The organism is Tunturibacter psychrotolerans (genome assembly GCF_040359615.1).
In the GTDB taxonomy this organism is placed as follows: domain Bacteria; phylum Acidobacteriota; class Terriglobia; order Terriglobales; family Acidobacteriaceae; genus Edaphobacter; species Edaphobacter psychrotolerans.
In genome coordinates this window covers 2,360,585-2,475,927 of the sequence record NZ_CP132942.1, presented here as the reverse complement: position 1 = coordinate 2,475,927, position 115,343 = coordinate 2,360,585, and the positions used below count along the sequence as shown (strand labels likewise).

Sequence of the window (115,343 nt, the reverse complement as noted above, 5' to 3'; positions counted from 1 at the left end):
TGCAGACGATTACGGCAAGCGACCACGATTGCGACTGGCCCGGGGAGGAGAAGGTGGAGCGCTCAACACTCATGCGCAGAGGAAAGAGTGTGAGAGCAAGGTACTTCGACAGCACGAGGCTCGCCCATTTGAAAGATGCAATTCCAGAGAAGGACTTTACCTTGACACTGAAACGGGCGGCTTCGACGGCGAAGGCGGCAAGAGCGACGGTGGCCAGGGTTATGAAGAAATTCTTCGACCGCTGCTCTTCGATAAGAAGTAGGAGCAGAAGCAAAAGGGTAAGGATCAAGATGCCGAGTTCGTGTGAGAGGCCGGCGCAGATGGCGGCGAAAAAGCATGCCAGCCTCCAGGTCCATCCGCCGTGGCGAATACTGTTGAACGCCGAGAGAAGACACGCCAGCACGAAGAGGGTGCATAGAGCGTACGAGCGGCCGCTGATCCATGCCACCACTTCGGTGTTGATGGGCAAGGAGAGCCACAGCAGGCACACGGCCGCAGCGGGAAGGAGAGGCATCTTGAGCCTTCTGAGGAGAGCGAAGGCGAGATTGCTATTTATGAGGTGGAGAGCGATGTTGGTTGCGTGATAGCCGCCTGCGTCGAGACCCCACAGGGCACGGTCGATGAAGAGGGAGAACCAGAAGAGCGGCCGGTAGGTGGACCCGGCATAGCCGAGGAAGGAGGTCGTGAGCTCAACCGGGTGCAGGAGAAAACGTTGGACGAAGGAGCCCCAGGTGGAGAGGTTTGGATTGTTAACGATCTGCTCGAGATCGTCGTAGACGAATGGGGAGGTGAAGCTTCGCCAGTAGAGGATCAGGGTGAGAGCCCCTGACAACAGCAGGAAGGTCCTTTGGGGGTGATCTTGAAGCCAGTTGGCCGAGGAAGATTTCTGGCGGCGAGTTTTCACAGACGACTTACTCCCCACAGTTCCACTCCCCCCTCTGCAAGGGTAAATCAGAGGGCACTACGGATGTAGGTAGAGGGAATGAGTTTTCAAGATGAGCGCGGCAGGTTTTAGTTTTGTGCCCGACGATGCAGGATTTTCCATTGACAAATTCATAACCATTCGGTTATGGTTTGTGCCATGTCGAGCGCCGCAGACAATCTCTTCAGGGTTCTCGCCGATCCGACTCGCCGGGCCATATTCGAGCGGCTGACCAGGGAGGGCGACCAGACCGTTCATGCTTTGACCGAGCGGGCGGGTGTTTCTCAGCCGATGGTTTCGAAGCACCTGTCGGCTTTGAAGCGTGCGAGGCTGGTTCGCAATCGCCGCAAAGGGCGCGAGACCCATTACCACGCCAGGCCGGAAGCTCTCGCCCCGCTGGTGGATTGGATGAGTCACTACGGCCGCTTCTGGCACGACCGGTTTGACCGGCTCGAAGACTTACTAAAAAGGATGGACCCATGACTACTACTACTCGCACACTTGTGATTGAAAGAGAGATGCCATACCCGCCGGAAAAGATCTGGCGCGCCCTTACCGAAGGCCCTCTGATTAAGGAGTGGCTGATGGATAATGACTTCCAACCTGTCGTGGGCCATGGGTTTAGTTTTCGCTCCACTCCCGCGCCCAATTGGAATGGCGTAATCGACTCTGAGGTCCTGGTCGTCGAGCCTAGCAAGAAGCTCTCCTATACGTGGGGCACGATGGGGATGGAGAGCGTCGTCGTTTGGACGTTGGTCCCTACAAGTGGCGGAACGCTGCTGCGAATGGAGCAGTCTGGCTTCGGCTCCGATCAAGATGCTGCTTATAAGGGCGCGACCTACGGCTGGAATAAGTTCATCGGCAATATGGAGCGAGTTGTCGGCGGGCTCGAGTAACGTCGTATCGAAAAGGAGGGTGGACATCATGAACCAACGTTTGATTTTTCGCTGGATTCACATCATCGTCAGCATTCCGATTTATGGATATATCTACAGTCCGTTTGAAAAGCTGCCGCAGTACGCCCACCCTACTCGGTTTGTCTTCTTTCCTCTTATGGTGCTTACCGGGTTGTTGATGTGGAAAGGCCATCTGCTTCGGCGACTTGTTTTGAACAGATCGGCTTAACACAATCTGATCTTCACAACCTGGATCAGCTTCGTGAAATCACCTTCCGAGTCGCAGATGTCTAACGGAAGCTCTGTATCGATCGCCAGCCCGTGACGATCGATACGGATAAAACCACCGTCGGTTGCCTGGTGCCTATGTGTGTGATCTAATGCCATCCATTGCGGGATGCCCAGCGCACCGGGCCACGGCGAGTAGCCACTGCGGCGGAAGCTACCGATAATTTTGCAGCGGGCCCAATCTCTTATTGATGCTGAGCTTCGTAGTTGGTTCAGTGGTTCTGCGGATGGGCATGATCCGCACATGCCACAGCTCCTGTGTTCGAAAAACAAATGAGGAGATTTGGATATGAAGTCCAGACGCATACTGATCTGTGTGGGTTTAGTAACATCGCTAGCCGTCGTCTCCGGAATTGCGATCCATGCTGCTCAAGACCAGAACCAATACAGCCTGAAGGTGCCGAATGGCCTGGCAGTCTCCGAGTTCAAGGGATACGAAAGCTGGCAGCTGATCTCCATCAGCCAGCGCGGAGATATGATTGCGGGGATTCTCGGAAATCCCGTGATCATCGCAGCTTACCAGTCCGGCATTCCCGGTAATGGCAAGCCATTCCCAGACGGTTCCAAGATGGCGAAGATCCATTGGAGCGCGAGAAAGGCTGATACGGAACCAGGTGAGCCGTTTGTTCTCGGTGCTCAGCATGACATTGACTTCATGGTGAAGGACACAAGAGGTTCCCGGACGGACATGGATGGGGCTACGGCGAGTTCGAGTTGGATGCCGCCACCAAGACCTTTAGGATCGGCAATATGCAGGACCATCCACCGCAGGGGAATGATGCAAAGTGCGGCGTTGCGTGCCACGAGGACGCGCAGGATCGGGACTACGTCTTCACACAATACGCGGCGAGGTAAGCGGCGTGGCGCTATTGAACCAAAAGAGCATCCACTTGCGGCGATTGCAGGTTGCTGAACGAAGCTAAATTAGCTGAGAGATTCGGAGTTGTCCTTGAAAAGTCCTATCCCGATGGAATCTGCCTCTGCATTGATCGACGAGAGGATCAAAGAACTTGGAGACTGGCGTGGAGAGACCCTTGCGCATCTCCGGAAGCTCATTCACGATGCCGACCCCGACATCGTGGAGGAGTGGAAATGGATGGGGACCCCTGTCTGGTCTCACGACGGCATCGTCTGCACAGGGGAGTCATACAAGCAGATCGTGAAGCTCACCTTCGCTCGTGGAGCTTCCATCGAAGATCCGAAGAAGCTCTTCAATTCCAGCCTCGAGGGGAACACGCGGCGTGCGATCGACGTCCGCGAAGGAGAGAAGATCAACGAAGCCGCCTTCAAGAAACTCATCTGCGCCGCGGTGGCGGAGAACTCTGCGGTACTCGCTGAACGGGCAGCCAAGAAGAAGTAGTAGGGCTGGCTCCCATACTCGACACGCGAAAGATTCATCCGCGGACCTATGGCGCACTCCACTAAGGACACTTACGTCATCTTCATCGGTGGCGATGAAGATGACGTCGCTCAATCGAATCTTTAGTGATTACTACGATAGCGGCGATGATTCCAACAAATGGAAAAAGAACCAGCAAGAATACGTAGAAGATCATTGGCCATCCCATCCCCAATATTATATCGTAATACGATATAATATTATTTAGCATATCACAAAAGAAAGGCGATTCGACAGAGGTCTGTTGGTGTTTCTAACTCTTCGACCAGCCTGGCTGTGATCGCGTGGTGAAAAGGTCTTCAGCCGGATAGTGGATCTAACTTTTCGGGGGAAACAAATCGATGTCAGAAGAGACCGTTACTTCATTAAAGTAAAACCGGACCCTCGAGAATAGTTACATGCTCTCGGGTCCGTTTTTGTTTGTTGCAATTGCCTATCGTGTGGCGGCTGCGAGGGGTTTGCTGGAGAGGATCTCGTCTTCGATCCAGGCGTAGGTCTTGGCGAGGCCGTCGCGAAGCCTGATGGACGGAGCCCAGTTGAGCTTCTGCTGGATAAGGGTGTTGTCGCTGTTGCGGCCATTGACGCCCTTTGGAGCGCTGAGGTTGTAGTTGCGCTTGAGCTTGATGCCGGCGATGTCTTCGGCGATGTCGACGAGTTGGTTGATGGTAACGAGTTCGTCGGAGCCGAGGTTGAGGGGCTCGTGAATCTCGCTCTCGGCGATCATCTGGGTGCCCTTGGTGCAGTCGTCGATGTACATGAAGGAGCGGGTCTGTTTGCCGTCGCCCCAGATCTCGATCTCGTGCTTGCCAGAGTGCTTGGCTTCAATGACCTTGCGGCAGACGGCGGCGGGAGCCTTTTCGCGGCCGCCGGTCCAGGTGCCTAACGGTCCGTAGACGTTGTGGTAGCGGGCGACGCGGGCCTGGAGGCCGTAGTCTTCTTCGAAGTGGCGGCACATGCGCTCGGAGAAGAGCTTCTCCCAGCCGTAGCCGTCTTCGGGAAGAGCGGGGTAGGCGTCTTCTTCCTTGAGGGCGACGACATCGGGGCTGGTCTGCTTTTCGCCGTTATAGACGCAGGCGGATGAGGAGTAGAAGAAGCGCGCGACACCTTTTTCGCGGGCGGCCATGAGCATGTGCGTATTGGTGAGAACCGATAGCATGCAGAGGGCTTTGTTGTTTTCGATGAAGCCCATGCCACCCATGTCGGCAGCGAGCTGAAAGATGACTTCGGCGTCGGTGGCGGCGGTGAGACAGCTGTCTTTGTCTTTGAGGTCGAGGGAGAGGCTTTCGACGTCTTTGGATACTTGATACCACTCGTCGAACGGCTTGATGTCGACGGCGCGGATTACATCGACGCCGTTGGCGAGGAGGCTTTGAACGAGGTGGCCGCCGATGAATCCACCGGCACCGCAGACGACTGCTTTCTGTCCTTTAAGCTTCATAGGGGAAGAGACTCCTTGGGGTCTTTTTGTTTGAAGCTGTTGAGATGATTCAGGTTATCCGGCGGGATGCTCCGGCCGCGTTTTATCTGCTTTGCTACAAGTTCCAAGTATAGCTGGGGCAGCGGGATAACTTTCAAGCAAAAAAATCGCTACCGAGGGATTGACTTTTGGAGATTTCAAAATAAGTCGAAAACCCAAGCGTTCAATCGCCTGGGGGACTAGGCATATTGCAATTTGTAATAGACCTTCCGTTAAACCGTAGGCGTCGAACGCCCATTCCTTCTTCGCAGGTTCGGACTGCGCCGGAACGCGAGCTCTATCAGCATCGTCACCGCGCCCATCCTGGCTTGAAGGCGGATTTCATTTGGTCTCAGAATTGCCTCAATGCGGTTGCAGGGCGCTGACCGGGCCAGGAAGGCGGACAATATGGGGAAGTTCAGAGTTTTTCTGTATTGGAGTGATCGCTATATTGCTTTATGGGCGTTGGGGTGTGGAGGGGGCGTCGCGGGAGTTGCGTGGAATACGTACTATCTTGGGGCACCACCATCACAAACAGTCTGCTTGCTATGTGCCGCTTCAGCGGCAATCTCGCTGGTTCGGGTACTCAGGGAGTGGCAATCTTCTCCGGGAGCAGCGGGTGCGATCACGCGTGCCTCTTTCGAGCGGCAGCGTACCCCGTGGAATGTGATCTTCTTGATGGCGAGTCTATCCGCTGTTCCAATGATCGACCATGTTGTTTCTGATCGAACCACGCGGAAGTTGCCGGTCCCGCCCACTAATAAAGTGCCTCGGTATTTTCTGGAAGAAGTTCCCACGGTGCAGGAGAGGCAGAGCGCGTACAAAGATGTTAGCCAAAGTCCGCAAAAGACAAAATCGGGTGGCTCCGAAAAGCTACGCCGCATCCTTGCTACGAAGACCTCGATCGGGGTCGACACGCAAGTGTCATCTGCATCTCTCTTGCCTCCCGCTACGATAGAAGCGTCTTCGAGTTCGACGATTCTCGCGGAGGAACCTGCGCGTGAGAGGGAACCTGGTTCAAGTGGCTCCAACTCCGACAGCGCTCCGATGGAACGGGAGCAGATTTTTCATCCAGTCAACCGGCCTGAGATTCATACCGGCTACTACACTGTTTTCCCAGCACCGACCGACGCTGGTTACTGAAAGTCGAAGTGAAGCTCCATTTCTTTGAAGTCTTTCAAAGGTTTCTCTCGGATTTGATGTAGCATCGTCTGGCATTTGACGTCACGTCTACGCACTCCTCGGAGGAACGCTGATGGGGGTCTCTCGTGCAGTCGCTGCTCTTCTGATTGTTTCTACTTCCACATTCACCATGGCCCAAACCGGAGGGCTCACCTGCTCGAGCGACGATGGCGGATACCGCTACTGCCGCGCGGATACGCAGAACCAGGTTCAGTTGACGCGGCAGATCTCGGGTTCGCGATGCCAGTTGGGATACAGCTGGGGGTACGATCCACGCGGCATCTGGGTGGATCGCGGGTGCCGGGCGCAGTTTACCTACGGACGCGGACGAAGCGACAGCGGCAGCAATACGGGCGCCGCCATTGCTGGTGGCATTCTGGGCGCGTTGATTCTTGGGGCGGCGGTGGCCGCGTCGAAATCCGATAACGATGATGGCGGCGATCACGAGCGGGTGAACTACTACAACGATGGATACCGGATGGGACGGCAGGATGCCGATGAGGGGAGGCGCGACTTCTACCAGTGGTGGAGCGAGCGCTATACGACGAAGTACGAGAGGGACTTTGCCGCGGGATATGCCGACGGCTACCACAACTATGGGCGCAGGCCGCCACGATAGATACGCCGCAAGCATTTTGAACAACCCTGAGGAGGAGCTCGCGAGATGAAGAACGCTGTTGTTTACCCATCGATGCAACGGGTTGCTGGTTTGGTTGTCCTGCTAGTGTGTGCGATGGTGGCCGGGGCGCAGGAGACGCCCGCGGCGCCGGCGCCGCCGATTCTGCCGAACACCTCGAAGGAGATCGTGGTGCCGGATCGCAGTACTGCGGATCTGCTGGCCGAGATCAAGAAGAGCGGCAAACTGCGAGTGGGTGTGGCGGAGATTGTTCCATGGGCAATGCACGATAAAGACGGACAACTGGTGGGGTTCGAGATCGATGTGGCGAGGAAACTGGCTCGCGACATGGGCGTCGAAGTGGAGTTTCATCCTGATGAGTTTCGCTACTTGATTCCTGATCTTGAGGCCAATCGTTTCGACATTATCATTGCGGGCTTTTCGATTGAGGCACGGCGGGCGCTGGTGGTGAACTTCAGCGAGCCGTACAACGTGACCGATGTGACGATTGCGACGAGCAAAAAAAAAGGCGGCGAGTTGAAGGCGATGGAAGACTTCAACAAGAAGGGTGTGACGATTGGGGTGGTGGAAGGAATGACGTCGGAGGACCCGGCGGCGCTCGAGTTTCCAAAGGCTTCGTTCCAGACCTACACGGAGGACAGTGCACTGTTCACCGATCTGGTTGCTGGAAAACTCGCGGCAGCCGTTGCAGACAGCCCGCGGTTGGAGATTCTTGCGAAGCTCTATCCCGATGCGGTGGCAGTCCCGACAGTAGCTCCGCTTGGAACGTTTCCGGCGGCGTTCGCGGTACGACGCGGAGACATGGACTTCGTGAATTATTTGAACTCGTGGATCGCGGCGCGCAAGGCGGACAAATGGATCAGCACGCGGCGGAAGTACTGGTTCAAGACGACGGACTGGGCGGCCAACCTTTGATCAAACCTTCGTCAACTCCCGTTGATCGATGGTGTTGGCTTTCGGTGATGTATCGGCTGATTTATGCAGCAGATTGATGACGGACTGGTAGAGACGGTTGCGCATCTCGAAGCGGTCGCCGGCGCGGATGACATAGCGGACGACGATGTCGACGCCGGAGGCGGCTGGGCGCATATCGACTGAAGGTGTGGCCTTGAACTGGCTGAGGCCATTCTGGCGCGTTGTGCTCTGCCACTCCTGCTCGGCGAGCTTGGCGTCGCGTTCGGTTTGCTTCAGGACTGTATTGTGAATCGCCTCGATGGTCTTGTAGGAGTCGATGCTCGGTGGAATGTTGACTGTGATCTCGTCCCACATCCACTGGCCGGTGGTGGAGAAGTTGAAGTACTGGCCAGAGATGGCGAAATTATTGATGAAGGTGACGCGGCGGCCGGTGGGGTGGCCCTTGTCGGTCCAGTTGCCGGTTTCGAGTAGAGCGGTGCGGAAGAGGCCGATCTCGACGACCTCGCCGCCGACTCCGTTGATCTCGACCCAATCGCCGACGCGGATGCCGTTTTTCCCCATGAGAATGAACCAGCCGAAGAAGGCGAGGATGAAGTCCTGGAAGACCACCGTGAGGCCGGCAGCTCCCAGCCCGAGGATAGTGGGAACCTGACTGGGCGCGCCAAAGACGACCAAGAGTACGAGCATGAGCGTGACGAACTGGATGCCGAGGATGACTATGGTGCGGAGGGTGTGGAGTCGGCGCTGCTCCATGCGCAGGCGATCAAGAAGCTTGCCGCCCAGTGTGGCGAGGAGGACACCGCAGAGGACAAGAAACGCAATGAGCGATAGCGATTGCAGCGCGAGGTGGGTGACGATCGAGTGTTGGAGTTGGACCTGGGCGAGCCATTTGCCGTAGACGGCAGAGAGTTGCTGCTGGGTCTGGAGCTGATCCTCGACGATGCTGTGCATCTGCGAGAGAGTGTGAGCCTGGTTCATGCGTGCGACACGGTCTTTTACTGTGTCCGTGGGTGCACTGGTGCCGGATGCGTTGATGTTTGCCGCGGCAGCCGAGGCTCTCTTTTCGAAGTCGGCGTGCTTTGCGGAGAGGGTGGAAACATCGGAATCCGTTTCAGCTTTGGCCTGGCGAATGAGAGTCATGCGGCTGCGCTGGTCGAACCACGCCGAAATGCGACCGGCGAGGGTGCCGTAGCGGCGGGCGGAGAGGACAGCAATCTGGCCGCTGGTGCTGGACTGCGAGGTGTCGTACTTCTTCATCGCCGCCTGGCGGGCAGTGAGCTCCTGTTGGATCTGGCCGCGTTTGTCGCCGCTGGCGCGGGAAAGAAGCTCGGTGGCATCGTCGAGTTCGTCGCTGTCGAGTTGGAGCTGCGCTTTGGCGGCGTCGAGATCGTCGGAGCTTGCGGTTGTTCCGTTGGGTTGCTTGACGGAGGTGGTGAGCGCGTCAACCTTTGACTTGTCTTCCTTGACCAGGTCCTGGAGCTGGGCGACTCTTTCCTGAACTGCGAGGGCATCGCCGGTGAGGGTGCGGGTCTGAAGGGTCGCCTCGCGCAGGGCGAGGGCGAAGGCCTGGTCGACTTCATGGTCAGCGAGACGGGCGGCCTCGTGGGCGAAGGATTGCTCTTCGGCGGAGACCGCAAGGGGGGCGAGTGACTCGATGGTCTGCCATGGGCGCTGGTCGACGAGGCCGTGAGTACCGGCAGGACCGCCGTTGGCTTTGAGAAATGGCATATGGGCCATCGCACCTCGCGTCCACCAGGCTGCCGCGAGGCAGAGGACGAGGAGAGCTGCGGGGATTGCGATGGCGAGACGACGGAGTTCCTTCATTCTTCAACCCTATATGCTTCGTGAGTTAGCTACAAAACCCCATTCGGGTTACTGTCTAGGTTTGATTCAGTACGCGGCACATCTGTTGTCGCTGCGTGGTTTACCTCGGATGAGCGTTTTCAGGAGCTTAGGCGCAGCGCTTCACGTAACCGGAAATTAATAATGGTGCGATTCGCTTAGGAGTAAATTTCTCGGTAGCTCAAAATTCAGGAGATAGTGTGCCCGAGACACCGGAAGTTGCCTTTAATTGCAGTGTAGAGAACTCGACCGAGAATGGCGTGAAGGTGACGACCGTTCGGTGCCACGGCCGTTTAATCAACCAGACGGCAGGTGAAGTAAGAGACATCGTGAAGCCGTTGATACCGCAGGGCGGGATCATCGTGATCGACCTGAACGATGTGACTTTTCTGGACAGCCTGGGACTGGGTACGCTGGTGGGGTTGAAGGTCTCGGCGATCAATGAAGGGTACTGCCAGCTGAGGCTGGAGAACCTGACGCCCCGCCTGCAGGAGCTTCTGAAGCTTACGAATCTCACGAAGCTGTTCGGATCTTAGATCTCGGTTTCGCAGCGAGGTGCGCTTCCCTCTTCCCTCTGCTGGGATGCATGTAGGATTTAGGGGCGTGGAAACTTCTGTTGCGAACGCCGGGGTTGCTCCGGGACGATCGATTGTGGGGATTGCGAAGAGACAGCCGCTGGCGGCCGTGGGCGTCGGGCTACTTATCGCGTTTGTGATTTGCGCAGTGTTTGCCCCGTGGCTGGCGCCGCAGGATCCGGCGCGGTTGGATCTGACGGGGCGGCTGATGGGGCCTTCATGGGCGCATTGGTTCGGTACGGATGAGTTGGGGCGGGACATTCTTTCGCGAACTTTGTTTGGCGCGAGGATTTCGCTGGTGGTGGCCGTGAGCGTGGTGGGGCTGTCGCTGGCAGTGGGGCTGGTCGCCGGTGGACTGGCTGGGTTTTATGGCGGATGGACGGACACGGTGGTGAATATCTATGTGACAAATGCATTTCTGGCGTTGCCGGGGATTCTGCTGGCGATTGCGTTTGTTGCGTTCATGGGGCCGGGCCTGGGGAATGTGATTCTGGCGCTGGCGATCTCGGGGTGGGTGGGGTACGCGCGGCTGGTGCGGGCGCAGGTGATGGCGGTGAAGGAGCGGGAGTTTGTTGAAGCTGCGCGGGCGTTGGGGGCGACGGATCTTCGCATCATGACGCGACATATTCTGCCGAATATTCTGCAGCCGCTGATTGTGCAGGCGGCGATTGGGATGGCGGGGGCGGTGCTGGCTGAGGCTACGTTGAGCTTTCTTGGGCTGGGTGTTCCGCCGCCGGCAGCTAGTTGGGGGTCGATGCTGAATGATGCGCGGTCGCATCTGTTCGACTCGCCGCATCTGGTCTTCTTTCCGGCGATGGCGGTGATGCTTTGCGTGCTTTCGTTTAACTTTATCGGGGATGCGCTGCGGGATTATCTCGATCCGCGGACCAGGCTTAGGACTGGGCTGTAAAACGTGGCGATGGGTTATCGGATATGCTTGGCCTTGGAACTGAGAGGCAATAAGAATGCGTAAGAGTATCGTTTCTCCTTCGACTGCGGCAGCAACTCCTATCAGCGATCTGTGGCGTGACCTGGAGCGGATTGCGCGGGTTGAGATCAGCTCCGAAGATGAGATGTTTCCGATTGAAAATGCGCTGGGCAAGAAGGCGACGGATGGGTGGAAGGCTGCAACGACAGGGCCGCAGCTGATCCGATTGCACTTCGATGAGCCGATGAACATCAAACGGCTGCAATTGCACTTTGTGGATAAAACTGCGGAGAGATCACAAGAGTTCGCGGTTTTTGCGGGCCCCGGCACTGAACTGAAGGAGATCGTACGGCAGCAGTGGTCGTTCTCGCCGAATGGTTCGACGGAAGAGATCGAAGACTACACGGTTGATCTGAAGGGCGTGACGACGGTTGAGCTGCGGATCGATCCGGATAGAAGCCACGATCCGAAGTTGAGTAAGGAATACGCTTCGTTGCAGAGTTTGAAGCTGGCGTAACGAGCTATGCTGATGGTGGTGATTCGATGTTGATCGGAGTTATCTCCGACACGCATGGTTTGTTGCGGCCAGAGGCTTTGGCTGCGCTGCGTGGGGTTGAACATATTCTGCATGCGGGCGATGTGGGGGATGTTGCGATTCTCGACGCGCTGCGCAAGATTGCTCCGGTGACTGCCATTCGCGGGAATGTGGATACATCGGGAGCTTGTGCGGAGCTGCCTGCTACGGATGTGGTGGAGTTGGGTGGACAGCTGTTTTATCTGGTGCACTCGGTGCATGACCTGGATATCAACCCCAAGGCGGCTGGGGTGGCGATGGTGGTGAGTGGCCACTCGCATAAGGCCAAGGTTGAAGTTAAGGATGGGGTGGTTTATTTCAATCCGGGGAGCGCGGGGCCGCGGAGATTTTCCCTGCCGGTTACGGTGGGGTTTGTGACTGTGGAGGATGGGGTGGAGGCTAGTGTGATGGAATTGGTGGTTGGGTAGGTGGTGCGGTTCGCATTGGGCCGACCGGCACGTTCATCGCTTCCAGTTGCTGAATGATTCTCATCCTACTAGCGCATGACGTAGCCACCATCGACCGAGATCGACTGACCGGTAATGTAGCTGGCGGCTGAGCTGCAGAGCCAAAGGACAGCGTCAGCGATCTCCTCGGGACGGCCCATTCGGCCCATCGGAACGTAAGCCTTCAACATCGCGTTCAACTCTTCTCCTTGACCTTCAGCGATCATCTTGTCGGACATGGGCGTCTGAATCATTCCCGGACACACGTCGTTAACGCGAATGCCACGGGTTGCATATTCGAGAGCAGCACTCTTGGTGAATCCAATGACTCCATGCTTCGCAGCATGGTAGGTACCGCGCCGATTGCCGCCTACAAGGCCTCCAAGCGACGAGCAATTAACGATGGCGCCACTGCCCTGCTCGCGCATCTGTTGCAGTTCGAACTTCATGCAACTCCAGACGCCGCGCAGGTTGATTGCCATGACCCGGTCGTAGTCATCGCGGGGAGAGTCAGCTGTCTCCGCGAGAATACCTTGAACGCCGGCATTGTTGTAGGCTGCGTCGAGCCGTCCGAATGTGGCGACAGTCTGCTTCACCATTGCTTCTACCTGCGCGTCGTCCGAGACGTCACAGCGAACAGCAAGGGTCTTATGACCTTTGTCGGCTAGGCCTTTCGCTGCGGCTTGTACTTCTTTCTCATTCCAGTCTGCCAAGACAACGGAAGCACCTGCCTCTGCAAAGGCCCTGGCCGTCGCCAGACCTAGGCCAGATGCGGCGCCTGTCACGAGGGCGACCTGGTTTTCAAAAGATATGTTCATAGTCGTCTCCCTACCGTTCGGATCTCTGATCCGGAAACGCTAATTCGGACTCGGATTTGTTGCATTTGATGTCTTGCGCGTAAACGTATACACGGAGGTTGGCATGAATGTCTTGCCGTCCGAACTTACCTCTGGTTGATAAGAGAAAGTATTTGGAGTCAGACTGAAAGTGCAGCGGTAAAAAGGATAAGCGTCTGATCTTTCCTTACGAGAGACGACGAACGAGCCATAGCCCGTTTCGGCAAACTCCGCTAGTCCGACAGCTTCACTAGCTTCCTTGTTATCGCCTTTATATTGCGAAGTCACTTTAGAAGTCTTGGGGTCTAACGTCATTATCCGAGAAATGTCCCGATAGTGATTTTCGTCTTTTTTTTCGTATGTGTAATCGAAACGCATGGAGTTTTTCTTGGGGCTTTCGGCCACACTAAGTTCAACCGAAGTGGTTACCATGACACCATGATCCGATTTCTTAACTGTCCCGACCCAGTCTCCCACGAAGTTCGCGTAGACATCCAATTTCGGAGACGGAATAACAGAAGGCGTCTGCGAGAGCGCTCTCATACCTATGGAGCAAAGAAGAAAGACAATCACTTGGCGAACGTTCATTCAAAATCACTCTAAAGGAATTGCCTCGGTCGGCGTCTGAAACCATAATCCGCGATGGGTCGCTTGGTTGATCTCAGCCTTTGCTGCGGTCGGTGAAGCGGAAGAAGAGGGACTGCTCGGCTACCGGCGCGGCTAGTTCGTTGAGGGCGGCCATCTGGGAGTTGGAGAGGGGCGTGAAGTTTCTTGCGATCTGCACGTTTTCTTCCAGCTGAGCGATGTTGTCGCAGCCAATGATGACTGTGCTCACCGGCTGCGTGAGCGTGAAGTTCATCGCGTCCTTCATGGTCATGACGCCGGGGCGGTGGGCGATGGCGGAGCCCTCCCACGAGTGGCGCTGGGCGTCGAGCGATGGCGGCGTCCACGAGGCGAGGAGGCGGCCACGTGAGGGGACCTTCATGCCGATGATGCCCATCTGCTTTTCGACAACAAGCGGAAGGAGCTTGTCGGTGAAGCTGTGGATGTGGGTGTCGGCGGCGTTCATGGCCATCAGGATGGTGTCGAAGTTGTAGCGATTGACGGCGTCGATGAGGGCTTCGGGCCGGTAGTGGCCGGTGACTCCGAGGTAGCGGACGACCTTCTGGTCGTGCATCTCGATGAGCGCTTCCATGGCACCACCCTTGGCGAAGATGGCGTCGACGTCTTCGGGTAGGCCGACGTCGTGAAGCTGCCAGAGATCGACGTGGTCGGTGTTGAGGAGCTGGAGGGACTTCTCGATCATGCGGAGGGAGCCTTCGCGGGTGCGCTCTTTGGTCTTGGTGGCGAGGAAGGCTTCGTTGCGGCGGGTCTTCATGACGCGGCCGACGTACTGTTCGCTCCAGCGCTCGGGACCGCCGTAGATGGAGGAGGTGTCGATGTAGTTGACGCCGAGGTCGAGTGCGCGCTCGATGATGGGGACGGCGACGTCGAAGTTCGCGGGCTTTTCCAGAGAAGCCTGGCCGCCAAGCGAGAAGATGCCTACTTTGTAGCCGGTCTTGCCGAGGTTGCGCGTGGGCATGGCGGCAACAGTCTTTGTGTTGTCGGGGAGCGGCGGCAGCGTGCGCGGCGTTTCAGCTGCAATTGCGCCTTTGGTCAAGAGAGCTGCGGCGGCGACGCCTCCGGTCTTGAGGAAGGTACGGCGGTCGGAGGTGGAGGGCGTGGAGAGCAGATTCTTTGGCTTCATTCGAGTCCTCGGAGACGGTCAGACGCTTCTAGAGAGAGTGTAATCCTATCGACGAATTTGTTCCGGGATTTGTGTCTAACGCGTTACATCTTTTGAACTTTGTCTCAGAAGATTTCGTAGAATGCCGCATGCGAATTGTCTTTCTTTTGCTGTTGTGTATTCCTGGACTGTGCAATGCGGCTGCACAGGATCTTGCAATTGTGGATGCAAAGGTCTATCCGTCGCCAGAGGCGAAGGCCGTCAAGCACGCAACGATTCTGATTCGCGGCGGAAAGATTACTGCAGTTGGGGAGCATGTCGTTATTCCGCATGGTGTCGCTACGCTGCCCTGTACCGGATGTATCGTGGTGGCCGGCTTTTGGAATACCCATGTTCACTTTACTGAGGCTAAGTGGGTGGACGCGGCGCATCAACCTGCAGAAAAGCTGGCGCAACAACTGCGAGAGATGCTCACCCTTTCCGGTTTTACAACGGTTGTCGATACTGCTTCGATTCCAGACAACACCGTTGCTCTTCGTCGTCGTATCGAATCCGGAGAGGTGATGGGGCCTCGTATTTATACGGCGGGCGCGGGGCTTTTTCCACCACACTCGCTTCCCTACTATGTGAAGGATATGCCGCCAGAGGTGCTGGCTCAGCTGCCGCAGCCTAATACTCCCGCCGAAGCCGCAGCGGCTGTTCAGAAGAACATCGCAGCGGGCGCGGATATTGTGAAGCTCTTTACGGGTTCTATCGTTGCCCCCGGAAATATCGTCCCCATGCCACTTGCTATCGCTACGGCTGCGGCGGCGACTGGTCACGAGCACGGCCAGCTTGTCTTCGCTCACCCTTCGAATCTTGCGGGAACTCGCGTCGCGATGGAAAGCGGAGTTGATGTCCTGGCTCATTCGCCGGAAGAGTTAGATGGAATTGACGACGCTCTTCTTCATCAGATGGTTGCTCGTCACATGGCTATAATTCCGACGCTCAAACTCTTTTCTCGCGACTCAAACATCGCTCAGATACGGTCGGTTGTCTTCAAGTTTCGCCAATTTGGCGGACAGCTTATGTTTGGCACCGATACTGGCTTTCTGACTGACTACAGCGTGACGGAGGAGTATCGGCAGCTTGCGTTGGCTGGTCTTACTTTTCGCGATGTTCTGGCTATGCTAACGACGAATCCGGCGGAAAGATTTCACGTTAGCAAAGAGAAAGGTCAGGTCGCGATTGGCATGGCTGGTGATTTAACGGTGCTGTCCACCGATCCAGCTACAGACTCGCTCGCGTTCACCCAGGTTCGCTACGCGATTCGCGGCGGGAAGGTCATCGCAAGCAAGCCTTGAGCTCGCTACTTTTTTGTGAGGTGACGTTAGTTGGCGTCGAAGTGGACCGAGTCGAGGATCTTCTGCATGCGCATACGGACGGCATCCAGTTCGTGGGGAGTGATGTCCTGCACGCCGCTTACGTCGCCGCCGCAAAAGGTGTTGATGACGGCGTCGAAACGGTAGCATGAGTTGTTGTGGGGGGTGGTATAGATCTCGTCGCGGGATTCGGTGCAGATGCCGCCGTGCTCGTCGTAGCCGTGAGTAAAGGCGAGCCCCCCGATCTGGGCGGTGGACGCGGTGCGCGGCTCCCGGACGGTCGCCTGGGCACTGCACTCGGCTGGAGTGAGATGGGGCGTGACGCTGAAGTAAAAGAGCGCACCGCTGAAGGTGGAGTTGGGGTGCGGGTTGAAATCGATGCTGGCGACTGCACGCAACTGGGTGGTGCGGGCGATCGAACGAGCGTCGAGGTTGAAGGTGCTTACCTCGGCGTCTTTGCGGGTGAGATCCCAGGCGGCGGGAACCGTGAAGGTGACTCCATAGCGCGAGTCGTGGAACGGATGGGCGGGCGGCATGGTGGGCTCGATGGCTGGAGGCTTGGGACGCAGCAGGGGCGGGACCGGTTCAGACCCGGAGGATTTGGTCTGTGCCGCAGATGCGATAGTAGCGAGGGCCGTCAACAGGGCGACAGTGGTGTAACTGGTGATGAGCCTGGATTTCATGCTTCCTTCTTGGGCACGACTATTCGGCGCGCATACGCGGATTGGCTATAGTGTAGGCGATATCGGTGAGGAGATTCACTACAACATAAGTTAGCCCCACCGCCAGAATGCATCCCTGAACCAGCGCGTAGTCGCGATTGGAGATAGCAGAGAGAGTGAGCCGGCCGATCCCGGGCCAGCTGAAGATTGTTTCGGTTACGATGGCGCCCGCAAGAAGGCTGCCAAACTGGAGACCAATGACGGTCAGGACGGGGATGAGAGCATTTCGCAGGGCGTGCCGGTAGACGACAGCGTTTTGCGTAAGCCCTTTGGCGCGGGCGGTACGGATGTAGTCCTGATTCAGCTCCTCGAGCATGGCCGTACGGACCATGCGGGTGAGGATGGCAGCGAGGCCGAGGCCCAATGTGATTGCCGGGAGGATGAGATGCAGGAGAAAGCTGGTGGCATCGCCGTTGCCCGCTCCGGAGACGGGAAGCCAGCCGAGTTGGATGGAGAAGACGAGGATCAGGATGGGACCCAGCGCGAAGTTTGGGAAGGAGAGGCCGACGAGCGACAGGACGCCGAGGGTGCGGTCTTGCCAGCGGCTGCGATGGAGGGCTGAGGCGATGCCGGCAGGGATCGAGAGGGCGATGCCAATGAGCAGGGCCGCCGCGGTGAGGGCGAGAGTGTAGGGGTAGCGCTGAAGAACGAGGTGGACGACAGAGTCGTGGAGGCGGAGAGACTGGCCGAGGTCGGCGTGAAGGATACCGTGCCAATAGTGGGCGTACTGCTGGCTAAGTGGGGCGTCAAGGCCGTAGGAGTGGCGGAGAGCGTCGATGTCGGAGGCAGTGGCTCCTTCGCCGAGCATCTGGACGATGGGGTCGCCGGGAACGAGGTGGATGAGGAGGAAGACGACCGAGACGACAACCCAGAGGACCGGAAGGGTGAGGAGGATGCGGCGAATGGGTCTCCAGAGAGCTGCGGTGCGGTTCTCGATCACTGGATGGCTTCCCTGCTGTCGGTTTCGTCTTCGATCTGATTCGGCGGCGGGGCAATGTCCTCTACGATGACGCGGCTGATGCGACGGCCAGCCATCTCGGCGACCTCGAAGCGGCGACCTTCGTACTCGACGCTTTCGCCAACGGTGGGGATGTGGCCCAGGTTCGCAAGGAGGAAGCCGGCGAGAGTTTCGACGCCGGCCTCGCGGGGGAAGGTCCAGTGAAGCTGGTTGCCGAGGTCGCGAAGCGTGGTACTGCCGTCGAGCGACATGGCTCCCGTGGTGCTGAGGAGGGGAGATTTGCTGACGTCGAACTCGTCTTCCAGTTCGTCAACGATCTGCTCGAGGACGTCTTCGGCGGTGACCAGACCAACGGTGCTGCCGAACTCATCGACGACGATGGCGATGTGGCGGCGGCGCTCCTGAAACTCTTGCAGTAGTTCGATGGCGAGTTTGGTCTCGGGGACTACGGTAAGCTCGCGCATGACCTGCCGGAGGGTGAGGGCTGATTCTCCTTTGCCACCGAGCGAGAGGGCGACGGTGCGAAAGTGCATGAGGCGGGAGACGTCCTTCGAGTAGACGATGCCGATGATGTGCTCGGGCCCGCTGGCGGGGTCGTATACGGGAACGCGGGAGTGCTGCTCGTCGACGATGCGGGCGGAGGCCTGCTGGAGCGGCAGGTCGGCGGAGAGAGAGAAGATGCTGCCGCGCGGAGTCATGATCTCGCGAACGGTGACGTGGTTGAGCTCGATGGCGCGGTGGATGATCTCTTCCTGAAAGACGGGGAGTAAGCCCATGCGGCGGGTGGCGGTGGCGATCAGCTTCAGCTCTTCGGGCGAATGGACGGCGCCTTCGCCGCGCAGGGGGGCGCGAAAGAGTCTGAGGACGACCGCCGCAGAGGCGTTCATCAGCTTCACGATAGGACGGGTGAGCCGAATGAAGACATCCATCGGACCGGCCACGGCGAGCGCGATGCGCTCGGTACGCTGGAGTGCGAGCGACTTCGGGACGAGTTCGCCGAGGAGGACTTCGAAGTAGGTGATCAGTGAAAAGGCGAAGATGACCGCGGCAGTATGGGCGTAAATAACGGCGTGGGCGGGTAACCGATGGAGCGGACCACCGAGAAAATTGAGGATGATCTCGGCGACAGCGGGTTCCCCGATCCAACCGAGTGCAAGCCCGGCGACAGTGACGCCCAGCTGCACCGCGGGGAGGAACTCATCGATCGAGTATTTGAGCTTGAGGGCAGTGCGGGCGCCGGGACGGCCGAGGGCGATCAGTTGCTGGATGCGGGTCTCGCGGACGCTGACCAGGGCGAACTCGGCAGCCACAAAGAAGCTACTGGCCAGAATGAAAAAGGCCACCATGATTATGCGGAAGAGCATCCACTCGAACATTAAGGCTTGAGTTTATCAGGGGGGATTCGGAGGTGGTCCGACATGGGTCAGTCTGCGTGCAAACGAAGACGGCCCGCGAGTTGAACTCAGCGGGCCGTACTTTTGCGTAACTTCAGACTTACGCTAAAACCTTATTCACGGACTTGTCGATCGTGTCCTTGGGGACGAAGCCAACGATCTGCTCAGCAACCTTGCCATCCTTGAAGATCAGCAGGGCGGGTATACCGCGGATGCCATAGCGCATCGGGGTTGCAGTGTTGGAGTCGACGTCCATCTTCATGACCTTGAGTTTGCCCTGATAGTGGGTGGCAACCTCATCGACGACCGGGGCGAGTGCGCGACAGGGTCCACACCATGCCGCCCAGAAATCGACCATAACCGGCTCGGCCGACTGAAGAACATCTTTTTCAAAGTTTGCGTCATTTACTTCGGTGACGAACTGTCCTGCCATTTATCTTCCTCCAGAATGCGCTGCACTTTTGACACCCATCCGGTGCAATGCAGTCTTCTCAATAATAGATGCAATTTTGAACTGATAGTTTCAGCTAGCGAAATACCACTTAAAGAGGAAACGCCCGGACCTCTGATGAAGAGGTCAACGGGCGGCGTAGCAGCCCTCCCCAGAACTGCCCACTCGGCTAAAGTACGAGGCTTTTTACCTTTCGTAAAGAACTCTTAGGTAACAAAATGATCATTACTGTGATGTTACCTGAGTACCTAAGCCCTTTAGGTTGAGCGAAATCAGTCTGTGGCCTCAAGTATTCCCGTAGAGATTTTAGTCTGAATCACCTCAAGTAATTGATCCCCGGCGGCTTGACGGACGATCGCCGAAACGGTGGGAGAGTCCGCCTCTTCGGAGAGGATCAGGACCGAGGGGCCGGCACCACTCAGGGCGACACCGAGAACGCCGGGATTTTCGGTAAGGGGAAGAAGCAGTGGAAGTAGCGGGCACGACTTCATGCGGTAGGGTTGGTGGATTCGGTCTTGCATGGCAGTGCGGAGGAGGTCGCCGCGCCCCTGAGCAAACGCCGCTACGAGGAGAGCAGTGGATTGAATATTGGCGACTGCATCTTCCCTGGAATAGTGGGCCGGAAGAAGTGCTCGGGCTTTTTTAGTGGCGAAGCTATCCGCAGGCAAAGCCAAGGTCAAGCCCCAGGTTAAGTGTTCCCCGCAAGTTGCTGTAATGACTCTATCTTCCCTGACAGAGGAAGCGGTCATTCCACCAAGATAACAAGCTGCGGCATTGTCTGGGTGGCCTTCGCGGCAGCAGGCTTCTCTGAGGATCTGTTGACCGGTCCAACCAAGATCGCCGAAGTGATTTGCCAGAAGTACGCCGGCCAGAAGCGCTGATGCGCTCGAACCGCAGCCCATTCCTAAAGGTATTTCGTTGTGGAGCTGGAGGTGAAGCCGAGGGGCCAGAACTCCGGCGGTCGCAAGAACGTCGACGTAGGTGGTGAGGATGAGATTGTCTTCCAGTGTGGAGCAGAGATCGGCGTTGCGACCAGATGCGTCGATATGGAAGGCATCGGCAAGGGTGGCTTCGATGGTGAGATAGAGGGCCATCGCGAGACCGAGAGCATCAAAGCCGGGCCCCAGGTTGGCTGAGGTTGCGGGCAGGCGCAGGCGGTAGGGTTTCTTTGTGACGGTCGCGCTCATGCTGGCTGGGGCTGATTCATGTGAGATTCGAGTGTGCGGAGGACCAGGCCGGGATCCGCTTCAAGGACGATGGGGGGCTTGCGCAGGGCAGCATGCCGAGATTGCTCCGAAACGCTAAGCTCCGCTTTTTCAGCGTCTGAGAACAATTCGTTACGGTGATACTCGATGGTATACGCGGAGTCTTTCAGGGTGTGGCCAGTGAGGATGAGGACGACGCGCTCCTCTGCGGTGATCTTTCCCTGGGCGACGAGCTTTTTGAGGCCAGCAAGGGTGACAGCGGACGCCGGCTCGCAACCTACGCCTTCCGCGCCGATCTCGGCCTTAGCGAGCGCAATTTCCTGCTCAGAAACCTGCTCGCACCAGCCGCCGGTTGTCTGAAGGGCGTTCACGGCTTTGCGCCAGGAGGCAGGGTTGCCGATGCGTATGGCAGTGGCTCGAGTATTTGCGACCACTGGAGTGAGTTGCTCGCCGCCGTTCTCCTGCAGGCTGCGGTAGAGCGGGTTCGCTCCTTCCGCCTGGATGATGCTGATCTTCGGAATACGCGGGATGAGGCCAAGCTCGTGCATCTCCGCAAAGCCCTTGGCGAGGGCCGAGGAGTTGGCGAGGTTGCCGCCAGGAACGATGACGTGCTCGGGAACCTGCCACTCCATCTGCTCGACGAGCTCGAAGGCGGGGGTCTTCTGACCTTCGAGACGGTAGGGGTTGACCGAGTTGAGCAGATAGATCGGGAACTGCTTTACCAGTTCGCCGAGGATTTTGACGCAGCCGTCGAAGTCCGTCTTGAGCTGAATGGTCAGAGCGCCGTAGTCCATCGACTGCGAGAGCTTGCCCCAGGCGATCTTGCCCTCCGGGATAAAGACGATGCTGCGCAGCCCGGCGCGCGCGGCGTAGGCTGCCATGGCGGCAGAGGTATTGCCCGTCGAAGCGCAGGCAACCCACTCGAAGCCACGCTGGGCGGCAACCGAGAGAGCGGCGGTCATGCCTGTGTCCTTGAAGGAACCCGTCGGGTTCATGCCCTGGTGTTTGGCGAGAAGCCAGTCGATGCCGGCAGCTTTGGCGCAGCGGGGAAGATCGTAGAAAGGGGTATTGCCTTCGCGGAGGGTGACGACTTTTTCGAGGTCGTCGACGATGGGAAGCAGATCGCGGAACCGCCACACTCCCGACTGGTCGATTGCCATCGATGATGACCGGCGCTCCTGCCAGAGCCAGCGGAGGGCGCTCGGATTGGGCAGGCGGCTTTCGGGGCCGGCAGTGGCATTGGTCCATGGGTAGACAACTTCATAGAGGCCGTTGCACAGCGGACAGCGAAAGTTGCTGCTAACCTCATCCTTGCCGATGACGGTCGCGCATTCTGTGCATCTGAGGTGATGTGTTGCTACTTTCATGGTTGCTACTAGCCTATCGTAAAGGCCGCAGTGCGTCTGCGGCCCTTGTGTGCCTTGTTGTCTGTCTGGGTGTGATCCTGAGTGGCCGAAGTGCATGGGGACAGAAGGAGCTGAGGGTCGCCGCCGCAGCAGATCTTCAGCCCGTGATGCCAGAGCTCGCACAGGAGTACGAAAAAGCGATGGGAGTGAAGTTGGTCGTCAGCTTCGGATCGTCGTCCACACTCGCGACGCAGATTCTAAACAGCGCTCCGATGGATATTTTTTTGGGAGCGGACTTCTTCTTTCCAGAAAAGGTCGTGGCAGCGGGTCTGGCCGATGAGACAGCGCCGGTAGCGTACGCCAAGGGCACGCTGGTGCTTTGGGCGAGGAAGGATTCCGGCCTTCTGCCGCTGAGTATCGAGCGGCTGACCGATCCGAAGGTCACGCGGGTGGCGATCGCGAACGAACTGCATGCTCCGTACGGACGAGCGGCTGCGGAGGCTCTACGGCGAATGAAGATCTACGATCAAGTGGCTCCTCACTTTGTCGTGGGAGAAAACATTACGCAGACGGCTCAGTTTGTGGAATCGGGAAATGCGCAGCTCGGTTTGATATCGATGACCGCTGCGAGCACGCCGCACTTCAAAGAGATTGGCACCTACGTGCTGGTACCGACATCGCAGTACACGGAGATACGGCAGTGTGCTGTGATCATGGCGAAGTCAGACCGCAAGGCCGACGCCCATGCTTTCCTCGACTGGATGCTGTCGCCTGCGGTTCAGGCAAAACTAAGTGCAATGGGTCTTGCTGCAGTAAAGTAGTCCCTCTTCGTATTGCGCTGTGACCGTCGGCGAATGTCATAGACTGTCGCAGTATGGATTTCGAGGCGCTCTGGCTGACGTTGCGACTGGCGGTGGGGACGACAGCGATTCTGCTGGTAGTAGCGGTGCCGCTGGCCTGGTGGATTGCCTCAGGACATGGGTGGGGACGTGCTCTGGTGCAGACCGTGGTCGCGCTGCCGCTGGTGCTGCCGCCAACAGTACTTGGCTTTTATTTGCTGATTGCGATGGGGCCGCTGACCGCGCCGGGAAGGCTGTTGATCCGAATCTTTGGTCATCCGCTGGCGTTCAGCTTCGAGGGACTGCTGATTGGATCAGTGCTGTACAGCCTGCCGTTTGCCGTGCAACCGCTGGTGGCCGGATTTCAGGCTGTGGATCGAGGATTTGTCGAGGCCGCTGCCGGGTTGGGCGCGAGTCCCGCGAAGGTGTTCGTCTCGGTTGTGCTGCCGATGACCCGCGCTTCCCTGCTGACTAGCGCGGTGCTGACGTTTACGCACACGGTTGGAGAGTTTGGCGTCGTGCTGATGCTAGGGGGCAATATTCCGGGAGCAACGCGGACGCTTTCGATCTCGCTCTACGACCTGGTGCAGGACGGAAACTACGCGGCAGCGAACCGGACGGCGCTGGTGCTGGTCGGTTTTGCGACGGTGGCACTGCTGGCGATCTATCTTCTGCCCTCGATGCGCAAGGTGGATGGAAGGCAGGCTGACATTGTCCGATAGTCTGCCGGAACACCTGCTGTCGGTAAAGATGAAGCATCGAGTGGGGACGGTTTCGCTCGACGTCAGCTTCGCGCTGACCCAACCGTGGACCGTGTTGTTCGGACCCTCCGGCAGCGGTAAGACAACCGTGTTGCGCGCGATTGCCGGGTTCGTGCGTCCCGATGCGGGTTCGATCGGACGAGGCGACGACCTGTGGGTGGATCGTGAGTCTGGCGTATTTGTTCTCGCTCACCTTCGACCAGCGAGGAGCGCAGGACAGACGGCTCGGCTTTTTCCCAACATGACCGTGCGGTCGAATGCAGTCTATGGCCTCGGCTGGAGTACAAAGCCGGACGATGCAAAAAAGGTCGTTGAAGAGACCATAGGGTTGTTCCGTCTCAAAGATCTCCTCGATCGAAAGCCTCACGAGTTGAGCGGAGGCGAGAAGCAGAGAGTTTCAGTGGCACGCACGGTTATCTCTGCGGTCACCTTCGACGGACCAGGAACAGCACTGCTGTTGCTCGATGAGCCATTCTCAGGCCTGGATTACGCGATGCGAGACGAACTTGTTGGCGGCCTGCGCGAATATCTTATCCTCCGTAAGATTCCCGTACTCTCTGTGACACACGACGTAGGCGAGGCCTTTCAACTTAATGCTGAGGTGATCAGGATCGCGGATGGCAAGGTTGTGCAGCAAGGGCCGGTGAGCGACGCATTGAAGGACGAGCGTCGGCTTTTGATGAGCCAGCTAAAGAGTGGGTCTTAGAGCCCCACCTGGACCGGCTCCTGTTCAAGCTGAATGCCGAAACGAGATGCAACTTCGCGCTGAATCGTATCGCGGAGAAGAGCGATGTCGGCGAAGGTCGCATGACCACGATTGATCAGAGCAAGGGTGTGGCGGGAGGAGATGCCCGCCTCGCCGAGATGAAAGCCCTTCACGAAACCTGCGCGCTCGAGAAGCCACGCCGCAGGTAGCTTGACCATGTCTTCACCAGCCGTCCAATGGGGAATCTTGTCGGCAGGGAGGGTCAATGTGGCGGCGATATTGTGCAAGACTGCAGTTGGAACTACCGGGTTTTTGAAGAAGGAGCCCGCGCTGCGGCAGTCCGCCTCGCCTTCGACGATCAGCATGCCCTTGCCCTGACGAATATTGCGAACAGCGTGATAGATCTCAATCGGCTTTGGCGCTGAAGTGCGACTCGAAAAATAATCTTTCAGATCCGCATAGCGGAGACTCGGTGTTGCATCGAGGTCCATCCGGAAGGTTACCGAGATGACGATGTACCGATTGCGATGGGTGGTGTTGAAGATGCTGCGGCGATAGGCGAAGCCACACTGTTCGGCAGTCAGACTGACAAAGTTGAGGGTTTCAAGATCGAGTACATGAACCCAAAGAATGCTGGTGGAGACCTCCTGTCCATAGGCTCCGATGTTCTGAATGGGTGCCCCTCCAACGAGACCTGGGATGCCTGCAAGACACTCGATACCCGTGATATCAGCCTTGGCGACTTTTAGAACAAAGGCGTCCCAATCCATTCCGCCGGGGACATCGTAGGTCACGCTCGTTTGCTTGGGCCTATCGTCTCGGTAGCCGCCGCCGATAGTGATAGCTCCCTCGATTTTGACACGAAGGACCAGGCCGTCAAAGCCTCGATCGGTCACCAGCAGATTGCTGCCTCCGCCGAGCACAAATATGGGTAGGCTCCGTTCTCGTGCGAAGGTAACAGCCTCAAGAAGCTGCTCCCTAGTAGTGACTTCGCAGAAAAAACGAGCAGGCCCGCCGATGCGGAAGGTCGTGTAAGGGGCGAGAGGAATGTTCTCCTGAATTTGGAGGTCGCGAGGGGGCACGGGTTAGAGAGTACAACACCGGCGGCCCGTTCCAGAGACAGAGGTGGCGCGGCGAGGGCGCGAGACCGTACAATCGAGAGAAGCGCGGCTTTTACCCGCGAGCAAAAAGGGTTAAAGGGAGAGTGTTATGTATCCAGAGATTATGGTGATTCCAATGCGCGAAGAGTTGACGCGCGCCGGCTTGACGGAGGTCCGTAGTGCAGCCGAGGTGGACGCGGCGATTGCAAAGCCGGGAACAACGATGGTGGTGGTCAATTCCATCTGCGGTTGTGCAGCCGGCAAGATGCGCCCGGGAGTTCGTCTGGCGATGCAGCATACCGCAAAGCCTGATCACTCCGTGACCGTGTTCGCGGGACAGGACCGCGACGCAACCGAGAAGGCGCGTAGCTACTTCGGCGGACATCCTCCTACCTCGCCGGCGATTGCCATTCTGCGCGACGGCCAGTTGGTCTACCTGATGCAGCGTTCGGCGATCGAAACCTCGACCGCCCCGGCGATTGCCCAGGAGCTCCAGCGTGCGTTTGATACTTACTGCGCGCCGACGACTGCCTAAGCCCGGAAGCTGTTGAAATCTAAAGCCGGAGACTCGCTGCAGCACTAGGCGGTCTCCGGTTTTTTCGCGTTTTGTTGCTGAACGGAAGCTGAATTTTGCCGATGTAAGAAACAGCCATGTCGATCACGCGATCTGATTCTCCTACCTTCATCGAACCTTCTCGCGGACTTGTCGAAGAGCCCTGGCCCAAGGGCAACGGTTTCGAGATCGTGGGCTATAGCGCGGAGATCAAAAGGCTGAGGTTGCAGGTGCAGCGGATCGGCCCACACTTTCGAACGGTGCTGATAAGCGGCGAGGCCGGAACCGGAAAAGAACAGGTGGCTCGTGCACTGCATGGAATGAGCCACGTGGCCGACGGCCCGTTTGTTGTATGTCACGGGGCGGCTCTTGAAGAAGCCGTTGCCGAGCATCTGAAAGAGAATGCGGATGCACTTGGCTGTCTGACGAAGATGGCTCATCGCGGAACGCTCTTTCTTCATGGAATCCACGAGATGCCCTTGCAGACACAACTTCGCCTGTTACGCCTGCTGCGGCGTCATGACTCGACGCAGAATCACGTGCAGAATCAAATGGAGACCTGCAAGCTCGATCTGCGGATGATTGCAGCGACGAGCGAAAACCTGAAGATCTTAGCCTCTGCCGGACGATTTCAACAAGAACTCTACCAACGGTTCGCCATGGTGGAGATCACGCTGCCCCCGCTACGCGCACGAAGAGACGACATCCCGGATCTGGCAAAGTATTTTATGTCTCAACTGGCGCCGCTTTACCGCAGGAAGGTGCCCTCAATCTCCGACGAAGCGATGGAACGCATGCTTAACTACAGCTGGCCGGGAAATGTACGGGAGCTGAAAGGCATTGTACGGAGCAGCCTGTCGCGAGTTGAGGGAGAGGTACTGGAAAAGCATCACCTGCCTGCGCTCGCGGAAGAGAATGCTCCGTCATCGACAGTGGAGGGGATCGCAGAGAGCGCGCGATTGCAGGATGTCGTCGAACAACATGTGATGCGGGTTTTGAAGGACTGCGGAGGCAACAAAGTGCGCGCGGCGGAGGTGCTGGGGATCAGCCGTTCGACGTTATACCGGATGCTGGACGCCTCGGCTTCGACTGTTTTGCAGTAGAATCTCGACCCACATCGCGAAACGACGCCTCAGATGCAATAACGGTGGGACTGCGGATACACGCCTCGTCACGTTAGACTAAACCTCAGGATTGAGGAGAATCATGACGAGATTGTGGTTAGGCGGTGTGCGTGGGCTGGTAGTTGTTTGCTGTTTGAGCGTACCGACGAAGACGATGCAGGCACAGTCGACAGCAACGGCGCCTGCCGCTCCGTCAGTCGCATCGCAGAGCAAAGCCCTATCCACTCTCTTCACGCAGATATGGGAGGACCGCCTGAAGCGTTCGCCCGAGTTTGCTTCCTCAATCGGCGATAAACGCTACGACGATCAGCTTACGGACTACTCGACCCAGGCGTTGAACGCCACGTTGGCGCGTGGCCGCGACTACATTGAGAAGCTTTCCGAGATCGATACAACAGGCCTTACCGATCAGGAAAAACTGTCCGCGGATCTGATGTTGCGACAGCTCATCGAAGAGCAGGAGGGAGCGAAGTTCAAAGAGTGGGAGATGCCGGTCAATCAGTTTTACGGCTTCCATACCGACTTAGCTCAGCTGCCGGAGCGGCTGCAGTTTGACTCCGTAAAAGACTACGACGACTACATAACACGTCTGAAAAAGATCCCGAATGCCTTCTCGCAGATCATGACGAACATGGATTTGGGCGCGGATGAAGGCCGGGTACAGGTGCAGTACCTGATGGAGAAGGCGCTGGTGCAGACTCAGGCGCTGGCGAATCAGAAGCCGGAGGAAAGTCCCTTTGCACTGCCACTCAAAAAGTTTCCTAAGACCGTGAGTGCAGCGGAGCAGAAACGAATTTCGTCCGAGATGCTCGATGCAATCTCGACCAACGTACTGCCGTCCTACAAAAGGTTTGCCGGATTTTTGAAGGCAGAGTACATCCCGAAGTCGCGCAAGGAGATTGGCGCTACAGCTCTCCCGGACGGAGAGGCCTACTACGCATTTCGCATTCGCCAGAGCACAACGCTGAACAAGACGGCAGCAGAGATTCACCAGATTGGACTCGATGAAGTGAAGCGCGATGAGGCCGAGATGCTGGCAATTGTGAAGAGCCTTGGCTTCGCGGACATCAAAACCTTCAGCGCTGCGTTGAAGTCCAATCCGAAAGAGCATCCCGCCTCTGCCGAAGCACTCATCGATGATTACAAGGGATACATCGCCGGGATGAAGCCGAAACTGCCTGAGTTATTCGGCCGTCTCCCGAAGGCTCCGCTGGAGATCGTTCCAGTGCCGGCGTACATGGAGAAAGATCAGTCGGCTGCGTACTACGACAACGGCACAGCCGACGGAAGCAGACCCGGCCGAGTGTATGTTAACGAGTACAACTTCGCGGAGCGCTCGTTAGCTCCGGTTGAAGCAGTGTCGTATCACGAGGGGATTCCCGGCCACCACCTACAGATCTCAATCGCGCAAGAGCTGACTGGCATTCCGGAGTTCCGGAAGTACACCTACTACACGGCCTACACCGAGGGCTGGGGACTCTACAGCGAGCGCCTTGGCAAGGACGTCGGCTTCTACAAAGACCCTTACAGCGACTACGGGCGTCTGGAGGCGGATATCTGGCGAGCGATACGGCTTGTAGTCGACACCGGCGTTCACTCGCAGCACTGGACGCGACAGCAGATGGTCGATTACTTCCACGATCATTCGGCCATCGACGAGACCAACATCCAGTCCGAGGTGGACCGCTACATCGCGTGGCCGGCGCAGGCGCTGGGATACAAGATGGGCCAGTTGAAGATCCTCGAACTACGGGAACGCGCGAAGACAGCGCTTGGTCCCAAGTTCGACATCAAGGCGTTTCACGATCAGGTGCTCGACTCCGGCGCGCTTCCGATGGACGTTCTTGAGCAGCGGATCGATGCCTGGATCGCTGCTCAGAAAGAGTAGCCTGCGTGAAAAAAGCGCTGTCTGATAGCCTTTGGGGATGAGCGAAAGCTATGAAGTGATGGTTCCAGCTCCGGTGATGCCGGGGCTGCGGGTAGCGGTATTGGGCGCAGGAAAGATGGGCGGCATCCTGCTGCAAGCCTTCTTGAAGAACAACCTGCTGGCGCCGGAACAGATCTTTGCCACTGTTCAACATGCGGAGCGAGCGCAAGCATTGTCGGCACAGTTCGGCGTTGAGGTCACCACCGACAATCTCGCAGCAGCGCAACTCGCGGATGTGATTTTGCTGGGTGTAAAGCCTACACAGGTGCCTGCTGTGATCGAGGAGATCAAACCCGCCCTCACTCCAAAGAAGACCGTACTGTCTTTTGCAGCGTCGGTGAAGACACGCAGTATCGAAGAAGGTGCGGGATGCGAACTTGCTGTGATCCGCGCGATGCCAAACACTCCGGCTATGCTGGCTGCAGGTATTACGGCACTCTGCAGTGGCCGGTTCGTCTCTGCGGAACAGATGGCAGTAGCGCAGAAGATCTTCCAGACGGTCGGCCGTACGGTCGTTGTCGATGAAAAGCATATGGACGCAGTGACCGGGCTTTCAGGCTCCGGCCCGGCGTTTCTCTACATCATCATCGAAGCGCTCGCCGAAGCTGGCGTGAACGTAGGACTACCGCGCGATATTGCGACACTACTCGCTGCGCAGACGACGTTGGGTTCGGCGAGGATGGTGCTCGAAACCGGATACCACCCTGCCTTGCTCAAGGACGCCGTAACGACGCCTGCAGGATGCACCGTCGATGGCATCCTCGAGCTCGAAGAGGGCGGCCTTCGCGTAACTTTGATCAAAGCGGTGAAGCGAGCGACCCAGCGAGCGAAGGAGTTGGCGAACGGGTAGGGCCTTGAAACAGCCTCGTCAAAGCTGCGTAGAATAAAGCTATGGCTACGGCTGGAGCAGTGAAGGTGCCGGGTGGTTCGACGACGAGGCTTGAAGTGCCTCTTGCGCTGGTGCGGTTTGGTTGGGCCGTCGTCGGCTACAACGTGCTGGTAATCCTTTGGGGAGCACTGGTACGGGCCACAGGATCTGGCGCCGGATGCGGAAACCATTGGCCACTCTGCAATGGACAGGTAATTCCGCTCTCGCCTCGAATCGACACCATCATTGAATTTACACATCGCTGCATGACCGGCGGTTCAACCTTCTTAGTAGTGGGTCTGCTGATCTGGACCTTCCGCGGCACCGTGAAGGGTCACGCGGCACGAGCGTTCGCCATTGCGTCCATGCTATTGCTGCTCAATGAGGCTTTTCTCGGCGCGTTGCTGGTGAAGCTCGGGTATGTCACGGGCAATCAGTCCATGGGACGAGTCGTGGTGCTCTCCATTCATCTGAGTAATACGTTGTTGCTCCTCGCCGCCTTGACCCTGACCGCCCGGCTACTGACCACGGGACAGCGATGGGCGGAGCTGAGGGGAAGAAAAACGAAAAAAACTTGGGCTTTGCTCGGGCTCGGAGCGACCCTGGTGGTCGGGGTCAGCGGATCCCTTGCTGCGTTGGGAGACACTCTGTTCCCTGCTTCCTCGTTGCGAGCAGCGTTCGCTCAGGACTTTGCAGCAGATTCGCCCTGGCTGCTGCGGCTGCGTGGCGTACACCCGGTCAGCGCTGTAATCGCAGCGGTATTCGTGCTGTGGCTGATCGGACAAGCAAAGCGAGCTGGAGAGGGCAAGCTAGCGGCAATTGTCGTCGCACTGCTTGCCTTCCAATTTGCCCTCGGGCTAGCGGATGTTCTTCTACTGGCGCCGGTGTGGATGCAGATCCTGCATCTGCTGGGAGCGGATCTCTATTGGGTGGCCCTGGTAGCGCTCGCGACGGCAGTAATGTGGCCGAAGCAAATCTCGAACACATTACATATTGCAAATTAAGGCTTTCCCTTGAGCCCCGGTAACGCAGGGGATCAAGGGAGAGCGCTGTGGTGAGAGGACTACTGCGGAGTAGGCTTGCCGACGATCTTATCGCCGACCTTTTCGGTGCCGTGCGCTGTGTCCCTGGCCGCGGTCTTGGTGCCATGACCGATATCCTTACCTACGGTTTTAGTGCCGTCGGCTGTCTTATCGGCGACTGTCTTGGTGCCAGTGGCGGTCTTATCGGCTGCGGTCTTGGTCCCGCTGACGGTCTTGTGATAGACCTTCTTCGTGCCGGAAGCGGTCTTTTCAGACCCAGTGGCTATGCCATGGCCCGCATCTTTAGTTGCATCTTTCGTGTCGGTTCCAACAGCCTTCGCGTCATGTCCGACGCTATCCTGAGCGACGGCAAAGCCGGCTGACGTCGATACAGTAAGCGCAGACGCCAAAACGAAAAATCCTAGTCTCTTCACTTGCATTGGTCTCCTTTGAGGTTCGAACTGAACTTCTTACAGGATAGAGTACCGGTTCCGGAAAAGCGATTCACAAAAGACAGGTGGGCTCGTCTCGAAACTTTCGATAGATTCGAAGGAGAAAGTAGGTGGTTCGTTATGGCAAAACAGATGACGATGGGCGTAATTGTGGGCAATCGTGGATTTTTTCCAAGCCACCTGGCTACCAGCGGACGGCTCGAGATGGTTGCTGCGCTCGAGGCTAAGGGGATCAAACCGATCGTGCTCACTCCGGAAGAGACCGCTCATGGCGCCGTAGAGACCTATGAGGACGCAAAAAAATGTGCGGACCTCTTCAAAAAACACGCGGCCGAGATTGACGGCGTCATCATCACGCTACCGAACTTCGGCGAAGAGCGCGGCCTGGCCGATGCATTGCGCCTCGCAAACCTGCAGGTGCCTGTACTGATTCAGGCAACACCCGACCACGCAGCCAAGATGACGATCGCATTCCGTCGCGACAGCTTCTGCGGCAAGATGTCGATCTGCAACAACCTGAAGCAGTATGGAATTCCCTACTCTCTGACTCGGCTCCATACGGAAGCTCCTGACTCGGCGGAGTTCAGCGCAGACCTCGAATGGTTCTCAGCAGTATGCCGCATCGTTCGCGGCCTAAAGAATGTTCGCTTCGGCGCAATTGGTGCTCGCCCAACGGCGTTCAATACCGTTCGATACTCCGAGAAGCTGCTCGAACGTTCAGGCATCACGGTCGAGACACTCGATCTGAGCGAAGTGATGGGCCGTATCGGTCGCATGAATGATACCGACGATGCCGCGCAACAAAAACTCGCCTCTATCAAGAAATACATTCCTGTCGGTGACACGCCCGACGCCGCGCTGATGAAGATGGCCAAGCTCGGCGCAGTGATCGATCAATGGATGTCCGCGAGCGAACTGACCGTGAGTGCTGTGCAGTGTTGGACCTCCCTCGAAGAGTTCCTCGGCATCGTTCCTTGCACCGTGATGAGCATGATGAGCGAAAATCTGATCCCGTCGGCCTGTGAGGTCGACATTCTCGGGACCCTAAGCATGTACGCGCTCACGCTCGCGAGCGAAACTCCCAGCGCACTACTCGATTGGAATAACAACTACGGAGACAACCCCGACAAGGCAGTCTGCTTCCATTGTTCGAACCTGCCCAAACACTTCTTCAACGAAGGAGTGAAGATGGACTTTCAGCAAATCATCGCCGGAACCGTCGGCAAGGAAAACACCCACGGCACGCTCGACGGCACCGTAAAAGCTGGAGCTATGAGCTTCGCCCGCTTCTCTACCGACGACTTCGCCGGCCAGATCACTGGCTACGTAGGGGAGGGTGCCTTCACCAACGATCCTCTTCAAACCTTTGGCGGCGCAGGCGTCGTCGAGATTCCAAAGATGCAGGAGTTGCTGCGCTTCATCTGTGAAAGCGGCTTCGAACACCATGTTGCCGCCAATTTCTCAACGACTGCGGCGTCCGTTCACGAAGCCGCCAACAAGTACCTTGGATGGAAGATGCACTGGCACCGGTAGATCACTCAGTGTGGTTTGCGGAGTTGCTGATTCTTGATAAGGAGCTCCGCTACCAGCCGATGAAGACGAGCGTTCTCCATCTCAAGCTCGCTGAGGCGCTCCATGAAACTGGCAGCAGCTTGTCGGCTGTGAATCGAGGAGAAGCTTCCAGGCGCGCCGGCCTCCGTCTCTTCTCCGTCATCTATGCGCCGTAAATTGATGTCATTCATATCTGAGTCTCCGCGGATGGCGCGAACGGGCTACGCCCGCAACGCATGCCTTTGCGAAACTTCTCTCGCTCTTCTGGTGTCATCTGCTCCCAACGTTCTTTCATGCGTTGCCGCCAGCGATTGCCGCCTCTTCCACCATGACGATGAAAGCCGCCGAAGAGAATCTTGCTCAGCACAAACAAGCCAAGTCCCTGCCAGAAGGTGATCATGTGCCACCCAAAGATCGGCGGCATAAGAGCATTCCACAGACTCTTGACTAGGAAGCCAAGCACGACACTGGCGACTATAGCGAAGAGTGCAATCTTCACTGCTTTGAATGCTGGATGGTAACCCATGTATTGCTCCTCATTTCTTCTCAAAATCTTCGTAGATCAACTGCAATCTCTGGCGCAGATGCGTGACGGCATAATGCTTTCGTGAAAGCAGCGTGTTAACACTGAGCCCAGTTTCGGCAGACATCTCTTTGAAGCTCTGTCCCATCAATTCGTGGGCAACAAAGACTTCACGCTGGGCCTGAGGCAGCTCATCGAGAGCTTCCTCCAACGCGTCGAGCAGTAAACTCCTTGCGTAGGTTGCTTCCGGTCCGGCATCAGCGGAAGGAAGGAGATCTTCGAGCGTGTCACCATCTTCTTCAACCGACACCGGATTGTTGAGCGAAGTCGGTTTCTTTCTGCGGAAAAGATCGACCATCCGATTGCGTGCCACTCGAAAAAGCCACGCCGTCACATGCTCGACGGGCTTCATCAGCCGGTAGGCCTCAAGAAGTTCGTAGAAGACATCCTGAAGGATATCTTCCGCTTCTCCGGTGTCAGCAACATGTTTCCGGATGAAACTGCGCAGCCGGGGCTGGTCTCTCTCCACCGCCTGCGAGATGAGTCGATCCTGCTCTGTAATCGTCCAATTGCTCGGAATTTCGCTCATCTACAGGTGTAGACGGACGACCCGGACAAATATTTTATGAAGTAGGTGGAATTTGTCTAAATTGTTTAGAGGGTTCCGGGCGGGGCTATCAAGGGATATCCCCTGAATTTCTCAGTTCTTCATACAATGCATTCACACAGGTAAGGTAATCTTTTAGACCTCTATGACTGCCAAGAAGCGAACTACCGGAACCTCTACCAGTTCTAAAAAGACTGCAGAAACTGCGGTCGAGACTCTTTTTTTCAGCCGCGACGAGTCCTGGATGCGGTTCAACCAACGGGTACTCGAGGAAGCGCAGGACGAGAGCAACCCTCTGCTTGAGCGAGTCAAGTTTTTGGCGATCACGGCCAGCAACCTGGACGAGTTTGTAGAGATCAGGGTCGCCGGTTTCTTGCAGCGAATCGAAGATGGTTACAATCTCGCGCAACCGCCAGACGAGGGTGGTTTCACCCCACAGGAGCGGCTCGATGGATTGATGGTCATGATTCATAAGTTTGTAGAAGCCCAATACAAGTGTTTGAATGAGCAATTGCTCCCGGCATTGCAGACGGCCAGGATCCGTATCCTTCGGTGGAGTCAGCTTAGCGATGTGGCACGAAAGCACGCTCTGGATTTTTATGAGAATGAGGTCGATCCTCTGCTGACGCCTGTGACCATCGACCCCTCCCACCCATTTCCACGGGTGCTGAACAAGGCGCTCTGCATCGGCCTCCTGCTGCGACATAAACGACGAGGCGTCAAGGCGCCTACTGCCTTGGGCGTGGTGACCGTACCTCGCGCGCTGCCGCGTCTTGTTCCGCTTAAATGCTCAGAGGGCGACTGCGACTTCATCCTGCTGCACGAGCTGGTCGAGTCTCAGGTCGAGCGGATGTTTCGAGGGTATGAGGTATTGTCTCGGTCAGCATTCCGCGTCACCCGCAACAGCAATCTCTACATGCAGGAAGAGGAGTCGCGCTCGGTTCTCGAAAGTGTTCGCGCTGAGTTACATAATCGACGCAAGGGCGACGCCGTCCGGATGGAGATTGAAAGCACGGCAACCGAAGAGATTATCGAGCGGCTGCGGGTCAACTTCGAACTTGAGCCTGAACAGGTTTTCAGAACCGATGGACCTGTGAATCTATCGCGTCTCATGAATCTTTACTCTGAGGTAAAGCGCCCGCAGCTGAAGTATCCAGCCTTCGTTGCGAAAGAGTTCAAGCTGAGTGCAAAGTGCACCGACATCTTTGACGAGCTGCGGAAACGAGACGTGATGTTGCACCATCCCTTCGACTCGTACAAGACGGTCGAGGAGTTTATCGAGGCTGGAGCAAAAGATCCCAACGTCATCTCGATGAAGCAGACGCTTTATCGCACAAGCAAAGATTCTCCAATCTTCACGGCGCTGACTGAGGCCGGACAGAGTAAGGAGGTGACCGTCGTAGTGGAGCTGATGGCGCGCTTCGATGAAGACTCAAACATCCGCTGGGCGCGAGAGCTTGAGGACGCAGGCGTCGGCGTTTTTCATGGCATCTTCGGGCTGAAGACGCATTGCAAGCTTTCGCTTTTGGTACGGCGCGATCCGGATGGCGTCGTGCGACGGTACGCTCACCTGGGGACAGGAAACTACAACCCTGTCACAGCGCGCTTTTACACTGACATCAGCGTTCTGACCTCGAAGCCGGAACTAACCGAAGAGGTGCAAAAGGTCTTCAACTACCTGACTGCCGAAACCGAAGCAGAATCCTACAAGCCGCTACTGGTCGCGCCGCTGACGCTTGCCGATGGCCTCGTTGCACTGATCGAAAGGGAGGCAGCTCACGCCAAGGCAGGTCGTCCGGCATCGATCATCGCCAAGATGAACGGTCTGCTGGATCGGCGAACCGTAGAGGCCTTATACGCTGCTTCGAACGCTGGCGTAGAGATCGATCTGATTGTCCGCGGGATGTGTTCCCTGCGTCCTGGGGTCAAGGGTGTCAGCGAAAAAATTCGAGTACGAAGCATCGTGGGCCGTTTCCTCGAACACAGCCGCATCTTCTCTTTCTCAAACGGAGGCAAGGAAGAGGTCTACTGCGGAAGCGCCGACTGGATGCCGAGAAATCTGATTGAGCGATGCGAAGTGGTATTTCCAGTAGTTCAGCCGGACCTCCACAAGCGGCTGCGCGAAGAGATTCTCGCGGCCTACCTGGCGGATAACACGAAGGCCCGGGTGCTACAACCGGGTGGCGAATATGAGCGGGCACCGAAGGATGGAATTCACTTCAGCGCTCAAGACTACCTGATGCGAATCGCCGAGGGCGCGGACGAAAAAGTTCCTGAGGCTGTGACACACGAGAAGCCTGCGGTTCACTAAATACTTCACGAATCCGCCGCATCGCTATTGAATCGTGATGTTGATGGTCGCAGTCTGGATGGTCGAACCGCCGGACGCTCTCACGATCACTGCATAACTTCCAGCCGAGAGAGGGTTCGCAGCGTTGGAGTCGACTCCGCCGCTGCCACAACCACTCAAAACACCAAGGATGGAAAGAGCGCCAATCAAAGTAAACACACGCCAGCCACGTGTGTTCCATCCAGGCAGCATGAAAGCGATCATCCCCGCGCAGAGCGCTCCTAAAACTGGAACGAGGCCGTGAGAAGTTTGCGGCTCCGCGCCGCTGCCGGCTAAAGCAATGGACGAGATCGTGAGGACCGTGGTCCCGATTGCGGAATCAGTGGGTGTAATCGAAGCCGGAGCGAAGAGACACATTGCTCCCGAAGGAAGCCCTTCAGTGCAGGCAAACGTTATCGTCGAGTGAAAGCCTCCAGCGGGAGCGACAGTCAGCGTGACGGCGCTCGAGTTCCTTCCCTGCGCCATAGTGATCGACGTCGTCGACGAAGAAAGAGTAAAGCCGCCGACTGGATCGAGAATGGTAAGCGTGGCGGCTGGTGAAGTGCTGGCTAGATGATTACTGTCGCCTGAGTAATCGACTTGAAGGGTGTGAGTTCCAGACTGAAGTGTATTTGTAAGCAGAGGAAGCGTAGTGGAAGCGCCGGTCAAGGGAACGGGTTGGCCGTAGAGATTACCGTCAAGCAGCAGTTGCGCGGTTCCGCCGGGAACCGGAGACACCGGCGAGATGGTAGTCGTGACAGTCACGCCAGTTCCCTTCTCAACAACAGCGGGCGAGACGGTGATAGTTGGGATGCTCGGCACAGTCGTCGCACCAACCGTGAAGGGAGCGGGTGATGAAACGGAGGCTTGGTACGTGGCATCGCCAGAGTAAAGCGCCGAGATCAAGTGAACACCGGGTGTGATCGCTAAGAGTTGGTTAGAAACGCTCACCGCACCAGAGGAGAGCGGCATCGGCTTGCTGATAGCTTGACCATCGCTGAGAAACACAACCGTGCCAGTAGGTAGCGGGTTGTTGGGAGAGACCGCGGCGGTGAAGCTATACGAATCACCCTCTGTCACATTCACGTTCGACAAGCTCAGTGTCGTAGCGCTCACGCCAAGAGCTGAACTGGTGACGTAGATACTCACCGGCGGGAAAGTGGACGGTTGATAGTTCGCATCGCCTAAATAGCTGGCAGTAATTATGTCGTTACCGATCGAGAGCAGACTGGCAGGAAAAGTGAAACTCACCAACCCATAGTCCGTCGAGAACGCAGGATAAGCATTCTGTGTGACAACCGCGCTGCCAAGCGAAGTCCCACCTGACGTGAAGGTAACTGTACCGCTGGGAGCGGCAACGCCGAAACCTCCAAGTCCGTTCGCAGCAAAGCCAAGTGCGTTGATCTGAGCCGTGAGTGTAACCGTTGCTGCCGCCGACACCAAGCCTGTGCTCGATTGAAGCACGCTACTAGTCGGAGCTTTTACGATTGTGAAAGCGAATGGGGCCGATTGGCTCGAATTAAAGCTTGCATCACCAGAGTAAGCCGCGGTGAGCACATGCACACCCGGGGCTAGTGAGCGTGTCTGATCCTCAGTATTCGAGGCGGAGTTGAGTCGAAACGTACCTCCATCGAGGACAACGCCTGAGTCAGTAAGCGTCACGTTGCCCGTCGCCAGTCCCTGTCCAGAAGCTCCTGCAACATCGACACGAAAAAGGAAAAAGCCTCCGTAAGTGTATGTAGAACCCGACGCAACTGGCGCGACAGAGCCGTCGGCGGGATTGTAGAGAAGAGGCTTAAAATTCGTCGTGCTTGCCTCTGGGCTTACGGTAAGCGCAACGGCAGTGGAATCGCTCGACGCATAGACTCCGTCACCGCTGTAATGCGCCTGAACCGAGTAGGAGCCCCCGGGAAAGCTACTGAGCTGTGCGTTGTAGCTCCCGTTCTGAAGAGTTCCGGTCTGGACGGAACCGTTCGACGCGAGAGCATTGATCGAAACGTTGCCTGTAGGATTCCCCGCAGCAGAGGTTACGATAACGCTCGCCGCTATAGGGCTGCCATGAGAAATCGCCGAGGACGAGAGTCGGAGCGTCGTCGAACTCGCCGTGTAGTTCGCATCTGTCCAGTTGTTGACAAGGTTCGTGGCATTGACGCTGCCCAGACCTGTCGTGAGATCGTAGCCCGCACCACTGTTGTAGCCGGAGAGCACGCCATATTTGTCGGCAGCGCTATTCACAGCACAGTTGGGGGTGCCCTTGAGGCATGCCATAGCAATCGTGTCAGTAGTGATGTCATTGAAGACACAACCGGCAGCTGGAACCCCTGAGATTGCGCTACAAGCCGTGCCGGCTTTTTGCTGATGGTTCGCAAGATTGTAGAGAACATAGTTAGCGTTCCCCTGACGGCTGCCGGTCTTCTGATTAATCAGCGAGAGGATTCCCGCAAATGCAGGCGCCGCTACCGAAGTGCCACCATAGCCCGCAAAGTCATAGGTCGGAGCAGCATCGTTGCAGGGCTTGCCGTCCGTATTCGTGCTCTGCTGACAGACGACGTAGAACGCGTCAAAAAAACCTGCCCCAGCGAAGAGAGAGACATCGGGCATATCGCGAACTCCATCGGAAGGCACCCCAGCACCTGTCTGCCAGGAGGGTTTGCCGTAGCTTCCCTTGCAACTCGCAGGTGAGATTCCATCGGACTGAATACACGAGCTGGCCCCTCCCCCGCCCCCAACAACGGAAAGAAGACCGTCCGCAAAGGCCACGCCGCTATTACAAATCTGTTCGGTTGTCTGCCCGGAGAAGACACGAGACGTCGCAAAAACTGTATTGGTGCAGCTCTCGTTCCACGGAGCTTCCGGGATGTATCCCTTTGCTGAAGCCTGGGTTGTTGAACTGTTTGCGATGTTCCAGAACGCAGCTCCGCCCTGCGGCGTATAAAAATCGGTCCCGCCGACGGAGATGTTATACGGCGTGCTGCCAAGTCCGTTGACGCCAAGTCCATAGCTCGCTCCGGTATCATCCGCAATATCGCAACCCGCTGCCCCGGTGTCTCCACTGGCCACCAGAACCGAAATACCTTGCGCCGCAGCCTGCTGCCAAAGCGCCTTATAAAAGGCGTTACCAGACGTGCCAAGAAAGAGCTCGCACTGTCCGTAGCTATAGCTCATCACCGGAGCAAGATTGTTGTCGACGATATACATAGCCGAGAGATCGGTGCCCTGAGTCGTCTCAGTCCCTTCCGAAACCACATAGTCGATGGTTGCTCCCTTTGCGACGGCAGCCGACCATTGTGTGTCGATATCTGCTTCTCCTTCGTCCTCAGTAACGCCGGGGTTGGGACCGTTATAGATGATGTTCAGGTATTCGGTTCCAGTCGGCGTGGCAGTATTGCCGACCGGCAGATTGAAGAGCTTACGAAAGTTAGCGAAGTCTGCAGGATTGATATCTGTCTGGCCGACAACTGCAATCGTCTGTCCGGTGCCGTCGATGGGAGTGCTCGCGTTCCACAGCGGCAACACGTCGTAGATCGTTGCGAAGTCGTACGGGGTCACGCCATAAATCGTGTCGCCTCCACTATTGATCGTGAAGGCCGGCTGCACCTTGCTAGCGGTATTTTCTGCAAGTCGAGACGTGAAATTCGTAGCGGCATCGTGACGAAAATTGCCAACTCTATGGCTCGCAGGTCTCCGTGCAAAGTTGTTCAGCGACGCAACGCCTGTCACTACCGGCGAGAGCGCGACCGGAATCTGCGGATCTGAATCATTCGCGAAGTGCACCTCGCCCCGAACCATATACCGATGCATATTGGTGCGAAACGCCGAGCGCACCATTCCCGCAGTTCCGCTAAATTCAATCAACGTGCGACCGGAGTTCACCCGGATATCGTCGAAGCCATGGGACAAGAGCCACGCGGTGACGGAGGAGAGATCGCGATCCGACGGGCCAAACGCAGCGCCGAAGCTCTCCGGGGTGAGCCACTGGTGATATGTAGAGGAGCTCTTATCCTGCTGCTGGTCGATCAATCGCCGCAGCTCCGCCTCTTCCTCAGTACCGCGCCCGAGAACCAGAACCATGCGGCGAAGCGGAACAGCATCGGCCATCGCGCCCTGATCGAACTCGGCACGCGCCAGCGGGTGGGTATTTCCAACAAGCGTGATGCGGCGGCCATCATCAACCGCCTGAACAATCCTCGACCTTGGAGAAAGCGAGGACTGCGCGAAACTTCGTGCAGAGGGTCCAGGCGGCAGCGCAATCGCCGGAAGAAGAAGCAGCAGCTTTCCAATCATACGAATCATTCGTTCGTTTCCTGCTGCTAGAAAAGGCAGAAAAATTCTTAGCAGATGAATTGCAACAATGACTTCCAGGCACGATTCTTTCCTGACCTCTATCGAGGGTCAAGAAACATCGTCAAGAAGATTTGCATATCTTGGAAAGCAGTTCCATTAAAGGAAAAAAGCCGCGCTCCACTGAGCGCGGCCTCGAAGATACCGTCTTTTTACTGCGGCACAGTGTAAGAGATTTGCGCGCTATGCACCAAAGTCCCACTTATGGCCGTAACTGTGAACGTGTACGTGCCCGGAGATGCATTTGTTGTTCCTGGAGTAGTTCCTCCGCCGCCACCGCCGCTCCCGCCAGAGTTCGAACTGCTGCCTCCACACCCAACCGCAGTGAGGGCAGAGATGGAAAGAAGAGCGATGAGCAGCGCGCTCCAACGACGCCGACGCGGCAGCATAAGCAGACACAAGCCGGCAAGCGTAGCGCCTGATCCAGCGGCATACCACGGCATCTTGCCTGAACCACCCCGGCGAGTGGGCGCGAATCCAGGCGCGGTCGATTTCGCAGTCGCTGTCGGCTGAGAAGCCGTCACGACAAATGAAGTGGTAACACCTGCCGAAGTAGTGATACTAACCGGCGACACCGAGAAACTCGTCGTAGCGGCCATTCCATCGCCGTTGGTAACGGTCAGGTTGACCGGACCTGTGAATCCATTGAACGGCGTGATCGTAAACGTCTGACCGGTAGCCGTAGCGCCACCCGCAACCGTTGCATTCGCGCCACAGGTAGGAGCCGAAATGGAGAAGTCAGGGACCTTGCTGGAGACGACGTCAACCGATGCAATCGCGCCGTTGGGATACACGGTGACCGGAGTTGTACCGCTGTAGACCACTGCGCTGAGACTGACCGGGGCAAGAAGCGTACCCTTCGAACCCGCATAATTTCCATCGCCGGAATAGCTCGCACTGATGACGTGTCCGCCCGATGAAAGGGTGGACGTAACAAGACTGTAGGTCGCAGCGCCATTCGCCAGCGTTGTTGTGCTCTGCGCGACAGCTACATTATCGACAAAGAACTGAACAGTTCCGGTCGGGGTCGGGCCAGAAGTAGTGCCTGCCACGGTCACACTCAGCGCCAGGCTACCGGAGGAGACCGAACAAACCGAACTGCCAGTGGCAGACGTTACCGTAAGCGCCGTCTTGCTTATGCTTGTCCCCACGCCCGCGCCACCTGTGCCAACCGGTACCACCCCACTCCAACCCGTGACTAGGTTATTCACATCGATACTGCCAAGACCCGAAGCCTGATCATATTGATTCCCTGCTGTAAAGCCGATCGATCCGCCATTCGGACAGTTCGACGTTCCTTGAGTACAAGGAACAGAATTATTGCCGGAAGTGATGTCGTGAAAGACACTGCTATAAGTTGGGCCGTTGAGGAAGCCGTAAAGAGTAGGTCCAATGTTGCCGAGCCCACCTGTCCCCAGCTTTTGTTCCACCAAAGCCAGGATCCCCGCAAACGTGGGCGCCACAAAAGAGGTTCCTCCGAAGACGTTTGGCTGGCCATTCGAGGAAAGAAAACCGCTCGTACAAGGCGTCTCACCCTGGCCGTCGCCCTCGCTGCATACCAGGTACCCATCATGCATAGCCGCAGCGTTCAGCGAGAAATCGGGAACATCCCGCGAGGAATCGTTGGGGACACCTGGGCCTGTCTGCCAGGAGGGTTTAGAGAAGACGGCACTGGCGCCGCCGCCACCTGCACCGCCTCCGGTGCCACCTGGTGTGAGGCCTCCAGAAGCAGTGGTCTCATTCCATGGCACCTCAGGAATATATGAGAGGGCCGACCCGCCAGTCGTCCCGGTCGTGCTGCTCCAATAAGTGGCCGGGGTGTTCACGTCGCCACTGAACATCGTTCCACCAGCGGCCGTGGCATAGGGGGAGCTGCTCGGAAAGTCGACGTTGAGCCCCTCGGTGGCGAGGCCGGTCACGTCGCAGTCTGTTGCACCAGCATCACCGGACGAACTAATGACCGTCTGGCCCTGAGCATTCGCTTGCGCAAGAAGCATGTTCAGGCTACCCACCAGCGCGGAACCCAATCCGCTCTCGCACCCACCGTAGGAGATCGTAATAATCGGAGCGACCTTGTTCGTGATCGCGTAGGTCAGTGAATCTCCGAAGACATCGAATCCATAGACGAACAGAATGTTGGCCCCGGGAGCTGCCGATCCAGACCACTCCAGATCGAGATGCGCTTCATCGACATCACCCGGTGAAAATGCCGTATTGGCGGTATCTCCCGCAGACACCAGCGTCAGCTTGATAGCAGGCAACCCGGCGGCCGAACGAAACTGCGCGATATCGGGATCGGGAAGTGTATTGCTTGAGTTAAGGAACGTCGCTCCCATCACTGCAATCGTTATGCCCGAACCATTGATCGGCGTCGAAGCTGTGAACAGCGGATTGAAGTCGTAGATTGTGTAAAGATCAGCCGGCGAGATGAAGTGGCTGGTAACACCATTGAGGGTCTGCGTGTACAACGGCTGAGCGGGATCGATAGGAGAAGAGTTCCGGGCGCGCAACTTCGGCTTCGGCCTGAAGTCGTTCAATCCGGTAATAGCATTGACAACGCCCGCAACGGCTGCCGGAAGAGTCGGATCCGTCATATTCGAAACATGCTGCTCGCCGTCCACAGTGAGACTGTGAATGGAGGTGCCGAAGGCTTGCTGCGCCTGTGCCACAGCCCCGCTAAAGGTAATGTAGTTGGAGCTGCGCGCAGTTCCCGTAATCGTAAAGCCCTGGCTGGTAAGCCACGCCGAGACCTTCGCAAGGTCAGCGCTGCTGAGGCCAAAGCGTGCACCAAACTGCTCCGGTGTCAGCCATTGGTGATAGCTGGCAGAGGCTGGATTCAGCTGATCGGCCAGAAGCTGGGTCAGATCCGCCTCCTGGGCCGCAGTCATGCTGAACCGCAACGACATCTCCAGTCTCTTGCCCGCCGGGGCGACGCCAAGATCGGTAGCGCGTTTCGCCCGCCCCGCAATCGTACCGGTCAAAGGAGTCCGAGCCCCGCTGTTGACCGAACCGGCGATCCGGTTCTGAACGACGGCACGAGCGGAGGGAACAAACGTGGCGGCAAGAAAGGCGATAGGGGCGATCAGATGAGAGAGACGACGGCTGCGCATGGATATTCTTCTACCTTATAACCGGGTTACGGGGTGGCCTGCTGATACACACACTAAGTCGACTGGCCCTGCGGCCCAGAGACAGGGACCGAGGTACATGCTTAGACAGACGATAAAACGAAATGTTGCGCCTACAAATGTAAAGAGATTATTTCGCTTCTCTGATTGTGCCATTTCAGGAAGATATGCCGAAACCGCACCTGCCTATCCGCCCCCAATCCCTCCCCAAAGCCATGGGTCCAGCGGAAACGCAAAAAGACCAGTCGAGAAAACTCATCGACTGGCCCTTCCATCTGGAATCAAACGACGCCTAAATGGCGTACTTCCCAGCTTTCAGGACGTGCTGAGCCACTTGCCGCCGAAGCTTGATCGTGTCAGCCGAGTCGTGTTTCGAGAGTCGCCGAAGAATCGTAAGCTGAGTCCGCAGCATGTCTCCCTCCGCCACCGCCGCAATCACCTTCCGCGCCGCCAGCTCAATCACAGCCATCGCCTTATCTGCATAGATCCGCGCCATCGCAACAGAGATATCCGTCGCCTCCCCGGACTGCCCTGCCGCAATCTTCTCCGCTCGCAGAACCGCACTCTCCATCGCGAACACCTCGATGATCATGTCCGAGATCGCGCCCATCACCTCCTGCTCGTCCGCGATCTGCGTCATGTACTTCTGCGTCGCAGCACCAGCAACAAACAGCGTCAGCTTCTTCGCATTCGCCAGCAGGTTGCGCTCGTCACCCAACGGCCCTTCGCGTTCCACCCTCTCGCTCGGCCCCGACATCACCTCGTCCATCAACTTCTTGATCGCCGGCATCAGCGCCAGCTTGCCGCTCATCGCCGACTTCATCAACCAGCCGGTAATAATCAGCCGATTGATCTCATTCGTCCCCTCGAAGATCCGATTGATTCGCGCATCCCGGTAAGCGCGTTCTGCAGGAAACTCTTCCACATATCCGTAACCGGCGAAGATCTGCAGCGTCTCATCGACCACCATATCCAGCATCTCGCTCGCCCACACCTTCACGATCGAGCACTCAACCGCATAATCCTCAATCCGCTTCTGAATCTCCTTCGTGTCGTTCTTGTCTACGCCGGCCAAAGCCTTATCGATCAGCCCCACCGTGCGATAACACACCGCACCGCCCACAAAAATGCCCGCGGCACAGTTCGCAATCTTCTCCTGAATCAACCCAAACTCCGAGATCGACTTCCCGAACGCCTTACGATCGATCGCATACCGAATCCCGTTGTTGAGCGCCATCCGAGCGCCGCCAATCGCAGCATTCCCCAGCTTGTACCGCCCCACATTCAGAATATTGAACGCAATATGATGGCCCTTCCCCACCTCGCCCAGCAGATTCCCAGCAGGAATCACACAGTCATTCAAAATCAACGGGCAGGTCGAGCTGCCGCGAATCCCCAGCTTGTGCTCTTCCTTGCCTTGAGTAAAACCAGGCGTCCCGCGCTCAATCAAAAACGCTGTCAGCTTTTCCTTTCCAGCATCCGGCCCATCCGGAATCGCGCACTTCGCAAACACGGTAAACAGATCCGCAAAGCCCGCATTCGAGATCCACATCTTCTCGCCGTTCAGCCTATAAGTCTTCCCATCCGCTGACAGCACCGCCTTCGTCTTCGCATTCACCGCATCCGAGCCACTCGTCGACTCCGACAACGCATACGCCGACACAATCTCCCCCGATGCAATCTTCGGCAGATATTTCTTCTTCTGCTCCGCATTCCCGTACCAGACCAGCGGCAACGTACCAATGCCGGTATGCGCCGAAAACGCGACCGAAAAACTCGCCTGCTTCGAAATATTCTCCGCAACGATGGCCGACGTCGCCTTATCCATCTCCAGCCCGCCATACTCCTCGGGAATATCGATCGCCGTAAGCCCCAGCTCCGCAGCCTCCTTCAGCAGCCGCTTCGTCACCGAGAAATCCTTCGCCTCAATCGAATCCGATGCCGGCATAATCTCGTTGATGGCAAAGTTCGCCGTAGTCTCCGCGATCTGTTTATGCTCGTCGGTAAAGTCCTCGGGAAAGAAACAATCGGCAGGCGCCGGATCGCTGATCAGGAAGCTGCCACCTGCGATGCGGGTAGCGGTAATCGGGTCAGGTGTAGTCATCGTTGCCATGGTGTTACTCCTTCTGCGAATTCTGAACCTTAAAAAATGCAACCTAATTCACTTCCGCGATCATCTCGTCCGGCTCAAACGAATTCCATCGAACTACACACTGCTGGCCCTTCCAGCGAAACGTCTCCAACTCCGCTTCAGCCAGCGTTACCGGCGGTTGCTCCACCGTGATCCACTGCTCATGGGCCACACCCTCCGAGACGTACTTCGTAAGAATCGAAACCTCGTACAGCGCCACTCCACCCCTCGAGTTGTTCACATACTCGATCACCTTCGGTTGAACCTCTTCAATAGTCGCAGTTGCACACTTCCAGTTCTGTTCAATCTCTTCTCGATGCAAGTGTCTGATAAAAAATGTGACCGCAACAATGACCGCAATCACAGCGACATATCCACTCACCACTCGAATCTGATGCCAGTCACTCCGGCCCGCCGGACGCAATCTGTTCCAGGCTCTTCGATCCGACTTGGAGTATGTACGCATTTCTCTAATTCATAGCCTCATAGATCCCGGCCGCGCCCATTCCTCCGCCGACGCACATCGTCACAATCCCATACTTCGCCTTGCGCCGCGGCATCTCGCGCAGAAGCGTCGCTGTCAACTTTGCTCCTGTGCAACCCAGCGGATGCCCCAGCGCAATCGCACCGCCGTTGACGTTCACCTTCGCACCATCAATCCCCAGCACCTTCAACACCGCAAGCGACTGCGCCGCAAAGGCCTCGTTTAACTCGAACAGGTCAATATCCTCAAGCGAAAGCCCAGCCATCTTCAAAACCTTGGGAATGGCATGAATCGGCCCAATCCCCATCTCTTCCGGATCGCAGCCAGCATAAGCGAACGCAATAAACTTACCCATCGGCTTGATCCCTAACTGCGCCGCACGTTCCGCAGACATCACCACCGCCGCCGCCGCCCCATCCGAGGTCTGGCTCGAGTTCCCCGCCGTCACAGTTCCCTTCGCATGAAACACCGGCTTCAGCTTCGCCAGCGCGTCAAGCGAAGTATCGGCACGCGGGCCCTCATCCTGTTTGAAGGTCGCCTCCGTCGTTTTGGCCTTCTTTCCATTCGGCACAGTACTTGTAACCGTAATCGGAACAATCTCATCGTCAAACTTTCCACCGGCAATCGCAGCCAACGCCTTCTGGTGGCTCTCATAGGAGAACTGGTCCATCTGCTCCCTGCTGATCCCGTAGTGATTCGCAACCCGCTCCGCAGTCAGCCCCATCGACATATAAGACCCCGGATAGTTCTCCACCAGCCACGGATTCACCGAGATCTTGTTCCCGCCAAACGGAACATACGACATGCTCTCCGTACCACCCGCCACAATACAGTCCGACGATCCTCCACGAATCCGATCCGCCGCCAGTGCAATCGACTGCAACCCCGACGCGCAGTACCGATTGATCGTCATTCCCGCAGCCGTAATCGGCAGCCCGGCTCGAAAGCTCGCGACGCGCGCCACATTCATTCCCTGCTCTGCCTCAGGCATGGCACAGCCCAGAATCACATCCTCAATCTCCGACTTGTCGAGTTGAGGAATTCGCTCAAGCGCCCCCGAGATCGCAAACGCAGCAAGGTCGTCCGGCCGAGTCGTACGAAGCGTACCGCGAGGAGCCTTTCCAACAGCGGTGCGAACAGCGGATGCAATGATGACTTCTTTCATAACCACCTAACTCCTGACTTCTGCCTTCAGAGATGCTCTCCGGAAGGCTGTGAATGAAACCCAATCCCTACCTGCGTTAACCCGCGAACGACAGATCCTAGTTCCTCAGCGGTTTCCCCGTCTTCAACGTAAACGCAATCCGTTCCTGCGTCTTCTTCTCCCCACACAACGAGAGGAACGCCTCACGCTCCAAATCGAGCAGATACTGCTCGGTCACCGGAGTACCCGGCGTAACCTTGCCTCCACACAAGGCATACGCCACCCAGTTCGCAATCTTAGCGTCATGATCGGAGATGTACTGCCCCTCCCGCATCGTCCACACCGCCAGCTTCAACGTAGCCAGCACGCTCTCCCCCGGCGCGGGAATATCGGTGCGCACAATAGGCGCACTATACCCAGCATCGACAATCGCACGAGCCTTCGTCTTCGCATCTGTCAGCAAGCGTTCACGATTCATCGTGAGGCCGTCAGAAGCCCTGAAGAACCCCATCGAACGAGCCTCCGCCGCACTGGTCGAAACCTTTGCCATCGCAATCGTCTCGAAGTTCTTCTTCAGCGCCTCAAAGATCTCCACACCCTCGCCCCGCGCATCAGGACGAATGCTCGACCCAGCCTCGACCGACCGAATCGTCATCTCCTTGCAACCACCACCACCCGGAATCAGCCCGACACCAGCCTCTACCAACCCCATATACAACTCTGAATGAGGCTGCCGCGCCGCCGCATGCAGCGAAATCTCAACGCCCCCACCCAGACACATCCCGTACGGCGCAACCACCACAGGACGCGGACAGAACTTGATCGCCTGCGTCATATTCTGGAATGCGCGCACGGCCATCTCGACCTCGTCCCACTCCTCTTCCTGCACCCCGAGCAGCAATTGCATCAGGTTCGCGCCAACTGAAAAATTAGCCGAATCACCAGTAATAACAAACGCCTCAAAATTACTCACGGCCTCACTTGTTGACTTCAACGTCTGCGTAATCAAGTTGACGATGTCATCGCCCAGCGCATTCATCTTCGAGTGCAGCTCAATCCCCGCGACACCATCCCCCAGGTCGATCACCGACGCGCCGGGATTCTTCTTTACCACCCCATTCGCCTTCTTGATCACCCCCAGCGACGTCACGCCATCCGCAGTCACCACCGGCTTGTACGTACCGCTCACCGGATCAAAGAACAAGCGCCCCGAAGGCACCGAAGCATCATCCTTGTACCAGGCCGGATTCGCCTCCCCATGCTTTTCCGCATAGCCCAGTAGCTTCTCCACATTTGCAGAGATCGGCACACCAGCAGCCCGCATCTTCTCGGTCGTTGCCTTCACACCCGCAGCATCGAACATCTCAAACGGCCCAAGCTCCCAATTGAAGCCCGTCTTCATCGCCTGATCGATCTCTACGATATTGTCCGCAATTTCCGGCACGCGGTTCGCACTGTAAGTAAACAGCTCCGTCAGCAGCGGCCAGTAAAACGCAGCCGCCTTATCCTTCGTCGCGTCCGCATGCAGCAACTGCGCAATGCGAGCATGGGTCGACTCCACATTCTTCGCCATCTCAATCGCCGGAAACTTCGGCCGCATGCTCGGCTTGTAGTCCAGCGTCTGCCAATCAAGAACGTGCCGCAGATCGCGTCCCTCCGCGTCCTTACCTTCCTTCTTGTAAAAGCCTTGCTTCGCCTTATCCCCGAGCCACTTCCTCTCGAGCATCGTGCCGATAAAAGGCGCCAGCTTCACCTCAGCGCGCTCGTCCTTAATCTTCTCGGCTTGCGCAGAGAAATTCGTAGCCACATGCGCCAACACGTCCACGCCGACCAAATCGCCCAACCGAAACGTCCCCGTCTTCGGCCAGCCCAGCGCAGAACCCGTCAACGTATCGACCTCTTCAATCGACAGCCCCTGCTCTTGCATCAAGCGAATAGCATTTCCCATCGAAAACGTGCCAATGCGATTCGCAATAAAGTTCGGCGTATCGTGCGAATGAACAATCGCCTTCCCCAGACGCAGATCGCAGAAGTGCTCCACCGCCGCAATATCTGCAGGGTCCGTATCCGGCGTCCGAATCACCTCAAGCAGCCGCATGTACCGCGGCGGATTGAAGAAGTGCGTGCCGAACCAGTGTCTCCGCAACTCCATCGGCATGCCTTCCACGATCTTGTGAATCGGAAGACCACTGGTATTGCTCGTAATGATCGAGTCCTTCCGCCGATGTTGTTGCACCTTCTCAAGCAACGCCCGCTTGATCTCAAGATTCTCCGCGACCACCTCAATAATCCAGTCGCAGTCAGCAATCAAAGCAAGATCATCGTCGAAGTTTCCAATCGTAATCAGCCGCGCATTCTCCACCGCATAGAACGCCGCAGGCTTCGACTTCTTCAGTCCATCCATCGCCGCCAGAAGAAATTTATTCCTCTCTTGCTTCGGCGCGCTCGCGTCAGTTCCCGGCGGAACAATATCCAGCAGCACCACCGGCAACCCCGCATTTGCAATATGCGCCGCGATGCGCGACCCCATAGTCCCGGCCCCAAGAACGGCTACCTTGCTGATCTGCCTGTGATCCCTGGTCTGGTTGGGCTTTGCCGAACTCTGCGGCGTCGCTACTTCAAGAGTGCTGGAAGACATGTCAAAAGCTCCGGCGGGCAGTATGACCCGAACGATGCGAAGAATACTGAATGACCATTCAGTCCGTCAAGTGAATAACCATTCATTTTTCAAGCCGCTCATTCTAAACGAGTATCTCGCAACCACGTGTACCGTTCGCTAGTCCTTAGACGCAGCCAGCCGATGCATCTCCGACCCCGCCATCAGAAATCCACCCACCCCATACACATAGCTCGCCGAAGGCCTGAACTTACCCGGCTGCCCGTCGATCGGCTGAATCGAACCCAGCCGTCCATCCGCGTAGATGTGCCCCAGAATTCCCTCCCACGATCTCTCCACCACCGGAAGATACGTCTTGCGATCGAGAATCTTCTCATTGATCCCATAGGCAATCGCAAACGTAAAGAACGCCGACCCCGACACCTCCGGCAAATCATAAGCTGCTGGATCGAGCAGACCCGATCGCCACAATCCATCCGCACTCTGAATCGCAGCGACCTTCTCCGCCATCTCGCGAAACTGCGCCACGTACTTCGGTCGCGAGGGATAATCCGCCGGCATGATCCGCAACACGTTCACCAGCGCACCCATCACCCACCCATTTCCGCGCGACCAGAAGATCGGCTTACCGTTCGCCTGTTTCTGCGTAAAGTAGTGGCTGTCGCGAAAATAAAGATGTTCCTGCCGGTCATAGAGGCTTCCCGAAGTAAGCCACCACTCGTGATCCATGTAGTCCAGATACTTGCGATCATTCGTAATCGCATACATCCGCAACAACACCGGCGGCGACATGAACAACGCATCGCACCACCACCACAACAGCTTGCTCGGATCGTCCTTCCGCACGATCAGCCGATCCATAATCGCTTTCGTATCCGCCATTCGCACGGGCTTCGGATCTTCCCTGTAGAGATCCAGATAAGCCTGACCCAAAGCCTGGTCATCCGCATGAGGAAACCGCGCATCGAGCAGCGTCCAGTCCGACCGCTCCGCAAACCGCAACACCGCATCGCGGTACTTCGCATCGCCTGTAGTCTTCGACGCTGCAATCAAACCGTCATAGAGTGCAGCAAACGTCCACTGTTTATTAAAGCGCGTCTCCGCATAAGCCACCTGCCAGTCCGCAACCTTCTTCATCGCCGCATCAATCGCCTTCGGCTTCAACTCACTCGAGAGTTCCGTCGCAAGCGGCCCAGGATTATCCGGAGCATCCCCAACAGCATCGTCCTCCGCCGAAGCCGCCCTCACCCCCGCTGGCTGCGCATACACACTCACCGAGGAACTCACCGCCATCGCACCCAGAGCAAGGCAGAGAAAAAAATTCGCGCGCCCGCTCGCTGGCAAAGCCCCATGCAAAACCCGATTGCGACGCATAGCAGAAAACACCACCATCCCTTTAAACCAGGCTCCCATTCATCACCAGTGCCACCGCGCTACGCAACCGCGCCGTATTTCCTTCAAAAGCAGGCCGCAGTCTGGGCGGCTTCGAAAGCGCATTCTGGTTCAACTCTCCCTCAACAATCGGCCCAAACAAATACCACGCAGCCGTGATGTCCCCAACCACCACGATCTCACTCGGCGCCAGCGCACTCGCAACCATCCTCAGCCCTCGCCCAAGAAACGACGACATCTTCTCAAGCGCCTTCACCGCATTCGCGTCATGGGACTGAGCCATCTTCACCAGCGCAGCAAAGCTCGGCGGCGCAGCCGCTCCACTCATCTCCTCGTAGTAGCGCAACCCCGCGCGATTCGAGCTGACCGTCTCCCAGCACCCTCGCCCTCCGCAGCCGCATCGCGGCCCATTCATCTCCATCTGCACATGGCCAAACTCTCCCGCCATGCCGTTCGCTCCGCGCAGCAGTTGCCCATTTGCAAAGATCCCCGTTCCAATTCCCTCCGAAACGTTCACCACCACCAGGTCGTGCAACCCGTCGCTATCTCCGAACCAAACCTCCGACAGCGCACAGGCATTCGCGACGTTGTCCATCTCCACCCGCAACCCCGTCGCCTTCTGAATGCGAGATTTGATACTCGAGATCGACCACTTCAGATTCGGCGCGAAGATCGGTTCGTCACGAAGAGGATCGGCGCGGCCCGGCAGACTGATCCCGATTCCATCAAACGACTTATCGCTATGCGCCGCCATCAGCTTACGAATCGCCGCAATAATCGGTTGAATCGCCTTCTTCGGATCCTCCGGCAACTCGACCACATTCTGCGCAACAATCTTCCCACCAAGATCCGTCACCGCAACCGTTGTCTGTGATGGATGAATATCCAGCGCAATGACAGCCCGCTGATGATTCAGTTCAAGAAAGGTCGGTCTGCGTCCGCGCGGTGGCCGACCCGTCGACCCCTCCAGAATCCACTTATCCTTAATCAGATCCTCGACGATCAACGAGACCGTGCTCCGCTGCAGGCCGGAGACACGTGCAAGATCAGCACGCGAGAGCGGTTGACGCGTTCTCACCAGATTGAATACCAGGTTCCGGTTAATCTGACGCGGTGTTTTGTTCGACGCACTCTGCCTGCGAGTGAAGGTGAACCGAGTGTTGGTCATCGTTTAGCTTTCGTGTCCCATAAAATCAGTAAGCCAAACCATATCAAACCGTGTGTACTGAGCAACTCGAACGTCCGGCTATCGTTCGAACCAAACTCGAGCCGCCCTTTGCTTGACGTCTTTGGCGACGAGTCTTTATATCACTGCAGGTATAGCATTTTGTAGATACTTTGAATTATTGTTGCGAAAAACGATAATCTACGCCTGAAATCGCCCGTTTGAGCAGGGCATGGCATCTATAGGAGAGCCACAACTACGAGGCAGTCACGACGAAATTTCGCCCGTAATTAGCGTCCGCCCTCCCGGCCTCCGCAACGCATGTCTCACCAAAGTGCCGATCCCGCCAACCCTTCCACAATTGTGTTCTGTTTACCGGCTTCGAACGATCCCGCAAGTTTGTTAACCGAGTCGATGCCCGCTGCACGAAGGAAAATGATCCTCCCTTGGACAGCCCTACACTCAGTGAGCCGTTCAAGTAAAAGCTGTGGAGATCTTCGATGAAGCGTCTGTTCTTTGCTCTGGGCGTCGGACTTGCAGCTGTCAGTCTGAGCGCACAGACACCTCCGTGGCAGCCAACGCCGGGGCATACACAAATGCCAATATGGCCTGGAGCGGTGCCCGATGCCCGACCTGTCACCGGGCCGGAGACCCTCAAGAAAACCGGAATCGATTCGCTGGTTGGCGGTAGGTCATGGAGCTACATCAACAATGTCTCGCAACCCACAATGACGGTCTATTCGCCGACCGGACAGAACACGGGCGTCGCGGTCGTCGTGTTTCCTGGCGGAGGCTATCAAATCCTTGCCATCGATCTTGAAGGCACCGAGGTATGTGATTGGCTCACGTCGAAAGGCATCACCTGTGTGCTGTTGAAGTACCGCGTGCCAGGTGAGGGAATCTTGCCAAAATCGGGGGCATATCCGGCTTCGTCAGAGGCTTTGGAGGATGCCCAGAGGACAGTGGGGCTGGTGCGTTTTCATGCCGCGGAGCTGCATCTCGATCCACAAAAGATTGGAGTGCTTGGGTTTTCGGCAGGCGGCCATCTGGTAGCAGCGATGAGCACGCACTTTGCCAGGCGTCTATATCCGCCTGTCGATGCGGCCGACAAAGAAAGCTGCCGCCCGGATTTTGCGGTAGCTCTCTATCCGGGGCATCTGTCGCTCTCCGACAACAGCTTTGCGTTGAATCCGGATATTCGTGCCCATATCACCCCCAGGACGCCGCCTACATTCCTGCTGCAGAACGAAGATGACCACGTGGATCGTGTCGAGGATTCGCTGAGCTACTATGCTGCGCTCAAGAAGGTTGGGGTGCCCGTGGAGATGCATCTGTACGCGCAAGGCGGCCACGCCTTCGGACTGCGACGCACAAAGTTTCCGGCGACGGAGTGGCCTCTGCTAGTCGAGAAGTGGTTGCGCGCGATCGGAATGACTGCGGAGTAGATGCAGTTATGCGCATGGCCACATGCTAGCCTGAAATCGTGGCGACTTATCTCGAGCAATCGCTCACCAAGTTGAAAGAGTTCGAAGGCTGCATCCCCTGGATGTATCGCGACACGGTCGGCAAAGTCACCGTCGGCGTCGGCCTCATGCTCCCCGACGCCAAAGCCGCCGAATCCCTTCCCTTCCTCCTCGGCGCTCGTCCAGCCACACCACAGGAGATCGCCGCCGAATACGCCCGCGTCGACTCCCTCCCCGAGGGACGAGCCTCCGCCTTCTACAAATCCGCCACCACCCACCTCATACTCCCCCAGCAAACCATCGACGCAAAACTAACCTCCGTCCTCCAGGGCTTCGAAGCCACCCTCCGTACCCATCTCCCGCGCTACGACACCTTCCCCGACGGCGTAAAGCTCGCACTCCTCGACATGACCTACAACCTCGGCCCCGCAGGCCTCTTCAAAGACTTCCCCAGCCTCATCGCCGCCGTCGAATCCGGCTCATGGGCCGAAGCCGCCGCCCACTGCATGCGCCGGGGCCCCAGCCCCGCCCGCAACGCGTGGACGCGCGAGCAGTTCCTCTCCGCCGTCGTCACCACCATCAAGGCCGAAACCGACAGCCTCTTGAAGCGAATCTGGCTCGCCATACGTCAAACTTGGAACGCCTTATTCGGCCCCCGGCAATAGAGCCCGGCCTCGGGCTTCGATATAGTGGACTCTTGACTCAAAAAAGTCTGCGGAGGGCTTTTGGTAAAGGTAAAACGTAGAATCGCCGCAATCTTCACATGTGCAATCGCGCTAAGCTCGATCGTCAGAGCGCAGGATCTCGCAAGCTTCGAAAAGCGCACCACCGTAAAAGTCCTCCCCAACGGCCTCACCCTCATCGTCTGCGAGCGCCCCGAAGCCCCCGTCTTCAGCTTCTACACCCTCGTCGATGCAGGTTCCGCCGACGATCCCGACGGCGCCAGCGGCATCGCCCACATGTTCGAGCACATGGCCTTCAAGGGCTCCACCGAGATCGGCACCATCGACTACGCCGCCGAAAAAATCGCCCTCGCAAAAGTCGAATCCGCCTACGCAGCCTACGACGCCGAGTACCGCAAGCGCGTCGGCCAAAGCCCCGAAAAACTCGCTCAACTCCTCAAAGCCTTCCAGGACGCCCAGGCCGAAGCGCAAAAATACGTCATCCCCAACCAGTTCTCCGAGATCGCCGAAGAGAACGGAGCCGTCGGCATCAACGCCAACACCACTGAAGACTCCACCCAATATTTCTGGAGCATGCCCTCCAACCGCCTCGAGCTCTGGGCCTACCTCGAAAGCCAGCGCATCGCCCATCCCGTCGAGCGCGAGTTCTACAAAGAGCGCAACGTCGTTCAGGAAGAGCGCCGCATGCGCTCTGACTCCTCCCCCGTCGGTCGCATGGTCGAGCAATTCCTAGCCACCGCCTACGTCGCCCACCCCTACCGTCGCCCCGGCGTAGGTTGGGAGAGCGAAATTAGTCAGGTCTCTGCCACCGAGGCCGCCACCTTTCACGAAAAATACTACGTCCCCGCCAACATCGTCATCGCCGTCGTAGGCGATATCAAAGCCTCCGAGGCCATGCCCGTACTCGAGCGCTACTTCGCTCCCATTCCCGCCGCCCCGCGCCCCGAGCCCATGACCACCGTCGAGCCGCCACAGGTCGCCGAAAAATCCGTCACTATCCGCGAGGCCACCCAGCCCTTCTACATCGAGGGCTACCACCGCCCCGACTATCTCGATCCCGACGACTCCGCCTACGACGCCATCTCGGATATCTTCTCGAACGGCCGCACCGCCCGCCTCTATCGCTCTCTCGTTCGCGACCAGTCCATCGCCGCCGAAGCCCAGGGCTTCAGCGGCTTCCCCGGCGACAAGTACCCCGGCCTCTTCGCCGTCTACGCCGTGCCTCTCCCCGGCCACTCCCCCGACGAGATGCGCGCCGCAATCCACAAAGAATTAGATCGCCTCAAAAATGAAGACGTCTCCGACGCCGAGCTCGAGCGCTTCAAAACCCGCTCCCGCGCCGATCTTCTCCGCGGCCTCGCCGACAACGAAGGCCTAGCCCACCAACTCGCCGAGTATCAAACTCGCTTCGGCGACTGGCGCGAGCTCTTCAACCAGCTACAAAAAATCGACGCCGTCAGCAAAGCCGACATCCGCCGCGTAGCCAACAAGATCTTCACCGACAACAACCGAACCAGCGCGCGAATCGAATTCGTCCCGCCCCAACGCAAAGTCCCGCAAGCCGCCGAAGGCGCAGGAACAGGAACGCCAGGAACAGCCATGCTCACCGCACCCCCAGCGCCGACCGCTCAAACCGCCGGAGGTACGAAGTGAAGCATCTCTCTTCGTTCGTCCTCACCGCAGCCGCCTCTTCCTTCCTTCTCGCCACTCTCGCCGCCTCTGCGCAAACCGCACCCGCCGCAACGCCAGCCAGCACACAAGCTCAACCATGGAAACAGATCCCCATCCCACCACTCCCGGCCTTCAAACCCGCGCAGCCGCACCGCGTCGAGCTTGAAAACGGAGTAGTCCTGTTCCTTCAGGAAGACCACGAGCTCCCCTTCATCAACGGCACCATCCTCATCCGCGGAGGCAGCCGCGACGAGCCCAACGCAAAAGTAGGCCTCACCTCCCTCTACGGCGAAACCTGGCGCACCAGCGGCACCGCCACCATCAGCGGCGACAAGCTCGACGACGTCCTCGAAGACAAAGCCGCCTCCATCGAAACCTCCGGCGGCACCGCCTCCACCTCCATGAGCTGGTCCAGCCTCAAAGGCGACTTCGACACCGTCTTCGCCCAGACCATCGATCTCCTCCTCCATCCCACCTTCAAAGCCGACAAACTTCAGCTCGCCAAAGAGCAGCTCGAAACCGGCATCGCCCGCCGCAACGACGACGCCGGCGGCATCGCCAACCGCGAAGCCATCCAGATCGCCTACGGCCCCCACAACCCCTACGCCCGCGAGCTCGAATACGCCACCGTCGACGCCGTCACCCTCGACGACCTCAGCGCCTGGCACAAAAAAACAGTAGTCGGCAGCAACATCATCATCGCCCTCTCGGGCGACTTCGACTCCGCCGCCATGGAAGCCAAACTCCGCGCAGCCTTCGCGCCAATCCCCCGCGGCGACCGCTTCCAATCCGTCAAAGCCACCTTCACCGACCCCAAGCCCTCCGTCAACTTCGTCTCCAAAGACGACGTCAACCAGTCCAACGTCCTCATTGTCGGCCTCGGCACCGAGCGCAGCAATCCCGACTACTACGCGCTCTCCGTCATGAACCAGATCTTCTCCGGCGGCTTCGGCTCCCGCGTCGTGCAAGACGTCCGCACCAAACTCGGCCTCGCCTACACCGTTGAAGGAAACTACGGCGCTTCCTACGATCACCCCGGCATCTTTGTCGTCGAAGCCGCAACAAAGAGCGCAACCACCGTAGCCGCAACGAAAGCGCTCCTCGCCGAAATCGACCGCCTAAAAACCGAACCACCCACACCCGCCGAGCTCAGCAAAGCCAAAGACCAGGTCCTCAACTCCTTCGTCTTCCACTACGACTCGCCCGACAAGACACTTGGCGAACAAGTCACCCTGGCCTTCTATGGCTACCCCCTCGACACTCTCGAAAAGTACAAAACCGGTATCGAAAAAGTCACAGCCGCCGACGTCTCCCGCGTAGCCAACAAATACATCGACACCAACAAGCTCGCGATCGTCGTGGTAGGCAACGAGTCTCAAATCACGCCGTCACTAACGACCCTGGGCCTCGGCGCCGTAAAAAACCTGGACATCACAATCCCACCCCCACCAGGCGGCAAACCCGCAGAATAACCACGCGAAGCAATCACAAGTCACGAAGTGACCGCCGCCCGCGCAGGGCGCCCGTCCGGCAGGACACAAACAAGCAGCTCCCAAAGAGTTCTTACCAGGGGGGAACGATGGAGCTATCCTTAGATAGCGTCATCGTCCCCGGAGGTTCGTCATAAAGAACTCGCTCCCGTCCCTGCTAGCTGTCTCTTTCCTTCTCAACGTCCTACCTCTCACAGCCCAGCAGCGTCCTCCCGCAACACCTCTCATCACGCACGATCCGTACTTCAGCGTCTGGTCCATCACCGACAACCTCACCGACTCCGACACCACCCACTGGACCGGCTCTCCACAACCCATCACCGGTATCGTCCGCATCGATGGCAAGCCCTTCCGCTTCATGGGCCACCATCCCGACGACATCCCCGCGATGCAACAGACCGCGCACTCCGTCACACCAACCCACACCACCTACGAGTTCCGCCAAAGCGGCATCAACCTCCGCTTCGTCTTCTTCACCCCAGCATTCTTAAGCGATCTCGAAGTCCTCTCCCGCCCCGTCACCTACCTCACCTGGACCGCTGAATCGACTGACGCCTCACCCCATCAAGTCTCCGTCCTCCTCGACGTCGATCCAGTAATCGCGGTCAACGAGCGCAGCCAGCAGATCAACTCCTTCCGCAATCAAACCTCATCCCTCAACGTCCTCTCCACCGGCTCGCAGGATCAAAAGATCCTCAACCGCTCCGGCGACGACCTTCGCATCGACTGGGGCTACTTCCATCTGGCCGTGCCGAAAGACGCACACTACACAACCTACCTAGCATCACATCCAGCCACAGCCTTCGCATCAACCGGTCAGCTCACAACCACCGACACCATGGACATGCCCGAGCGCGCCGACCACTCCGCCTCCGCGCTCTCCACCATCATCGACTTCGGCTCCGTCTCGCAACCCGTCACTCGCCACATCCTCGTCTCCTACACCGACAACTACGCAATCCAATACCTCCAGCGAAACCTTCGCTCCTACTGGCAGCGCAACAACCAACCCGTAGACCAGATGCTCGATCAAGCCGAACAGCAGTACGCATCCCTCGAAGCCAGCGGCGAAGCATTCGACAAAGACCTCACAGCCGACCTCACTAAAGTTGGCGGCGAGCACTACGCCTACATCGCGATCCTCTCCTACCGCCAGGCCATCGCCGCACACAAGCTCGTAGCCGACGCAAACGGCGACCCTATGCTCTTCGCCAAAGAGAACTTCTCCAACGGCTGCATCGCCACCGTCGACGTCCTCTACCCCTCAGCGCCGTTCTTCCTCTTCTTCAACCCGAAGCTCCTCGAAGCCCAGCTCCTCCCCGTCCTCGAATACTCCTCGCTCGCCCGCTGGAAATTCCCCTTCTCTCCACACGATCTCGGCCAATACCCACTCGCCAACGGCCAGGTCTACGGCGGCGGCGAAAAAACCGAAGAAGACCAGATGCCTGTCGAAGAGACCGGCAACATGCTCATCCTCGTCGATGCCGTAGCCCGCGCAGAAGGCACTCCGCAACTAGCCCAGCGCTACTGGCCCCTACTCACCAAGTGGGCCGAATACCTGAACACCCACGGCCTCGACCCTGAAACCCAACTCACCACCGACGACTTCGCCGGACACCTAGCCCACAACGCAAACCTCTCCATCAAAGCCATCGACGCACTAGCCGCATACGCCGACCTGGCCCATCTCCTCAAACAAGAGACGGTCGCCAAGCAATACCAATCCACCGCAAAAGAGATGGCCGCAAAGTGGATCGCCATGGCAAAAGAAGGCGACCACTACAAGATCGCCTTCAACAGCCCCAACACCTGGAGCCAGAAGTACAACCTCGTCTGGGACAAGATCCTCGACTACAACCTCTTCCCCAACAGCGTCCGCGACAGCGAAGTCGCCTTCTACCTCACCAAGCTCAACCTCTACGGCCTCCCGCTCGACAGCCGCGCCGACTACACCAAGCTCGACTGGTCCATCTGGACCGCAACCCTCGCCTCCAACCCCGACCAGTTCAACGCCATCATCGACCCCATCTGCCGTTGGACCAACGAAACCCCCACGCGCGTCCCCCTCACCGACTGGTACGACACCAAAACCGGCAAACAAGTAGGCTTCCAGGCCCGCAGCGTAGTAGGCGGCGTTTTCATCAAAGCCCTCTCCGACAAAGAACTCACAAACAAGTGGCGCGCCAAATCCACCTCCACTCACTAGTCAACAATCCGCACACCGCATAACCACCCACTGCCGTGAGACCATAGACTTCTATGGTCTCTAACGAATTCGCCATCGCCATCATGGCCGCAGGAAAAGGCACCCGCCTCAAAAGCAAGCACCCCAAAGTTCTTCACGAGATCGGCGGTCGCGCCCTCCTCCTCTACGTCATCGCCGCCGCTGAAACCGCAGTCACCCCCGACCACATCTACTGCATCATCGGCCACGAATCCGAACGAGTAAAAGCCGCCGTCGCCGCCACCGGAGTCAAGTTCGTCCTCCAGCCCGAGCAGCGCGGCACCGGCCACGCCATGCAGATGCTCAAAGCCGATTTCGAGCTCTCCGGCGCTCCCCTCCCCAAACATCTCCTCGTCCTCTCCGGCGACGTCCCCCTCATCCGTCCCGAAACCATCGCCGCCGTCCGCGACACTCATCTCCGCGAGCACGCCGCCATGACCATCCTCACCGCCGTCCCCACCGACCCCACTGGCTACGGCCGCGTCCTCCGCGCCAACCCCAACAAACCCGAAGTCACCGCCATCGTCGAACAAAAGGCCCTCACCCCCGACCAGCTCAGCGCACCCGAGATCAACTCCGGCATCTACTGCTTCGAAACCCAGGCCCTCTTCAGCAAACTCGACGCCCTCAACACCAACAACGCCCACGGAGAGTTCTACCTCACCGACATCGCCGCCATGCTCGTCGCCGAACGCAAACGCGTCGTCGCCGTCAAAGCCAACAACGTCGACGAGGTTCTCGGAGCCAACACCATCGCCGAGATGATGCACCTCGACGCTGCCATGCGCCTCGCCACCGCACGCAACCTCATGGCCGCCGGCGTCACCATCTTCCGCCCCGAAACCTGCGTCATCGACTCCGCCGTCACCATCGGCCCCGACACCGTCATCGAGCCCTACGTTCAACTCCTCGGCTCCACAAACATCGGCAGCGACTCCCGCATCCGCTCCTACTCCGTCATCCAGAACTGCACCATTGGCAACAACGTCACCGTCCTCAATGGCTGCGTCTTCGACGACTCCTCAGTCGCCGACAACGCAATCCTCGGCCCCTACGCGCGCCTCCGTCCCGAGAGCCACATCGGCGAAGGAGCCCACATCGGCAACTTCGTCGAAACCAAGAAAACCACCATAGGCAAAGGTTCGAAGGCCAACCACCTCAGCTATCTCGGCGACGCCGTCATCGGCGCAGGCGTCAACATCGGCGCCGGCACCATCACCTGCAACTACGACGGCGTCCTCAAACACCGCACCACCATCGGCGACGGCGCCTTCGTCGGCTCAGACTCCAATCTCGTCGCCCCCATCAACATCGGAGCCGGTTCCTACATCGCCGCCGGCAGCAGCATCACCGAAGACGTCCCCGACGGAGCACTAGCCCTTGGCCGCAGTCGCCAAACCAACAAACCCGGCTGGGTCGCCGCACGCAAAGCCGCCAAACAAAAAGCCTGATGCACACCAACGAGCCGCAACAGCGAGCCCAGCCACGCGCACATCTGCCTTCCAATGGTTGATATCCTTCGTCATGGATTACTTCCTTTCTTCGTCACGTCTCGGGTTCCGCCATTGGACTGCCGCTGACTTGCCTCTCGCCGAATCACTTTGGATGAATCCTGGAGTAATGACTCACATGGGCGGCCCCATGACGGCCGAGCAAGCAAACGCGCGACTGGAAGTGGAACGTACAAGGCAGACTGCTCTCGGCATCAGTTACTGGCCCATCTTCCATCTCGTCAGCGGAGAGCACGTAGGCTGCGCCGGTCTAAGACCATTTCACGACGAGCACCGCGTCTATGAATTAGGCGTGCACATCGCGCCAAAATTCTGGGGCGGCCGCTTTGGAGAAGAGGCGGCACGCACCGTCATTGAGTACGCCTTTGGAACACTGGGCGCCCTGGAGCTAACCGCAGGCCACGGTCCCAGGAACATATCCTCAAAGGATCTTTTGGAGCGGCTCGGCTATACCTTTTCCCACGAGGAGCCCTGGGGCGCACAGGAACTCATGCATCCGTTCTACCGCCTCAAGCCAGAACAATATCGCCGCTGAAATACGCAACGACAAATCTCACTTATGAGCAGGCGCCGACCACGGCGGCACCACGCCCATCATCCGCGCATAAGCAATCTGCTGCCCCATATGTTCGTTGTCGTGAACAATGATCCTCAGATACATCCCATCCACCGTGACCTCCTTACCCTCAATCTTCACCTTCCGCTGAAGCTCCCCCGGCTTTAACTGAGCACGCGCCGTCTTCACCGCCTCTAACGACCGCTTCAACCACGCAATCACATCCGCCTTCTTGGTCACAATCTTCTCAGCATCATCGGACATCATCTCCGGCGGCATAGGAGGGCCAGTAACGCTGAGCAGATAAAAATTTGCCTGAGCGATATGCATATAGACTTCGCTGACTGACCTCACCCCCGGCGCAGGACGCCACGCGAACTTATCCGCCGGCGTAGCCTCCGCAAGCTCCACCAACTGCTTGGACACATGAGCCCACTCTCCGTCGTAGCCTTCCCACAGTCCTTCCATTTGTGCGTGAAGAGAAGTGGTGCACATCACAAGGAGAAGCAGTAGCGTCTTCATCAATCCCTCCGAATCGTCCCAAGCCGACGTCTCATCCTTCGAATCCCGCTCTCTACCGATTCGAAAGAGCGCCACGGACCAATGGCGCCAAACTACATCCGCCTACACCGTCTGTCAAAATCCTATTTTGAAAAACACAAAAAAAAGTCGAAATCCATGGCACATTCTTTTGCGTTCTTTAAAGCGCTCCCGAAAAACCATGTCCACCACGCAAACCACCACGATCTCACCATCAACTCACCACAACAAAACCAAGCGTTTTCCCATGACCCCCCTTAAAAACTGCAGCAAAACCGCAAACAGAACGCTCTGAATCCATATACGAATTTTTTCTCAACCAAGCACCTGATTCCTCCGCCTGAACCGCCGATAAAGACGTATAAGCCATTGGCATTTAGCCAGCTACATCACACCGTCACTCCGCGAAAGTATCTATTCATGCCGCAGGAACGAATCCTGATAGTCGACGACGAAGAACCCGTGAGAGCAGTCGCAGCAGCCCTTCTCACCAGCAGCGGATACACCGTCAACACCGCCGCAAGCGCCGAAGACGCACTCACTCGCCTCCAGCAGGACCCCGACTACGACCTCGTCCTCTCCGACATCATGATGCCCGGCACCGACGGACTCACCTTCCTCGACCACCTCTGCACCGACCACCCCGGCATCCCCGTCGTCATGTTCTCCGCCATCAACGACATCTACGTCGTCACCAGCGCCTTCCGACGCGGCGCCATCGACTATCTCCTCAAGCCCTTCGAGCGCACCGAGCTCGAAAGCGTCGTCCTCAGAGCGATCGAGCACGGTCGCCTCCGCAAACAGAACTCCACCTACCGGCATAACCTCGAAGCCATCGTCAACACCAGAACCGGCCGCCTCCGCTCCACCATGCTCGACCTCGAACGCAGCTACGACATCACCCTCGAAGCCATGGGCGATGCACTCGACCTGCGCGACCAGGAGACCGAAGGCCACTCACGCCGCGTCACCGCGTACACCAACGCCCTCGCTCAGGCCATGGGGCTCAACTCCGAAGAGCTGCGCGTCATCGCACGTGGAGCCTTCCTCCACGACATCGGCAAGATCGCTACGCCCGACGCCATCCTTCTCAAACCCGGCAGACTCACCCCCGAAGAGATGGCCATCATGAAGGAGCACTGCGAGCGAGGCTACGAGATGGTTCGCAAGATCTCCTTCCTCCGCGATGCCGCCGAGATCGTCTATGCCCATCAGGAGCAGTTCGATGGAAAAGGCTATCCACGCGGCCTGCGTGGCGAAGAGATTCCGCTCGGCGCGCGCATCTTCGCCATCGCAGACACGCTCGATGCCATGACCTCCGACCGGCCCTACCGCAAAGGAACCAGCTTCGCCAAAGCCAGAGACGAGATCACCCATTGCTCCGGCACGCAGTTCGACCCCCAGATCGTCGAGGTCTTTCTCTCCATCCCCCCGGAAACCTGGTCCGACCTGCGCGCCGCTACCGAAACACAAACGGCCGCCCCCTCTCCGTTCCGCAGCAACTGACAGTAGTGGCTCAGTTTGAATTCGCAGGGGACCGGAACAGCTTCCCAAATAGATTGATAGCACCGAAAGGTCACATGTCTGATCTCAGACAAATGGACTATTTTCTGTTTGCCTTGGCCGGAAAGACGTCCGTACCTAGATGATTACACCGCGACGGTTGCCTAGATGAGCGCTTGAATGACGTGGAACAAAAAACCGCCATCATAGCGATCCACGCGCTCATGACTCGGGTCCACAAATTGGGGAACATTCTGTACTCGTGCTCAGTTATCGTTTTGATCACATGGCTCTTGTACATAGAGACGTATAGGCCATCGACGATGGCAACGCTCGATGCTCCCCCAGTAATTTTGTAGAAGTAAACAAATGTGAGAACGGCATATACGAGCAATATCCAGCCGACAAGGGCAACCCTTCCCTCAGGCGTTGCGTATCTTGTGTTAGCTTGAACCGCTCTCGCGCACAAGACCGCACCAGCTACAAAGAAAAAGGCAGGAAGAACCCAGAATGGGGACAGCGTTGCAACGAAAGTTCCGACATGCAACAACGTGCAGACCACCGTCGCGAGCGCACACAAAGCAAATCCAAGTCTGTTCAAAGCCATTGTCGGACAAGTATAGAAGTTTGGCGTCACGAAGTTCCCTCAATGCCGAGATTCGGATCGATAACAGGCGTCTCCCAGCAAAACATGGCTTGACCAAAAGAAATCTACTTTGACGAGAAACGGGCTAATCGGAAATATGTTGGGAATTTCAAACTGACCCCACTACCCGAGTGCTCTCGTCAGTTGCGCAGAACAAACAAAGGCAGCTAGCATCGCAGGGCGAGGTGTCTCAATGAAGAAAGCAATGGATGCGGACGAGATCAAGGACGTTCTGAAATCCAACCCCGAGTGGAATCTCAAGGACGGCAAGCTCATTCGCGAATGGACTTTCAAGGACTTCATTCAGGCGATGGAGTTTGTGAACCGCGTCGCCACACTTGCCGAGGCTGCCGGCCACCACCCCGATATCGACATTCGCTACAACCACGTAGTTCTCGGCCTGGTCTCCCACGATGCCGGAGGAATCACCCAGCGTGATGCCTCCATGGCCAGCAAACTCAGCAAAGAGTTCCCTACTGCATAGCTTTTTGTTCAGCGCACCAAGCCCCAAAGTATCCCGAACTGCTGAAAATCAGCCTCCAAACCGCAAAAAACTGTAATTTCATAGGAATTCTCCAACATCCTCTGTTTTGCGTAGAAAATAAGTGAAAAGACCGGTCATTTTTTCAAATCATTCATTAGATTGACCTTATTTTGATTTGTGAAAAATCGAGTCTCTGGGAAACGTGCCCAAAATCATCAAATTTCTATGATTGAACATATTTCTCTTTCTTTTCCTCCATATTGTGGTATCTTCAATTCAACGAAGCGTGAGTCTTCCGCTCGTGAGATTTTTCAGCCCGCATCATCGCAGTTTGGCTGACACAAGTTGCGTCACTGGCCTCCCGGCACGATCAAAACACCGTTCGTGCCGCATTTTTTTGCCTTCCCCCACACAAAAAACTCAAATACACGCGACTGCGTTGCCCTTGAGTCTATTGCTGCCATTTCCAAGCGACAGCTTCGGACGAATTCCACTGCTGGCCAAGTCTGGGATCGAACGCAGAGAAGAATGGCTATTTTCTGTCAAGTCCCAAACCATCGCAACCCGAACCAAGACAAAGAGATAGCCCTGGCGCATGAGTTATCGCCAAATCTTTATAATTGATACTGACACGCAGGATCTCCTTGCACGAAAGGAAGGCCCGTCGTCAAGCACCTCATAAACCATTTAGATGCAATATTTTAGCCGTAAACCCTTTGAATAGAATATTTTGCAGGCATACACTGTCTACAAAGTATAGAAACCAAACAAGTTACGCCCAAAATACCCCAGTGGGGAGGGGGTAGGACCCACGGCCCACAAACCTAATTCACCTCGCCCAGTTGTCAGAAGAAAGAGAGACCGAGTAACGAAAAAGCAGTAGATACGCCATCGAAAGGGATTGATCTAGAATACGATAATGAAGCGAATTCTCGGATGCATCGCGTTAGGTCTGGTCACCATGGTGGCCTCCGCCCAGTGGTCGAACCCCTCGGAAGACATCCCGGCCTACAACGCATCTGCTCCGGCAAAGCCTCTTCCTCCGGTGCTTAGCGGGAACCAACTAACCGGAGTCTACTTCTCGCATCCCTATCAGGTAACCGCGTACAAGATGGCCGCCGCCATCCCTGCCGTGTTGCATCAGCAGCCCTGCTACTGCCACTGCGATCGCGAGATGCGCCACAACAGCCTGCACAGCTGCTTCGAAGGCACCCACGGCGCTGCCTGTTCCACCTGCATGAGAGAAGCGGTTTATGCTTATCAGCAAACAAAAAAGGGACAGACCCCGGCACAGATTCGCGCCGGTATCGAACGCGGCGAGTGGCAGGAAGTCGACCTCTTAAACGCAACCATGTAGCTCCTCTGCGATCTTCGGTCGAAAATTTCTCGGCCGAGTATCCTTGAACCCATGACTTGGATCTTTTGGGCCGTTCTATCGGCAGTCTTTGCCGCCGCAACTGCACTGTTGGCCAAAGTCGGAGTCTCGGGAATCGACTCGAATCTCGCGACCGCTATCCGAACGACGGTGATCCTGATCTTCACCTGGGCGATCGCCATCGCCTTCGAGAAGCATCACGCCCTCGCGCAGATCGGTCGGCGCAGCTGGGTCTTTCTTGTGCTCTCAGGCATCTGCACCGGCTTGTCGTGGCTATGCTACTTCCGCGCGCTGCAAATGGGCCCCGCCTCGAGCGTAGCGCCGGTCGACAAACTCAGTGTGGTGCTGGTCATCCTCGGCGCGTGGCTGTTCCTCGGCGAACAACTGACTCCGCTGAAGGTAGGTGGAGCCTCGCTCATCACTATCGGCGCCGTGATCCTGGCCTTCGCGTGACGCTCGAGCAGCAGAGTTATAATTGGAGTAGTTCTTTGTAGCGCCCAATGCAATGTTGGTGCCAGCTCCAGATGGGGGCGTCACGGCTTCGACGGGATTGCTTGTGGCAGAGAGGCATGCCGGGGTGTGGACACCCGTAATCGCTCACAAAACTATAAGTGCCGAACCTCAGTTCGCTCTTGCTGCTTAATTAATTAAGTAGCCGATCGCTCAAGCTTCGCCTACGGGCCTGTACCGATCGTCGCACAGTAGGCTGGTCTTCCCTGCTCCGTCTGAGCGGGTCGGACGAGATCAATCAGGCTGGTCGTCGTCGCATCTTCGTCCGTTCTAAGCGCCGATGACGAGACAAAGATGAACTGGAAAAAGCATGAAAGCTCTCTGTTGGAAGTTTTTTCGGACGTGGGTTCGACTCCCACCGCCTCCACCATTTTCAAGTGTATTTTTTTGAAAAACATACGTCGGATCAAATAGGGACTGTACGATAACTGCACGACGAATGTACGATGATGTCATGTTGACCATCTATCGTCGCCATAGTCCCGGTTGTCCGAAAGTCGCAGATAGGTACTAGAAACGATGCGCCTGCCCGATGTGGGCTGAGGGCACGGTAGAGGGTACGTATTCCAGAAAAAGTCTAAAATCGAAGAGTTGGGATCGCGCGGCTGCTCTGGCACGTTCCATCGAAGATACCGCGACGTCAGAAACAACGCCGAAAGACGAGCCCATCACCATCATTCAGGCTGTCACGGAATACCTAGCGGATGCCAAGGCGCGCGAACTTGCGGATGCGACTCTCTATAAGTTGGAGATCCAACTTCGAAAGCAGTTCTTAACTTGGTGCAGGGCCGAAGGGTACAAACTGCTTAAAGAATTTGATCTGAGGGCAGCCCAATCCTTCAGGGCTTCTTGGACCGACGGCGGTCTCGCTAAAAAGAAGAAGCAAGAGCGCCTGACAGGTTTCTTCTGGTTTTGTATCCGTGCCGGATGGTTGACCGCAAACCCAACTGATCGATTGGGTAGAATCTCGGTCACACAGGCGCCCACGGACTATTTCACACGTGACGAATACGAGAAGTTGCTCGACGCGACGTTCCTTTACCGTGAGGGTCGCGGTGAGACCATCGGCGGGAATAATGGCACTCGCATTCGGGCACTCATCATGCTGATGCGCTGGAGCGGGCTACGCATTCGCGATGCAGTCACGCTAGAACGAACTCGGCTCATCAACGACAATCTTTTGCTATATCAGGCAAAGACCGGAACTCCGGTCTACGTGCCCCTTCCCCCTCAGGTGGCGGATGCACTTCGCACTCTCCCTGATGGCGTCAAGCCAAATCCGCGCTATTTTTTCTGGAGCGGCAACGGGCTACCAAAGAGCGCAGTTGCAGACTGGCAACGTAGCTTCAGAAGGGTCTTCAAATTGGCTGGACTGGAGAAACCGGACGGGTCAGCCAAACGCTGCTTTCCGCACATGCTACGAGATACCTTCGCTGTGGAAATGCTACTTGCCGGAGTGCCTATCGATCAGGTCTCGATGCTTCTCGGACATGCCAGTGTCAAGATCACCGAGAAGCATTACTCACCGTGGGTCAAGGCGCGTCAGGACCAGCTGGCAGCCAGCGTTCGTAACGCGTGGGGCTCGTTAGGAGTGATTCCCCCACAACCGCCGAAGCGGGGCAAAGCGAAGCTCGTGTTGATGCGGGCTTAGTTCAAGCCGTTTGGCGGCGATGATGAAGACGGATCAAAACACTTTGTGGAATGCGAAGGTTTTGATATCCCCGTTTCCGGGCTGTCTCGCTGCTGCCCCAGCGAAGTACACCTGTCTCTCCGTCGAAGAGACGCCGGACAGTCTTCTCGCTGACATGCCACATGGCGGCGACTTGCGGAACAGAGTAGTGAGGTTCCAGAGCGATCGAGTGCAGTCCTTCGTTTGAACTGGTTTCTTCTGAACGGTTTCGGTCACGTCGCTTTTCCGAGGCATCACGGCTCCGTGACTAACAAAATTTCCGGGGCAAGCCACTGCTGTCCAATGACTCTCGCACCCAACGTGATGACTGCGGCGCATATCAGGGCTATCAAAGTGGGTTTAGTCGCATCGGTACTGGCAACCAATTCTTTCTGGAAAGTCTCTAGTTATTGGATAGTGGCTCGAGCCAGGTAAGTTGGATGGCCACTCAGGCGGACGTCGTTTCCCCTCATAAGGAGGGCGAGCCAATGCAGAGACTCATTGAGGTTCGCTTACTGGTCGCAATCGTCACCTTGTCCGAGGAACTGAATTTCACGCGTGCAGCAAGCGCCTTGGGATTACTCAACCGGGCCTCAGTCGCCGGGTCGCATCCCTTGAGAATAGATACCGAATCAAGCTTTTCGAGCGTGACCATGCGAACGTCAACTTGACAGAAGCAGGCCGGGTCTTCGTGGAGGAAGCGAAGCTTTCTCTTATGCACGATGAGAAAGCAATAGAAGTAGCGAAAGCTGCCACGGAAGGCGTCGAATCGGTTCTTACTATCGGACGGTCTCCTTACACGGATCCGTTCTTGACGTCCGCGCTTCTCTCTCGATTCATCTGCCACTTTACCCGAATCTCAATGTTCACCTGCGTAGCGATTTCACGCCAGACCTCATTCATGATCTGACATTCTCGAAATTGGATCTTGCGCTCGTCGCGAACCCCGGCGCAAACCGGAAGCTAATTACGACAAAGGTCAGCGAGTCGCCCCTATATGTCGTGCTGCCAGAGACTAGTTCATTGGCGTCTAAAGGAAGCGTGACTCTATCAGACCTAAGCGACGAAAGATGGATTCTCTTTGAGAGGAAGGCTCATCCCGACATGACGACGCTATCCTGCGGCGGGCAGCGGAGGAAGAAATTGTCTTTCGTAGTGGACAAAAGGTGTTGACTGCGGAGGATGCCGCGCAGTTGGTATCAGAGAATCTAGGCATCGCTTTTTTAAGCATGGCAGGCGCGCAACGAATCGCGGAACGCGGCGCGATCGTTCGGCCATTGGAAGACAAGGAGCTTGCTCTTACGGTGTGTCTCGCCACCAGAGCCGATAACCGTTCGAAATTGCTTAGCGAGTTCGTTCGAGCCTTCATGCGACGTCTCACACAAATCAAGAAATCTCCACAAAGAGTTGAAATCTCGCAACCTCTGAAAAGAGTTTCGGGACCAACCTGGCATGGAAGGTCATGTTAGTTGGATCGAGTGGTTGCGAGTTAGCTGTTACACCTGTTCTCGCCTCTTTCCTTAGACCCACCATTTGCGGAAGGGAAGTTCCTGATGGCAGATACGAGCCCGGATGCCTAGACTCCCTCTAGCAAGTCGGCCAACCGAAGCTTAAAGGCGTCGGCGAGAGTCTCCAGCATCCGAAGGCCCGCCTCCCGCCGTCCGTTCTCAAGTTGGGAGATATGTGTGCGTCCGATGCCTGAGATCTCCGCCAAATATTTTTGGTTCCAGCCTCGCTCTTCGCGCAACTCCCAAAGGCGACGGCCGAATTTGACGCAGATATCATTTGCCACTCTCCAAGGGTCAAGCTAGGATTGACATGCAATGTTGCGCATGAACAACATTGACTGCAAAGGAATCCAGGAATGGACTCCCCAAACGGCAGCGAAAAACACTAACCTAAGCTCTTAACCGCCACGAGGAGCTACGGTGCGAGCTGAAGGAAACAAACCGTGGACGAATTCGAAATCCCCGAGTTGGCGAAGAAGGTCATCGCCACCGTGAAAATCACGCGCCATTCTGATGAAGAACAGGAACTTTCTCTCGAGTTTACAGACGGCACTTCTTTCTCATATTCCTGCTGCAGTAGGGTCTCCTCGGTGGCCTCCGCATATCGCGGGGGCGTCGGAGAACCAGAGATCATCCGCGAGTTCAAGGTCGGCGAATAACATCGCATCCTGAGAAGATGACCGCCGGCGGTGACGAGTACTTCGCGATAAATTCTCCTAGACGACTCGACTTCGTTCCATCCACGAGCGACTTCAGTCGCTTCTCTGTTGTCATCGTGATCGGAATGCAAATGAGGCCCGGCCGCCAAGCAATCGCCTCAGCTGTTGGAATCTGTGAATGACACAATCCGCTCCGCTGCTCAGAATCAAGTTTTCGCTGAGGGAGGTCGCAATGCCGACGACAAACATCCAGCAGCCTTTCCGGCGATAACCCCGTTCAATGAATCCCCTATCTAAGAAAGGTGAGTCATAAGGCACTCATTGAGACGACAGCCATTCTCGATGAGTAACTCGGCGATTTATCACTCATTGAGGTCTTCAATTGGCATCAATCACTTCGCTGTATAGCCGGTATTCTTCGGCATTTGGTGGGAGCGTTCAACTGTTTAGAAGCGGAATTCATTCACCAAAGAAGCAGACTGTTGCACGCTAGAACGAGCGTTCTTGCAGACCAAGCCCTGTGCCATTTGAACGACATAATCACGCCCTGAGAAAGATAAGGACCCGATCAGATCATCGCCGGTTTCAACGAATCCGTTGGGCCAAGCCAAATCTTTCCAGCGTGTTCGGGAATGCTCGAGGATGGGTGATCCTGCATCTTTTCCTCGATAGCTCCGAGCACGGTCCCACTGATAGGGTCGTCTGGAACGGCCTGAAGCGTCGTTTCGATTTCTTTTCGCGCCCCGAGAGGATTTCCTTGGAGCAGAAGCGCTTCCGCCAGGCTTCGCCTCGGGGGCCATGGCCAGATCTGAGGATCACGATAGCCGTCGTGCTCTGCCTCAAAGCTCGAAGCGAAGCTGTACTCCTTTACTGCGGTTGCATAATCTTTCCGGACCATTGCAGCGCGTCCGCTCAGCATGTGGAGGGCAACCGTCAACATAGAAACGACCTGCGGATCGGTGTGTTCGAACGAGCCGGTTTTCTTTATGTTCTCTATAATTTCAGCTTCCTGAAGCGCCCCATGGCTGTCGTTGTCACGGATCAGCGCTTCTCCGCGGGCGAAGTGATAAAAGGCACTTGCCAAAGAAGCCGTAGGTGCCTTGAGGTTTAAAACATCGGCCGTAGGGGCAAAGCGACCGAAGGCAAAATAAGACTCAGCAAAAGCTAAGCTCTCGCGTGGAGAGGAGCGTTGCATTTCATTCGCAAACTTCAGGGCCAGGTCTTTGTCGCCGCTAATGAGCGACGCCACAAGTCCAAACAGAAGATTGTGTTGATGCATCGGGAGGGCGTTCATGCCTCCTGGAGGCTGCATCTTTTCAACGTACTCTATGTCTGCAGCAACTGCGGCCATGTTGGCTTGCGCTGCGGCTTCATAGTTGCCCGTGTGGTAATCGATGTGACTCGCCATGTGCAGCAAGTGCCCCGATTTGGGTGCAAGAGCGGCAAGCCGTTGTGCATACGGCAGGGATGCGGCGGGACGGCCCTGCCATTCCGTCAGGTGCAGGTAGAGGTGGATCGCAGGTGTGTATGTAGAGTTACGACGCAGCACTGTTTCGAGACGCACCTGCGCTCTCGCCAGATGTGGGTCCGTTGCGGAGGCGGAGCCCGGCATGCCGTTCTCCGCTGCAATCATCTGAGCGTTGGCGGCGCTTACCTGAAGAGCATCATCGTTTGGGAACCTTTCCGCGAGAGCATCCGTAGCCCTCGCCTCAGCTTCATCATCGACAACCCAATTCCCGTCGCGGAGCAGGTATCGTTGGCGTTCTCCAGCAATGATCCCTTTCGCCTTGGGTGAAAGGCCATCAGTGATCGATTCAGCATGCGATAGGGCTTCCACCGCTCGGACGGCCGCTTGTCGAGGGACGGTGTAGTTGATGGTAGGAGCTAGTGACGACGCTTCGCCCCAGTAACACATAGCGCAATGCGGATCCAAATGTTCGGCCAGCATGAAAGCGCGAAGCGCCTCTTCCTGCGAAAAGGAGTTATCAAGCTTCACACCATTGTCGAACGCTATTCGGGCAGCTGGGAGTGCACTCTCCGCGTCGATACCTCCGTCGCCCAGGTTTGCAATAGGAGTCGTTAGATGCGGATCGTTTGAAGGGCTAGCTGGAGTACCTGTCGGCATCTGCATCACATGCTGGGCCTTCGCTGCAGTGCACACACCGATTACCAGCCAGACGGTTAGTAGTCTTTCAAGAAACATCCACTTCATTAGGAATACGCTTCACGGGCTTTAGACGATTTTCGGCGCATAGCGGAAGCAGGCTCTGCATATCGCCACGACGTGTGGTCAGTCTACGAGCAAGTCGGATCGAATTGCCTATAGAAAACTGCAGTTCGAAATGCGGTTTCAAAACAGTCGTCCTAATATAGGGCCCTCCGCTTGAACTGCCCTGCAATCGAAGTCAGTGGTCATGTTCGGGCCTTGGAATCATTGTGACCGCGTCCATATGTCTAAAGGTGTGCCAGTTGGAGGTAATCGTCCGAACAATATTCTTACCATCATCTGCAAGCCAGATGCTCCCCGACTCCAATCCGACTTAAGGAGCCAACGGCTGTAGAGTCTGGAAGACTGTCGGGATCAGTTCTGCCACCGTGGGATGGATGTGAACCGAACGCGCGAGTAGAGAGGCTGATTGACGTGCGTACATCGCCGTCGCGATGCAATGGATCGCCTCATCGCCACCGACGCCCAGAATAGTGCCTCCAAGAATCTCCTGGGTCTCTGCGTCTACCAGAACTTTCATGAAACCATGAGTTTCGCCTTTCTCGATCGCCCTCCCGATGGTTGACATCTGCCGAGCCTGCCCCGTTCGCGAACCTGTCGCTCGTTCATCCCCACTTGCGCTAGCGGAGGATCGATGTAGAGAGCATGAATTGGAATACGATCTGTGACGCGTCGAGAGTCGCCATCAATCAGGTCTGCGGCGACGACATCAGCGTCGTTGTAGGAGGTATGCGTAAACCCGCCGCGGCCATTGCAATCTCCCAAAGCCCATATTCCTCCGACCGGGGTCCGAAGCTGGTCATCTACCTCGACAAACCCTTGGCTGTTCACGGATAGTCCCGCATGTTCCAAACCGAGATCGTCGGTGTTTGGATCGCGTCCCACAGCCAGAAGAACATGAGATCCGTGGATTTCTGGGCTGCCATGCTTACATCCAACACGAACAATGACGCCCGATGGTCCGCGCTCAAGAGCAAGGCACTCTGCATGAAAGCGAAGAGCAATCTCTTCAGCTTGAAGGATTTCGGTTATGCCTGCGCAAACATCGGCATCTTCATGCCCCAGGAGCGTTGCCCCTTTTTCAACAACAGTTACCTTCGATCCAAAGCGGCGGAACATCTGCGCGAACTCGAGGCCCACATAACTGCCACCTATCACGATGAGGTGTTCGGGAAGCACCTCGAGATCGAGAATGGTCGTACTCGTTAAGAATGGAACATCCTCAGTTCCGGGCATCGTGGGGATTCTGGGACGGGCTCCCACATTTAGAAAGAAATGCCTCGAGCAAAGCACGTCGTCCCCGACTCGCAACCGGTCAACCGCTTCAAAACGCCCTATGCCATGAAACAGTGTGCAACCATCCATACTCGCAACCGCTGCTTCATTCTTCGCTCGAAAATTGAGGACGATCGCGTCTTTTCGTGCCTTGACCTTTTTGAGGTCTAAACGAACACCTCCGTCGCTGAGTACACCGAAGTCATCAGCGTGAGAAGCGATATAGGCTGCTTTCGCGCTAGCGACCATGGCTTTTGTAGGCGTGCAACCGACATTGACACAGTTTCCGCCGAGCCACTTCTTTTCGACCAGAGCGACAGTCCAACCGGCCTTGGTCAGCTTCCCAGCAAGCGACGCGGCCTGGCCGGCTCCCACGATTACTGCGTCAAATAAATGCTCCATACGAACCTCATCCTCACCAGAAACACGTCCGGGTATTGTCGGTACGATAAAGACGCACCTCGAAACACCAGATTCATCTTCACTAGTTGGAATGGTCGAAGCCAGCCTATTGCTCGCTTCGACATCCCAATCTCACGCAGCCTACCATGTCGACATTGGCCAATGAACCGGGTTTCAATAGGCGACAGCCTGTAGTTATCTGCAGCTATGACCCGAAAAAAATGAGAGACAATCATTCGATCCGATTCGGTCGCGAGGGAAACTCAGCCGCTTCCATTGGTTCCGCGAACGACAGCGGCCTCGTTTCAACTCATCCACGAATGGGAGACCTATGAATACAGTGACGATTAAGATCTTTAAGGCTCCGGCCGATCCGGACCCGACCCATCAACTACTCGACATACCGTGGTTTGCAGGTATTACGGCGCTTCAAGCGATGATTATCGGCGAAGCAATGTACGAAAAATCATTTAGCTTCCGAGTTGTCTATCGCTCCATCTTTGGAGCCTTTATCGATAGCATTGATGGCAATGACGATGATCCTACGGCAGGACGCTTCTGGATGCTCTATGTCGATGGAGAGGAATCGAGTGTTGGCGTCAGCGAGACGATCATTAGCGAAGACGAAATAATCACGAGTGCTGTGCTGGAGTGACGCTATGTCGGAGCGGCGGAAGCAAGCCATCAGGTAACGCTAAAGACAAAGAATCTTCCCGCGATCTAAGGCTTGATGTGGGACGATACGGCTCCCACTTTAGCTCACAGGCTTCCTCGAATCGATAGATGATGTTGTTGTTGTCACATTCCGAAACTTTCTTCACAATTCTCGCTTGACCTTGGAGTGCGAATAGAGTGGCCGCAATGAGAAAGCCACGATACATCTCCCTGGCCTCGCGTTGGCGCATTTCTTCTGCCCCTTTGGTTGATTGAGGTCATATACAGAATTGCCGACATGTCCTGAGCGGAATCGGCAGAAACGTAGAGTGTTATGCGTAGTAAGAACTCGACAAAGGTCTCGATCATAACGGCGCGGCGTTCGGTGTGCAGCACTTTCGGTCTTTTGCTTGTATTTGCGTTCGGAGTCGGGCCCTTCATGAGTCTGGTCGAAATGCTGGGCTGGCGCAGGAGGTGAGTGCTTTAGCCGTAGTGGTGCTAGCTTCTGCAACGAAGGGAACGGCCTTCTTGATCGCTCAAGTTCTTCTGCTCGTTCTTGCCATAGGTGTCATCGCGATCGCAGTCAAGAAATTCTGTCTAACACCCTCATCGGTTCTCTGGAAGCAGAATAGAGTGGAAGACTTGCCACGAGACGCTGTGGGATCGTAGAGCCCTCACCCCGACCATCCAGAAGGGAAATCAAATTTGATAGACCGCCGTACCTTCTCCAAATATCTCGGCGCTTCAGCGGGCTTCGCATTGATGCCTCAAGGCGCAAATGCAGCTGCGGGCCTTATCCCCACGCCGAATGACGCAGGCGAGACATGGTGGAAGGCTGCCGTTCTCTATCAGATTTATCCACGCTCCTTTCAGGATTCGAATGGAGATGGCCTCGGCGATTTCCCGGGAATCACCTCACGGCTGGGCTATTTGCAGGATCTGGGCATTGACGCCGTTTGGGTCACAGCCTGCTTCGATTCGCCGAATGCGGATAACGGCTATGATGTCCGCGACTACCGACGCATCCACCCCGACTTTGGCACCATGGACGACTTTGAGCACTTCATGGCTAAAGCCAAGAAACACAATATCCGAGTGATCCTCGACATGGTCTTCAATCATTCGAGTGACGAGCACGATTGGTTCAAGCAGAGCCGGTCTTCGCGAGACAATCCTTATCGGGACTTCTATTTTTGGAGGGATCCGGTTAATGGGGGACCACCGAACAACTGGCCGTCTTTCTTCGGTGGATCCGGGTGGGAGTTCGATCGAGCGACCGGTCAGTATTATCTTCATCACTACGCAGTCAAGCAGCCCGATCTCAACTGGGAGAATCCAAGGGTTCGCAAGGAGCTCTATGCTGTCTTGAACTTCTGGGCGGCTAAAGGTGTCAGCGGATTCCGTTTCGATTGCGTCGGCGAAATCTCCAAGCCACTGCCCTTTCGTGATATGACACCGGCCGAACTGGAGGAAGACGGCAACACTCTTCGCACTTCCGGCCCGCGTCTCGATCAGTACCTGAAGGAGATACGCGCCTCTACTAGCGACTTCCCGGACCTCTACTTCGTCGGCGAGGGTTGGGGCATGACGCGAGAACGGATTGTGAGAGCAACGGACGACCGCGACAAAGAATTGAGCTCAGCATTCCGATTCGACTTCCAGCTTCTCGACATCGCCGAGGGGTGGCGCAAGGTGCCGTGGAGTCTGGGGAAGCTGAAAGCCTTCAATTTGGAAAACCAGTTTCAAGATGACCTGCACGTATGGCCAGTCGTCTTCCTCGGGGACCATGACTTTTCGCGTGCGGTGTCGCGGTTCGGTTCCAACCGTCCTGAGTTTCAAGTTCGGTCTGCAAAGCTCCTTGCCACGATGCTCCTCACACTGCGAGGCACGCCCCTCGTCTACCAAGGCGACGAGATAGGCATGAGCAACTTCCCGTTCACTGATATCTCGTAGTTTAACGATATTGGCGTCCACAATCTGTGGAAGGATTTGGTTGAAAGCGGCAAGGTCCCAGCGTCTGAGTATCTCTCGAACAATGCGCTAACGAGCCGCGACAACAGCCGCACTCCGATGCAATGGGACACGACTCACAATGCCGGTTTCACGCAAGCTAAAAAGCCGTGGATCGTGCTGAATCCCAACTACCTCAGGGTCAATGTGCATGCTGAAAGCGACGATAAAGATTCGGTGTTGGCCTACTACCAGCAGTTGATCCGGATTCGAAGATCAAAGAGGGTGCTTATCTTCGGCGCCTACCGGGATATATCCGGGCCGCAGCCCAATATTTACGCGTACGTACGCTCCGACGACACCGGTCAGATCGTTGTCGCGTTGAACTTCTCAGACGACGCCATAGACTTAAAGCTGCCATTGCATATCGTTGTGAAGCATAGACTCATTTCGAATGTGACAGGGGCAGAGCTCGCCCCGACAGGCACGCTCCACCTTCTGCCGTGGCAAGCAACAATGTTCGCTTAGCAACATGAAGAGGAGCTAAAAGATGATTCGCATTCTCGCGCTGGGCAAAAGGCTTGTGTAAGCCTTCGCCGCATACGTCGGATGAATAGACACCTCAAGGTCAGGCCCTACCTCGATGCTATTGGTCAGTCGTAGTCGATAGAAAGTTTCAAAAAGACTTTCGTGGTGTCTACCAGAGTGGTTTGGCTCGGTGTAATTCATCGCAACGCCAAACATATCCCCCTGCCGGCCGAATGGTCTTATGTTCGTGATACCAAGCGCGTCCGCCCGCTTGATCAGTCCCCCCGTATCTGTTGCGAAGCCGATTCGTCCAAAAGGCGCCCAGCCGTTTCGGTACTCGTGGTCGAAGCCAAAACCAACTCCAAAACCACTCCCAAGATCCTTCGTATCGTCATGCCAGAATGCAAGACGAAGGCTTTGAAAGCCACTTCCAGGCTTACCCGAGAACCAACCCAATTCGGTAGCTTCGAAATATTTCTTGTCTACCAACGTCGCAATGCCATCTTGGGGTTGCCCCACTGTATCCACGGCTACACTGTGCAGATACAGGTGCGGAGTGAATTGGTACTCTACCGCCGCACCACCCGCAAACGCACCAGCGTAAGGAACTGTGAGGTTGCCATTATCCACGCCATTCAGGAACTGCGTCGTCTCATCGTCATTATAAAGACTCAGGCCAATGTATTGATTTGGATGAACCTTACCTACGTAGATCGAAAGCCGCTTATGAAGAAAATCCTGCCTCCAGTAAAGGATATTGAGTGTGATCGGCCGCTGCTCGCCGCCGCCCTGCAGCGAATTCAAGAAGACTCCCGAACCCATCTCGTCACTCAAATTGAACTGCTGACTCATACCGATATTCGTGCCGGAACGTGCCAGGAGTCCGATCGATCCGCTCGTGCTCTCGCCGTCGTACACCGCCAGGTTTCCGTTGAAATCGAGCCGTCCACTCACCTGATCGTGCCGCACATCAGGAGGGGTCTCCGTCGCATATTGATTGATGACGGTGTATGTGGCACCCAGCCGCAATCGTGAGTTCTCTTCCAACCAACTCACTCCCTTGTCGCTCGGTCGAGTGATGAATCCGAAGGGATCACCCTTCAAAAGTGGATCTGCTGGGACCATTGCGAGAGCTGTCTCCACTGTATCCAGTTCCTGCATCACCCCCGGTGATATCTTGAAAACAGGCGGCATTGCATGCGGGTCCATCTGGCTCGTCCGTGTACTGTCCCCAGTAATCCCACTCGATGCTGTGCTCTGAGCCGCAAGGGTAACAGGTGATCCCACCAGGGCAACCAGAATCCACCTTCCTAGGTACTTGGAGATCTTCACACAACTCCTTATGAAGCCTTGCTCATGGTTGCCTCAAGAGATTGTCTCAACGAGGTGTCAGCAATCGAGAGTGAGTTAATTCAGCGGCCTCATGCGAAGACCAGTGGACCGACATGAAAATGTCAACGATTCATCGGCTCTTCAATGGCCTAGAAGAGGGTCGCTGCCGTGCTCGAATAGTGTTGCAAAGGGGAGCGAAATCACGCCTGTAGAAAAGTGCAGTGGCTTGCCCCACAAAATTGCTACTTAAACCCGCGCCAACATCTGCCGGCGCTTCCACTGTTTGAGGTGCATGGTCTGGACGCGTGCGCTGCGCACACGGCTCTTACTGTGGATGAATAGCGGCAAAGCGGTTTGCCGCACGCTACCATTTCGCGGGGCAACCAAGGCAAGCTTAGAAGTTGATCTTTACGGCCAACTGTCCGAATCGCCGTTCTTCGCTCGTCGCGCCGTTTACCCCACCCTTCGAAGCCAGAATCTCCGGATTAGAAGGAAAGTAGTTCGCTGCGTTCGCCAACGCTTGCTGGACATACAGGTTGTGATGGTTCAGTAGATCGAAACCCTCCGCTCGCAGCTCAATGTTGGCCTCTTTCCGGATATAGAACGTTTTGCTCAGAGCCAAGTCGAGGTTCCACGCCCCAGGTCCAACGAATGAGTTCCGTTCCGGCGCGTATGTTGGAAAGGTCCAATTTGAGTAGCCACCCAGCTTCGGATCTACGATTTTTTGGCCGACCGGCAGCCTTGACGTTAGGTAGTACCGATTAGCGCCCGCATTTACTTGTCCCCTTGACTTCGTATATTTCCAGCGCGTGACCGGCGTGTAGGGCACGTATCGGGCAATGTTGAAAAAAGTCCCGTCGTTGTTCGTCGAATCATAGTAGGTGAACGACGTTCCGGTTCGTACCGTATAGATGCCCGTTACTTGCCAGCCGCCTAACGCTTGGCCTTTCACCCCGTGAGCACCGCTGAACCAAGGCGTCTGGTAGATCGGCGCAATCACCAACCGCTGCCGGACATCCAAGTCACCTGTGCCGCGGTCGTACCCCGGGTCGAACGGATTGGTATATCCCAAGTTGTATCCGGCGCCATTTGCATTAGTCTCCGATAGGGTCGAACTCAAATCGTCGATCTGGTGACCCCACGTGTAGTTTGCGGTCAGCCCTAGGCCCATCCGATGCAAGTCCGCGGTCTTGAATCGCAGATTAGTAGCTTCATAGTAAGAATCGCCGCCCGAGCCCCGGTTGTTGATATCCGAATACGTCGCATTCAGCCGGGTGAGCCCAGCATAGTTTGCACCAGGATCCGGGTCGCCCAGCAGATAGTTGCCCGAGCCGAGCCCGTTGATATTCTTAATATCGTATAGGTGTGTGCCACGCGCGCCCACGTACTCCAAAGCGATTACCGTGTTTCGGGCAACTTGCTGCTCGACTGCAAGGCTCCAGAATTGTGTCTGCGACGTCCTAATATCCTGCGACACATTCCGGAGGCTGGTGCTTGGAAGTATTACTGGGCCGATCGAACTCCCCAGGTCTCCTAGGTTTGTCGTTGTCACCTGTACCTTGTTTTCCACAATCACGCCATAGTTGGGTGGATTCTGGATCACGTTGAACGTCACATTGCCGAAGTTCCGCTCATAGCTGATTCCGTAACCACCACGAACCGAAGTCGTGCCCTTACCTGAAATATCATAGGCAAACCCGACCCGGGGACTCACCGCGCCATAGCTCGGCTTCCACAACTCGTGGATCGGACTCTGTGGGGCCGTATAGACCGCGCCAGTCCGCACCTGTTGCGGCAGACTAATACCCGATCCCCAGTAGAAGTTCGAGTCAAGATTTTGCCTGTTGTTATGTTGCACGCCAAAGTATTCGTATCGGACGCCGTAGTTCACTGTCAGCTTCGACGTCGCGCGCCAATCATCCTGTCCGTACACCGCCCAATCATGGAACCTGTCACTGCGGGCGAAATTGGGCTGCGTTGCTGGTGTCGTAATCGCTTGGCCCGGATAAGCTCCTTCCGGATTTATCGCAGTGGAAAAGGTTCCCAGAATCCCTGAAAACAGGCCGGGATACCCGGTCGTGTCACCAGTGACTGAGCCAGCCAGTTGCTCTGTCGCCTGCGCATAGGCGCCGAAGGTCCTGTTCTCCTGGATGTACAGAACCTGCGAACCGAACTGGAATGAGTGGGCCTTCTTCGACCAGTTCACATCCAGGTTCCACTGAATCACATTCTGGGGTCCGCCATAAGGTAAGGGGAATCCTGTACCCGGCAGTGCTATAGCCACACCACCAATATTTGCGTTCGCTCCAAGAAACAGATTTGGCGTAGTGACGGCAATCGGTGTCGAGTCATTGTTGAGACTGATCCGGCTGAACGCAACCCGCGCATTCGTCACGAGCGACGTCGAGAAGCTGTGCGTAACGCCAGCCAGAGCGGAGTAATCCTTCTGAGTCGTACCTATATCGTAGTTCGAGTATGGGGTATATGCGATCGCTCCCAGCGGTTCCGACAGGTTGTATCCGATATAGCGTCCGAAGATACTTGTCTTATCAGAGTAGTGATAATCCCCCCGCAAGGTGAAGTTGTACGAGTTGACCGGCACCCCCCCGCCTGCATCCTGGGGAACGGTGTAATTCACCAAGCCCAGCACCGGTGTTGTCGCTGGAACACCGGAAAACAACGGAGAGGGGTTCGGATTGCTTGGGTCCGAGGCCGTGCCTGCCTGTGCATTCGTCAGAGTTCTCGCAAAGTTGAACGTCTGGCCATACTGCGTCAGAAATGACTGCACTGTAGGTGCCAGGTAGCTTTGTACCTGTGGCGTCAGAATATAGGCCTGAATGTTTGCGCTGCTACGCACGCGTAACCACTCCGTGCCTGTGGCAAAGAACAGCTTGTCTTTCACCACGGGTCCGCTCACAAAAAATCCGAACTGGTTTCGCGTATACCCACCTTTCGGCTGCCCACTCAGAGCACCCGTCACACTGTTGGCCGTATACGCTGCAAGGCGGTTGAATTCCGTGAGCGTTCCATGAATCTGATTGGTGCCGCTTGCTGTCACCACATTCACAACTCCACCTGAGGCACGTCCATACTGCGGTCCAAAGTTGCTCGTCGTCACCCGTACCTCGGCGATCGAGTCGATCGGAACCGGGAGCCCCACCACGTCGTCAAATAGTTCCGTGTTCTCAATGCCGTCCAGAAGAATCTCCGTACCACTCGAACGTTGCCCATTAATTGAGTAGCCGACGCCGAGGCTGGCTGAATTCTGCGCATGGCCCTGCGCCGCGTCGCCGTTTGAGATATTGCCAGAGATCGCTACAAAGTCGTATACATTCCGCGTTAAGCTCGGTAATTCGCCTACCTGCTGCGGGCTGATAATCTCCGAGATTTCCGGCGAGTCCGTATTCACCTGCGACCCGCCCAGCGACTCCACCTCCACTGTCTGAATAACACCCGCGGCTGAGAGTTTTACATCTAGCGGCGCATGGCCACCCACCGTCACCTCAACCGCAGCCTTCAGCGCCTCAAAGCCGGCAGCCGTCACAGACACCTTGTATACGGCGGCAGAGAGATTTCCCAACTGGTAGGTGCCATTGGCCGCCGTCTTCACCGTGTGAGCAGCATTCGTGCCAGCGTTGACGGCCGTCACTGTCGCCCCGACAACTGCTGCACCCGTTGCATCGGTCACTACGCCCGAGAGCACGCCGGCATCAACTTGGCTTAATGCGGGCCCCGCGGTGACTGTGAGCACCAAGACCAATAGGAAGAGGCGCTTGATCACTGAGACCCCCGATGGTGATACAAAGAAGCGCAAAATATCGGCATAGTCATCTCAGATCGCTACGACGCTAAGGATCGTAGGCGTCGCAAGTGCCGGCTGACAAATGGGGTTCCCATGTTGTTATTGCGAATTGCCGGGTAACAGCCCAATGTGAGTGCTCGAAAAGACGTAGTCCGTATTCGAAGAGAGCCTCATATGGCAGGACGTGCACTGCTGCTGAGGGCGGACTGTGGCACTGGCTTGATACATCGATCCGTCTGATCGGAATGCGAAATAGCCCCAGTTGCCGGGCGCAGACGGAAAGCGTTTGCTGTCTTTCACCATCACTCCCATTCCGATATAGCTCGCCTGAAAGATCCCCGACCCAAACGATGTGGAACAGACGAAAGTGTTTTTATCGCAGTCTTTTCCAGTCTTGATAAGGCTGATCTCTTTAACGATCTGCGTGCCGTCCGGCCAGATCTCGTTCTTCCTGAAGAAGTCGAACGCTGCAGGAACGATGTATGTATCCATTACTTGCGGCGTCGTAATCTCGGAGCCGTCAAGAACGCTTCGTCCGTCGGGCTTGATCCGGGTGCCTACATGTTCCCAGTGCCGATAGCCGTCGGGAAGGTGAAGGCTTCCGTCCCCTTCGAAAACTGCGGAGCGAACAGGAGACGGAGATTCTGACTGAAAAGCCAGCACGTGATTTCTGGTCCAGTCTCCGGTCGTGACAATCGTGACGACCAAAGCTGCAAAAACTCCCAGCACAATTCCTATGAGACGGAGACGAGGGGTGACTTTTAACAGCCTGCTAATCATAATGGAAGGCTCCTGTCCTAATACCCGTTCGATCCTTCATGAGCCGGTTGCCGAATCGAGAACCTACGATCTTTATGATCGGCGTCTACAGGATTACTCGGTACCCTATAGAACACGGGCCCAGACCTGTATTTTTCTATAGGTTGTTGTTTGCGGCGACAACACAGCCGCGACCTCAAGTTGCCCGGGAAACCAATCTAGCAGAACAACTGCCGCCAATTGCAGCTCCCCGGAAGAATGCTATTCGCTGCGAGTCGCCTCGGACAGAAACCACCACGCCGTTGGGCCAGATCGATCCAGTTTTCGAGGAGGCTGGCGAAGCCATATCGCCCGCTTCGTCGCAGAGAGTATGAACAGCACGCATTCGCAAAACTAGTGACTTCTCTTCTTCATGAAGCTCGCTCCCCATGTCGGCTGGGATCACGAAGTCGGCGTCGTTGTCGGCGACCCTTTGTAGACGCGCGATTGTCCAACGAGCGAATGTCTTCCCACCAATCTTTCGGACGCGCTCAGCGATATCGTCAGTCATCGCAAAGGAAATTCTTCGTCTTCACGTAGAGCCCGAAGGCATCAGCGAGAAGATCTGGTCAGCATGATCATTCAGCAGAAGGTGGTAGTCGCGAAAATGCGAACCACTCATATGCCAATGGCGTTCGATCAAAGCCTGTCGATCTGCTCCTCTCAAAGGACGGCACAAAGATGGCTCAGTTCCGCGAATTGGAAGAACCTTTTACTACGCTCGCGTCGGTCTCTGATGAAACGTGTCCGGGACGCGGCGGTCCATCTACCGCACCAGTGAGAATCGTCATTTTCGATGATCTGGAATGCCCGTTTTGCGCGCGCCCTAATCACGCTCTTTTCCCGCTGTCCTCGACCGATACGGAGAGCAAGTCCATGTCGTGTACCAAGACATGCCCTTCGAAGGGCATCCGTGGGCGATCAGAGCGGCGGTTGATACGAATTGCCTAGCGAAGTACAGTGCGCCTGCTTATTGGGCAAGCAGTCGACCAGATCCATAAGGTGTCGAGTGACCTAGGCGGATCGGAGCGCACTCTAGCCAAGGCCAACGAAGAGATCGACGCAATCGCGCTTGCAATCGAAAGCAACGTCAGCTGGACGTCTCCGCGATTCACGCTTGCGTCGCAAAACAAGATGCCAGCGTTATCAAAAAATCACAGTTGGAAGCGGACACTCTGGGTATCGTGAGAACGCCAACGCTCTTCATCAACGGAGCGAAGATAGAAGGTGTAGTGCCGCTACCTTTTCTCTTTCAAATAATCGACGGCACTTTCCGTTCACAGGGCATACAGCCCCCTGTCGTCGCTAACACAAAGTGATTCTTGGGCGCGGGCTAGATGTCTTTGGCGACCAAGTCAAGACTGTCGAACCTGCGCCATTTGTAAAACCCGATAGACACGATCCAACTCACAGCAAACAGCAAGACGATGCAGTACCCGAGAGTGCCAAAGTTTCCATTGAGTTCCGTCACGAATCCCCAGAAGACTCCAGTGAGTTGGAAACGTCCCGCCAGCAAACCAAGAGCTTCGATCCCTCCAACTGCAAAGGCCACGATAACGGATATGAACGTAATCGTGAGGTTGTAGTAGAGCTTTCGAATTGGTTTTACGAAAGCCCAGCCATACGCTCCCAACATAAGGATGTTGTCGGTGGTATCAATTAGTGTCATTCCCGCAGCGAAAAGAGCTGGAAAGACAAGGATCGCGGACAGGGACAAGCCCTTGGAGGCTTCTGCCGCCGAAATGCCGAGCAAGCCAATTTCGGTTGCAGTATCGAATCCAAGACCGAACAACAGGCCCAGCGGGTACATATGCCAGCTGCTCTGGATCAAGCGAAACATGGGTCGAAACAGACGAGCTAGCAATCCGCGACTGCCAAGCAGTATGTCAAAGTCTTCCTCAACATAGGGAGCACCGCGACGAACCCTCTGGAAAGCCTGATAAATGGACCGCAGCACGATCAGGTTGATCCCCGCGATTACGAAGAGGAACGCGGTCGATATAAGGGTTCCAATGAGCCCTCCGATATCTCTTAATCCGTCTAAGCGATGATGCATAGCAAGCGTAGTCGCGGCAATAGCGATAGAGCCGACTACAACCACCGTTGAATGCCCGAGTGAAAACATGAGACCAACCGTAACGGGACGTTTGCCATCTTGCATCAATTTCCGGGTGACATTGTCGATGGCCGCTATATGATCGGCGTCGACTGCGTGGCGAAGGCCAAAACCATATGCCAAAAACGCGCTACCGAGCAGAACCGGATAGTGGCGGAACGCGAGGAACGCCCACCCCCAGGCGACGAGATTGAAGACGATCAATCCACAGTAAATGCTGGCCGCCTTCACTTTCGTGCTGTCTCGCTCACCGATTAGTCTTCCTAGCAAACCTATCATTCGTCTCACTATTCGCATCGTTCCCGTGAAGAGGGTCTGGCCGGTGCTCTCGTCCCTTTACAGGCTCAGACTGCTGACCTTTACCAAACGCGACAACTTTCTGCCGGCATCATTGGTTCGCCTCTTCTGCAGCCAAAGGCCTCGCCGAACTCCGGCATATTCTGGAGGGCGCTGTTACCCCGCTAGATGTCCGGCGTTTGAAGGGTTGCTCTGCACTTGTAAACGCAGTTGGTCTTCCCGTTACTCGTTACACCAGTCGTGAGCAGCCTGTCCGTGGAACTTTGCTTCATGTGTGCCTTTGATTGTCCTCATGCACTAAGCTCGCAATGATTGAAGCAAGATGATTCTCGGTTCCTCCTGCTTGCATGTAGGCAATTTCGCCTCCAGGTCTCAAAATGACAGTCACTGGGACACCAAGACGGCCACCGGGCACAAGGAGACCGTAGCGCCGCAATAGCGGGGAACTTTTGTTTCCCGCCTTCGCTACTGGATAGGGCAGAGGATGTTTTCGGAGAAATGACCGGATGTCCGAATTTTCGTCCATCACTGCGAGACCCACTACATTGATCCTCGGTGTCCGGTGCGCGCGATGGATTCCATTTCCGGCAACTCAACTATGCAAGGACCGCACCAGGTTCCCCAGAAATTCACGACCGTCCAGTGCTTGCGATTGTCCGAGAGTGAGACCGTCTTGCCATCCGGAGATTTGAGAGAAAATTCAGGAGCATTGAAGCTCCTGCTAACGGTCGGGGAGATCGGCTTAGGCGTAGGGTTGGGACCCTTTCCGCTCCATAAGGTAAATATAACGGGGGTGTCGCCCCGCTTCACCGTCAGACTGATTGATTGGGGGTCTGCCGAAGCGAAGATCGACAAAATTGCAGGGGGACCAACCCGCGACGACGGTATTCCACCGATGACTTGAATGAAATCATTGTCAAGAAGTCCTCCGAATTGCTTCTCACCACGGTCGAGGTGAAGACGCCATCCCTTTCTTTCGAAGACAAGTTGCCCCCGATCGAACCTGACGGTGCTTTGTTGGGCCAATAGTGGAGGGCTTGTAAAGCAGAAGAGGCATATCAAAGCACCTAAACCCTTCATGATTGATCCCTTCATGACATGACGGCTGCTTGAACTGGGACAAGAGGTCAACCGCAAGGCGATGTTCATATCCTTGAGCGTACTGGTGTAAGGACATAGGCGCGACCATCGAATCTGGAGTGAAGAGACTATAGGTTTCTACAGTTTCAACTTTGGAGGCACTGATATCGGTGCACATCAGCCCGGAAGCAGAGTCTCGCAGCAACTGTTGGCTTGACTCGAAATGCAGAGGTGGCAAGGGAAAGGGATGGGTATATCGAGTCATTCATGGATAGGCGCGCTGTCGAAGCCTTTCAGCTTCTCCAGGTAATGATGCACATCCGAAATGACTACAGAGCCCTCGCCTACGGCGGAGGCAACGCGTTTCACGGACCCGGCTCTCACATCGCCAATCGCGAAGATCCCTGGTCTACTCGTAGCGAAACGCGACTGCACTTCCCATTCAGCTCTGCCTGTCTCGACAAAGCCATTGTGATCGAGGTCAAGATGCTCCATGAGCCAATTCGTATTAGGATCTGCCCCGATCATGACAAATATGTTAGTGACTTTGAAGACACTCTTTGCTCCCGAGGAACGGTCTCGCACCTGAACAGCGTGCAGTCGGTCGTCGCCCAGGATGGCATCGATTTCGGAATGAAGATGCAATTTGATCCTGGGGGAACAGGTAATACGTTGTACAAGATAGTCCGACATCGTCGCTTCAAGCGTCATCCCACGTACGACAAGATGCGTGCAACCGGCATCCTTAGCCAGATGCAGCGCAGCCTGTCCGGCTGAGTTGCCACCGCCGACCACGACTACATCCTGGCCAATACAGCGAGCCGTTTCGATGGGCGTCGCAGCATAGTGGATGTTGGTCAGCTCATACCGTTCATAACCAGGAACCAGGAGCTTGCGATATCGAGCTCCTGTTGCAATCACGACAGTACGGGAGGTCACCATGCGACCACCCGCAAGACAGAGTCTATGCAGGTTGGTGGAACTGCTAAGGCCAACAACATTTCGAGCGACCTCAAGACGCGCTCCGAAGCGCTGCGCCTGAATTTCAGCACGCGAAGCAAGTTCCTGTCCGGTTATGCCTGTTGGGAAACCGAGGTAGTTTTCGATCTTGGAACTCGTAGCTGCTTGCCCCCCGGGAGCAGTGCCTTCCAGCACAACCGTCGTGAGGCCTTCTGAGGCTGCATAGACTGCGGCCGCCAGACCCGAAGGTCCAGCACCCACAATGGCAACATCGAAAATATCCTCGGCCTCAAACACTCTACTGATTCCCAACTCGTCTGCTAGCACCGTATTGCTCGGATTTTTCAGGACACGCTGATCGGGTAGGAAGACTACCGGCATCTCCGAAGGATCGAGATTGAGTCCGTCGAGCAAGATCTGCGCCGTTGGATTCGACTCGGCCTCGATAAGCTTATTGGGATAACCGTTGCGTACCAGGAATTGGTGCATTCGCATGGTCTCTGCGTCATGGCTATGTCCAATCACAATGACGCCTCCATGGGATCGCTGCATGAGACTTGCTCGGCGTTCGATCCACGCACGGACGATCACGTCCGCGATGTCCAGCTCTGTGCGCATTAGGGTATGCAGCGCGTGAGCATCGATGCGGAGAATTCTGCTCCCTCTCGCCGCTCGGCCACTCAACAGTCCGTCCCGTCCGCTAAGCAGATCCAATTCGCCGCTGAATTGACCCTTTGTTAGGGTCGCCAATGCCACACCGGGATGTCCTGGCTTATCTTCAAACAGCTCTATCCTGCCCCCGATGACGACAAACATATCGCCACCTCTAGACCCTCTTTCGAACAGGGTCACGCTTGCGTCAAATGTCTCAGTCTCTCCATACAACTCGAGGCGTTGAATCATTTCCTGTGAAAGAACCGGCGGCGCGGCTGCTTGTGTAGTGCTTCCCGCATATCTGGAGGTGTCACCCTGACTAGGTTGACGAGGTGCTCTTCGATTAACTGCCATCGTCGTGTCCTCTCGCTATTCCCGGAGACCTGCGTCCCGTCTTGCTGATATCTCGCGCCCATCGCTATCGAAAAACCAGGGCAGAAATCCAGACTTGTTGCGCCTTTAAGCATCGATACGTGTCACTCGGCCTGAGAGCTTGAAGAACTGGCATTACTCGCTGAGGTTTCCAAAGAGCATTTCTCCGGAATGCCTTGACCAGGGGCCCGGAAGGACATGAACTGAACAGTGTCCTTGGAAAAGATCAAGTCTAGAAACCAGTCCAAGGCAACATGAATGCGTTTCTCCCACCGTGGGAGCTTGGTGAGATACACGGTTCTCCACATGAACCAAGCTGCAAATCCGGAACACTTGTATCCCAGGATTTGGGCAACTCCACTGCGACGACCAATTGAAGCCATCTGGCCGATTGTGTTAAACGTGAATTCCTTCATCGGTCGACGTTGCAGGGAGGCAGCCAGGTTTTCTGCAAGAACCCTTGCTTCTCGCAAAGCGTGTTGGGCTGTAGGCGGGTAATAACCACCATTCCCATCAGGAATTCGTGCGCAGTCACCCAAGGCCCACACATTGGGATGACCCTCTACGAGCATCGTTCTGGTCGTGATCACCCTTGCGCCGTTTGATGCGGTTGTAAGGTGGGCAAGCTCGGGTGGCGCGGCGTTTCCCCCAGTCCATACGACGAACTTGGTAGGAATCAGTCTCCCATCGTCGAGCGTGACATCATCGGGGGTGACGGCTGTCAGTCTCCTGTTTAGGAGAACTTCGATTCCGCGTGAAACTAGCTTATCCCTGGTTAATACGCCAAGTTCTGATCCAAGTTCCGGGAGGAGATGGGAACCGGCTTGGATGAGCACTACCCGGAGCATTGAAGGAGAAAGATTTGGATAGGCCCGCACAGCCGATTCCATGAAGTCGTAAATCCCGGAAACAGTCTCTACTCCGGCGAATCCTCCCCCCACAACAACCATTGTGAGCATCGCATCTCGCGTAATCTCCGAGCAGTCCGGCTCGGCCTCTTCCAAATGTGCGATCATCCGGTTCCGAAGTGTAATGGCATCTTCGAGCGTCTTCATTCTCATCGCATTTTGTTCCAAGCCAGTGATTCCGCGGAAGTGTGGCACGGAGCCCAAAGCGAGCACGACATGGTCATAGCCGAGAAGGTGAGTATGCCGGTCAGCCCCATGCGCAATCGTGACGGTCTGTTCAATCAAGTCGATCGCGTTCACGTCTGCAGCTATAAACTCCGTCTGATGGACCATCTTTCGAATTGGATTCACGATCGTCGTAATGTCGAGATCGCTTGCGGCTACCTCATGAAGCATGGGCGTGAACAGAAGAAAGTTGTCCCTGCTCACGAGACGAATCTCCGCGTCCCGCGGCTCTAAAAGTCGCTCCAGAACCCGAGCTACCTCTACGCCTGCGAAGCCTCCGCCTAGGATAAGGATTCTAGTTTTGCGCGACATGTTTCGCTCCTGTCTTTGTAGCTTCTGGGTGCTCATTTTCTGCTGTGGCGGCCAATAGTGTTCGAAGAGTGACGTTAGCGCACTTGCACAACGGGCGGCGCAGGGCCTAGCTATCTCTCCCTGTAATTGAAGGGAGTGCGCGCGATCAGCTAGCCATATTGTGTCGATTCTGGCGTGAGAGCGAACTAGCATTCGCTACGGTCGGAACACTATCGTTTTCCTTAGGTAAGGTCTTGAGTCCTGAAATATCCGAGCTCAGGTGATTGAGTCAGGACTCGGCAGGAAGGGCGACTCACGATACGGCGGTCGCACGGAAGGCGTTGGAGCAACCTCGCGACGGCAGTGTCTATACGTTCAAAATGCCTCTGCGAATAGCGATGGATATGGCGTGTGCTCGGTCATTGGCCTGCAGCTTGTCCATGACATTCTTGATGTGAAAATTCACAGTGTTCTCTGATAGAGAAAGCTGTTCAGCAATCTGCTTATTGCGATTGCCACTCTGAATCAATCTGAGCACTTCCATCTCGCCTTCTGAAAGATTCTCTTGGCCCAGATGTTCGGCAAGACGGCAGGCTACGCCGGTCGGAATATGCGTGCGCCCAGTATGCACCGAGCGGATGATCGAAAATAACTCCTCCGACGGCGTACTTTTCAATACATAGGCTGAAGCTCCCGCGCAAAGAGCGCCCTTGATTTCGACGTCACCTTCCGACGTGGTCAACATAATCACGCGAGCGGCGGCGAACTCCTTTCGAATTGCCACCAGAGCGCTTGTGCCGGTCTGTCCAGGAAGTCGTTGATCCATGAGCGTGATATCGGGTTTGTGACGGCGGAACTCTTCGACTGCCTCCAACGAGGACCCCGCCTGAGCTACTACCTGCATATCTGGTTGTGACGCGATAATGATGTTCAACCCCTGTCGAAAGAGTGGATGATCCTCGACAAGCATGATGCGGATTGGGTCGGATGACTGCATTGGGTTTGCTCCCTTTAGAGTTATGGCGCGTGCCATGACTCCCGAAATGAATCGTAAATATGTGGATTAGGCCAGACGTGAATGCAACATTTCATCGAGGCAACTCTGGCCCTTGGCAGTTCGATGCTCAATTGTGAGCACCTCCTCCGGAGCCGGTGTGGTGTGACGAATCCCGACCGATGGCAAACATCTTCAACAGTTGAGACCGTTTTGTAGGTCTATAAGTCTTGAAAACCACTGAGCCGGGAACAAGGAGGTTTACCTCGGTTCCATCAGGTGCCGTACACACTGAGAGCTTGGCGCCAATACGGTCCGCCCTTTCCCGCATGCCCTCCAACCCAAAGTGTCCGGTCTTACCGGACTGTAAGGTCTTTTCTCCAATGCCCTTGCCATTGTCTCTGATCCTCAGCTGAACGTTGTGGTTATAGGTGAGTTCAACCGTCATGAGGCTTCCTCCAGAATGGACGCAGGCGTTATTGATGGCTTCGTATCCGATCCGGTAAATCTCATCTCTCACAATGGGATGCATGTCGCTGCTTGTCCCGGTGAGGGCATGGGATACCTGGATCGTGCTACCGATGCGACAGTCTTCTGCTGCATGGCGAAAGGCCGCAGCTAGGTCGTTGGTGTCGACCGTCGAACTCCTCAGGGAGTTAAGCGCTGCGCGCCCCTCCAGCGTGGCTCGTTCCAACCAAGTTGACACCAGATCGAGAGCCTTGTGCATGCGGGCAGAGTCGTTCGGCCGCTCAAGAGCATTGTCCGCAACCATCTTGCTGCCTTGAATCGTCTGGAGCAGCGTATCGTGCAGATCGCGAGCCAACCGGGTTCGCTCTTCGATCCGTTCGTCAAACCTGACCTTCAGCATGGTTGCATACTGTCTGATCCGAAATTGATAGAGACTGTAAGCAAGCATCGCCGCAACAACAACGCATAGGAGCTTGAACCAGATAGTCTGATACCAAGCTGGAGGAATCATGAAACCGGTGGTGGCTTGCTGTGTGTTCCATACTCCGTCGTTATTGCACGCAATCACTCGGAATGTGTAATAGCCGGGACTAAGATCGTTATAAAAGGCCTGCCGTCGGGTCCCGGAGTCAGTCCATTCACGATCATGGCCGGCCAGTTGATAGCGGAAGCGCACCTTAGCCGGCGCAACATAACTTAGTCCCGCATAGTCGACCTCAACCACTTGTGGGGATACAGGAAGGGTAGGACTACCGACTAAGGGATGGTCGGTGTGGCCGACGAGCAAATGTTCAATATGAACCGGCGGCGGCAGAGCGTTAGATGGAAGTCGCTTTGGGTCGATCATCTGGAGAGAGCTTCCATTGACGGACCACAGCCGTCCATCCGAGCTGAAGAACGGCCGTTCACCTCGAAGTCGGGGCAATGCGCCATCGGAGAGGGTGAAGGCTGTAATCGTAAGTTGACTCGTAGCGTTGCTCCACCAGCGGGAGATTTCACTGTCGCGGATGCGCAGGATTCCGCACTGCATAAAGAGCCAGTGGGCACCAAGTCGGTCGTTTATTACACTCAGGACGTTCTCGCAAGGAAGGCCGTTCGAGGTCTTGATCGCTTGGGCCCTTCCATTCATGTAACGAATGGCACCTTGCGGGGTTGCAATCCAAAGCGCCCCGTCGGGGTCCGACGTCATATCAGCGATGCGGCCGTCAAAGCCGTCGGGCTTAATCTGATCAAATTTTCCATCACGGAACCGATACAACCCGTGTGAATACCCTGCGACCCACAATCCCCCGCCAGGCTCCAGTGCCAGAACATTCATTATCTGGCGGTCCGCAAGTGCGGGCGATGAAAAGCTTTCTGCTACACGCAGGTCCTCAATACGAATGAGGGCGTTTCCTCGCTGATCCGCCAGGTTTTGGACCGATGCCCACAGTCGGTGACGGGAATCTTCCTCCATCTCTATGACTTCGCCAACTCTGTCACCATATCGATCAGTGACCGGTGTGAACCGGCCGTGCTCGTATAAAAGGAGTTGTTGGCCTGCCCCCACCCAAATTCGATCGTGTGAATCGGAAAAGAGGTAGTGGATTTCACGCTTCAGGAATGGATCTGTGAAGTGGAAAAACTGCCGGTTGTGGAGAAGATTCAGTGTGTGACTCGCCCCAATCCATACGTCCCCGCTTCGAGACGTGGTTAATTGATTCGGCGCACCAGAAAGGCCTTCACGCGAAGTGAAGCTAATTACGGGAAGATCATGAAAGCTATCGATGCCTCGGTCGGTGACAACCCACAGGGTGTGCTCCCTGTCTTCGAAAATCTGCTTGACGGCGTCGCCGCTTAGACCGTCGGTCGTGGCGAAGTGTTCGAGTTTCCCTCCGCTCAGCCGGTAAAGCCCCTGCGATTCAGTACCGATCCACAAATCGCCGCTACTATCAGTGGATAGGGATCTGACTGCAAGCTTCCGTCCATCCACTTGTGGCGTGACAAAAGTCTTCCACTCCTTTCCAGTGAGTTTAAGTAATCCCGCACCTTGCCCTGTCGTCGATATACCACCCCAGATGGAACCTTCCTTATCGACTGCCATTGCCAGAACCGTATGGTCCGACCGTCCGTGGGAAGGTAGGAGATAGTTTTCGGGGGGGGCGTTTTCGCGCCACCGGCAAATCCCTTGATCGCTGCCAATCCAGATCGATCCAGCTTTTTCCGAGGCGAGGGAGTAGCCATACATACAACCAAACCCGTCTTTCATGCCCTGACAGGACAGGTGGGTTTCTCCAATCGAGCAGAGCGTACTCGAATTCGACGGATTGCCCCAATCGCCTGTCGAGACGCGCCCCTGGTCGTCCTCAAGTAATGGTCCCGCCCACCGTAGGCTCTCGGGATAGCTGTAAATGCGTCCGTTGGTTATCCGGGCTACGCCGGCTTCGGTTGCTACGTACAGACTGCCGTTTCGCGCACCCAATACAGATCGAATCGCCGCATTGGGTAGAGATCCACCGGCAAGAGGAGTCCATTTGGTCAAGCGAATGCCATCGAATCGGAACAAGCCATCGGTAGTTCCGACCCAGAGGTAGCCGTCGCTAGATTGAGTGATCGAAGTTGGCAGGCCATCTAATCCGCTCTCACCGAGCCGCCAAGCTGTATGACCGTATTGTGAGATATGCGTTGAGGGATCTAGACCATATGCCACTCGTCCGCAGAAAAGGAACATGCAACACAATGCCACCGTAATCATCAATCGCACGCCGAGTCTCCAACCCGTCGCATCTGCGGTGTCTTCGCGACACTCTGGACGCTCCGAACCAAGCAAGGTAAATCGAGATGCAGTGTTAAGTCCGATCCAACTATTCCTTTTCCACATGGAGCAACCTTCGCAAGCACTGTGGCACGGATTTGGATTTCCGATCCGCGTGCCAAGCCCTTCCAGTGTAGACACGTGCGATTGGAATTTCCCTGTAGAATCCTATAGGTAGCCCCACAAAGATTTGTGTTTCCCAATCTCAATCGACGTCGCAACGAGCGTGGGCTTTCACCGTAAACTTGACCAACTGAGCGCCACTCACGCTTTCGTCAGTGATCTGGACACTCACTTTTGGCCTTAGCTACTCCGCGCTGTCACATGATTCGCAAGTCGAAGAATTTCTGCAACACTCCAAGCCTGAGCAATACACCCGCGAGGAAAAAACGGATGGTCTCCATCGAAGATTTCCGAGACCTGTCCAAGTCCAGCATCGCGCAAGTGCGGGGTAAAGCCATCGAGCCAACGTTCGATCTCGTTCATCGTAGCGGCCGACGATTCGCTCACCGCCAGCTTCGCGAAGAAGAACGGTCCAGCGAGCCAAGGCCACACCGTTCCTTGGTGGTAAGCACTGTCACGGCTCCAACCGTCTCCCTGGTAGCTACCTCGATATTGAGGGTCATCTCGCGATAGCGTCCGCAGACCGTATGGAGTCAACAACTCTTCTTCCACTCTTTGGACGACCCGTGCCGCCGGCTGTCCGGTCAGGAGTGGATAGTGAAGACTCACTGGAAAGATCTGGTTGGGGCGAAGAGACGCGTCACGCTCGTTACTTCTCACGACGTCAAATAGGCATCCACGCTGCTCGTTCCAGAAGACGCCGAGAAAGTTCTCTTGCAGGCGATCTGCAAGGGCGTCATATTCTTCGGCCGCACTCTGATCTCCCAACAAAATCGCGAAGGAAGCGATCGTACGCAACGCGTTGTACCAAAGAGCTTGAATCTCGACTGGCCGACCATGTCGCGGTGTGAAGGCGACATCGCCATCCTTGGCATCCATCCACGTGAGTTGCGTGCCTGGATCGCCCGCCCAAAGAAATCCCTGTTCATCCGCATGGATTCCATAGCGCGTACCCTTCCTATGAAACCGGATGATCTCTTTAAGAGGGACGTACAAGTGTTCCTTAAGTAATATGGTGGCTTGCGACCGCCATGTCGAGCAATTTTCATAGAAGATGTACTGCCGGATCGCTTCAAAGAACCACAAAGTCGCATCCACGGTGTTGTACTCGGGCTGTTCGCCAGCGTCGGGGAACCGATTCGGAAGCATACCCCGATCGACATACTGCACGTAGTGAAGCAGAATCTCCCTTGCCAGCTCATGCTCCCCCGTAGCAAGCATCAGGCCGGGCAATGAGATCATCGTGTCTCTGCCCCAATCTCCAAACCAGTGATAGCCTGCGATCGTTGATGTGAACGGCGTTCTTGTGATGGTGAACTGTCCCGCTGCTCGTTCGAGAAGGGAGATCAAGTCAGAACGCACGGACTTTTCACCGGCAGGAACGGGCGACTTCCATCCACGCCTGAGGTCAACCTGCTTGTATTGGGCTAGTCTTGAGATTGGCTGGAGTTCAGTCGAAGCGATAAGGCTAAAGCAACCTTCGCTGTCCAGATTTGCTGTCAAGAGCAGCGGACTGAACAGATCTTCTTCATGGTCAAGCCCCCTCTCTAGTTCTCGGTCGTATTCAAATCGTCGATACCAATAGCCATCCACTTGCACTTCAGCGGGGTCATGCGCGATGTGCAATTTTGGTAAACCTGGGTACGGTTGCAGCGTTAGAACATCAACTCCCTGCTCCACCGCGCGATTTATGGCTTGATTCTCATGGGTGGTCGCGTGATAACCACGAAAGGCAATGAATGGTCTTATCTCGAGACTGAAGTGCTTTCCGGAGCCTTTCTTGCCAAGTGCGTATTCGATGATGGTGGTGTTTTGACCTTGAACCATCGATATCGTCCGCATGATCTCCCACTCTCCGTTGCTATAACTGAAGACCGGATCCGGATCGAGTCGGAAGCCCACAAGGTTTAGGTAGCCGGAAGGATGGACAACACCCTGCGAATAAAGGTTGGTGGATAGGGGAAACCTCACTCCATCGACGACAAGGGTCTCTTCCAACTGCGACAGGAGGACAAGTCTTCCTAGAGGAGCGTCCATCGAAGCCGCAAGCAAACCGTGATATCGCCGGGTGTTCATCCCCGCGACCGTGCCGGACGCATAGCCACCCAGACCATTCGTTACCAACCACTCCTTTGCTGCCAGGGAATCCAGATCGGAGCACTCTTTCGAATCGAATTTGATCACGACTTTTCCGTTTCTTTGTTGCGGCTAGGCTTGCTCTTCTGGACGGACGCGCAAAGTGGCGTGCTGATTCAGTATCCGAGAGAGCCTGAATCGCTTCCTGAGCGAAGAAGCAATCTCACTCGAATCAGAAAGCCACTGACGCCTTAGAAATCCTCGAGCTTCGCGGTACCGAAGTTGGCGTGAAAGCGTTCACAATAGATCGATACCGTACCGAACTTTTTGAGATCAACATCCTTGGGAACTGTATAGTCTTGATCTCCTTGATTTCCTTTCAGATCTCCAAGATCGACGTTCTTCACGGCCGCCAGAGCAAAGTCTTTCGAGGGGTCGGTGGATGTCCCGTCTATCAACAAGACGTGCACGGCGGGACCATTGGAAGTAGAAAAGTCAGTCAATCGCAAGACACGGCTGCCGTCCGCTTGCTGATACACGTTAGCGCGTCCAGAAGTCTTATGGACCTCTCCTACAAATCGGCCTGTCAACTGTGGCGTCAGTTGACCTGCGGCCTGGGCGGGAGGAGCTTCATTCACCTTCTTATTAATGAAGAGCTTTTCGGGGCGAAAGGCAAACCAAAGCCCCGCGAGAATGACTACTCCGATAACACCTAGAGCAATTCGTTTTGGTGTAGCGGTAGTCGAGGAAGAAGTCATATTGGAGTCTCCTGTTGGGATTGTTGGGGGCAGAGCGATCTCGCTACGCGCGTGGCGACCTACTTTTCGAGCGGTACCGTTCCAAAGTTGGCATTGAAACGCTCGCAAAAAAATGCAACAGCTTTATACGTCGCAAGATCGATTCCTGCCGGAAGGACATAGTTCTGATCGCCGTCATTGCCTTTCAGCGGTCCCAGGTCAATTCGATCGACTTTTTCGGTGAGAAAGTTTTCGTCGTCCTTCGCGTCTTCCGCCGCGATGAGCAAGACGTGTACGTTCGGACCATTGGAGGTTGAGAAATGGGTGAGGCGGAGCATGTTTCCTCCTGTAGCCTGGTACACCCGTAGCCCGGCCTGAGGTCTTGTGAACGGCACCGTGGAAAGTTCCGGTGGCTGGGATCGCGCCCGACTGAGCTAGAGAGGTCATCACAGGCAACGTCAGAACTGCGGACAGGGCAATGATTCTGTGAATCTTCATGGTTTCTCCAGTGCATTGTGCTCGAAGCAAGCGACTCCGTCGGCGAGGTAAATCACTGTGCTGGAGTAAGCATCGACTCTGCGTGGATGAAACACCCCCCCGGATCGAAGAGTGCCAAACCTGTTCTTTTCTACAGGCCCCAAGATTCGGTTTGATCCCTGACAACTGGCTCGGGCAGTGAAGATACAAGCACCGTGAACTTTAGCGCATTCTGAGGAAGGTCAAAAGCTCCTCTCTAGGGGATGGAGTCGATGCCATAATTTGATTGCGTATCCCAAGACGCCGCGCCATCGGAGCTCAATGCATAGGGATGAGCTGCTATTGTTACTCGGATTCAGCGGAACGCCGAATCCAGTCTCCCTGGTCAGACAGTCAATTGAGACCCGAGAACTGCGCAAATAGGATCCAAGATTTCGGTAAGGCTGGGCCTATGGAGAACTACAGGCAGAACACTGTGGAAAGTGACTTTGCGGCATTCTACTGACTCTATACGCTTGGTCGTGATGATTCACTGTGTCGGTGTTCAATTTTAGGAAGCGTGGCTCTCCTTCTATGAGACCACGGATCTGCCTGGACTGGCGAAGTTCGAAGTCGCTAAGGGGGTTCGGACAATGGAAACGCTTCACATCCCTATTTTGGTCTTGTACTCCATCGGAATCTCTCTAGTTACAGCCCTCGGCTTGGGCCTGCATTTGATGTACCGGCGCGGTATTCGCCGTTACGAACGGGTACTCGACTATACGTATTCTCAACGTTTTGAGCAGCGCACTGTGGTTGCGAAGTCGGTTCACCCGCATTTGGAGCAGATGATTCGTCGCAGCAAATCCGTCATTGATCAGGTGCGACGGAAAGCAGATGGGCCAGAGACCACAGACGCACTGAATCAGGTGTCAGCATGGCTTGCTGGAGCGGCAGGAGAGAGTGATCGCGCGCTCAGATCGCTTGAAAGTGGATCTGCTAGGGCGTTCAATAATGGTTACATCGCGAAAGGAGAACATGCCTACACCCAGACAAATTCGCATCATGGTCGTTGAAGATCATCCCGTATTCCGTGAAGGGCTCAACATGATCATTGCAGCCGAAGCGGACATGGAGACCGTGGCTCAGGCATCGACCGCCGAGGAGGCACTTCAAGAATATCGCCGGACCAAGCCAGATGTGATCCTGATGGATCAGAGGTTGCCTGGTGCAAGTGGCACGGAAGCCTTGATTGCCATCCGAAGCGAGTTTCCTCACGCCAAGATTATGATGCTCACAACCTCAAGCGGGGATATCGAAATTCAGCGTGCGCTCCGCGCTGGCGCTACCGCCTATGTCCTTAAAAGCACGCCGAAGAATGAGCTGCTAAGGATCATCCGGACCGTGTCGATGGGTCGTAAGCATATCCCATCCGACGTAGGCAGTAGTTTGGCAGAGCACATGGGGCAGGAGGATCTGACGCCGCGCGAATTGGAAGTCCTTGAACTGATCCGCGAAGGAAACAAGAACAAGCAGATCGCCGATCAGTTGGGCATCTCGGAGACCACCGTCAACTTTCACATCAAAAATATCGTTGACAAACTGCAGGCGAATGACAGGACGCACGCGGTCACGATCGCCTTGCGGCGGGGTTTGCTCCAGATTTGAACCACCTTCCTCCAGAACGGACACAATGTCAGAGTATGAATGTCCAAGCAAACGCGAACGTATCACGTCATATGGCTCTCCTGGCCGCAGTTCTGTTGCTGATCTTCGCGCCACCCAGAGCACAGTCTGTCGAACCTACGACAAGGCTTACACAGCTTGCCCATCGGGCGTGGCGCACGGGCGACGCTGGTTTGATGGGTACGCCGCAGGCTCTCAGTCAAACCACGGATGGATACATTTGGGTCAGTACGGAGAATGGCCTGTATCGCTTTGACGGCATGCGGTTCACCAAATGGACTTCACTACCCGGCGAGTCTCTTCCCAGCATTTCCTTGTGGCATTTATTCGGGGCCCGTGACGGATCGCTTTATGTGAGCACAGACCGAGGCCTCGCGAGGATCAGAGATGGCCACGTTTACACCTATCCCGGAGGCCCGCGCTGGCCGGGTCCATTCGTTGAAGACCGTGACGGCGGGCTGTGGATGGGCATCAGTGGAGCCCACAACAATCCAAGTGCGCTCTGTAAGGTGGGTGAGACGGATCTCACCTGCTTCGGGAAGAATGAAGGATTCTCCTGCGTCAGGGGCGCCGCGAATACGACGAGCTCCGACGGTTTTCTTTGGGTGGGAAGCGCCGAGGGCATCTGCCGCTGGAAGCCAGGAACGAGACCCGATACCGAGCTTGTTCCATCACTCTCAAATGGTAGAGGGTTGAGTTCGATCACCAGCATGGCCAGCACCACGGATGGCGAGGTCTGGGCTGGGCTAAAACGAAGCGGCCAGGGCGCCGGTCTCCTTCGTCGTGCAAACGGGCATTGGACCTGCTACACGGCTCCCGGAATTGACGGCCGTATCTTCTCGGTATCCGCGCTCCTTCCAGACCAGAATGGGGCTCTATGGATTGGAACGGCCGACAAGGGGCTGTATCGAATTGTCGATGGGCGTTTGGATCACTTTGGCGCGATCGATGGCCTTAGCGATCGCAACGTTCTTTCGATCTTCGAGGACCACGAACGAGGAATTTGGGTTGTCACCCCGAAGGGCATTGATCACTTCAGGGATTACGCTGTTCTTAGTTTTACGGCAAGTGAAGGATCGCTCGCAGACCATGCAAACGGTGTTGCAACGGATCGCAGAGGATCGGTCTACCTGGGGAGCCACACACTGGCTGAACTATCGGGAAAGACCCTGATTCAACTAAGGGACGATAAAGGCCGGCTGCTGGAAGATGTGCAATTCCTTTTCACAGATTCCCGAGACAATCTCTGGATCGGATCCGGGGATCAACTCTTTGTTAAGCGAGATCAGCGGATCGCTTCCGCAGTCCGTGGATTTCCAGCTGGAAAAGGCGAATACGTAGCTTACATCACGGAAGACCACACGCATGACATCTGGGCATCCGTTGAGAATCTGGGTAACCACGAATCCAGCTTGATTCAGATTCGCAACTATCAAGTGATCAACCGAATCGGAGTCTCCGCCGTTGTGGGAAAGCAGGTGATGAATGCACTTGCGCCGAACGCCGCGGGAGGCATTTGGATAGGCGCATCTGTGCATGGTCTGTTCTCGTTTCGCAACGGCCGATTTGAACGTGTAGTTGCGGGCGGCTTCAACGACAGAGTCGAGAACCTCATGGAGGATTCAGACGGCGCTCTCTGGATCGTGACGCAGCAAGGCTTCATTCGATACTTCGAGGGTCAGGCGAGAAGTTTGACCACCGCCTCTGGGATGCCTTGCGATAGCGGGGTTAACATCCACGACGATGGCCGCGGCTTCAAGTGGTTCTATCTCCATTGCGGTATCGTGCGTGTATCCGATTCCGATCTTGCCGCGTGGTGGCAAAATCCTGCCGAGCATGTTCATGCCCGAGTCTTCGATGCACTCGAAGGGTCACGCCCAAATCTCTCAAACGGAAACCCGGCGCAAACTCCTGATGGCAAGATATGGTCCGCCAGCGATTATGACTTCCAGGTCATCGATCCGCAACACTTGCCCTTCAATGAAACGCCCCCACCGGTAAAGCTCGAACGGCTAATCGTCGATGGTAATGACGTTTCATTGGCTCAACAGCTGAAACTGCCAATGCACACGCGTCAGATCGAACTCGACTATGCTGCTCTGAGCTACGTGATCCCCGAACGAGTCCACTTTCGTTACCGTCTGGTTGGCCATGATACTAACTGGACAGAAGTTGGGCGAAGGCGTCAGGCGTTCTACAACGATTTAAAGCCAGGTCCATACGTATTTCACGTTACCGCTTGCAACAATGACGGGGTATGCAACTGGCGGGGCACAGAGCTTGCCTTCACGGTGCCACCAGCTTGGTTTCAAACTCTCTGGTTCCGTGCCCTAGCGGCGCTCTTATTTCTTGTGATCGTATTCTTCGCATATGTGTATCGATTGCGTAGGTTCGCCAAGACTCTTAGACAGCGTTTCGACGAACGTTTACAGGAGCGGACTAGACTTGCACGGGATCTTCACGACACACTCCTGCAAACAATTCAAGGCAGCAAGATGGTTGCAGACAATGCGCGAGAACACTTGGATGACTCACGTATAACGGGTCGCGCATTGGATCGCCTTTCTGAATGGCTTGACCGTGCGAGCGTAGAGGGCAGAGCTGCATTGGAAGCCCTGAGAAGCTCCTCCGTAGAGGCCAATGATTTGGTAGGAGCACTTCATCGCGTGGCCGATGATTGCATTAGTGGCGCCAGAATAGCTGTCAGCATTTCGACGGTGGGCACCATTCGGGAGATGCATCCGATTGCGCGCGATGAGGTGTATCGTATAGCTTATGAAGCCATCCGTAACGCGTGTGCTCACTCTGGAGCACGTGATTTATGGGTCGAACTAGAATACAAGAGACGCTTCCACCTCACGGTCCGGGACAACGGGCGCGGTGTTGACGAGTACGTCCTGCGAAGCGGCAAATCGGGACATTTTGGCTTGGCGGGAATGCGCGAGCGAGCGCTGTTTATGGGAGGCAGTTTCAACATATCGAGCTCCCCTCAGAGTGGTACGGTTGTGTCCGTTGTCATACCAGGGCAGGCGATCTACAGGAATCCGTCCAGGAGACTTCGCGATTGGCTGGTTGAGCCCTTCCAATCGAAAGCCGATCTCCACTAAGCAAATTGCTTTAGCGATGAACCGTCTCCACACCAGTCACATCTTCCTTAACTGGATTAACGTGGCAACCGCAAAGGTGTGGCCTTCGTCTCCCGACGCTTTCAGTTCCAGTCCGGCGCGTATGGATCGCTCGAATCCCACAGAGCAACCATTACCGCTGCGCGGATGCGGCGATTGCTTTGCTACAGCACATGGAGACGGATCGCACGACAATTTCGTGCGCTTGTTGCGCCGCGCCGCAATTTGAAGACTGGTTAGACATGGCAAACAAGGTGTAAAAGAGGTCTCATGAGCGTTGAGATTTGCCGACCACGCGATGATGATCGAAAGCGCCATGCCGCCGATCCTTCGCGCGCGCTTGTATTGAGCTTCTGCTGGATGTGGCTTATTTCAGTCCTGTCTGTTCCCGCCAGGGCTCTTGACCCCAACATGAATGTTTCTCAGTTTGCACACGCCGCATGGCTGACGCAGGATGGATACTTTAGTGGGCCGCCCAGCGTGGTTGCACAGACCAGCGATGGTTACCTTTGGATCGGCACAGGATCCGGTCTAATGCGCTTTGACGGTTCACGGTTTCTGCCATGGGCATCCCCGGATGGGAAACGCTTACCATCGAACTGGATAACCTCTCTGCTCGGGGTAAGGGATGGAAGTCTCTGGATTGGGACACTAGCCGGCCTTGCACACTTCGTGGACGGGAAACTAGTCCAGTTTCCCAATTTTGGCGACGCGGTATTTTCGCTCTTTGAGGACCCTGCAGGGAAAATCTGGTTTACGCGTGATGGCGTACAGAGATCGCCCCCACTGTGTGAAGCTTCAGGCACCCTCATTCATTGTCTGGACAAAGCAGATGGCGTCTCCCTTACGGGCCTTTCAGCTACGCTCATCAGGGATATATCGGGAAATCTCTGGGCGGGCACAGATCGTGGCCTCTTCCGCTGGCAGCCGAATTCTTTCGCGAACTATCTTTCGCCTGGACTTGAGAACTCAGAGGGGCATGACGGCGTGATGGCCCTCGCGCAGGGTCCGGATCGATCGCTATGGGTTGGAATGGCCTGGAAAGGTAAAGGCCGGGGACTTCAGCAGTTCAGAGACGGAATTTGGAAACCCTTGATCGAGCCGGGTTTGGATAGCTCAACCTTGAGCGTAATCGCCTTATTGCTCGACCGCGATGGAGGACTGTGGGTGGGAACGGCGAACCAGGGGATTTATCACATCCACGGCAGCCATGTAGATCGATTTCGCTCGGAAGACGGCCTCTCCGCGAACAAAGTGAGAAGTTTCTATGAGGACCGCGAAGGCGGGATTTGGGCTGTTACGACGCGTGGTATTGAGAGTTTCCATCGACCGCAGGTCGTCACATTTTCAACGCGGGAAGGACTCAGCGTGGACAACGTGGTGTCCGTTGTTGTCTCTTCGGACGACACGGTTTGGCTTGCCAATGGCAATAGCCTGGACTCGATAAAGGATGGTCGTATATCGTCTGTTCGATCGGGCGCAGGCCTGCCAGGCAATGAGGTGACTGCGCTCTTCGCAGATCACGCTGGTCAATTGTGGGTGGGCATCGATTCTGATCTGTTTTTGTACAAACAAGGCCGGTTCAGCCGCGTCGTTCGGAGCGATGGAAGTTCGACCCGATTCATCGTAGGGATGACCGAGGATATAAACCACGACATTTGGGCTGAAGTCAGTGGGTCGGATAGAGAGTTGATCCGTATCCGAAACTTGAAGGTGGTCGAAGAATATCCAGCGGCCGTAATTCCGTCCGCACGCCTTCTCGCGGCTGATTCACATGGCGCAATCTGGTTGGGACTCCGAGATGGCAACTTGGCAAGATTCCGCAATGGCCAAGCTGATGTATTTACTTTTCCGCACTCGGAATCGGATGAGGTCCGCCAGATCGCTGTCAATTCCGACGACTCCGTATTTGCCACAACGGCATATGGCTTGATTGCGTGGCGAAATAGCATGACTCAAACCCTGACCTCTCGCAACGGCCTGCCCTGCGATGCCGCTATTGGAATGAATTGGGATCATCAAGGGGCGCTCTGGCTCTATATGGAGTGCGGCTTGGTTCGAATAGACAAGCAAGAGATTCAAAAATGGTGGAATGACCCAAAAGCTATAGTCATTACGAGGGTCTTCGATTCATTCGATGGCCTACAGTCTGGAAAGGCCGACTACAACCCTACCGCGCAATCAAGCGATGGACGACTTTGGTTCGCCAACAAAGTTGTCTTGCAAATGATCGATCCGAGTCACCTGTTTCGCAATGGAATTCCACCCCCGGTGCATCTGGAGAGCGTAGCAGCAGATGGAAAGCAGTTTTCTGCCGGGGGTACAGTTCGTCTACCACCACTGGTACGTGATCTGGAAATCGACTATACGGCATTAAGTTTCGTTAACCCACGGCAGGTGAGATTTCGTTACCGGCTTGAGGGTCGAGATGCATCCTGGCAGGAAGCAGGCACGCGACGGCAAGCGTTTTACAACGACCTAGGTCCCGGGCAATATCGGTTTCACGTGATCGCTTGCAACAATGATCAGGTTTGGAACGAAGCCGGAGCAGCGCTGTTCTTCAGTATTCCGCCCGCATGGTATCAAACCAAGTTGCTTAAAGCCCTGTGTGTAGTTGCGATGATATTGCTGACTTCTATGCTGTATCTCTTCAGGATGAATAGATACGCCAAATCCATGAAGATGAGATTTAATGAGCGCTTAAGCGAGCGAACGAGACTGGCTCGTGAGTTGCATGACACGCTGTTACAGACGATTCAGGGGAGCAAGCTGGTGGCTGACGGAATAGAGGAATACCTGGATGATCCACCCAGGGCGAAGCAGTCTTTAGCGAAGCTTTCGCAGTGGCTTTCACAGGCGATGGATGAAGGTCGAGCCGCTCTCGAATCTCTTCGTAATGCTGCGTCATCGGAAGAGTTATCCGAGGCTCTTCGGCATACCGCGGAAGACTGCGCTCCCAACTCTATGCGGGTATTTCTAACAGTTACTGGCAATGTCTGCCCCCTCCATCCCGTCGCCAGAGAGGAAGTGTATTGCATCGCTTTTGAAGCGATTCGAAATGCCTGTGTCCATTCCAACGGTTCAGTGATGACGATTGCTTTGAGTTACGGTCGAGACCTTAAGATTCAGATTGACGATAACGGGCGAGGGTTCGATCCAGACCTAATTCAAACAGGTAAACCAGGTCACTTCGGAATTACAGGCATGAAAGAGCGTGCATCCAAGATCGGCGCGCGTCTAATGTTGCGGACGTCCGTAAAAGACGGGACCAAGTTCTCACTCATCGTTCCGGGACACGTAATCTTCCGATCTTCGAGGCGCGGTTGGTCGCGGCTCCTCTATAGACTCACATTCCCATTTACGAAACAATAGATAACGCCGGGCACGTCTCTGGTGGCGCATCAACGCTGCAAAGACAGCGATTTGCGCCTGGCGAACCGCATACTCACTCGGATTCTTCTGAGGGATTGTTAGCACAACTTCCAGACACTGGCGGTGGCACAGTTCACTGATCGGGGTAGTGCTGGATTTTGCTCTAATCAACTCTTGAACCCGAAAAACACCCGGTTAGCAACAAACCACTACCAGATTATGCAGGTGAAAACCGCAAGTTTTAGGGGTGATGCCTAGGGCATAAAAACCAATAATGGCAGTATGGTCTGTGATTGGATGATCGGAATCGTTCTAGCGAAGATCCTATTGGCCAGTGTATGGGATCCAGCTTTGGTGTGCTTGCGCAAACTGACGAGTAGTACTGCGAATTCGGAATTCTTGGAATCACGTACCCTCGCGAAACAAACTCCTTCTGGAATTGTTGTGGCTACATTTCCGCAGCAGTCGAGCGCTGTACCAAAGCACTAAAATTTCTATTAACGTAGTCTCCCACTCGCGCGAGATCAATATGAAACCGTTTGTGATGGATGCCTTCCCAAAGCTAGCGACACGATCTCGGGGGCGCAGTCGGTTAGAATCTGGCGCTCCGTTCGGCTGAGCTAATACTCTGGCAAAGCCGTGATCTTCAAAGAGAAGCGACCCTTCCGCATCGTAGAAGAGCCAAGGGGCAAGGGTCTTAGGCTGACCGAGCAATCCTTTGATTGCTTCTGCTAAGACGGCTGCGCGGTAGTCAACGGCGTTAGAGTTTATTGACATCGATCCTCGCCTGCAATATGTGGTGCAGGAATCAGACCAGATCAGGCGAGGAAGATCGCCTCGCCAGGCACGAACAGGGTGACAATCGTGCCTGTTGCTGAACTGACAACCGTGAGCTTTGCTCCGATGCGAGCAGCCCGCTCGCGCATACCGATCAGCCCGTAATGTCCCGATCTGCCAGCTTGCAGGATGTGCGGGGCGATGCCTTCGCCATCATCCTGGATCCTCAAGAGCATATTTTGATCGTAGACAAGTTCGACGATGAGGCGGTTACCTTGGGAATGGTTGCAGGCATTCAGGATGGCTTCATGTCCAATCCTGTAGACCTCATCTCGAGCGATTGGATGCATCTCCCTGCTCTCCCCAGCAACCAACAATTCCAAATCCATTTGCGCATTACAGCCGTTGAAAGCTTCTCGTAGTGATCCGGGGAGGTGATTGTTCTCGGTTGTAGAAGCGCGAAGAGAATCTAAAGCGGCTCTACCTTCAAGGACAGCGCGCTCCAGCCAAGATGAGAGACGGTGAAGGGCAATCTTGGCCGAGGGCTCTTGCACATTATTCCTTTCATTGTCAGCAACGAGTTTTCCGCTTTGAATGGTTTGTAGCAGCGTATCGTGCAGATCGCGCGCTAGACGGGCCCTCTCTTCGAGCCGTTCATCAAAGCGCATCTTCATTGATGCCGCCTTGAGGCGAAGCCGATACAGATATAGCGAGCAGCCGATCGCAATCACCAGAAAGCCACACAAAAGACGAAACCATACAAATTGGTACCAGTCGAGTATGCCCCCCAGGACGTAGGCCATGAAGAAGCCGAAAGACCAGATCGTAGCCGATCCCCATAGGAGCATACGGCTGAACTTGCTCACCCGCCCGCACATGGTCGGATCGTCTTCTATGCAAGCTTCCCCCTCCTTGATCCGAGGAGCCACCCAATACGTCATCATGAAGCTCATGCTAATAAGCGCGGCGGCGATAGCGAATGTCCACACTTTATGCTTTGACATCGTCACAAGCCATGGAGCGACTGAGAGCGCGGAAGCTACAGTGGCTCCCATCCCCATCAATACGAGCAATGACGGTAAGGCGCAGCAAAGGAGCGTACTGAAGGATCCAAACAGTGATAGATAGTTCATCAGCGACGCCTGACGAACCCGCTTGATCGCTGGCATTGAAAGCGAAGAAGCTGTCATTTAGACACCGCGATCGTCTTGTATCGAAGAACGACCGGAACCTTACCTCTCGGCGATTGCGGTAAGACCCCTTGAATGATTACCGACTTCCCCAATAAGACTGTAACATCGACTCCTTGGGCGAACGGCACCAATGCGTATCGATCGTTCGTTCCAGTTACCTGCAGGAGCGGCGCTGTCGGCAAGCCTAATAAAACACCCTCGACAAGCACATCTGCATCTTGATGCGCGAAGCCGTTCTTTTCGACGGCCTCGTTGAACTGTCTTAATTCAGCATTACTTCCAGCAGTCAATTTAATCGTTACCCGTCCCTTGTTCAGGTCGACATCAACGCCGCTGACCCCGCGGACGTTCTTCATAGAGAGTCGGATTGCGAAGGCGCACGGAGGACAGTCCATTCCGAAGACCGTCATATCGATCTGCTTATACTGGCCCTGAGCGGTCAGCGCACACATTGCGAGGATGCCGGTAATTGCGATCTTCTTCATCACCAATCTCTTCAACGAGAGTGACTCCGCGACGAGTATTTGAGGTAGCTGAGGTTGATTCCAAAACGAATGCGCTCACGACCATAAATGGCATCCGATTCATCACGAATAATTGGACCCTGGACACCGGCCTCTACTGCGAATTCCTCAAAGATCCCCAAGACTGACGGTCCTAGCCATACCGTGGTGGAACTGCTGTTTGGCAGAATGGTTCCCCCGGTTTTCACCCCTCCGGTATGCTCGCCAGTTAACTCGACAAACCCGCGGTAATCCCATTGGTCCACGCCTCGACGCAGTTTGGATGGGCGGTAGCCATATGCCACACTCCATGAGGTCGTGTCTGGTCTCCGGTCGTGTGAGGCTTCGGCAAACCGGGTGTAACCGCTGCCGACCCAAAGATATTGACTCCGTGAAGTCATCCCTGCTGCTAAGGATCCCGCGACACCCGGTGCTCGATGCAGATTACCAAGTACGCCGGTAGCAGATTGAGGACCTGGAGCAACCGCGCTTAGAGACGCTGTTGACTCCAACCGACGCCCCACACCTCTGCCTGAGTCGAGAAAGCGCCAAGACGCGCCAGTTGCCCACTCAGAACCACTAATGATTCGGCTTTCTGACAGATTGCCTGTTCCGAACATGGCAGGCAGAAAGGCGTTGAGGGTAACATGCGGCCTAAGGCCATACCCAAACCCTGATCCAGTTGAAAACTGAGTTCCCTCCGATCCGGTGCGGCCAAAGAGTCCAGTGTCAAAACTGAACTCCCCTTCAGCATTGACAGGCGTCGCGTAACTGAACAAGGGGCTATGATCTGCTGCGTACGCTGAAGATGACACGACCATAGAGCAGAGGCAAAATAATGCGAATCTCGTCCAAGCTTTCTCGATCAAATCACGTGTGCTACGGAATCGTGCCTTGCCCCGTTGCCCTGCGACCTCATCTTTACCTTCGCGCTCAGCCAAGCTTGTGATATACCCAAAACTTGTATCGAGAGGCCTCCAGCGTGATTTGGCAGACGCGTACGCATTGCACATTCGGTAAGCATATGTGGCGTGAGGAATTTGCCGCCCATAGAAAAACATAGGTATCTACCAATTTTTCCCACGTAGAATAATGTGCACCTAAACGCAAGTTACGTCTCATCGAGCGTGATCGAATCGTTGCCGCATATCCACTCGTGTTGTGTCTGTGAGCGGGTGGGTTGAAGCGAAGATCTTCCAATTTCCCTTCCAAATCCGAGCGCCAGATGTCTCAGGCAGAGAGCGCCGGTTCAACAATCACCGCAGGCATGGGAGGTCTTCTCCCGAGTCCTATGTGCATCGAACCGTCTCTGAAGCATCCGGCGGGCGCGGTGAAGCCGAGCTTTGATGACTCCTTCCGTTGACATAAGCGCCTGCGCCGTACAGCGGACACTAAATTCATCGACTAGGCGCATCTGCAACACTTCTCGGTAAATCGTTGGGAGGTCAGCTATCGCTCGCTGCAAATGAGATCGCAACTCAGCCCGCTCCAGACTCAGCAATGCACTTTCCTGTTTGTCGTAGATGTATCGCGCGGGTAGCGAATGCGTCTGACTCGAAAGAGAATCCAAAGAAACGGCGACCCCGTTTTTGCGACGCCGTAAACGGGCCTTCGCCTCGTTCAGGACAATGCTAGTAAGCCATGTGCTGAATTTGGATTCAGACCGAAAGCTTGCCAGCTTGCGGTACGCCCGCAGAAAGGTCTCCTGAGCAGCGTCTTCGGCATCTGCTTCATTTCGAAGCATCAAAAATGCCATACGGTATACAAGCGCCTCGTAGGGTCGGACGAGATCATGGTAAAGATTCGTATCGCCTGCGAGGATGGATTCGATTAGCTGTGCCTCATCGCGGATTGACGGCGAATCATCTGCGCATCTGATGAGAACCGATGACGACTGACTCTCAAACAAAGCGATTATTGGGCGATTGGTTTCCATGGTGGGCATACCTCGAGTCAAAAGGCGTTCAGTCCAAATGGCCGGTGCAAAGCATTGCTACCGTGTTGAACTTTACTCTCAAGGATTTCGCTCGCTTCAGGCAGATTAGAAGCAACAGGACTGGAGCTACATATTTCTGCAGGTCTGTCCAACACGGAGGCCAGACAGCGAACTCAATCGGCAAATTTGCATGGGCTTTCTCAGCGATGAGAGGCAGAATGCTCTTGTCTTTGACTGCTTGCCAAAGATTCTCCGAACTGACGAAACGTCTCGCTAAATTGTCGATAGCTAGAGTTTTCTACAGGTTGATCCGCCCCTCGAATGCTTAGGATTGGGATCTGTGGAGAACCTGCGTTTATGGCCAGTTGCACAGATCACAAACGGAGCGAACACGTCGACTGATGTAGCGCTTTCTTGTCCTCCGTCACGGCTGGGAGCTAAGCTCGTAGCCCTGTGCCTCATTCTGGCCTGTATTCGTCCGGCACACCCGCTGAACCCATCGACCCTGATTGCGCAATATGGACACAAGATTTGGCGCATTGGCGAAAATGGACTTGACAGCTCCCCTAAGGCGATTGCCCAGACAACAGACGGCTATATCTGGGTTGGGACAGCCAATGGCCTGTCTCGATTCGATGGTATGCGCTTCACCCATTGGACTCCTCCGGTCGGCGAGCGGCTTCCTGGGCAGGAGGTTTCACAGTTGTTGGGTGGGCGCGATGGAAGCTTGTACGTGGGAACAGAGTTGGGACTAGCGCGTGTGACCAACGGCCATGTCTATCAGTATCCAGAGAAGCAGAGACTACCCGGGCCCTTTCTCGAAGACTCACATAATGACATTTGGATGGGGCAAGCCGACTGGGAACCGAGCGGTCAACCGAGGATGTTTTGCAAGATAGGAGATTTGCACATCTCTTGTGTAAGTACGAGAGATGGATTTGGTTGCAACCGCGGATTCTCCATTGCATCGGAAAGGCCAGGGTCCATTTGGGTTGGCAGCGAAGACAGTATCTGCCACTGGCAAGCGGGAACGAAGCCTCAGACGTACCACCTGCCAAATGTCGATTATTCGAAGTCGTTCAGCTATGTGGTGGCGCTCGTTGCGGATCAAGATGGCACGATATGGGCGGGCCGTCGGGACAGCGGTAAGTCAGGCGGGTTACTGCAATTTTCTAATGGGATATGGAAGAGTTATAAGGCCTCAAACGTCGACGGAAGCAAGATTTCGGTGAACCGTCTTCTCTTTGACCACAACCGTTCGTTGTGGATCGGGAGTGAAACCAGCGGCCTTTACAGGCTCAGCAACGGAAGACTCGATCATTACGATACGACTGATGGCCTCAGCGGCAATAATATATACAGCATCTTTGAGGATAGAGAGCACGACCTCTGGGTCGTGACTAGCGGCGGCATTGGTGAATTTCGCGATCTTGCGGTCATTTCCTTTACGGCAAGCCAAGGGTTATCCAGTGAAAATGCTTCCGCTGTAGCAGCTAGGGCAGACGGCAGTGTGTGGGCTGGCACGTTCCATGGCATCGATGTTTATCAAGGTCAAACCTTCTCGAATTTGAAGTTTTCGAATTCCTACACCGACTTGCTCTACAACGATTCGCAAGGAGTGATGTGGGCGGGAGCTGGCGAGAAACTTCTCTCATACCGCGGCAAAGACTTCATTGAGGCCACTGGCCCGAAAGGAATGAAGATCCACTATGCTGCAGCGATGACGCAGGACACCCGACATCAGCTGTGGATATCAGACATCGATCAGTCCTCACGCGAAAAGGCCCTCTATCGCCTTGAGGGAGCACACGTCGTCGCTAAATTTAAGACGCCAGAAAATCAGACTCTATTTTTGGCGCCCAACCTACGAGGCGGTTTGTGGGCGGGTGGTTATGTTCACGGTCTGTTCTGGTTCCACGATGGGCAATTCGAAACCGTCAAAGGCTATGACGGAAGTGTCTACGGGCTTGCATCCGACCCCGATGGCGCTCTATGGATATCAAGTGTTGAACACACGCTCTACCGATATCAGAATGGAACGGCGCGAAGCCTAACAACGAAAGACGGAATGCCTTGTGATAGCGGCTTTTCAATCGTTGATGATCGCGTAGGTTCGCACTGGTTCTATATGGCTTGCGGCATCGTAAGGGTTAGTGATGAGGAGCTTGCACAGTGGTGGCACAATCCCAGTCACACTCTGAAATCGGCTGTCTTTGACCTCCGCGACGGTGTTAATCCAAGATTTGGAGGTAGCAGCACATCTGTGACCCTCACTCCAGACGGGCGCCTCTGGTCGGCCAACGGCAGTATCATCCAGGTGATCGATCCCCGCAATATTCCGTACAACTCACTCGCCCCTCCCGTTCATATCGAGCGTATCGTCGTCGATCGCGAGGATGTGCCCTTGAGGACCAGCCTCCGGTTCCCGATCTCGCCACGAGACACTGAAATTGACTATGCGGGATTGAGCTACGTCGTGCCGGAGAAGGTGAAATTTCGCTATCGTCTGGTCGGACATGACAGAAACTGGATCGATGCTGGAATGCGCCGCCAGGCTTTTTACAATGACCTTCGCCCGGGCCACTATACGTTTCAGGTGATCGCCTGCAACAACAATGGTGTGTGGAGTTCCGCTGGAGCTTTGCTTCATTTCACGGTTCCCCCCGCCTGGTATCAGACTGCCCTATTTCGCTTGCTGTGCGTCCTCTTGTCGCTGGCGATGGCCTACGCGATCTACCTGATGAAGATACGGCAGTTTCGAGCCGCGATGAAAGTGCGGTTCGATGAACGACTGGAGGAACGTACGCGTCTCGCGCGCGATCTGCACGATACGCTCCTGCAAACCATTCAAGGAATAAAGATGGTTGCCGATCAGGCGAACGAGAGCATACGTGAACCGACGGCAAAAGACTTCGCCCAACGTATCTCCGATTGGTCGGAGCGTGCTTCAAGAGAGGGACGGGCGGCGCTAGACTCACTTCGCAACTCAGCGACCGAAGGAAATGACCTCGCAGCAGCCCTACGCGCTTCATTCGAGGACTGCGCAATAAATCGGGCCATCGCCGTAAATATATCGGTATCAGGCAAAAGTAAAGAAATGCATCCGATTGCGCGGGATGAGATTTATCGAGTAGGTGACGAAGCGATTCGTAATGCTTGCCTTCATTCTAATGGTCATCGAATCGACATCGAACTCGTCTACGACGACAATCTTCTGCTTCGCATTCGCGACGACGGGAGAGGGATTGATTCAACCATCTTGAAAAGCGGCAAGGCTGGCCACTACGGATTGACCGGCATGCGCGAGCGGGCCACTCACATTGGAGCCAAACTCGTGGTGTCCGGTTCACCAGAGGGAACGGAGATCGTCCTTCGAATCCCCGGAAACGCGATCTTCAAAAAAGCTTCCGCAAGTCTTTTGACGCGCCTTCTTAGGCTGATCCGGCCTACGACTAAGCGGCCTCTATCCGATTGACCGATGCGGGTGGTCATTCAATAGGTATACGCGACCCTCTCTTTGAAGGTGAGCACGTGATAAATGGTCGTTGTAGATGGCCGCTTCTATCCGGCCTTGGATCATGCCATTCGCAATAGGCGCGACATAAGTGTGATGTCTGCGGCGAGCCGAAACCGACACATGCCGAAAGCCCAGAGGCACCCTAGCAACAGCAAAATAACAACCTATTGCCACAGCAATGAAAAGAGGCCTGCAGTTCTTCAGGTTTAAACCTAAAGACCAGGGCGTGCTACGAATTTGAAAAAGGTACTACGCTTCATGGTCAGTAATCCGCGCTTTATCCGTCGAACAAGTCCCGCGCTCACTACTGTGCCATGGCGGAGGTTCTGATCGTGATATCGTGATCATCCTCAGACGCTCCATTCTCACGCTGAAAGATCGCCCAGGCGGCATTTATCAG

The 115,343-nt window shown here is 55.9% G+C and carries 93 protein-coding genes, 1 other RNA gene and 5 pseudogenes (2 of these 99 running past the window's edge); 51 read left to right on the top strand and 48 right to left on the bottom strand.

The genetic code is table 11. The features are described from left to right. Positions 1-904, bottom strand: the 5' portion of a protein-coding gene (locus tag RBB77_RS10305) for a tetratricopeptide repeat protein (protein WP_353067081.1). 890 nt of this gene lie to the left of the window's left edge; the window shows 904 of its 1,794 coding nt (coding positions 1-904); its start codon is at positions 902-904; its stop codon lies off the left edge, out of view. A 177-nt stretch (positions 905-1,081) separates the two neighbouring features. Here RBB77_RS10305 and RBB77_RS10300 point away from each other — a divergent pair, with 177 nt between their 5' ends. From RBB77_RS10300 to RBB77_RS10280, 5 genes are all read left to right on the top strand, one after another. Continuing rightward, the gene (locus RBB77_RS10300; RefSeq protein WP_353067079.1) at positions 1,082-1,405 is read left to right on the top strand and encodes an ArsR/SmtB family transcription factor; all 324 of its coding nucleotides are present in this window, start codon (positions 1,082-1,084) and stop codon (positions 1,403-1,405) included. Beyond that, positions 1,402-1,818, top strand: a complete 417-nt coding sequence (locus tag RBB77_RS10295; protein WP_353067077.1) for an SRPBCC family protein — start codon at positions 1,402-1,404, stop codon at positions 1,816-1,818. The genes RBB77_RS10300 and RBB77_RS10295 overlap by 4 nt, the downstream gene beginning before the upstream one ends. Before the next feature lie 28 nt (positions 1,819-1,846). After that, positions 1,847-2,047 (top strand): hypothetical protein, encoded by a 201-nt coding sequence (locus RBB77_RS10290; protein WP_353067075.1) that lies wholly within the window; start codon positions 1,847-1,849, stop codon positions 2,045-2,047. Positions 2,048-2,395: 348 nt separating this feature from the next. Then, positions 2,396-3,019, top strand: coding sequence for a cytochrome P460 family protein (locus RBB77_RS10285; RefSeq protein ID WP_434557107.1), 624 nt, complete (start codon positions 2,396-2,398; stop codon positions 3,017-3,019). A 36-nt stretch (positions 3,020-3,055) separates the two neighbouring features. Beyond that, positions 3,056-3,466: a DUF1801 domain-containing protein gene (locus tag RBB77_RS10280; RefSeq protein WP_353067074.1), complete on the top strand. Its 411-nt coding sequence runs from the start codon at positions 3,056-3,058 to the stop codon at positions 3,464-3,466. Positions 3,467-3,938: 472 nt separating this feature from the next. Here RBB77_RS10280 and RBB77_RS10275 read toward each other — a convergent pair whose 3' ends face one another. Further along, positions 3,939-4,943: an NAD-dependent epimerase/dehydratase family protein gene (locus tag RBB77_RS10275; protein ID WP_353067072.1), complete on the bottom strand. Its 1,005-nt coding sequence runs from the start codon at positions 4,941-4,943 to the stop codon at positions 3,939-3,941. A gap of 696 nt (positions 4,944-5,639) precedes the next feature. On the opposite strand from RBB77_RS10275, the gene RBB77_RS10270 reads away from it, so the two are divergent. From RBB77_RS10270 to RBB77_RS10260, 3 genes are all read left to right on the top strand, one after another. Next, a complete protein-coding gene (locus tag RBB77_RS10270; protein WP_353067070.1) occupies positions 5,640-6,104 on the top strand; it encodes a hypothetical protein in 465 nt (154 codons plus the stop codon). 112 nt (positions 6,105-6,216) lie between these two features. Continuing rightward, the gene (locus RBB77_RS10265) at positions 6,217-6,762 is read left to right on the top strand and encodes a DUF3011 domain-containing protein (protein ID WP_353067068.1); all 546 of its coding nucleotides are present in this window, start codon (positions 6,217-6,219) and stop codon (positions 6,760-6,762) included. A 45-nt stretch (positions 6,763-6,807) separates the two neighbouring features. Then, the gene (locus tag RBB77_RS10260; RefSeq protein WP_353067067.1) at positions 6,808-7,695 is read left to right on the top strand and encodes a transporter substrate-binding domain-containing protein; all 888 of its coding nucleotides are present in this window, start codon (positions 6,808-6,810) and stop codon (positions 7,693-7,695) included. Here RBB77_RS10260 and RBB77_RS10255 read toward each other — a convergent pair whose 3' ends face one another. Further along, the gene (locus tag RBB77_RS10255) at positions 7,696-9,519 is read right to left on the bottom strand and encodes a mechanosensitive ion channel family protein (RefSeq protein ID WP_353067065.1); all 1,824 of its coding nucleotides are present in this window, start codon (positions 9,517-9,519) and stop codon (positions 7,696-7,698) included. A 218-nt stretch (positions 9,520-9,737) separates the two neighbouring features. On the opposite strand from RBB77_RS10255, the gene RBB77_RS10250 reads away from it, so the two are divergent. The 4 genes from RBB77_RS10250 to RBB77_RS10235 all read left to right on the top strand — a co-directional run bounded on the left by RBB77_RS10250 (position 9,738) and on the right by RBB77_RS10235 (position 12,042). Further along, positions 9,738-10,073 carry an STAS domain-containing protein gene (locus RBB77_RS10250; RefSeq protein WP_353067063.1) on the top strand — a complete coding sequence of 112 codons (336 nt, stop codon included), beginning with the start codon at positions 9,738-9,740 and terminating at the stop codon, positions 10,071-10,073. Between the two features lie 139 nt (positions 10,074-10,212). Further along, complete coding sequence (locus RBB77_RS10245; protein ID WP_434557114.1) at positions 10,213-11,022, top strand: ABC transporter permease; 810 nt, start codon at positions 10,213-10,215, stop codon at positions 11,020-11,022. Positions 11,023-11,077: 55 nt separating this feature from the next. After that, entirely contained in the window at positions 11,078-11,557 is a 480-nt protein-coding gene (locus tag RBB77_RS10240; protein ID WP_353067059.1) for a hypothetical protein, read from the top strand. Between the two features lie 26 nt (positions 11,558-11,583). Next, positions 11,584-12,042, top strand: coding sequence for a metallophosphoesterase family protein (locus RBB77_RS10235; RefSeq protein WP_353067056.1), 459 nt, complete (start codon positions 11,584-11,586; stop codon positions 12,040-12,042). 68 nt (positions 12,043-12,110) lie between these two features. On the opposite strand, the gene RBB77_RS10230 is transcribed toward RBB77_RS10235, so the two are convergent. The 3 genes from RBB77_RS10230 to RBB77_RS10220 all read right to left on the bottom strand — a co-directional run bounded on the left by RBB77_RS10230 (position 12,111) and on the right by RBB77_RS10220 (position 14,643). Further along, positions 12,111-12,878 (bottom strand): SDR family NAD(P)-dependent oxidoreductase, encoded by a 768-nt coding sequence (locus RBB77_RS10230; protein ID WP_353067054.1) that lies wholly within the window; start codon positions 12,876-12,878, stop codon positions 12,111-12,113. Positions 12,879-12,917: 39 nt separating this feature from the next. Continuing rightward, complete coding sequence (locus RBB77_RS10225; RefSeq protein ID WP_353067052.1) at positions 12,918-13,484, bottom strand: hypothetical protein; 567 nt, start codon at positions 13,482-13,484, stop codon at positions 12,918-12,920. 73 nt (positions 13,485-13,557) lie between these two features. Then, complete coding sequence (locus RBB77_RS10220) at positions 13,558-14,643, bottom strand: aldo/keto reductase (RefSeq protein ID WP_353067050.1); 1,086 nt, start codon at positions 14,641-14,643, stop codon at positions 13,558-13,560. Between the two features lie 128 nt (positions 14,644-14,771). On the opposite strand from RBB77_RS10220, the gene RBB77_RS10215 reads away from it, so the two are divergent. After that, positions 14,772-15,965, top strand: a complete 1,194-nt coding sequence (locus tag RBB77_RS10215; RefSeq protein ID WP_353067049.1) for an amidohydrolase family protein — start codon at positions 14,772-14,774, stop codon at positions 15,963-15,965. A 26-nt stretch (positions 15,966-15,991) separates the two neighbouring features. On the opposite strand, the gene RBB77_RS10210 is transcribed toward RBB77_RS10215, so the two are convergent. From RBB77_RS10210 to thrC, 6 genes are all read right to left on the bottom strand, one after another. Further along, entirely contained in the window at positions 15,992-16,666 is a 675-nt protein-coding gene (locus RBB77_RS10210) for a hypothetical protein (RefSeq protein WP_353067046.1), read from the bottom strand. A gap of 19 nt (positions 16,667-16,685) precedes the next feature. Then, positions 16,686-17,645 (bottom strand): ABC transporter permease, encoded by a 960-nt coding sequence (locus RBB77_RS10205; RefSeq protein WP_353067045.1) that lies wholly within the window; start codon positions 17,643-17,645, stop codon positions 16,686-16,688. Further along, complete coding sequence (locus RBB77_RS10200; RefSeq protein WP_353067043.1) at positions 17,642-19,039, bottom strand: hemolysin family protein; 1,398 nt, start codon at positions 19,037-19,039, stop codon at positions 17,642-17,644. Before RBB77_RS10200 ends, RBB77_RS10205 begins: the two co-directional genes overlap by 4 nt. A gap of 118 nt (positions 19,040-19,157) precedes the next feature. Then, positions 19,158-19,490, bottom strand: a complete 333-nt coding sequence (gene trxA / locus RBB77_RS10195; protein ID WP_353067041.1) for a thioredoxin — start codon at positions 19,488-19,490, stop codon at positions 19,158-19,160. Positions 19,491-19,780: 290 nt separating this feature from the next. Then, positions 19,781-20,695 (bottom strand): homoserine kinase, encoded by a 915-nt coding sequence (gene thrB / locus RBB77_RS10190; protein WP_353067040.1) that lies wholly within the window; start codon positions 20,693-20,695, stop codon positions 19,781-19,783. Then, positions 20,692-22,080 (bottom strand): threonine synthase, encoded by a 1,389-nt coding sequence (gene thrC, locus RBB77_RS10185; protein ID WP_353067038.1) that lies wholly within the window; start codon positions 22,078-22,080, stop codon positions 20,692-20,694. Before thrC ends, thrB begins: the two co-directional genes overlap by 4 nt. Before the next feature lie 47 nt (positions 22,081-22,127). Between thrC and modA the strand changes: the two genes are divergently transcribed. From modA to RBB77_RS10170, 3 genes are read left to right on the top strand one after another with little or no spacing between them, the layout of a single operon-like run. After that, positions 22,128-22,880 carry a molybdate ABC transporter substrate-binding protein gene (modA, locus tag RBB77_RS10180; protein WP_353067609.1) on the top strand — a complete coding sequence of 251 codons (753 nt, stop codon included), beginning with the start codon at positions 22,128-22,130 and terminating at the stop codon, positions 22,878-22,880. Positions 22,881-22,933: 53 nt separating this feature from the next. Next, positions 22,934-23,620, top strand: coding sequence for a molybdate ABC transporter permease subunit (gene modB, locus RBB77_RS10175; RefSeq protein WP_353067035.1), 687 nt, complete (start codon positions 22,934-22,936; stop codon positions 23,618-23,620). Further along, complete coding sequence (locus RBB77_RS10170; protein ID WP_353067033.1) at positions 23,610-24,365, top strand: ATP-binding cassette domain-containing protein; 756 nt, start codon at positions 23,610-23,612, stop codon at positions 24,363-24,365. The genes modB and RBB77_RS10170 overlap by 11 nt, the downstream gene beginning before the upstream one ends. On the opposite strand, the gene RBB77_RS10165 is transcribed toward RBB77_RS10170, so the two are convergent. Then, on the bottom strand, positions 24,362-25,447 hold the full coding sequence (locus tag RBB77_RS10165; RefSeq protein ID WP_353067031.1) for a UDP-N-acetylmuramate dehydrogenase: 1,086 nt from the start codon (positions 25,445-25,447) through the stop codon (positions 24,362-24,364). The genes RBB77_RS10170 and RBB77_RS10165 overlap by 4 nt on opposite strands. 127 nt (positions 25,448-25,574) lie before the next feature. On the opposite strand from RBB77_RS10165, the gene RBB77_RS10160 reads away from it, so the two are divergent. From RBB77_RS10160 to RBB77_RS10140, 5 genes are all read left to right on the top strand, one after another. Then, positions 25,575-26,000: a BrxA/BrxB family bacilliredoxin gene (locus tag RBB77_RS10160; RefSeq protein ID WP_353067029.1), complete on the top strand. Its 426-nt coding sequence runs from the start codon at positions 25,575-25,577 to the stop codon at positions 25,998-26,000. 116 nt (positions 26,001-26,116) lie between these two features. Then, on the top strand, positions 26,117-27,121 hold the full coding sequence (locus RBB77_RS10155) for a sigma 54-interacting transcriptional regulator (RefSeq protein ID WP_353067027.1): 1,005 nt from the start codon (positions 26,117-26,119) through the stop codon (positions 27,119-27,121). 103 nt (positions 27,122-27,224) lie between these two features. Next, entirely contained in the window at positions 27,225-29,030 is a 1,806-nt protein-coding gene (locus RBB77_RS10150) for a DUF885 domain-containing protein (protein ID WP_353067025.1), read from the top strand. 37 nt (positions 29,031-29,067) lie between these two features. Continuing rightward, positions 29,068-29,919 (top strand): pyrroline-5-carboxylate reductase, encoded by an 852-nt coding sequence (proC, locus tag RBB77_RS10145; protein WP_353067023.1) that lies wholly within the window; start codon positions 29,068-29,070, stop codon positions 29,917-29,919. A gap of 41 nt (positions 29,920-29,960) precedes the next feature. Continuing rightward, positions 29,961-30,941 (top strand): COX15/CtaA family protein, encoded by a 981-nt coding sequence (locus tag RBB77_RS10140; RefSeq protein WP_353067021.1) that lies wholly within the window; start codon positions 29,961-29,963, stop codon positions 30,939-30,941. A 59-nt stretch (positions 30,942-31,000) separates the two neighbouring features. On the opposite strand, the gene RBB77_RS10135 is transcribed toward RBB77_RS10140, so the two are convergent. Beyond that, the gene (locus RBB77_RS10135; protein ID WP_353067020.1) at positions 31,001-31,393 is read right to left on the bottom strand and encodes a hypothetical protein; all 393 of its coding nucleotides are present in this window, start codon (positions 31,391-31,393) and stop codon (positions 31,001-31,003) included. Positions 31,394-31,531: 138 nt separating this feature from the next. Between RBB77_RS10135 and RBB77_RS10130 the strand changes: the two genes are divergently transcribed. Together RBB77_RS10130 and RBB77_RS10125 are read left to right on the top strand one after the other, a co-directional pair. Continuing rightward, complete coding sequence (locus RBB77_RS10130; RefSeq protein WP_353067018.1) at positions 31,532-32,944, top strand: L-fucose/L-arabinose isomerase family protein; 1,413 nt, start codon at positions 31,532-31,534, stop codon at positions 32,942-32,944. Continuing rightward, entirely contained in the window at positions 32,920-33,138 is a 219-nt protein-coding gene (locus RBB77_RS10125) for a hypothetical protein (protein WP_353067016.1), read from the top strand. The genes RBB77_RS10130 and RBB77_RS10125 overlap by 25 nt, the downstream gene beginning before the upstream one ends. A gap of 11 nt (positions 33,139-33,149) precedes the next feature. Here the strand turns inward: RBB77_RS10125 and RBB77_RS10120 are convergent, their stop codons facing one another. Both RBB77_RS10120 and RBB77_RS10115 read right to left on the bottom strand, forming a co-directional pair. Beyond that, entirely contained in the window at positions 33,150-33,488 is a 339-nt protein-coding gene (locus RBB77_RS10120) for a hypothetical protein (protein WP_353067015.1), read from the bottom strand. Between the two features lie 10 nt (positions 33,489-33,498). Beyond that, positions 33,499-34,074, bottom strand: a complete 576-nt coding sequence (locus RBB77_RS10115) for an RNA polymerase sigma factor (protein ID WP_353067013.1) — start codon at positions 34,072-34,074, stop codon at positions 33,499-33,501. Between the two features lie 163 nt (positions 34,075-34,237). Here RBB77_RS10115 and ppk1 point away from each other — a divergent pair, with 163 nt between their 5' ends. Beyond that, on the top strand, positions 34,238-36,403 hold the full coding sequence (gene ppk1, locus RBB77_RS10110; protein WP_353067011.1) for a polyphosphate kinase 1: 2,166 nt from the start codon (positions 34,238-34,240) through the stop codon (positions 36,401-36,403). Between the two features lie 24 nt (positions 36,404-36,427). Here the strand turns inward: ppk1 and RBB77_RS10105 are convergent, their stop codons facing one another. From RBB77_RS10105 to RBB77_RS10070, 8 genes are all read right to left on the bottom strand, one after another. Continuing rightward, entirely contained in the window at positions 36,428-40,714 is a 4,287-nt protein-coding gene (locus RBB77_RS10105; protein WP_353067009.1) for an Ig-like domain repeat protein, read from the bottom strand. A 200-nt stretch (positions 40,715-40,914) separates the two neighbouring features. Then, complete coding sequence (locus RBB77_RS10100; protein WP_353067008.1) at positions 40,915-43,872, bottom strand: protease pro-enzyme activation domain-containing protein; 2,958 nt, start codon at positions 43,870-43,872, stop codon at positions 40,915-40,917. 310 nt (positions 43,873-44,182) lie between these two features. Further along, on the bottom strand, positions 44,183-46,003 hold the full coding sequence (locus tag RBB77_RS10095; protein WP_353067006.1) for an acyl-CoA dehydrogenase family protein: 1,821 nt from the start codon (positions 46,001-46,003) through the stop codon (positions 44,183-44,185). 43 nt (positions 46,004-46,046) lie between these two features. Next, positions 46,047-46,487 (bottom strand): hypothetical protein, encoded by a 441-nt coding sequence (locus RBB77_RS10090; RefSeq protein ID WP_353067004.1) that lies wholly within the window; start codon positions 46,485-46,487, stop codon positions 46,047-46,049. Positions 46,488-46,491: 4 nt separating this feature from the next. Beyond that, the gene (locus tag RBB77_RS10085; protein WP_353067002.1) at positions 46,492-47,670 is read right to left on the bottom strand and encodes an acetyl-CoA C-acyltransferase; all 1,179 of its coding nucleotides are present in this window, start codon (positions 47,668-47,670) and stop codon (positions 46,492-46,494) included. A gap of 97 nt (positions 47,671-47,767) precedes the next feature. After that, positions 47,768-50,287, bottom strand: a complete 2,520-nt coding sequence (locus RBB77_RS10080; protein ID WP_353067000.1) for a 3-hydroxyacyl-CoA dehydrogenase/enoyl-CoA hydratase family protein — start codon at positions 50,285-50,287, stop codon at positions 47,768-47,770. 138 nt (positions 50,288-50,425) lie between these two features. Further along, positions 50,426-51,679 carry a glycoside hydrolase family 88/105 protein gene (locus tag RBB77_RS10075; RefSeq protein ID WP_353066998.1) on the bottom strand — a complete coding sequence of 418 codons (1,254 nt, stop codon included), beginning with the start codon at positions 51,677-51,679 and terminating at the stop codon, positions 50,426-50,428. Then, on the bottom strand, positions 51,663-52,826 hold the full coding sequence (locus RBB77_RS10070) for an ROK family transcriptional regulator (RefSeq protein ID WP_353066996.1): 1,164 nt from the start codon (positions 52,824-52,826) through the stop codon (positions 51,663-51,665). The genes RBB77_RS10075 and RBB77_RS10070 overlap by 17 nt, the downstream gene beginning before the upstream one ends. Before the next feature lie 497 nt (positions 52,827-53,323). Here RBB77_RS10070 and RBB77_RS10065 point away from each other — a divergent pair, with 497 nt between their 5' ends. The 7 genes from RBB77_RS10065 (at position 53,324) to RBB77_RS10035 (ending at position 62,400) form a co-directional block, all read left to right on the top strand. Then, positions 53,324-54,268, top strand: a complete 945-nt coding sequence (locus tag RBB77_RS10065; protein WP_353066994.1) for an alpha/beta hydrolase — start codon at positions 53,324-53,326, stop codon at positions 54,266-54,268. Positions 54,269-54,306: 38 nt separating this feature from the next. Next, entirely contained in the window at positions 54,307-54,951 is a 645-nt protein-coding gene (locus RBB77_RS10060; protein WP_353066992.1) for a hypothetical protein, read from the top strand. Between the two features lie 60 nt (positions 54,952-55,011). After that, positions 55,012-56,622, top strand: coding sequence for a M16 family metallopeptidase (locus tag RBB77_RS10055; protein ID WP_353066990.1), 1,611 nt, complete (start codon positions 55,012-55,014; stop codon positions 56,620-56,622). Next, the gene (locus tag RBB77_RS10050) at positions 56,619-58,112 is read left to right on the top strand and encodes a M16 family metallopeptidase (protein WP_353066988.1); all 1,494 of its coding nucleotides are present in this window, start codon (positions 56,619-56,621) and stop codon (positions 58,110-58,112) included. Before RBB77_RS10055 ends, RBB77_RS10050 begins: the two co-directional genes overlap by 4 nt. A gap of 172 nt (positions 58,113-58,284) precedes the next feature. Beyond that, positions 58,285-60,336 carry a glutaminase domain-containing protein gene (locus tag RBB77_RS10045; RefSeq protein ID WP_434557113.1) on the top strand — a complete coding sequence of 684 codons (2,052 nt, stop codon included), beginning with the start codon at positions 58,285-58,287 and terminating at the stop codon, positions 60,334-60,336. 53 nt (positions 60,337-60,389) lie between these two features. Then, positions 60,390-61,805: a bifunctional UDP-N-acetylglucosamine diphosphorylase/glucosamine-1-phosphate N-acetyltransferase GlmU gene (glmU, locus tag RBB77_RS10040; protein ID WP_353066986.1), complete on the top strand. Its 1,416-nt coding sequence runs from the start codon at positions 60,390-60,392 to the stop codon at positions 61,803-61,805. Positions 61,806-61,878: 73 nt separating this feature from the next. Continuing rightward, positions 61,879-62,400, top strand: a complete 522-nt coding sequence (locus RBB77_RS10035) for a GNAT family N-acetyltransferase (RefSeq protein ID WP_353066984.1) — start codon at positions 61,879-61,881, stop codon at positions 62,398-62,400. A gap of 18 nt (positions 62,401-62,418) precedes the next feature. On the opposite strand, the gene RBB77_RS10030 is transcribed toward RBB77_RS10035, so the two are convergent. Further along, positions 62,419-62,943, bottom strand: a complete 525-nt coding sequence (locus tag RBB77_RS10030; protein WP_353066982.1) for a DinB family protein — start codon at positions 62,941-62,943, stop codon at positions 62,419-62,421. Between the two features lie 387 nt (positions 62,944-63,330). On the opposite strand from RBB77_RS10030, the gene RBB77_RS10025 reads away from it, so the two are divergent. The 9 genes and pseudogenes from RBB77_RS10025 to RBB77_RS09985 form a co-directional block, all read left to right on the top strand. Further along, positions 63,331-64,467, top strand: a complete 1,137-nt coding sequence (locus RBB77_RS10025; protein WP_353066980.1) for an HD domain-containing phosphohydrolase — start codon at positions 63,331-63,333, stop codon at positions 64,465-64,467. 836 nt (positions 64,468-65,303) lie between these two features. Further along, a complete protein-coding gene (locus RBB77_RS10020) occupies positions 65,304-65,594 on the top strand; it encodes a 4a-hydroxytetrahydrobiopterin dehydratase (RefSeq protein WP_353066978.1) in 291 nt (96 codons plus the stop codon). A 919-nt stretch (positions 65,595-66,513) separates the two neighbouring features. After that, a complete protein-coding gene (locus RBB77_RS10015; RefSeq protein WP_353066976.1) occupies positions 66,514-66,951 on the top strand; it encodes a CYCXC family (seleno)protein in 438 nt (145 codons plus the stop codon). Between the two features lie 51 nt (positions 66,952-67,002). Next, positions 67,003-67,422, top strand: a complete 420-nt coding sequence (locus tag RBB77_RS10010) for an EamA family transporter (protein WP_353066974.1) — start codon at positions 67,003-67,005, stop codon at positions 67,420-67,422. A gap of 73 nt (positions 67,423-67,495) precedes the next feature. After that, positions 67,496-67,849: a transfer-messenger RNA gene (gene ssrA, locus RBB77_RS10005) on the top strand. 162 nt (positions 67,850-68,011) lie between these two features. Then, positions 68,012-69,130, top strand: a complete 1,119-nt coding sequence (locus tag RBB77_RS10000) for a tyrosine-type recombinase/integrase (RefSeq protein ID WP_353066972.1) — start codon at positions 68,012-68,014, stop codon at positions 69,128-69,130. Positions 69,131-69,692: 562 nt separating this feature from the next. Beyond that, positions 69,693-70,058, top strand: a pseudogene (locus tag RBB77_RS09995) (LysR family transcriptional regulator); the annotation flags it as partial. Beyond that, positions 69,983-70,321: a LysR family transcriptional regulator substrate-binding protein gene (locus tag RBB77_RS09990; RefSeq protein WP_353067607.1), complete on the top strand. Its 339-nt coding sequence runs from the start codon at positions 69,983-69,985 to the stop codon at positions 70,319-70,321. The pseudogene RBB77_RS09995 and the gene RBB77_RS09990, both read left to right, overlap by 76 nt. Continuing rightward, positions 70,258-70,617: pseudogene (locus RBB77_RS09985) on the top strand (LysR substrate-binding domain-containing protein); the annotation flags it as partial. The gene RBB77_RS09990 and the pseudogene RBB77_RS09985, both read left to right, overlap by 64 nt. Before the next feature lie 107 nt (positions 70,618-70,724). Here RBB77_RS09985 and RBB77_RS09980 read toward each other — a convergent pair. Continuing rightward, positions 70,725-70,940 carry a helix-turn-helix domain-containing protein gene (locus tag RBB77_RS09980; protein WP_353066969.1) on the bottom strand — a complete coding sequence of 72 codons (216 nt, stop codon included), beginning with the start codon at positions 70,938-70,940 and terminating at the stop codon, positions 70,725-70,727. Positions 70,941-71,099: 159 nt separating this feature from the next. Between RBB77_RS09980 and RBB77_RS09975 the strand changes: the two genes are divergently transcribed. Next, positions 71,100-71,315, top strand: a complete 216-nt coding sequence (locus RBB77_RS09975) for a hypothetical protein (RefSeq protein ID WP_353066967.1) — start codon at positions 71,100-71,102, stop codon at positions 71,313-71,315. Positions 71,316-71,883: 568 nt separating this feature from the next. Here RBB77_RS09975 and RBB77_RS09970 read toward each other — a convergent pair. The 3 genes from RBB77_RS09970 to RBB77_RS09960 form a co-directional block, all read right to left on the bottom strand. Beyond that, complete coding sequence (locus tag RBB77_RS09970) at positions 71,884-73,527, bottom strand: hypothetical protein (RefSeq protein WP_353066965.1); 1,644 nt, start codon at positions 73,525-73,527, stop codon at positions 71,884-71,886. A 328-nt stretch (positions 73,528-73,855) separates the two neighbouring features. Beyond that, positions 73,856-74,062: a hypothetical protein gene (locus RBB77_RS09965; protein ID WP_353066963.1), complete on the bottom strand. Its 207-nt coding sequence runs from the start codon at positions 74,060-74,062 to the stop codon at positions 73,856-73,858. After that, positions 74,059-75,219: a mercuric reductase gene (locus RBB77_RS09960; RefSeq protein WP_353066961.1), complete on the bottom strand. Its 1,161-nt coding sequence runs from the start codon at positions 75,217-75,219 to the stop codon at positions 74,059-74,061. Before RBB77_RS09960 ends, RBB77_RS09965 begins: the two co-directional genes overlap by 4 nt. A 331-nt stretch (positions 75,220-75,550) precedes the next feature. Here RBB77_RS09960 and RBB77_RS09955 point away from each other — a divergent pair, with 331 nt between their 5' ends. After that, positions 75,551-75,874, top strand: coding sequence for a DUF4430 domain-containing protein (locus tag RBB77_RS09955; protein ID WP_353066959.1), 324 nt, complete (start codon positions 75,551-75,553; stop codon positions 75,872-75,874). A 761-nt stretch (positions 75,875-76,635) separates the two neighbouring features. Beyond that, positions 76,636-78,351, top strand: a pseudogene (locus RBB77_RS09950) (glycoside hydrolase family 13 protein). A 15-nt stretch (positions 78,352-78,366) separates the two neighbouring features. Here the strand turns inward: RBB77_RS09950 and RBB77_RS09940 are convergent. The 3 genes from RBB77_RS09940 to RBB77_RS09930 form a co-directional block, all read right to left on the bottom strand. Next, on the bottom strand, positions 78,367-79,683 hold the full coding sequence (locus RBB77_RS09940) for a carbohydrate porin (protein ID WP_353066952.1): 1,317 nt from the start codon (positions 79,681-79,683) through the stop codon (positions 78,367-78,369). A gap of 394 nt (positions 79,684-80,077) precedes the next feature. Further along, complete coding sequence (locus RBB77_RS09935) at positions 80,078-83,464, bottom strand: TonB-dependent receptor (protein ID WP_353066950.1); 3,387 nt, start codon at positions 83,462-83,464, stop codon at positions 80,078-80,080. 120 nt (positions 83,465-83,584) lie between these two features. Beyond that, positions 83,585-84,265 carry a cytochrome P460 family protein gene (locus RBB77_RS09930; RefSeq protein ID WP_353066948.1) on the bottom strand — a complete coding sequence of 227 codons (681 nt, stop codon included), beginning with the start codon at positions 84,263-84,265 and terminating at the stop codon, positions 83,585-83,587. Between the two features lie 1,040 nt (positions 84,266-85,305). On the opposite strand from RBB77_RS09930, the gene RBB77_RS09925 reads away from it, so the two are divergent. Continuing rightward, a complete protein-coding gene (locus RBB77_RS09925) occupies positions 85,306-85,602 on the top strand; it encodes a DsbA family protein (protein ID WP_353067606.1) in 297 nt (98 codons plus the stop codon). A gap of 14 nt (positions 85,603-85,616) precedes the next feature. On the opposite strand, the gene RBB77_RS09920 is transcribed toward RBB77_RS09925, so the two are convergent. From RBB77_RS09920 to RBB77_RS09910, 3 genes and pseudogenes are all read right to left on the bottom strand, one after another. Further along, positions 85,617-86,630 (bottom strand): HoxN/HupN/NixA family nickel/cobalt transporter, encoded by a 1,014-nt coding sequence (locus RBB77_RS09920; protein WP_353066946.1) that lies wholly within the window; start codon positions 86,628-86,630, stop codon positions 85,617-85,619. Positions 86,631-86,758: 128 nt separating this feature from the next. Further along, a pseudogene (locus tag RBB77_RS09915) lies at positions 86,759-86,848 on the bottom strand (M13-type metalloendopeptidase); the annotation flags it as partial. A 388-nt stretch (positions 86,849-87,236) separates the two neighbouring features. Continuing rightward, positions 87,237-87,434 carry a TlpA family protein disulfide reductase gene (locus tag RBB77_RS09910; protein WP_353067605.1) on the bottom strand — a complete coding sequence of 66 codons (198 nt, stop codon included), beginning with the start codon at positions 87,432-87,434 and terminating at the stop codon, positions 87,237-87,239. Here RBB77_RS09910 and RBB77_RS09905 point away from each other — a divergent pair. Then, on the top strand, positions 87,406-87,600 hold the full coding sequence (locus RBB77_RS09905) for a hypothetical protein (RefSeq protein WP_353067724.1): 195 nt from the start codon (positions 87,406-87,408) through the stop codon (positions 87,598-87,600). The two genes, RBB77_RS09910 and RBB77_RS09905, sit on opposite strands and share 29 nt — an antisense overlap. 437 nt (positions 87,601-88,037) lie before the next feature. Here RBB77_RS09905 and RBB77_RS09900 read toward each other — a convergent pair whose 3' ends face one another. From RBB77_RS09900 to RBB77_RS09870, 7 genes are all read right to left on the bottom strand, one after another. Further along, positions 88,038-89,744, bottom strand: a complete 1,707-nt coding sequence (locus RBB77_RS09900) for an FAD-dependent oxidoreductase (RefSeq protein ID WP_183975010.1) — start codon at positions 89,742-89,744, stop codon at positions 88,038-88,040. Between the two features lie 122 nt (positions 89,745-89,866). Then, positions 89,867-91,207 (bottom strand): NAD(P)/FAD-dependent oxidoreductase, encoded by a 1,341-nt coding sequence (locus RBB77_RS09895; RefSeq protein WP_353067604.1) that lies wholly within the window; start codon positions 91,205-91,207, stop codon positions 89,867-89,869. Positions 91,208-91,553: 346 nt separating this feature from the next. Further along, positions 91,554-92,156: a response regulator transcription factor gene (locus tag RBB77_RS09890; RefSeq protein ID WP_353066944.1), complete on the bottom strand. Its 603-nt coding sequence runs from the start codon at positions 92,154-92,156 to the stop codon at positions 91,554-91,556. A 154-nt stretch (positions 92,157-92,310) separates the two neighbouring features. After that, complete coding sequence (locus RBB77_RS09885) at positions 92,311-95,169, bottom strand: sensor histidine kinase (RefSeq protein ID WP_353066942.1); 2,859 nt, start codon at positions 95,167-95,169, stop codon at positions 92,311-92,313. A gap of 576 nt (positions 95,170-95,745) precedes the next feature. Continuing rightward, a complete protein-coding gene (locus RBB77_RS09880; protein ID WP_353066940.1) occupies positions 95,746-97,749 on the bottom strand; it encodes an amylo-alpha-1,6-glucosidase in 2,004 nt (667 codons plus the stop codon). Between the two features lie 143 nt (positions 97,750-97,892). After that, the gene (locus RBB77_RS09875; protein WP_353066938.1) at positions 97,893-98,399 is read right to left on the bottom strand and encodes a DM13 domain-containing protein; all 507 of its coding nucleotides are present in this window, start codon (positions 98,397-98,399) and stop codon (positions 97,893-97,895) included. 59 nt (positions 98,400-98,458) lie between these two features. After that, entirely contained in the window at positions 98,459-98,740 is a 282-nt protein-coding gene (locus RBB77_RS09870; RefSeq protein WP_353067603.1) for a DM13 domain-containing protein, read from the bottom strand. Between the two features lie 747 nt (positions 98,741-99,487). Between RBB77_RS09870 and RBB77_RS09865 the strand changes: the two genes are divergently transcribed. From RBB77_RS09865 to RBB77_RS09855, 3 genes are all read left to right on the top strand, one after another. Further along, positions 99,488-99,910: a hypothetical protein gene (locus tag RBB77_RS09865; protein WP_183975613.1), complete on the top strand. Its 423-nt coding sequence runs from the start codon at positions 99,488-99,490 to the stop codon at positions 99,908-99,910. Between the two features lie 31 nt (positions 99,911-99,941). After that, positions 99,942-100,502 carry a response regulator transcription factor gene (locus RBB77_RS09860; protein WP_353066936.1) on the top strand — a complete coding sequence of 187 codons (561 nt, stop codon included), beginning with the start codon at positions 99,942-99,944 and terminating at the stop codon, positions 100,500-100,502. Between the two features lie 71 nt (positions 100,503-100,573). Then, entirely contained in the window at positions 100,574-103,627 is a 3,054-nt protein-coding gene (locus tag RBB77_RS09855; protein WP_353066934.1) for a sensor histidine kinase, read from the top strand. A gap of 36 nt (positions 103,628-103,663) precedes the next feature. Here RBB77_RS09855 and RBB77_RS09850 read toward each other — a convergent pair whose 3' ends face one another. Then, positions 103,664-103,963: a hypothetical protein gene (locus RBB77_RS09850; RefSeq protein ID WP_353067723.1), complete on the bottom strand. Its 300-nt coding sequence runs from the start codon at positions 103,961-103,963 to the stop codon at positions 103,664-103,666. On the opposite strand from RBB77_RS09850, the pseudogene RBB77_RS09845 reads away from it, so the two are divergent. Both RBB77_RS09845 and RBB77_RS09840 read left to right on the top strand, forming a co-directional pair. Beyond that, positions 103,916-104,293 (top strand): annotated as a pseudogene (locus tag RBB77_RS09845) (two-component regulator propeller domain-containing protein); the annotation flags it as partial. The gene RBB77_RS09850 and the pseudogene RBB77_RS09845 sit on opposite strands and share 48 nt — an antisense overlap. A gap of 342 nt (positions 104,294-104,635) precedes the next feature. Continuing rightward, entirely contained in the window at positions 104,636-107,017 is a 2,382-nt protein-coding gene (locus RBB77_RS09840) for a sensor histidine kinase (protein ID WP_353067602.1), read from the top strand. An 818-nt stretch (positions 107,018-107,835) separates the two neighbouring features. Here RBB77_RS09840 and RBB77_RS09835 read toward each other — a convergent pair. From RBB77_RS09835 to RBB77_RS09820, 4 genes are all read right to left on the bottom strand, one after another. Beyond that, complete coding sequence (locus RBB77_RS09835; RefSeq protein WP_353066932.1) at positions 107,836-108,984, bottom strand: sensor histidine kinase; 1,149 nt, start codon at positions 108,982-108,984, stop codon at positions 107,836-107,838. After that, positions 108,981-109,472, bottom strand: a complete 492-nt coding sequence (locus RBB77_RS09830; RefSeq protein ID WP_353066930.1) for a heavy-metal-associated domain-containing protein — start codon at positions 109,470-109,472, stop codon at positions 108,981-108,983. Before RBB77_RS09830 ends, RBB77_RS09835 begins: the two co-directional genes overlap by 4 nt. Before the next feature lie 11 nt (positions 109,473-109,483). Next, the gene (locus RBB77_RS09825; RefSeq protein ID WP_353066928.1) at positions 109,484-109,891 is read right to left on the bottom strand and encodes a hypothetical protein; all 408 of its coding nucleotides are present in this window, start codon (positions 109,889-109,891) and stop codon (positions 109,484-109,486) included. 848 nt (positions 109,892-110,739) lie between these two features. Beyond that, entirely contained in the window at positions 110,740-111,426 is a 687-nt protein-coding gene (locus RBB77_RS09820; RefSeq protein ID WP_353066926.1) for a sigma-70 family RNA polymerase sigma factor, read from the bottom strand. A 340-nt stretch (positions 111,427-111,766) separates the two neighbouring features. Here RBB77_RS09820 and RBB77_RS09815 point away from each other — a divergent pair, with 340 nt between their 5' ends. Further along, positions 111,767-114,901, top strand: a complete 3,135-nt coding sequence (locus RBB77_RS09815; protein ID WP_353066924.1) for a ligand-binding sensor domain-containing protein — start codon at positions 111,767-111,769, stop codon at positions 114,899-114,901. 346 nt (positions 114,902-115,247) lie between these two features. On the opposite strand, the gene RBB77_RS09810 is transcribed toward RBB77_RS09815, so the two are convergent. After that, positions 115,248-115,343: the 3' portion of a glycoside hydrolase family 15 protein gene (locus tag RBB77_RS09810; RefSeq protein WP_353066922.1), read on the bottom strand. The gene runs 1,767 nt beyond the window's last position; the window shows 96 of its 1,863 coding nt (coding positions 1,768-1,863); the start codon falls outside the window, past its right edge; its stop codon occupies positions 115,248-115,250.

Bases quoted from the DNA above. Each gene is read 5' to 3' on its own strand.
- RBB77_RS09900 (WP_183975010.1), bottom strand. From the start codon at position 89,744: ATGGCAGTTAATCGAAGAGCACCTCGTCAACCTAGTCAGGGTGACACC.
- RBB77_RS09930 (WP_353066948.1), bottom strand. From the start codon at position 84,265: ATGATTAGCAGGCTGTTAAAAGTCACCCCTCGTCTCCGTCTCATAGGA.
- RBB77_RS10235 (WP_353067056.1), top strand. From the start codon at position 11,584: ATGTTGATCGGAGTTATCTCCGACACGCATGGTTTGTTGCGGCCAGAG.
- thrB (WP_353067040.1), bottom strand. From the start codon at position 20,695: ATGAGCGCGACCGTCACAAAGAAACCCTACCGCCTGCGCCTGCCCGCA.
- RBB77_RS09875 (WP_353066938.1), bottom strand. From the start codon at position 98,399: ATGACTTCTTCCTCGACTACCGCTACACCAAAACGAATTGCTCTAGGT.
- RBB77_RS10100 (WP_353067008.1), bottom strand. From the start codon at position 43,872: ATGCGCAGCCGTCGTCTCTCTCATCTGATCGCCCCTATCGCCTTTCTT.
- RBB77_RS10260 (WP_353067067.1), top strand. From the start codon at position 6,808: ATGAAGAACGCTGTTGTTTACCCATCGATGCAACGGGTTGCTGGTTTG.
- RBB77_RS09895 (WP_353067604.1), bottom strand. From the start codon at position 91,207: ATGTCGCGCAAAACTAGAATCCTTATCCTAGGCGGAGGCTTCGCAGGC.
- RBB77_RS09835 (WP_353066932.1), bottom strand. From the start codon at position 108,984: ATGACAGCTTCTTCGCTTTCAATGCCAGCGATCAAGCGGGTTCGTCAG.
- RBB77_RS10030 (WP_353066982.1), bottom strand. From the start codon at position 62,943: ATGAAGACGCTACTGCTTCTCCTTGTGATGTGCACCACTTCTCTTCAC.
- RBB77_RS10065 (WP_353066994.1), top strand. From the start codon at position 53,324: ATGAAGCGTCTGTTCTTTGCTCTGGGCGTCGGACTTGCAGCTGTCAGT.
- RBB77_RS10215 (WP_353067049.1), top strand. From the start codon at position 14,772: ATGCGAATTGTCTTTCTTTTGCTGTTGTGTATTCCTGGACTGTGCAAT.
- RBB77_RS10255 (WP_353067065.1), bottom strand. From the start codon at position 9,519: ATGAAGGAACTCCGTCGTCTCGCCATCGCAATCCCCGCAGCTCTCCTC.
- RBB77_RS10095 (WP_353067006.1), bottom strand. From the start codon at position 46,003: ATGGCAACGATGACTACACCTGACCCGATTACCGCTACCCGCATCGCA.
- RBB77_RS09890 (WP_353066944.1), bottom strand. From the start codon at position 92,156: ATGCTTGTCGAGGATCATCCACTCTTTCGACAGGGGTTGAACATCATT.
- RBB77_RS09820 (WP_353066926.1), bottom strand. From the start codon at position 111,426: ATGGAAACCAATCGCCCAATAATCGCTTTGTTTGAGAGTCAGTCGTCA.
- RBB77_RS10130 (WP_353067018.1), top strand. From the start codon at position 31,532: ATGGCAAAACAGATGACGATGGGCGTAATTGTGGGCAATCGTGGATTT.
- RBB77_RS10290 (WP_353067075.1), top strand. From the start codon at position 1,847: ATGAACCAACGTTTGATTTTTCGCTGGATTCACATCATCGTCAGCATT.
- RBB77_RS10000 (WP_353066972.1), top strand. From the start codon at position 68,012: ATGTGGGCTGAGGGCACGGTAGAGGGTACGTATTCCAGAAAAAGTCTA.
- RBB77_RS10020 (WP_353066978.1), top strand. From the start codon at position 65,304: ATGAAGAAAGCAATGGATGCGGACGAGATCAAGGACGTTCTGAAATCC.
- RBB77_RS10140 (WP_353067021.1), top strand. From the start codon at position 29,961: ATGGCTACGGCTGGAGCAGTGAAGGTGCCGGGTGGTTCGACGACGAGG.
- RBB77_RS10150 (WP_353067025.1), top strand. From the start codon at position 27,225: ATGACGAGATTGTGGTTAGGCGGTGTGCGTGGGCTGGTAGTTGTTTGC.
- RBB77_RS09860 (WP_353066936.1), top strand. From the start codon at position 99,942: ATGATCATTGCAGCCGAAGCGGACATGGAGACCGTGGCTCAGGCATCG.
- RBB77_RS10285 (WP_434557107.1), top strand. From the start codon at position 2,396: ATGAAGTCCAGACGCATACTGATCTGTGTGGGTTTAGTAACATCGCTA.
- RBB77_RS10085 (WP_353067002.1), bottom strand. From the start codon at position 47,670: ATGAAAGAAGTCATCATTGCATCCGCTGTTCGCACCGCTGTTGGAAAG.
- RBB77_RS10200 (WP_353067043.1), bottom strand. From the start codon at position 19,039: ATGTTCGAGTGGATGCTCTTCCGCATAATCATGGTGGCCTTTTTCATT.
- RBB77_RS09840 (WP_353067602.1), top strand. From the start codon at position 104,636: ATGGCCCTCGCGCAGGGTCCGGATCGATCGCTATGGGTTGGAATGGCC.
- RBB77_RS10220 (WP_353067050.1), bottom strand. From the start codon at position 14,643: ATGAAGCCAAAGAATCTGCTCTCCACGCCCTCCACCTCCGACCGCCGT.
- RBB77_RS10160 (WP_353067029.1), top strand. From the start codon at position 25,575: ATGTATCCAGAGATTATGGTGATTCCAATGCGCGAAGAGTTGACGCGC.
- RBB77_RS09960 (WP_353066961.1), bottom strand. From the start codon at position 75,219: ATGGAGCATTTATTTGACGCAGTAATCGTGGGAGCCGGCCAGGCCGCG.
- RBB77_RS09850 (WP_353067723.1), bottom strand. From the start codon at position 103,963: ATGGCGCTTTCGATCATCATCGCGTGGTCGGCAAATCTCAACGCTCAT.
- RBB77_RS10115 (WP_353067013.1), bottom strand. From the start codon at position 34,074: ATGAGCGAAATTCCGAGCAATTGGACGATTACAGAGCAGGATCGACTC.
- thrC (WP_353067038.1), bottom strand. From the start codon at position 22,080: ATGAAAGTAGCAACACATCACCTCAGATGCACAGAATGCGCGACCGTC.
- RBB77_RS10270 (WP_353067070.1), top strand. From the start codon at position 5,640: ATGGCGAGTCTATCCGCTGTTCCAATGATCGACCATGTTGTTTCTGAT.
- RBB77_RS10265 (WP_353067068.1), top strand. From the start codon at position 6,217: ATGGGGGTCTCTCGTGCAGTCGCTGCTCTTCTGATTGTTTCTACTTCC.
- RBB77_RS10075 (WP_353066998.1), bottom strand. From the start codon at position 51,679: ATGGGAGCCTGGTTTAAAGGGATGGTGGTGTTTTCTGCTATGCGTCGC.
- RBB77_RS10225 (WP_353067052.1), bottom strand. From the start codon at position 13,484: ATGAACGTTCGCCAAGTGATTGTCTTTCTTCTTTGCTCCATAGGTATG.
- RBB77_RS10015 (WP_353066976.1), top strand. From the start codon at position 66,514: ATGAAGCGAATTCTCGGATGCATCGCGTTAGGTCTGGTCACCATGGTG.
- RBB77_RS10125 (WP_353067016.1), top strand. From the start codon at position 32,920: ATGGAAGATGCACTGGCACCGGTAGATCACTCAGTGTGGTTTGCGGAG.
- trxA (WP_353067041.1), bottom strand. From the start codon at position 19,490: ATGGCAGGACAGTTCGTCACCGAAGTAAATGACGCAAACTTTGAAAAA.
- RBB77_RS10035 (WP_353066984.1), top strand. From the start codon at position 61,879: ATGGATTACTTCCTTTCTTCGTCACGTCTCGGGTTCCGCCATTGGACT.
- RBB77_RS10300 (WP_353067079.1), top strand. From the start codon at position 1,082: ATGTCGAGCGCCGCAGACAATCTCTTCAGGGTTCTCGCCGATCCGACT.
- RBB77_RS10210 (WP_353067046.1), bottom strand. From the start codon at position 16,666: ATGAAATCCAGGCTCATCACCAGTTACACCACTGTCGCCCTGTTGACG.
- RBB77_RS09865 (WP_183975613.1), top strand. From the start codon at position 99,488: ATGGAAACGCTTCACATCCCTATTTTGGTCTTGTACTCCATCGGAATC.
- RBB77_RS09955 (WP_353066959.1), top strand. From the start codon at position 75,551: ATGAATACAGTGACGATTAAGATCTTTAAGGCTCCGGCCGATCCGGAC.
- RBB77_RS09830 (WP_353066930.1), bottom strand. From the start codon at position 109,472: ATGAAGAAGATCGCAATTACCGGCATCCTCGCAATGTGTGCGCTGACC.
- RBB77_RS09970 (WP_353066965.1), bottom strand. From the start codon at position 73,527: ATGAAGTGGATGTTTCTTGAAAGACTACTAACCGTCTGGCTGGTAATC.
- RBB77_RS10155 (WP_353067027.1), top strand. From the start codon at position 26,117: ATGTCGATCACGCGATCTGATTCTCCTACCTTCATCGAACCTTCTCGC.
- RBB77_RS10275 (WP_353067072.1), bottom strand. From the start codon at position 4,943: ATGAAGCTTAAAGGACAGAAAGCAGTCGTCTGCGGTGCCGGTGGATTC.
- RBB77_RS09825 (WP_353066928.1), bottom strand. From the start codon at position 109,891: ATGACTTCACGGAGTCAATATCTTTGGGTCGGCAGCGGTTACACCCGG.
- glmU (WP_353066986.1), top strand. From the start codon at position 60,390: ATGGTCTCTAACGAATTCGCCATCGCCATCATGGCCGCAGGAAAAGGC.
- RBB77_RS10090 (WP_353067004.1), bottom strand. From the start codon at position 46,487: ATGCGTACATACTCCAAGTCGGATCGAAGAGCCTGGAACAGATTGCGT.
- proC (WP_353067023.1), top strand. From the start codon at position 29,068: ATGAGCGAAAGCTATGAAGTGATGGTTCCAGCTCCGGTGATGCCGGGG.
- RBB77_RS10240 (WP_353067059.1), top strand. From the start codon at position 11,078: ATGCGTAAGAGTATCGTTTCTCCTTCGACTGCGGCAGCAACTCCTATC.
- modB (WP_353067035.1), top strand. From the start codon at position 22,934: ATGGATTTCGAGGCGCTCTGGCTGACGTTGCGACTGGCGGTGGGGACG.
- RBB77_RS10120 (WP_353067015.1), bottom strand. From the start codon at position 33,488: ATGGGTTACCATCCAGCATTCAAAGCAGTGAAGATTGCACTCTTCGCT.
- RBB77_RS10010 (WP_353066974.1), top strand. From the start codon at position 67,003: ATGACTTGGATCTTTTGGGCCGTTCTATCGGCAGTCTTTGCCGCCGCA.
- RBB77_RS10080 (WP_353067000.1), bottom strand. From the start codon at position 50,287: ATGTCTTCCAGCACTCTTGAAGTAGCGACGCCGCAGAGTTCGGCAAAG.
- RBB77_RS10105 (WP_353067009.1), bottom strand. From the start codon at position 40,714: ATGATTCGTATGATTGGAAAGCTGCTGCTTCTTCTTCCGGCGATTGCG.
- ppk1 (WP_353067011.1), top strand. From the start codon at position 34,238: ATGACTGCCAAGAAGCGAACTACCGGAACCTCTACCAGTTCTAAAAAG.
- RBB77_RS10295 (WP_353067077.1), top strand. From the start codon at position 1,402: ATGACTACTACTACTCGCACACTTGTGATTGAAAGAGAGATGCCATAC.
- RBB77_RS10070 (WP_353066996.1), bottom strand. From the start codon at position 52,826: ATGACCAACACTCGGTTCACCTTCACTCGCAGGCAGAGTGCGTCGAAC.
- RBB77_RS09855 (WP_353066934.1), top strand. From the start codon at position 100,574: ATGGCTCTCCTGGCCGCAGTTCTGTTGCTGATCTTCGCGCCACCCAGA.
- RBB77_RS10230 (WP_353067054.1), bottom strand. From the start codon at position 12,878: ATGAACATATCTTTTGAAAACCAGGTCGCCCTCGTGACAGGCGCCGCA.
- RBB77_RS09965 (WP_353066963.1), bottom strand. From the start codon at position 74,062: ATGAAAGTTCTGGTAGACGCAGAGACCCAGGAGATTCTTGGAGGCACT.